105 protein-coding genes, 3 tRNA genes and 3 pseudogenes (1 of these 111 running past the window's edge) are annotated in these 113,510 nt (G+C 74.9%); 38 read left to right on the top strand and 73 right to left on the bottom strand.

Annotated features, from left to right (window positions below; translation table 11 throughout):
- Positions 1–14: 14 nt before the first annotated feature.
- The 4 genes and pseudogenes from pyrH to O7628_RS32700 all read right to left on the bottom strand — a co-directional run.
- Entirely contained in the window at positions 15–782 is a 768-nt protein-coding gene (pyrH, locus tag O7628_RS20820) for a UMP kinase (protein ID WP_074473835.1), read from the bottom strand.
- A gap of 194 nt (positions 783–976) precedes the next feature.
- Positions 977–1,804, bottom strand: a complete 828-nt coding sequence (gene tsf / locus O7628_RS20815) for a translation elongation factor Ts (protein WP_278132928.1) — start codon at positions 1,802–1,804, stop codon at positions 977–979.
- 153 nt (positions 1,805–1,957) lie between these two features.
- The gene (gene rpsB / locus O7628_RS20810; protein ID WP_043962356.1) at positions 1,958–2,821 is read right to left on the bottom strand and encodes a 30S ribosomal protein S2; all 864 of its coding nucleotides are present in this window, start codon (positions 2,819–2,821) and stop codon (positions 1,958–1,960) included.
- Positions 2,822–3,067: 246 nt separating this feature from the next.
- Positions 3,068–3,496 (bottom strand): annotated as a pseudogene (locus tag O7628_RS32700) (hypothetical protein); the annotation flags it as partial.
- Between the two features lie 1,199 nt (positions 3,497–4,695).
- Between O7628_RS32700 and O7628_RS20800 the strand changes: the two are divergent.
- The 5 genes from O7628_RS20800 to O7628_RS20780 all read left to right on the top strand — a co-directional run bounded on the left by O7628_RS20800 (position 4,696) and on the right by O7628_RS20780 (position 10,202).
- The gene (locus tag O7628_RS20800; protein ID WP_278132926.1) at positions 4,696–5,055 is read left to right on the top strand and encodes a YraN family protein; all 360 of its coding nucleotides are present in this window, start codon (positions 4,696–4,698) and stop codon (positions 5,053–5,055) included.
- 13 nt (positions 5,056–5,068) lie between these two features.
- Positions 5,069–6,589, top strand: a complete 1,521-nt coding sequence (locus O7628_RS20795; RefSeq protein WP_278132925.1) for a YifB family Mg chelatase-like AAA ATPase — start codon at positions 5,069–5,071, stop codon at positions 6,587–6,589.
- Positions 6,586–7,770 (top strand): DNA-processing protein DprA, encoded by a 1,185-nt coding sequence (locus O7628_RS20790; protein WP_278132923.1) that lies wholly within the window; start codon positions 6,586–6,588, stop codon positions 7,768–7,770. Before O7628_RS20795 ends, O7628_RS20790 begins: the two co-directional genes overlap by 4 nt.
- Positions 7,771–7,945: 175 nt before the next feature.
- On the top strand, positions 7,946–8,932 hold the full coding sequence (locus O7628_RS20785) for a tyrosine recombinase XerC (RefSeq protein WP_278136367.1): 987 nt from the start codon (positions 7,946–7,948) through the stop codon (positions 8,930–8,932).
- 88 nt (positions 8,933–9,020) lie between these two features.
- On the top strand, positions 9,021–10,202 hold the full coding sequence (locus O7628_RS20780; RefSeq protein WP_278132921.1) for an aminotransferase class V-fold PLP-dependent enzyme: 1,182 nt from the start codon (positions 9,021–9,023) through the stop codon (positions 10,200–10,202).
- A gap of 214 nt (positions 10,203–10,416) precedes the next feature.
- Here O7628_RS20780 and O7628_RS20775 read toward each other — a convergent pair whose 3' ends face one another.
- The 13 genes from O7628_RS20775 to proS all read right to left on the bottom strand — a co-directional run bounded on the left by O7628_RS20775 (position 10,417) and on the right by proS (position 19,892).
- Positions 10,417–11,157 (bottom strand): M23 family metallopeptidase, encoded by a 741-nt coding sequence (locus tag O7628_RS20775; protein ID WP_278132919.1) that lies wholly within the window; start codon positions 11,155–11,157, stop codon positions 10,417–10,419.
- A 330-nt stretch (positions 11,158–11,487) separates the two neighbouring features.
- Positions 11,488–11,811, bottom strand: coding sequence for a DUF2469 domain-containing protein (locus O7628_RS20770; RefSeq protein ID WP_007075222.1), 324 nt, complete (start codon positions 11,809–11,811; stop codon positions 11,488–11,490).
- Positions 11,808–12,620: a ribonuclease HII gene (locus O7628_RS20765; RefSeq protein WP_074473828.1), complete on the bottom strand. Its 813-nt coding sequence runs from the start codon at positions 12,618–12,620 to the stop codon at positions 11,808–11,810. The genes O7628_RS20770 and O7628_RS20765 overlap by 4 nt, the downstream gene beginning before the upstream one ends.
- Complete coding sequence (locus tag O7628_RS20760) at positions 12,614–13,183, bottom strand: NUDIX domain-containing protein (RefSeq protein ID WP_278132916.1); 570 nt, start codon at positions 13,181–13,183, stop codon at positions 12,614–12,616. The genes O7628_RS20765 and O7628_RS20760 overlap by 7 nt, the downstream gene beginning before the upstream one ends.
- Before the next feature lie 71 nt (positions 13,184–13,254).
- Positions 13,255–13,890, bottom strand: coding sequence for a signal peptidase I (gene lepB, locus O7628_RS20755; protein ID WP_043962347.1), 636 nt, complete (start codon positions 13,888–13,890; stop codon positions 13,255–13,257).
- Entirely contained in the window at positions 13,887–14,771 is an 885-nt protein-coding gene (lepB, locus tag O7628_RS20750) for a signal peptidase I (RefSeq protein ID WP_278132914.1), read from the bottom strand. Before lepB (O7628_RS20750) ends, lepB (O7628_RS20755) begins: the two co-directional genes overlap by 4 nt.
- A 193-nt stretch (positions 14,772–14,964) precedes the next feature.
- Positions 14,965–15,321 (bottom strand): 50S ribosomal protein L19, encoded by a 357-nt coding sequence (rplS, locus tag O7628_RS20745; protein WP_043962345.1) that lies wholly within the window; start codon positions 15,319–15,321, stop codon positions 14,965–14,967.
- Positions 15,322–15,461: 140 nt separating this feature from the next.
- Positions 15,462–16,250 carry a tRNA (guanosine(37)-N1)-methyltransferase TrmD gene (gene trmD, locus O7628_RS20740; RefSeq protein ID WP_178063790.1) on the bottom strand — a complete coding sequence of 263 codons (789 nt, stop codon included), beginning with the start codon at positions 16,248–16,250 and terminating at the stop codon, positions 15,462–15,464.
- 19 nt (positions 16,251–16,269) lie between these two features.
- The gene (gene rimM, locus O7628_RS20735; RefSeq protein WP_074473824.1) at positions 16,270–16,827 is read right to left on the bottom strand and encodes a ribosome maturation factor RimM; all 558 of its coding nucleotides are present in this window, start codon (positions 16,825–16,827) and stop codon (positions 16,270–16,272) included.
- The gene (locus O7628_RS20730; RefSeq protein WP_036374728.1) at positions 16,827–17,060 is read right to left on the bottom strand and encodes an RNA-binding protein; all 234 of its coding nucleotides are present in this window, start codon (positions 17,058–17,060) and stop codon (positions 16,827–16,829) included. The genes rimM and O7628_RS20730 overlap by 1 nt, the downstream gene beginning before the upstream one ends.
- Position 17,061: 1 nt before the next feature.
- Positions 17,062–17,523 (bottom strand): 30S ribosomal protein S16, encoded by a 462-nt coding sequence (gene rpsP / locus O7628_RS20725; protein WP_074473823.1) that lies wholly within the window; start codon positions 17,521–17,523, stop codon positions 17,062–17,064.
- A gap of 254 nt (positions 17,524–17,777) precedes the next feature.
- Entirely contained in the window at positions 17,778–18,425 is a 648-nt protein-coding gene (locus O7628_RS20720; protein WP_278132906.1) for a DUF402 domain-containing protein, read from the bottom strand.
- A gap of 60 nt (positions 18,426–18,485) precedes the next feature.
- Positions 18,486–19,892, bottom strand: a complete 1,407-nt coding sequence (gene proS, locus O7628_RS20715; protein WP_278132905.1) for a proline--tRNA ligase — start codon at positions 19,890–19,892, stop codon at positions 18,486–18,488.
- Between the two features lie 162 nt (positions 19,893–20,054).
- Between proS and O7628_RS20710 the strand changes: the two genes are divergently transcribed.
- Positions 20,055–20,645 carry a TetR family transcriptional regulator gene (locus tag O7628_RS20710; protein ID WP_278132903.1) on the top strand — a complete coding sequence of 197 codons (591 nt, stop codon included), beginning with the start codon at positions 20,055–20,057 and terminating at the stop codon, positions 20,643–20,645.
- A 75-nt stretch (positions 20,646–20,720) separates the two neighbouring features.
- Here O7628_RS20710 and O7628_RS20705 read toward each other — a convergent pair whose 3' ends face one another.
- The 8 genes from O7628_RS20705 to ftsY form a co-directional block, all read right to left on the bottom strand.
- Entirely contained in the window at positions 20,721–21,800 is a 1,080-nt protein-coding gene (locus tag O7628_RS20705) for an amidohydrolase family protein (RefSeq protein WP_278132901.1), read from the bottom strand.
- An 18-nt stretch (positions 21,801–21,818) separates the two neighbouring features.
- Entirely contained in the window at positions 21,819–22,400 is a 582-nt protein-coding gene (locus O7628_RS20700; RefSeq protein ID WP_278132899.1) for a Uma2 family endonuclease, read from the bottom strand.
- 69 nt (positions 22,401–22,469) lie between these two features.
- On the bottom strand, positions 22,470–24,026 hold the full coding sequence (gene ffh, locus O7628_RS20695; protein ID WP_278132898.1) for a signal recognition particle protein: 1,557 nt from the start codon (positions 24,024–24,026) through the stop codon (positions 22,470–22,472).
- A gap of 182 nt (positions 24,027–24,208) precedes the next feature.
- A complete protein-coding gene (locus O7628_RS20690) occupies positions 24,209–26,524 on the bottom strand; it encodes a [protein-PII] uridylyltransferase (protein ID WP_278132896.1) in 2,316 nt (771 codons plus the stop codon).
- A 14-nt stretch (positions 26,525–26,538) separates the two neighbouring features.
- Positions 26,539–26,877 carry a P-II family nitrogen regulator gene (locus O7628_RS20685; RefSeq protein WP_176734818.1) on the bottom strand — a complete coding sequence of 113 codons (339 nt, stop codon included), beginning with the start codon at positions 26,875–26,877 and terminating at the stop codon, positions 26,539–26,541.
- A gap of 25 nt (positions 26,878–26,902) precedes the next feature.
- Positions 26,903–28,309 carry an ammonium transporter gene (locus O7628_RS20680; RefSeq protein ID WP_074473815.1) on the bottom strand — a complete coding sequence of 469 codons (1,407 nt, stop codon included), beginning with the start codon at positions 28,307–28,309 and terminating at the stop codon, positions 26,903–26,905.
- Positions 28,310–28,492: 183 nt separating this feature from the next.
- Complete coding sequence (locus O7628_RS20675; RefSeq protein ID WP_178063784.1) at positions 28,493–29,356, bottom strand: aminoglycoside phosphotransferase family protein; 864 nt, start codon at positions 29,354–29,356, stop codon at positions 28,493–28,495.
- A 7-nt stretch (positions 29,357–29,363) separates the two neighbouring features.
- Positions 29,364–30,551: a signal recognition particle-docking protein FtsY gene (gene ftsY, locus O7628_RS20670; RefSeq protein ID WP_278132892.1), complete on the bottom strand. Its 1,188-nt coding sequence runs from the start codon at positions 30,549–30,551 to the stop codon at positions 29,364–29,366.
- Positions 30,552–30,700: 149 nt separating this feature from the next.
- Here ftsY and O7628_RS20665 point away from each other — a divergent pair, with 149 nt between their 5' ends.
- From O7628_RS20665 to O7628_RS20655, 3 genes are all read left to right on the top strand, one after another.
- The gene (locus O7628_RS20665) at positions 30,701–32,419 is read left to right on the top strand and encodes an alkaline phosphatase D family protein (RefSeq protein ID WP_278132891.1); all 1,719 of its coding nucleotides are present in this window, start codon (positions 30,701–30,703) and stop codon (positions 32,417–32,419) included.
- A gap of 26 nt (positions 32,420–32,445) precedes the next feature.
- Positions 32,446–32,886, top strand: coding sequence for a MarR family transcriptional regulator (locus O7628_RS20660; protein ID WP_278132888.1), 441 nt, complete (start codon positions 32,446–32,448; stop codon positions 32,884–32,886).
- Between the two features lie 165 nt (positions 32,887–33,051).
- A complete protein-coding gene (locus O7628_RS20655) occupies positions 33,052–33,573 on the top strand; it encodes a DinB family protein (RefSeq protein WP_278132886.1) in 522 nt (173 codons plus the stop codon).
- A gap of 43 nt (positions 33,574–33,616) precedes the next feature.
- Here O7628_RS20655 and O7628_RS20650 read toward each other — a convergent pair whose 3' ends face one another.
- The 3 genes and pseudogenes from O7628_RS20650 to O7628_RS20640 form a co-directional block, all read right to left on the bottom strand.
- The gene (locus O7628_RS20650; protein WP_278132885.1) at positions 33,617–34,237 is read right to left on the bottom strand and encodes an HAD-IA family hydrolase; all 621 of its coding nucleotides are present in this window, start codon (positions 34,235–34,237) and stop codon (positions 33,617–33,619) included.
- A 101-nt stretch (positions 34,238–34,338) separates the two neighbouring features.
- Positions 34,339–37,908: pseudogene (smc, locus tag O7628_RS20645) on the bottom strand (chromosome segregation protein SMC); the annotation flags it as partial.
- Positions 37,909–38,220: 312 nt separating this feature from the next.
- On the bottom strand, positions 38,221–38,415 hold the full coding sequence (locus tag O7628_RS20640) for a hypothetical protein (RefSeq protein ID WP_036374707.1): 195 nt from the start codon (positions 38,413–38,415) through the stop codon (positions 38,221–38,223).
- Between the two features lie 356 nt (positions 38,416–38,771).
- On the opposite strand from O7628_RS20640, the gene O7628_RS20635 reads away from it, so the two are divergent.
- Both O7628_RS20635 and O7628_RS20630 read left to right on the top strand, forming a co-directional pair.
- On the top strand, positions 38,772–40,022 hold the full coding sequence (locus O7628_RS20635) for a CAP domain-containing protein (RefSeq protein WP_278136366.1): 1,251 nt from the start codon (positions 38,772–38,774) through the stop codon (positions 40,020–40,022).
- A 205-nt stretch (positions 40,023–40,227) separates the two neighbouring features.
- Positions 40,228–41,106 (top strand): endo alpha-1,4 polygalactosaminidase, encoded by an 879-nt coding sequence (locus O7628_RS20630; protein ID WP_278132883.1) that lies wholly within the window; start codon positions 40,228–40,230, stop codon positions 41,104–41,106.
- Positions 41,107–41,144: 38 nt separating this feature from the next.
- Here O7628_RS20630 and mutM read toward each other — a convergent pair whose 3' ends face one another.
- The 8 genes and pseudogenes from mutM to rsmD form a co-directional block, all read right to left on the bottom strand.
- A complete protein-coding gene (gene mutM / locus O7628_RS20625) occupies positions 41,145–42,002 on the bottom strand; it encodes a bifunctional DNA-formamidopyrimidine glycosylase/DNA-(apurinic or apyrimidinic site) lyase (protein ID WP_278132881.1) in 858 nt (285 codons plus the stop codon).
- Between the two features lie 241 nt (positions 42,003–42,243).
- Positions 42,244–42,963, bottom strand: a pseudogene (gene rnc / locus O7628_RS20620) (ribonuclease III); the annotation flags it as partial.
- Positions 42,964–43,060: 97 nt separating this feature from the next.
- On the bottom strand, positions 43,061–44,089 hold the full coding sequence (locus O7628_RS20615) for a phosphate acyltransferase PlsX (protein WP_074474040.1): 1,029 nt from the start codon (positions 44,087–44,089) through the stop codon (positions 43,061–43,063).
- Between the two features lie 114 nt (positions 44,090–44,203).
- The gene (rpmF, locus tag O7628_RS20610; RefSeq protein ID WP_043962315.1) at positions 44,204–44,377 is read right to left on the bottom strand and encodes a 50S ribosomal protein L32; all 174 of its coding nucleotides are present in this window, start codon (positions 44,375–44,377) and stop codon (positions 44,204–44,206) included.
- 5 nt (positions 44,378–44,382) lie between these two features.
- Entirely contained in the window at positions 44,383–44,946 is a 564-nt protein-coding gene (locus O7628_RS20605; RefSeq protein ID WP_043962314.1) for a YceD family protein, read from the bottom strand.
- 109 nt (positions 44,947–45,055) lie between these two features.
- A complete protein-coding gene (locus O7628_RS20600) occupies positions 45,056–45,553 on the bottom strand; it encodes a hypothetical protein (protein ID WP_074473803.1) in 498 nt (165 codons plus the stop codon).
- 302 nt (positions 45,554–45,855) lie between these two features.
- Positions 45,856–46,344 (bottom strand): pantetheine-phosphate adenylyltransferase, encoded by a 489-nt coding sequence (coaD, locus tag O7628_RS20595; protein WP_074473802.1) that lies wholly within the window; start codon positions 46,342–46,344, stop codon positions 45,856–45,858.
- The gene (gene rsmD / locus O7628_RS20590) at positions 46,341–46,904 is read right to left on the bottom strand and encodes a 16S rRNA (guanine(966)-N(2))-methyltransferase RsmD (RefSeq protein WP_278132878.1); all 564 of its coding nucleotides are present in this window, start codon (positions 46,902–46,904) and stop codon (positions 46,341–46,343) included. Before rsmD ends, coaD begins: the two co-directional genes overlap by 4 nt.
- Positions 46,905–47,215: 311 nt before the next feature.
- Here rsmD and O7628_RS20585 point away from each other — a divergent pair, with 311 nt between their 5' ends.
- Positions 47,216–48,487, top strand: coding sequence for a cell wall anchor protein (locus O7628_RS20585; RefSeq protein WP_278132876.1), 1,272 nt, complete (start codon positions 47,216–47,218; stop codon positions 48,485–48,487).
- Between the two features lie 533 nt (positions 48,488–49,020).
- On the opposite strand, the gene recG is transcribed toward O7628_RS20585, so the two are convergent.
- Positions 49,021–51,267, bottom strand: a complete 2,247-nt coding sequence (recG, locus tag O7628_RS20580; protein WP_278132874.1) for an ATP-dependent DNA helicase RecG — start codon at positions 51,265–51,267, stop codon at positions 49,021–49,023.
- Positions 51,264–52,901: a DAK2 domain-containing protein gene (locus O7628_RS20575; protein ID WP_278136365.1), complete on the bottom strand. Its 1,638-nt coding sequence runs from the start codon at positions 52,899–52,901 to the stop codon at positions 51,264–51,266. The genes recG and O7628_RS20575 overlap by 4 nt, the downstream gene beginning before the upstream one ends.
- Before the next feature lie 278 nt (positions 52,902–53,179).
- On the opposite strand from O7628_RS20575, the gene rpmB reads away from it, so the two are divergent.
- On the top strand, positions 53,180–53,371 hold the full coding sequence (gene rpmB, locus O7628_RS20570) for a 50S ribosomal protein L28 (protein WP_007075181.1): 192 nt from the start codon (positions 53,180–53,182) through the stop codon (positions 53,369–53,371).
- 92 nt (positions 53,372–53,463) lie between these two features.
- Complete coding sequence (locus O7628_RS20565; RefSeq protein WP_278132871.1) at positions 53,464–54,753, top strand: ATP-grasp domain-containing protein; 1,290 nt, start codon at positions 53,464–53,466, stop codon at positions 54,751–54,753.
- 49 nt (positions 54,754–54,802) lie between these two features.
- On the opposite strand, the gene O7628_RS20560 is transcribed toward O7628_RS20565, so the two are convergent.
- Both O7628_RS20560 and O7628_RS20555 read right to left on the bottom strand, forming a co-directional pair.
- On the bottom strand, positions 54,803–55,270 hold the full coding sequence (locus O7628_RS20560) for a GNAT family N-acetyltransferase (protein ID WP_278132870.1): 468 nt from the start codon (positions 55,268–55,270) through the stop codon (positions 54,803–54,805).
- Between the two features lie 30 nt (positions 55,271–55,300).
- Positions 55,301–56,239, bottom strand: coding sequence for a thiamine-phosphate kinase (locus O7628_RS20555; protein ID WP_074473795.1), 939 nt, complete (start codon positions 56,237–56,239; stop codon positions 55,301–55,303).
- Between the two features lie 215 nt (positions 56,240–56,454).
- On the opposite strand from O7628_RS20555, the gene O7628_RS20550 reads away from it, so the two are divergent.
- On the top strand, positions 56,455–56,688 hold the full coding sequence (locus O7628_RS20550) for an Lrp/AsnC ligand binding domain-containing protein (RefSeq protein ID WP_043962303.1): 234 nt from the start codon (positions 56,455–56,457) through the stop codon (positions 56,686–56,688).
- Positions 56,689–56,787: 99 nt separating this feature from the next.
- On the top strand, positions 56,788–57,324 hold the full coding sequence (locus O7628_RS20545; protein ID WP_278136364.1) for a DUF3515 family protein: 537 nt from the start codon (positions 56,788–56,790) through the stop codon (positions 57,322–57,324).
- Between the two features lie 86 nt (positions 57,325–57,410).
- Here the strand turns inward: O7628_RS20545 and O7628_RS20540 are convergent, their stop codons facing one another.
- The 3 genes from O7628_RS20540 to O7628_RS20530 form a co-directional block, all read right to left on the bottom strand.
- Positions 57,411–58,508, bottom strand: coding sequence for a D-alanine--D-alanine ligase family protein (locus O7628_RS20540; RefSeq protein WP_278132869.1), 1,098 nt, complete (start codon positions 58,506–58,508; stop codon positions 57,411–57,413).
- 248 nt (positions 58,509–58,756) lie between these two features.
- The gene (locus O7628_RS20535; RefSeq protein ID WP_074473793.1) at positions 58,757–58,972 is read right to left on the bottom strand and encodes a hypothetical protein; all 216 of its coding nucleotides are present in this window, start codon (positions 58,970–58,972) and stop codon (positions 58,757–58,759) included.
- Positions 58,969–59,172, bottom strand: coding sequence for a hypothetical protein (locus O7628_RS20530; RefSeq protein WP_074473792.1), 204 nt, complete (start codon positions 59,170–59,172; stop codon positions 58,969–58,971). Before O7628_RS20530 ends, O7628_RS20535 begins: the two co-directional genes overlap by 4 nt.
- Positions 59,173–59,399: 227 nt before the next feature.
- Between O7628_RS20530 and O7628_RS20525 the strand changes: the two genes are divergently transcribed.
- Positions 59,400–60,245, top strand: coding sequence for a helix-turn-helix transcriptional regulator (locus tag O7628_RS20525; RefSeq protein WP_278132868.1), 846 nt, complete (start codon positions 59,400–59,402; stop codon positions 60,243–60,245).
- Between the two features lie 3 nt (positions 60,246–60,248).
- Positions 60,249–60,449, top strand: a complete 201-nt coding sequence (locus O7628_RS20520) for a DUF397 domain-containing protein (RefSeq protein ID WP_278132866.1) — start codon at positions 60,249–60,251, stop codon at positions 60,447–60,449.
- Between the two features lie 339 nt (positions 60,450–60,788).
- Here O7628_RS20520 and O7628_RS20515 read toward each other — a convergent pair whose 3' ends face one another.
- Genes O7628_RS20515 through O7628_RS20505 form a run of 3 tightly spaced genes read right to left on the bottom strand, consistent with a single transcriptional unit; the run spans position 60,789 to position 63,695 of the window.
- Positions 60,789–61,934, bottom strand: a complete 1,146-nt coding sequence (locus tag O7628_RS20515; RefSeq protein WP_278132864.1) for a cystathionine gamma-lyase — start codon at positions 61,932–61,934, stop codon at positions 60,789–60,791.
- Between the two features lie 10 nt (positions 61,935–61,944).
- The gene (locus O7628_RS20510) at positions 61,945–62,952 is read right to left on the bottom strand and encodes an NAD(P)H-dependent glycerol-3-phosphate dehydrogenase (protein ID WP_074474037.1); all 1,008 of its coding nucleotides are present in this window, start codon (positions 62,950–62,952) and stop codon (positions 61,945–61,947) included.
- Entirely contained in the window at positions 62,949–63,695 is a 747-nt protein-coding gene (locus O7628_RS20505; protein WP_278132861.1) for a lysophospholipid acyltransferase family protein, read from the bottom strand. Before O7628_RS20505 ends, O7628_RS20510 begins: the two co-directional genes overlap by 4 nt.
- 123 nt (positions 63,696–63,818) lie before the next feature.
- On the opposite strand from O7628_RS20505, the gene cofC reads away from it, so the two are divergent.
- The 4 genes from cofC to O7628_RS20485 all read left to right on the top strand — a co-directional run bounded on the left by cofC (position 63,819) and on the right by O7628_RS20485 (position 68,138).
- The gene (gene cofC / locus O7628_RS20500; protein WP_278132860.1) at positions 63,819–64,454 is read left to right on the top strand and encodes a 2-phospho-L-lactate guanylyltransferase; all 636 of its coding nucleotides are present in this window, start codon (positions 63,819–63,821) and stop codon (positions 64,452–64,454) included.
- 31 nt (positions 64,455–64,485) lie between these two features.
- Positions 64,486–64,683, top strand: a complete 198-nt coding sequence (locus O7628_RS20495) for a cold-shock protein (RefSeq protein WP_074473787.1) — start codon at positions 64,486–64,488, stop codon at positions 64,681–64,683.
- Positions 64,684–65,123: 440 nt separating this feature from the next.
- Positions 65,124–67,244 carry an RNA degradosome polyphosphate kinase gene (locus tag O7628_RS20490; RefSeq protein ID WP_278136363.1) on the top strand — a complete coding sequence of 707 codons (2,121 nt, stop codon included), beginning with the start codon at positions 65,124–65,126 and terminating at the stop codon, positions 67,242–67,244.
- 15 nt (positions 67,245–67,259) lie between these two features.
- The gene (locus tag O7628_RS20485) at positions 67,260–68,138 is read left to right on the top strand and encodes an NUDIX hydrolase (RefSeq protein ID WP_278132858.1); all 879 of its coding nucleotides are present in this window, start codon (positions 67,260–67,262) and stop codon (positions 68,136–68,138) included.
- A 147-nt stretch (positions 68,139–68,285) separates the two neighbouring features.
- Here the strand turns inward: O7628_RS20485 and O7628_RS20480 are convergent, their stop codons facing one another.
- The 4 genes from O7628_RS20480 to leuC all read right to left on the bottom strand — a co-directional run bounded on the left by O7628_RS20480 (position 68,286) and on the right by leuC (position 73,397).
- Positions 68,286–70,307 carry an endonuclease/exonuclease/phosphatase family protein gene (locus O7628_RS20480; protein ID WP_278132857.1) on the bottom strand — a complete coding sequence of 674 codons (2,022 nt, stop codon included), beginning with the start codon at positions 70,305–70,307 and terminating at the stop codon, positions 68,286–68,288.
- Positions 70,308–70,458: 151 nt separating this feature from the next.
- Positions 70,459–71,178, bottom strand: coding sequence for an HU family DNA-binding protein (locus O7628_RS20475; RefSeq protein WP_347405195.1), 720 nt, complete (start codon positions 71,176–71,178; stop codon positions 70,459–70,461).
- Positions 71,179–71,350: 172 nt separating this feature from the next.
- Positions 71,351–71,938: a 3-isopropylmalate dehydratase small subunit gene (gene leuD / locus O7628_RS20470; protein WP_074473783.1), complete on the bottom strand. Its 588-nt coding sequence runs from the start codon at positions 71,936–71,938 to the stop codon at positions 71,351–71,353.
- A 16-nt stretch (positions 71,939–71,954) separates the two neighbouring features.
- Positions 71,955–73,397: a 3-isopropylmalate dehydratase large subunit gene (leuC, locus tag O7628_RS20465; protein ID WP_278132855.1), complete on the bottom strand. Its 1,443-nt coding sequence runs from the start codon at positions 73,395–73,397 to the stop codon at positions 71,955–71,957.
- 49 nt (positions 73,398–73,446) lie between these two features.
- On the opposite strand from leuC, the gene O7628_RS20460 reads away from it, so the two are divergent.
- Positions 73,447–74,133: an IclR family transcriptional regulator gene (locus tag O7628_RS20460; RefSeq protein WP_013284529.1), complete on the top strand. Its 687-nt coding sequence runs from the start codon at positions 73,447–73,449 to the stop codon at positions 74,131–74,133.
- A 104-nt stretch (positions 74,134–74,237) separates the two neighbouring features.
- Here the strand turns inward: O7628_RS20460 and O7628_RS20455 are convergent.
- The 4 genes from O7628_RS20455 to O7628_RS20440 all read right to left on the bottom strand — a co-directional run bounded on the left by O7628_RS20455 (position 74,238) and on the right by O7628_RS20440 (position 75,715).
- Positions 74,238–74,310, bottom strand: a tRNA-Glu gene (locus tag O7628_RS20455).
- 196 nt (positions 74,311–74,506) lie between these two features.
- Positions 74,507–74,579 (bottom strand) — tRNA-Glu (locus O7628_RS20450).
- 135 nt (positions 74,580–74,714) lie between these two features.
- A tRNA-Gln gene (locus O7628_RS20445) sits at positions 74,715–74,786 on the bottom strand.
- A gap of 125 nt (positions 74,787–74,911) precedes the next feature.
- Positions 74,912–75,715, bottom strand: a complete 804-nt coding sequence (locus tag O7628_RS20440) for a fumarylacetoacetate hydrolase family protein (RefSeq protein ID WP_278132854.1) — start codon at positions 75,713–75,715, stop codon at positions 74,912–74,914.
- A 167-nt stretch (positions 75,716–75,882) separates the two neighbouring features.
- Between O7628_RS20440 and O7628_RS20435 the strand changes: the two genes are divergently transcribed.
- The 3 genes from O7628_RS20435 to O7628_RS20425 all read left to right on the top strand — a co-directional run bounded on the left by O7628_RS20435 (position 75,883) and on the right by O7628_RS20425 (position 79,065).
- Positions 75,883–77,352, top strand: coding sequence for a hypothetical protein (locus tag O7628_RS20435; protein ID WP_278132853.1), 1,470 nt, complete (start codon positions 75,883–75,885; stop codon positions 77,350–77,352).
- 37 nt (positions 77,353–77,389) lie between these two features.
- Positions 77,390–78,262, top strand: coding sequence for a 3-methyladenine DNA glycosylase (locus tag O7628_RS20430; protein ID WP_278132852.1), 873 nt, complete (start codon positions 77,390–77,392; stop codon positions 78,260–78,262).
- An 86-nt stretch (positions 78,263–78,348) separates the two neighbouring features.
- Entirely contained in the window at positions 78,349–79,065 is a 717-nt protein-coding gene (locus O7628_RS20425) for a hypothetical protein (protein ID WP_178063765.1), read from the top strand.
- A gap of 194 nt (positions 79,066–79,259) precedes the next feature.
- On the opposite strand, the gene O7628_RS20420 is transcribed toward O7628_RS20425, so the two are convergent.
- From O7628_RS20420 to O7628_RS20390, 7 genes are all read right to left on the bottom strand, one after another.
- Positions 79,260–80,417: a cellulose binding domain-containing protein gene (locus O7628_RS20420; RefSeq protein WP_278132851.1), complete on the bottom strand. Its 1,158-nt coding sequence runs from the start codon at positions 80,415–80,417 to the stop codon at positions 79,260–79,262.
- A gap of 181 nt (positions 80,418–80,598) precedes the next feature.
- Complete coding sequence (gene arfB / locus O7628_RS20415; RefSeq protein ID WP_043962281.1) at positions 80,599–81,024, bottom strand: alternative ribosome rescue aminoacyl-tRNA hydrolase ArfB; 426 nt, start codon at positions 81,022–81,024, stop codon at positions 80,599–80,601.
- Between the two features lie 68 nt (positions 81,025–81,092).
- Entirely contained in the window at positions 81,093–81,956 is an 864-nt protein-coding gene (locus tag O7628_RS20410; RefSeq protein ID WP_278132850.1) for a trypsin-like peptidase domain-containing protein, read from the bottom strand.
- A 70-nt stretch (positions 81,957–82,026) separates the two neighbouring features.
- Positions 82,027–82,986 carry a VWA domain-containing protein gene (locus O7628_RS20405; RefSeq protein WP_278132849.1) on the bottom strand — a complete coding sequence of 320 codons (960 nt, stop codon included), beginning with the start codon at positions 82,984–82,986 and terminating at the stop codon, positions 82,027–82,029.
- Positions 82,983–83,999 carry a DUF58 domain-containing protein gene (locus tag O7628_RS20400; protein WP_278136362.1) on the bottom strand — a complete coding sequence of 339 codons (1,017 nt, stop codon included), beginning with the start codon at positions 83,997–83,999 and terminating at the stop codon, positions 82,983–82,985. The genes O7628_RS20405 and O7628_RS20400 overlap by 4 nt, the downstream gene beginning before the upstream one ends.
- Positions 84,000–84,082: 83 nt before the next feature.
- Entirely contained in the window at positions 84,083–85,132 is a 1,050-nt protein-coding gene (locus O7628_RS20395) for a MoxR family ATPase (RefSeq protein ID WP_278132847.1), read from the bottom strand.
- A 170-nt stretch (positions 85,133–85,302) separates the two neighbouring features.
- Positions 85,303–85,833, bottom strand: a complete 531-nt coding sequence (locus tag O7628_RS20390; RefSeq protein ID WP_074473773.1) for a hypothetical protein — start codon at positions 85,831–85,833, stop codon at positions 85,303–85,305.
- Between the two features lie 346 nt (positions 85,834–86,179).
- On the opposite strand from O7628_RS20390, the gene O7628_RS20385 reads away from it, so the two are divergent.
- On the top strand, positions 86,180–87,178 hold the full coding sequence (locus O7628_RS20385) for an endonuclease/exonuclease/phosphatase family protein (RefSeq protein WP_278136361.1): 999 nt from the start codon (positions 86,180–86,182) through the stop codon (positions 87,176–87,178).
- A 117-nt stretch (positions 87,179–87,295) separates the two neighbouring features.
- Here O7628_RS20385 and cimA read toward each other — a convergent pair whose 3' ends face one another.
- Positions 87,296–88,879 carry a citramalate synthase gene (cimA, locus tag O7628_RS20380; protein WP_178063760.1) on the bottom strand — a complete coding sequence of 528 codons (1,584 nt, stop codon included), beginning with the start codon at positions 88,877–88,879 and terminating at the stop codon, positions 87,296–87,298.
- 372 nt (positions 88,880–89,251) lie between these two features.
- On the opposite strand from cimA, the gene O7628_RS20375 reads away from it, so the two are divergent.
- The 4 genes from O7628_RS20375 to O7628_RS20360 all read left to right on the top strand — a co-directional run bounded on the left by O7628_RS20375 (position 89,252) and on the right by O7628_RS20360 (position 91,949).
- Complete coding sequence (locus tag O7628_RS20375; protein WP_043962272.1) at positions 89,252–89,812, top strand: peroxiredoxin; 561 nt, start codon at positions 89,252–89,254, stop codon at positions 89,810–89,812.
- 2 nt (positions 89,813–89,814) lie between these two features.
- Positions 89,815–90,345 (top strand): carboxymuconolactone decarboxylase family protein, encoded by a 531-nt coding sequence (locus O7628_RS20370; protein ID WP_178063759.1) that lies wholly within the window; start codon positions 89,815–89,817, stop codon positions 90,343–90,345.
- Between the two features lie 206 nt (positions 90,346–90,551).
- Entirely contained in the window at positions 90,552–91,010 is a 459-nt protein-coding gene (locus tag O7628_RS20365; protein ID WP_091274469.1) for a hypothetical protein, read from the top strand.
- Positions 91,011–91,208: 198 nt separating this feature from the next.
- Complete coding sequence (locus tag O7628_RS20360; protein ID WP_278132842.1) at positions 91,209–91,949, top strand: tyrosine-protein phosphatase; 741 nt, start codon at positions 91,209–91,211, stop codon at positions 91,947–91,949.
- 167 nt (positions 91,950–92,116) lie between these two features.
- Here O7628_RS20360 and O7628_RS20355 read toward each other — a convergent pair whose 3' ends face one another.
- Positions 92,117–93,211, bottom strand: a complete 1,095-nt coding sequence (locus O7628_RS20355) for a branched-chain amino acid aminotransferase (RefSeq protein WP_278132839.1) — start codon at positions 93,209–93,211, stop codon at positions 92,117–92,119.
- A gap of 176 nt (positions 93,212–93,387) precedes the next feature.
- Positions 93,388–94,419 carry a 3-isopropylmalate dehydrogenase gene (locus tag O7628_RS20350; protein WP_074473767.1) on the bottom strand — a complete coding sequence of 344 codons (1,032 nt, stop codon included), beginning with the start codon at positions 94,417–94,419 and terminating at the stop codon, positions 93,388–93,390.
- 225 nt (positions 94,420–94,644) lie between these two features.
- On the opposite strand from O7628_RS20350, the gene O7628_RS20345 reads away from it, so the two are divergent.
- Positions 94,645–95,520 (top strand): FAD:protein FMN transferase, encoded by an 876-nt coding sequence (locus tag O7628_RS20345; protein ID WP_278132836.1) that lies wholly within the window; start codon positions 94,645–94,647, stop codon positions 95,518–95,520.
- Positions 95,521–95,929: 409 nt separating this feature from the next.
- Positions 95,930–96,286, top strand: a complete 357-nt coding sequence (locus O7628_RS20340) for a hypothetical protein (protein WP_278132834.1) — start codon at positions 95,930–95,932, stop codon at positions 96,284–96,286.
- A 140-nt stretch (positions 96,287–96,426) separates the two neighbouring features.
- Here the strand turns inward: O7628_RS20340 and serA are convergent, their stop codons facing one another.
- The 5 genes from serA to O7628_RS20315 all read right to left on the bottom strand — a co-directional run bounded on the left by serA (position 96,427) and on the right by O7628_RS20315 (position 104,415).
- Positions 96,427–98,025 carry a phosphoglycerate dehydrogenase gene (gene serA / locus O7628_RS20335; RefSeq protein WP_074473764.1) on the bottom strand — a complete coding sequence of 533 codons (1,599 nt, stop codon included), beginning with the start codon at positions 98,023–98,025 and terminating at the stop codon, positions 96,427–96,429.
- A gap of 266 nt (positions 98,026–98,291) precedes the next feature.
- Complete coding sequence (gene ilvC, locus O7628_RS20330; RefSeq protein WP_074473763.1) at positions 98,292–99,305, bottom strand: ketol-acid reductoisomerase; 1,014 nt, start codon at positions 99,303–99,305, stop codon at positions 98,292–98,294.
- Positions 99,306–99,373: 68 nt separating this feature from the next.
- Positions 99,374–99,889: an acetolactate synthase small subunit gene (ilvN, locus tag O7628_RS20325; RefSeq protein WP_043962263.1), complete on the bottom strand. Its 516-nt coding sequence runs from the start codon at positions 99,887–99,889 to the stop codon at positions 99,374–99,376.
- 2 nt (positions 99,890–99,891) lie between these two features.
- Positions 99,892–101,769: an acetolactate synthase large subunit gene (locus O7628_RS20320; protein ID WP_278132830.1), complete on the bottom strand. Its 1,878-nt coding sequence runs from the start codon at positions 101,767–101,769 to the stop codon at positions 99,892–99,894.
- A 195-nt stretch (positions 101,770–101,964) separates the two neighbouring features.
- On the bottom strand, positions 101,965–104,415 hold the full coding sequence (locus O7628_RS20315) for an EAL domain-containing protein (protein WP_278132828.1): 2,451 nt from the start codon (positions 104,413–104,415) through the stop codon (positions 101,965–101,967).
- A gap of 110 nt (positions 104,416–104,525) precedes the next feature.
- Between O7628_RS20315 and ilvD the strand changes: the two genes are divergently transcribed.
- Positions 104,526–106,373 (top strand): dihydroxy-acid dehydratase, encoded by a 1,848-nt coding sequence (ilvD, locus tag O7628_RS20310; protein ID WP_278132826.1) that lies wholly within the window; start codon positions 104,526–104,528, stop codon positions 106,371–106,373.
- Between the two features lie 122 nt (positions 106,374–106,495).
- On the opposite strand, the gene O7628_RS20305 is transcribed toward ilvD, so the two are convergent.
- Both O7628_RS20305 and O7628_RS20300 read right to left on the bottom strand, forming a co-directional pair.
- Positions 106,496–108,352: a hypothetical protein gene (locus tag O7628_RS20305; protein ID WP_278132823.1), complete on the bottom strand. Its 1,857-nt coding sequence runs from the start codon at positions 108,350–108,352 to the stop codon at positions 106,496–106,498.
- A complete protein-coding gene (locus tag O7628_RS20300) occupies positions 108,349–108,600 on the bottom strand; it encodes a hypothetical protein (RefSeq protein WP_074473757.1) in 252 nt (83 codons plus the stop codon). The genes O7628_RS20305 and O7628_RS20300 overlap by 4 nt, the downstream gene beginning before the upstream one ends.
- Positions 108,601–108,862: 262 nt before the next feature.
- Between O7628_RS20300 and O7628_RS20295 the strand changes: the two genes are divergently transcribed.
- The 3 genes from O7628_RS20295 to O7628_RS20285 all read left to right on the top strand — a co-directional run bounded on the left by O7628_RS20295 (position 108,863) and on the right by O7628_RS20285 (position 111,668).
- Positions 108,863–109,747, top strand: coding sequence for a helix-turn-helix transcriptional regulator (locus tag O7628_RS20295; RefSeq protein ID WP_278132822.1), 885 nt, complete (start codon positions 108,863–108,865; stop codon positions 109,745–109,747).
- Entirely contained in the window at positions 109,740–109,934 is a 195-nt protein-coding gene (locus tag O7628_RS20290) for a DUF397 domain-containing protein (protein ID WP_278132820.1), read from the top strand. Before O7628_RS20295 ends, O7628_RS20290 begins: the two co-directional genes overlap by 8 nt.
- A 336-nt stretch (positions 109,935–110,270) precedes the next feature.
- The gene (locus O7628_RS20285) at positions 110,271–111,668 is read left to right on the top strand and encodes a stress response protein (RefSeq protein WP_278132818.1); all 1,398 of its coding nucleotides are present in this window, start codon (positions 110,271–110,273) and stop codon (positions 111,666–111,668) included.
- Positions 111,669–111,693: 25 nt separating this feature from the next.
- Here O7628_RS20285 and O7628_RS20280 read toward each other — a convergent pair whose 3' ends face one another.
- Positions 111,694–112,620 carry an XRE family transcriptional regulator gene (locus O7628_RS20280; RefSeq protein ID WP_278132816.1) on the bottom strand — a complete coding sequence of 309 codons (927 nt, stop codon included), beginning with the start codon at positions 112,618–112,620 and terminating at the stop codon, positions 111,694–111,696.
- A gap of 135 nt (positions 112,621–112,755) precedes the next feature.
- On the opposite strand from O7628_RS20280, the gene O7628_RS20275 reads away from it, so the two are divergent.
- Positions 112,756–113,226, top strand: coding sequence for a DUF2690 domain-containing protein (locus O7628_RS20275; RefSeq protein ID WP_278132815.1), 471 nt, complete (start codon positions 112,756–112,758; stop codon positions 113,224–113,226).
- Between the two features lie 120 nt (positions 113,227–113,346).
- Here the strand turns inward: O7628_RS20275 and O7628_RS20270 are convergent, their stop codons facing one another.
- Positions 113,347–113,510: the 3' portion of a SulP family inorganic anion transporter gene (locus tag O7628_RS20270; protein WP_278136360.1), read on the bottom strand. Its footprint extends 1,465 nt past the window's final position; 164 of the gene's 1,629 nt are visible here — the last part of the coding sequence; its start codon lies off the right edge, out of view; its stop codon occupies positions 113,347–113,349.

Genomic DNA, 113,510 nt, shown 5'->3' with positions numbered 1-113,510 from the left:
CGGCCCCCGGCCGCTCAGGCGGTGATCAGGGTGCCGATCTTGTCGCCACCCACCGCGCGGATGATCGTGTCGTCGCCCTGCGCGCCGAAGACCAGCATCGGCAGGCCGTTCTCCATGCAGAGGCTGAACGCGGCCGCGTCGGCGACCCGCAGGTTGCGGCGGAGCACCTCGGAGAAGGTGATCGAGTCGAGCTTGCTGGCGGTCGGGTCGATCCGGGGGTCGGCGGTGTAGACGCCGTCCACGCCGTTCTTGCTCATCAGCACCACGTCGGCCCGGATCTCCAGCGCCCGCTGGGCGGCCACGGTGTCGGTGGAGAAGTAGGGCATGCCCGCGCCGGCGCCGAAGATGACGACCCGGCCCTTCTCCAGGTGCCGGATCGCGCGCAGCGGGATGTAGGGCTCGGCGACCTGGGCCATCGTGATGGCGCTCTGCACCCGGGTCTCGATGCCCTCCTTCTCCAGGAAGTCCTGGAGGGCCAGGCAGTTCATCACGGTGCCCAGCATGCCCATGTAGTCGGCGCGGGCGCGGTCCATGCCCCGCTTCTGCAGCTCCGCGCCGCGGAAGAAGTTGCCGCCGCCGACCACCACGGAGACCTGCACGCCGCGGCGTACCACGGTGGCGATCTGCCGCGCGATGGCCTGGACGACGTCGGGGTCGACGCCGATCGCGCCGCCGCCGAAGACCTCGCCGGAGAGCTTCAGCACCACCCGGCGGGCCCGTCCCGGCGGTGGGGCGGTCGGATCCTCCGCCGCCAGGCTCCGGTCACTCACAACCTGCGTCATCCGCCCCGCCCTTCCCCGGCCGCACCCCACGTGCGCCGGTTACCGCGTACCTGCCGTCGCTGACCCTACGCCGCCGCTCCGGCCGCGCGGGCCAGGCATGTGACGAGGAGGCCGCGGTGCCTGTCACGTACACCAGCGGCCTCCTCGTCGACGTTCCCTGCCCACGGGCGCGCATCAGGCGCCCGACCGGCGGCTCAGGCCTGGCCGACCTCGAACCGCAGGAAGCGGGTCACCTCGATGCCGGCCTCGGCCAGCACCTGCTTCACGGTCTTCTTGTTGTCGGCGACCGACGCCTGCTCGATCAGGACGTAGTCCTTGAAGAACGCGTTGACCCGGCCCTCGACGATCTTCGGCAGCGCCGCCGCGGGCTTGTTCTCCTCGCGGGCGGTCTGCTCGGCGATGCGCCGCTCGGACTCGACGACGTCGGCCGGCACCTCGTCCCGGGTGAGGTACTTCGGCCGCATCGCGGCGATCTGCATGGCGACGCCCCGGGCGTCGGCGTCCCCGGCCTCGTCGGTCTTGCCGGCGTACTCCACCAGCACGCCGACCGCCGGCGGCAGGTCCTGGCTCTTGCGGTGCAGGTAGACCGCGACGGTGCCGTCCAGCTTGGCGAAGCGGTTGAGCACCAGCTTCTCGCCGATCTTGGCGGACTGCTCCTGGATCAGGTCGGCGACCGGCTTGCCGTCGATGCTGCTGGCGAGCAGCTCCTCGGCGGAGGCCGCGCCGCTGGCCTCGCCGTGCTCGACGAGCTGCTGGGCCAGCGCGATGAAGGCGTCGTTCTTGGCGACGAAGTCGGTCTCGCAGTTGAGCTCCAGCAGCGCCTTGCCCGAGTGGGCGACCAGGCCGTTGGCGGCCGTGCGGCCGGCCCGCTTGCCGACGTCCTTCGCGCCCTTGACGCGCAGGATCTCGATGGCCTTGTCGAAGTCGCCCTCGGCCTCGGTCAGCGCCTTCTTGGAGTCCATCATGCCGGCGCCGGTGAGGTCGCGGAGCTTCTTGACGTCCGCGGCGGTGAAGTTGGACATGACTCTCTCTTCGGTGTTGGGACTCGGTGGGTTGGTCTGGGGGCCGGGTGGGTCGGGCCGGGGCCGGTCACCCGGGTCCGGGCCGGGCGCGCCCGGCGTGCCCGCCGCGCCCCGCCGCCCGGGAAAACGGACGGCGGGCGCGCGGCGGCGCGGTCACTCCGCTGCGGCGGCCGCCGGCTGCTCGGCCGGCTGCTCGGCGGCGGGCTGCGCCGGCTGCTCGTCGGCCTTCTTCGGCTCCTCCAGCAGCTCGCGCTCCCACTCGGCCAGCGGCTCGTCGGCGCCGACCTGACCCGGCTCCGGCTTCTCGTCGCCGCCCCGGCGACGGCCCGAGCGGGCGATCAGGCCGTCGGCGACGGCGGCGGCCACGACCCGGGTCAGCAGCTCGGCCGAGCGGATCGCGTCGTCGTTGCCCGGGATCGGGAAGTCGACCTCGTCGGGGTCGCAGTTGGTGTCGAGCACCGCGATCACCGGGATGCCCAGCTTGCGGGCCTCGTCGACGGCGATGTGCTCCTTCTTGGTGTCGACGATCCAGACCGCGGCCGGGAGCTTCTGCATGTCCCGCAGACCGCCGAGGGTCTTGGTGAGCTTGATCTTCTCGCGGGAGAGCTGCAGGGTCTCCTTCTTGGTGTAACCGGCGGCGGTGCCGCTCAGGTCACCCAGCGCCTCCAGCTCCTTCATCCGCTGGAGCCGCTTGTACACCGTCTGGAAGTTGGTCAGCATGCCGCCGAGCCAGCGGTGGTTGACGTACGGCTGGCCGACCCGGGTCGCCTGCTCGGCGATGGCCTCCTGGGCCTGCTTCTTGGTGCCCACGAAGAGGATGCTGCCGCCCTCGGCCACCGTGTTGCGCACGAAGTCGTACGCCTTCTCGATGTAGTCGAGGGTCTGGCGCAGGTCGATGATGTAGATACCGTTGCGCTCGGTGAAGATGAAGCGCTTCATCTTCGGGTTCCAGCGCCGGGTCTGGTGCCCGAAGTGGACACCGCTCTCCAGCAGCTGACGCATGGTCACGACGGCCATGGTGGGGTACTCCTTGTGATCCCTGGTTGCTCCGCCCGGCCGGCGGCCGGGCGTCCTGGCGCCCGGTCGCCGGCCGTGGTGGGCCCGATCATGATCGGGACCAGGGAGGCCGCCGCCCCACGAGACGTGGAGAGGGCGCGCGAGGTCGACCGCGCGAGGCGGTCGCCAAGCGCCCAGTGTACGCCCCTGCCCGGCGCGCGGCTCAGCGGGCGGCCGAGCGCGGCGGGTCAGGGCGGGCGGCGCGGCTCAGCCGGCGGCGAGCGCGGCGGCGAGGAACAGCACCAGCCCCACCGTCAGGTACGCCGTCGGCGGGCGGAGCCAGCCCCGGCCGCCCTCGGCGAGCGCGAGGCCGCCCGTGCGCAGCCCGTAGAGCCCGATGCCGAAGATCGGCAGCCCGCCGGCCAGGAAGATGCCCACCACGACGTCGGCCGCCGACAGCGGGTCGCCGAGCACGCCGTGGCTCAGCACCCGCAGGGCCGGGACCTCGAAGGCCGCCACCAGCACCGCGATCAGCACGGCGAGCGCCGGGCGACGGGTGCGGTAGACGCCGTCGGAGGGCGCCGGGCCGGGACGGCGCAGCCCGTCCGGGGCGTACGCCGGGTCGAGGCCGGGCGGCGGCAGGTCGGGGCGGGGCGCCACCGGGGGCATGGGCCCGGTCGGCAGGTCCAGCGGATGCCGCTCGGCGGCGCGCGCCGGCTCCACGGCGGTGGCGCTGCCCGCGCCCCGGTCCACCGGGCCCCACTCCCCCACGCCCCGGTCCGCCGGCTCGTCCGGGCGGCCGGGCTCGGCGCGGCGGCCCGGCTCGCCGGGGCGGCCGAGGTCAGCGGGACGGCCGAGGTCAGCGGAGCGGCCCGACTCGCTGGGGCGGCCGGGCTCGATGATCGGGTATCCGCCGAGCGGCGCGGCGCGCGGCGGCTCCGCGCCGCGTCCCACCGGGTCGACGCCGAGCGGGTCCGCGTCGAGCGGGGCATCCCGCGGGCCCGCCTCGCGCGCCGGACCGGACAGCAGGGCGCTGTCCCGGGCCGGGCCGGGCAACGGCCGGTCGTCGTACGCCGGGGCGGACAGCGGCCGGTCCTCGTAGGCCGGGCCGGGCAACGGGCGGTCGTCGTGCGCCAGACCGGCGAGCGACCGGTCGTCGTGCGCCGGGGCGGACAGCGAGCGGTCCTCCTGCCCCGGCGCCGCCAGCGGCGTGGGGCGCTGCCCGATGGTCAGCGGGAACTCGACGGCCCGCTGGGCGGGCGGCAGCGGGAACGCGACGGAGTGCTGACCGGCCGGCAGCGCCACGTCGGCGGACGGGGCCGGCTCGGCGGCCCGCGCCGCCCGGCGCGCCTCCCGTTCGGCGGCGAGCTCGTCCATCGACACCCCGAACGAGCCTGTGTCGGCCCGGCGGGACCGCGCCGGACGGTAACTGTCCGTATCGGGGTCGGTGGACCCGAACGCGTCGTCCGCGCCGTGCCGCCCGGTCTCGCCGTACCGGCTCACGGGTGGGTCGGTCAGCTCGTCGTAGCGCCGCTCTCCGGTGTCGCCGCGCTGGTCAGCGGCTCGGAGATCGTCGGCTCGATAGCGTTCTTCGCCCGCCGGGCGCCAGTCCGACTCGCCGTACCCGCGCTCGCCGGGGTACCAACGAGACTCCTGATCTTCGGGAAAGCTCCGTCGTGCGTTCACGATCGGCACCGTATGTGACAGGCGCACCCCCGCGCCATCCGGACGGACGGCGCGCCGGCGGCGACACCCCCCGGGAGCACCCGGAAACGGGCACCGTCCGGGCGTCGGCACGTAGCACACCAAGGGCATGATCGTCCGTTCGTCCACAACCGCCTCCGTCGTCCACAGGCGTACGGCGGAGGCGAGCGCGGTTCGGCATTGTGCGGGCCATGACGAAGCGGAACCAGGCCGTCGGCGCGTACGGGGAAAGCTGCGCCGTCCGGCACCTGATCGGAGCCGGGCTGCGCCCGGTCGCCCGCAACTGGCGCTGCCCCGCCGGTGAGATCGACATCATCGCCTGGGACGGCCCCGTGCTCGCCTTCTGCGAGGTGAAGACCCGGCGCACCACCGACTACGGGACGCCGGCCGAGGCGGTCGTGCCGGCGAAGGCGCGGCGGCTGCGGGGGCTGGCGGTCCGCTGGCTCGCCGAGACCGGCACCAGGGCCGGCGAGGTGCGCTTCGACGTCCTCTCCGTCGAGCTGCCCGACGCCGGCGCGGCCCGGGTCGAGCACCTCAAGGGCGCGTTCTGATGGGCGGCCGGGCGTGAGCTACGCGAAGGTGCTCTGCGTCGGCCTGGTCGGGGTGACCGGGCACGTGGTGGAGGTGGAGGCCGACCTCGCCCCGGGGCTGCCGGCCGTGGCGATCTCCGGCCTGCCGGACACCGCCCTGCACGAGGCCCGCGACCGGGTCCGCGCCGCGATCGTCAACTCCGGCCAGCGCTGGCCCAACCGGCGGATCACCCTCAACCTGCTGCCGGCCACGCTGCCGAAGTTCGGTTCGGCCTTCGACCTGGCGATCGCGGTGGCGCTGCTCGGCGGCTCCGGGGAGCTGCCGCTGCTGCCGCTGGAACGGGTGGTGGTCCTCGGGGAGCTGGGGCTCGACGGCACCGTCCGGCCGGTGCGCGGGGTGCTGCCCATGGTGGCCGCCGCCGCGCGGGCCGGGCTGCACCGGGTGGTCGTCCCGGTGGGCAACGCCGCCGAGGCGGCGGTCATCCCGGGCGTCCGGGTCCGCGCCGTGGACACGCTGCACCGGCTGGTCGGCTTCGTCCGGGACGGCACGCCGCTGATCGAGCCGCCCGGCCCCGCCCCGGCGGAGGGGCCGGGCGGTCCGGACCTGGCGGAGGTCGCCGGGCAGGCGCTGGGCCGGCGGGCCCTGGAGGTGGCCGCCGCCGGCGGGCACCACCTGGCGCTGTTCGGGCCGCCCGGCGCGGGCAAGACCATGCTCGCCGAGCGCCTGCCGTCGATCCTGCCCGAGCTCGACGACGACGCGGCGCTGGAGGTCACCGCGCTGCACTCGATCGCCGGGCTGCTGCCGGCCCACGGCCACCTGCTGCGCCGTCCGCCGTTCCAGGCCCCGCACCACACCGCCACGGTGGCCGCGCTGGTCGGCGGCGGGTCCGGGCTGGCCCGCCCCGGCGCCGTGTCGCTCGCCCACCGTGGGGTGCTGTTCCTCGACGAGGCGCCGGAGTTCGGCAAGGGGGCACTGGAGTCGCTGCGGCAGCCGCTGGAGCACGGCCGGGTGCAGCTCGCCCGCAGCCGGGGCGGCACCGAATACCCGGCCCGCACGCAGCTCGTCCTCGCCGCCAACCCCTGCCCGTGCGCGCGGCCGGCCGGCGACACGTACTGCGAGTGCTCCCCGCTGGCCCGCCGGCGCTACCTCGGCCGGCTCTCCGGCCCGCTGCTGGACCGCATCGACGTGCAGGTGACCCTCCCGCCGCTGCGGGCGGCGGAGCTCATGGAGGCGGGGGGCACGGGCGAGTCGTCGGCGACGGTCGCGGCCCGGGTGGCCGCCGCCCGCCGGGCCGCGGCGGACCGCTGGGCGGACAGCGGCTGGCGGGTCAACGCCGAGGTGCCCGGCCCCCGGCTGCGCCGGCCGCCGTGGCGGCTGCCCGAACGGGACACCCGGGAGCTGCGCGGGCGGCTCGACTCCGGGTCGCTGTCGGCGCGCGGCTTCGACCGGGTCGTCCGGTTGGCGTGGACGGTCGCCGACCTCGACGGGCGGGACCGCCCGCACGCCGACGACGTCCGGGAGGCGCTGCAACTGAGAATGGGGGACGGAGCGTGAGCAGCGACGACGACCGGCTGGCCCGGGTGGCGTTGACCTGGTTGACCGAGCCCGGCACCCGGTCGGTGCACCGGCTGGTCGAGCAACTCGGCGCGGTCGGCGCGCTGGAGCTGCTCCTGGGCGGCGGGGCACCGGAGGATCGGCTGCGCGCCGCCGTGGCCGCCCGCAGCCGGGACGGGGACGCCCGGGCCGTGGCGGCCGACGCCCTGGCCCGCGCGGTCCGGCTGGGCGCCCGGCTCGTCATCCCCGCCGACGGGGAGTGGCCCGCCACCGTCGAGCATTTGCGCCGGCTGGCCCTGCCCGGCACCACCCGCCGGGTGGACGTCGAGACCGCGCCTCCGCTCTGCTTCTGGGTTCGTGGCGCGTGGCCGCTCGGCGACGCGCTGGACCGGGCGGTCTCGGTGGTCGGCGCGCGGGCCGCCACCCCGTACGGGGTGCACGTCGCCACCGAGCTGGGCTACGGGCTGGCCGACCGGGACTGGACAGTGGTCTCCGGCGGTGCGTTCGGCATCGACGCGGCGGCGCACCGGGGCGCGCTCAACGCGGGCGGGCTGACGGTGGCGGTGCTCGCCTGCGGGATCGACCGGCCGTACCCGATGGGCAACGCCGCGCTGTTCGACCGCATCGGCGAGGCCGGGTTGCTGGTCAGCGAGTGGCCGCCCGGGGCGGAGCCGTTGCGCCCCCGGTTCCTCGTCCGCAACCGGGTGATAGCGGCGGCGACCCGGGGGACGGTGCTGGTGGAGGCGTCGGCCCGCAGCGGAGCGACGCAGACCCTCAACCGGGCCCTCGCCGCCGGCCGGCACGCCATGGTGGTGCCGGGGCCGGTCACCTCCGCCATGTCGGTCGGCGCCCACGAGCTGCTGCGCGAGCACCCGTCGGCCCGGCTGGTCACCGGCGTGGCGCACGTGCTGGAGGAGGTCGGCCGGATCGGTGCCGATCTCGCCCCGCCCGCGCGCGCCCCACAGCGGCCCCGGGACCTGCTCGACGACGAGGCGACGCAGGTGCTGGAGTCGATGCCCCGGCGCGGGGCGACCGGCGTCGACCGGTTGGCCGCGCGCGCCGGGGTGGACGTCCGGACCGCCCTGCGCAAGCTCTCCCTGCTGGAGGAGCTGGGCCTGGTGCGCCGCCGCGCCGACGGATACGCGCTGGCCACCGGTGCCGCGCCGGCGTCGGGGACGTGACGGGTGCCGGTCCTGCACCCCGTCGGCGCCCGGCCGGGCTCGCCGCGCGCCCGTAAGCTGGGCCGGTGCGAGGCTACGGACGGGCGCGGCGGCGGGCGGCGGGCACGCGGGGCTGTCCCCGGTGAGCCGCGCCGGTCCCGGCAGCAGGGCGACGCACGCGGCCCTGCCCACGCCGATGCGGGAGGCGGTCGACGACTTCGCCGACTACCTGGCCCGCGTGCGCAACCGGTCGGCGCACACCGTCCGCGCGTACGTCGGCGACCTGGTCTCCCTGCTGGACCACGCCGCCCGGATGGGCTGCGCCGAGGTGGCCGACCTCGACCTGGGCGTGGTGCGCAGCTGGCTGGCGAAGCAGCGCACGACCGGGGCCGCCCGCACCACGATGGCGCGGCGGGCCGCCGCCACGCGCGCCTTCAGCGCGTGGGCGCAGCGCGCCGGGCTGACCCCCACAGACGTGGCCGCGTCGCTGGCCAGCCCCCGCGCCCACCGGGAGCTGCCGACGGTGCTCCGCGCCGATCAGGCGGCCGCCCTGATGCGGGCGCCGGCCGGCCCCGGGGCCCCGGGGCCGGCCGGCGCGCCCGCGGCGGGACCCGGTTCCGCCCGGGTCCCCCCGGCCGGGCCCACCGGCGGCGGGGAGCGGGAGGCGGCGGTGGCGCACGGGGTGCTGCTGCGGGACCGGGTCCTGCTCGAACTGCTCTACGCCACCGGCGTGCGGATCAGCGAGGCATGCGGCCTGGACACCACCGACGTGGACCACGGCCGCCGCGTGGTGCGGGTGCTCGGCAAGGGCCTCCGGGAACGGTCCGTGCCGTACGGGGTGCCGGCGCAACGCGCCCTCGACGAGTGGCTGCGGGCCGGGCGGCCCGCCCTGGCGGGTCCCGGTTCGGGCGACGCCCTGCTGCTCGGGGCGCGGGGCGGGCGGCTGCACCCGACGACGGCGCGGCGGGTCGTCGCCGGGCACGCCGAGGCCGCCGGTCTGCCCCGGACCACCCCGCACGGGCTGCGCCACTCGGCCGCCACCCACCTGCTGGAGGGCGGCGCGGACCTGCGGGCGGTGCAGGAGCTGCTGGGGCACTCGTCGCTGGGCAGCACCCAGATCTACACCCACGTGTCGGTCGAGCGGCTGCGGGCCGCGTACCGGCAGGCCCACCCGCGCGCCTGAGCCGGCCTCCCGCCCCGGCGGCGGGGGCCCGGTGCGGCCCGGTCCTCGTCGGGGGGCACCGCCCACCGTGCCCGGCTACGATCATCGGATGAGCGCGCCGCAGCCGCCCGACCCCCTTCCCGGTGCCCGGCTGCTCTTCTCGCTGGACCCGGCGGTGAGCCACCTCAACCACGGCTCGTTCGGCGCGGTGCCGGTCAACGTGCAGCGCGTCCAGCAGCGGCTGCGCGACGAGATGGAGGCGAACCCGCTGCGCTTCTTCGGGCTCAGCCTGGTGGACCGGATCACCCACACCCGCCGGCACCTGGCCGCCTTCCTCGGCGCCGACCCGGACGGCACCGCCCTGGTCGGCAACGCCACCACCGGCGTCGCCGTGGTGCTCCAGTCGCTGGGCCTGCGCCCCGGCGACGAGGTGGTCACCACCGACCACGGCTACGGCGCGGTCGGCTTCTCCGTCGACCGCGAGTGCCGGCGCACCGGGGCGACCCGGCGCATCCTGCCGGTGCCGTTGACCGCGACAGACGAGCAGGTCGTCGAGATCGTCCGCGCCGGGCTGCGCCCCGGCCGCACGAAGCTGCTCGTCGTCGACCAGCTCACCTCCGCCACCGCCCGCCTGTTCCCGGTCGCCGCGGTCGTCGCGGCGGCGCACGCCCACGGGGTGCCGGTGCTCGTCGACGCCGCCCACGCGCCGGGCATGCTGGCCACCCCCGTGGCGGGCATCGGCGCGGACTTCTGGGTGGGCAACCTGCACAAGTGGGGGTACGCCCCGCGCGGCACCGCCGCGCTGGTGGTGGCGTCGCCGTGGCGGGACCGGATGGAGCCGCTGGTGGTCTCGTGGGAGCAGGATGCCGGCTTCCCCGGCAACGTCGAGTGGCAGGCGACCCTGGACTACACGTCGTGGCTCGCCGCGCCGGCCGGCGTCTGGACCCTGCGCAGCCTCGGCGTCGAGCGGGTACGCGCGCACAACGCCGCGCTTGCCGCGTACGGGCAGCGGGTGCTGGGGGACGCGCTGGGGGTGCCGCCGGCCGACCTGCCGGAGCCCGGCGGGCCGACGGTCGCCATGCGGATCGTCCCGCTGCCGGACGGGCTGGCCACCACGATCGACGCCGCCCGCGCGCTGCGCGAACGGATCGCCGAGGAGTTGTCGGCCGAGGTGGCGGTGATGGCCTGGGCCGGTCGCGGCTGGCTGCGGGTGTGCGGCCAGGTCTACAACACCCCGGACGAGTACGAACGCCTCGCCGCACGGCTGCCGGCGCTGCTCGCCCGGCGCTGACGACCGACCCGTGCTGCCCTCTTCCCGCCATGCCGCCAGACCCCGACGGCCGCGCCGGGCCGGCGACGCGGGGGGCGCACCGTGGGACCGGGCTGCCGCCATGCCGGCGGCATGGGGGCACCGTGGGACCCGGCTGCCGCCAGGTCGCTGGCGTGACGCCCGCTGAGGCGAGCGCGACCGGGGCAGCCGAGCGTCCCGGGCCAGGGGGCGACGGTCAGAGCGGCAGCAGCCGGACGGGGCCGAGGCCGAGCAGCGCCGTCGGGTCGAGGTACTCCTCGCCCCGGCGCAGGCCCCAGTGCAGGCAGGCCCGGTCCGGGCAGCCCGCGTGCCCGGGTTCCAGCCGGCCCAGCGACGCCCCCGCGGCCACCCGGTCGCCGACCCGGACGCCGGGCGTCACCGGCTCGTAGGTGGTCCGCAGCCCGGCGCTGTGCCCGACGGTGATCACCGGTCGGCCGGCGACCTGCCCGGCGTGGAGCACCACCCCGGGCCCGGCGGCGCGGACCACGGCACCCGGCTCGGCGATCAGGTCGACGCCCCGGTGCCCGGGCAGCCACGGCTGCGGCGGCGGCTCGAAGCGGCGGGCGGGTCGCGGCACCCCGTCGAGCGGCCACCCGAAGGCAGGCAGTCCGGAACCGGGTCCGGCGACGACCGGGCCCACGGCGACCGCACCAGCGACGACCGCACCGGCGACGACCGGGCCCACGGCGACCGGACCGGCGACGACGGGGTCGACGGCGACCGGGACCGAAAGGGCCGCACCGGCGACGACCGGGATCGAGGTGACCGGGCCGGGGGCGGCAGCGGCGGCGAGGGCGAGACCGCAGAGGACGACCCCGGCCGCCGCCGGCCGTGGTCGGTGCGGGGCCGGCGCGCCCCCGGTCCGGACCGCGCCGGGGCCGCCCGTGCCGTTGCTCCTGTCCGGGCCGGGACCGCCCGGCGCGTGCCTCGTCCGCATGTCCGGCAGCGTGCCGGAAGGCCGGGGTGGCCGCCACCGATGACGGCTCGCCTGTGGACAGCCGGCGTCGTTGTGGACAACCCCCGCCCGGCCCGATGATCTGCTATGGCCGGTGGGCGCGGACCGCGTCGGGCGGTGCCGGTGGACGCGGCCACCGCAGGCGGGGCGGCGGGGTGGGCTCCGCCGCCCGGCGGGCGGCGGCGGGGCGCGGTGGCGGTGGGGACGGCTGGCGCAGCCGGCAGTGCGCGGGTCGGGTGGGGCCCGACGGCTGGCGCAGCCGGCAGGACGCGGGTCGGGTGGAGCCCGACGCCCGACGGGGCGGTGCGGCCGTCAGCCGCCGAAGCCGGAGTCGGCCGGCAGGGAGATGTCGGGCTTCTCCAGCTCCTCGACGTTGACGTCCTTGAACGTCATCACCCGGACATTCTTGACGAACCGGGCCGGACGGTACATGTCCCACACCCAGGCGTCGTGCATCTCGACCTCGAAGTAGACCTCGCCGTCGGAGTTGCGCACGTGCAGGTCCACCTGGTTGGCCAGGTAGAAGCGGCGCTCCGTCTCCACCACGTACGAGAACTGACGGACGATGTCGCGGTACTCCCGGTAGAGCTGGAGCTCCATCTCGGTCTCGTACTTCTCGAGATCTTCCGCGCTCATCGCACTCCGCCTTCCATGACCACATCCTCCCCCACCGGCGCGGGAGGTCGGGGCTGCTCGCCCAACGCCACGCCGACGGTACCCCCTGACACGTCGAAACGCTCCATCGGCTCGACCGGCCGCGCACCCACCGGACGGCGGGATCTGGGTGGCCGCCCGTCCAGGCCGGAAACGGTGGCCACATTGACGTACGAGAACCTGTGTTCCCGGCACGGGCCGCGCTCCCGCAGGGCCGCCGTGTGCTCCGCGGTGACGTAGCCCTTGTGCTCGGCGAAGCCGTAGCCGGGGTACGACGCGTCCAGCTCGACCATGATCCGGTCCCGGGTCACCTTGGCGAGCACGCTGGCCGCCGCGACGCAGGCCGCCACCCGGTCGCCCTTCCACACCGCGAGCCCCGGCACGTCCAGGCCGTCGACGCCGAAGCCGTCGGTCAGCACGTAGTCCGGCCGGGTCGCCAGCGAGGCGAGGGCCCGGCGCATCGCGGCGAGGTTGCACACGTGCAGGCCCCGGGCGTCGACCTCGTCGGCCGGGATCACCACCACCGCGTACGCGAGGGCGCGGGCGACCACCTGGTCGTAGACGCGCTCCCGGCTGGCCGGGGTGAGCAGCTTGGAGTCGGCCAGCCCGTCGATCTCGCCCCGCCGCCCCTCCGGCAGCACCGCCGCCGCGGCGACGAGCGGCCCCGCGCAGGCCCCGCGCCCGGCCTCGTCGGCGCCGGCCACGTGCCGGAAGCCCCGGCGTTGCAGGGCGCGCTCCAGCGCGTACAGCCCGGCCTCCCGGCGCACGACGGTGCGCGGCGGGGTCAGCACGGCGCGCCCCCGGCGGTGGACCCGACGTCGGCGGACCCGGCGGACCCGGCGGGTGCGGCGGGTGCGGCGGACCCGGCGGGCGGGGGCGGCGGGTCGGCCGGCTCGGGGCGCGCGGCGAGCGCCCGGCGCAGCAACGCCGGCAGGTCGGCCGGGTAGTAGCGCTCGGTCGTGGCCGCCAACTCGTCGAGCGGCCACCAGCGGTGCCCGGTGATGCTGGCCCGCTCGACGGCGTCGAGGCCCGCCGTGTCGACCTCCCACCCTGCCACGCGGGCCAGGAAGAACTGCTGCTCCTGCTCGTAGTAGGCGGCACCGAACGGGAACCGGATCCGCTCCTGCTCCACCGGCTCGCCCAGCTCGGCCGGGGTCAGCCGCAGGCCCGTCTCCTCGGCCAGCTCCCGGGCGGCGGCCGCCGCCGGGGACTCCCCCGGCTCCAGCCCGCCGCCGGGGGTCAGCCAGTATCGGTGGTCGGGCCGCGCCGGGTCGTGCCCGGCGAGGAGCAGCACCCGGCCGGCGGCGTCGACGAGCAGCACGCGCGCCGCGCGTCGGGGGGTGTAGACCGTCACCGCCCCAGCCTGCCAGACGCCGCGCCGGACGCCCATGCCCACCCGGGGGCCGCTGGGGTCGCGCGGGTCAATCAGGGGTTGGGTACGTCGTCGAACGACTTCGGCACGGTGAGCCACGTGGCCCGGTCGACCGGCCAGAAGACGGTGAACGCCCGCCCGACCACCTGGTCCTCGGGAATGGTGGCGCTGTCGATGTTCTGACCCGACTGCTGCCAGTGCTCCAGCGAGTCGCCGGACGCCGACCGGTGGTCGCCCATCACCCACAGCCGCCCCTGCGGCACGGTGATGTCGAACTCCTGGTCGGCGGCCTTGTCCTGCTGGCCGTTGGCCGAGTAGATGTACGGCTCGTCGATCGGCTTGCCGTTGATCATGATCCGCTCCTGCGGGTCGCAGCAGACCACGTGGTCGCCGCCGACGCCGATCACCCGCTTGATGAAGTCCTCGCCGTCGGGGTTGCCGCTCCACTCGGTCGGTGCCTTGAACACCACGACCTCGCCCCGGTGCGGTGACCGGAAGTCGTAGACCAGCTTGTTGACCAGCACCCGATCGTTGATCTGGAGGGTGTTCTCCATGGACGGCGACGGGATGTAGAAGGTCTGGAGCACGAAGGCCCGCACCAGCACCGCTACCAGGATCGCCACGCCCAGGAGGATGGGCAGCTCCTTCCAGAAGGAGCCGCTCTTCTTGTCGGTCTGCTCGTCAATCACGGGTGGAGCCTACGTCGCCGCAGGCGGACCGGCCGCCCGGAACGCGCGAGAACGGACAGCGCAGCCGAGACCGGTAGGAGCAGCAGCACACCGCCCGTGCCGCTGGGCCGCACCGGGGCCAGGGGCTGCCCGGCCGCCGGGGTGGGCCCGGTGACCGTCGCGAAGGTCTCCGGCACCGGCAGCGACGCCCACCGCGACGACGGCCAGACCACCGCGAACGCCCGGCCGACGACGTTCTCGATCGGCACCGGGCCCTGGCAGCGGGCGTCCTGGGAGACGAGCCGGTGGTCGCCCATGACGAAGATCTGGCCGGGCGGGACGACCACCTCGTCGAAGCGCCGCGACCGGCACTCGGCGGGGTTGGGCGGCAGGTCCAGCGGCGAGTCGCGGATCACGTACGGCTCGTCGAGCGGGATGCCGTTGACGGTGACCCGGCCCTGGGCGTCGCAGCAGCGGACCCGGTCCCCGGGCACGCCGATCACCCGCTTGATGAAGTCCTTCTCGCCGGGGCGGCTCACGCCGACCAGGTCGCCGACGGTGCGGCCGAACTTGCCGACGATCCCGGGCTCGGGCTCCTGGACCTCCTGGGCGACCCACTTGTCGGTGCCCCGGAAGACCACCACCTCGCCGCGCTGCGGGTCGCGGACGTCGTAGACGACCTTGTTGACCAGCACCCGGTCGTTGACGAGCAGGGTGTCCTCCATGGAGCCGGAGGGGATGAAGAACGCCTGGAGCAGGAAGGTGCGGATCAGCACCGCCAGGCAGAAGGCGACGACCAACAGCAGCGGCAGCTCCTGCCACAGCGGCATCTGCCGGCGGGACCGTCGTTCCCGCCGACGCCACGGATCGACCGCGTCGCCCTCGTCAAGCGTGCGCACCATGCCACTCCCCGGTTCGCAGAAACGCCACTACCGCCCGGGAGCCTCGACGAGGCCCCACGGGCGGTAGTGGGACGATCCGCGACCACGGCTGACGCCGCGACGCATCGATGCCCGCCTGCGCCCGTGCGACCAGCGTAACCGGGCCGGGCCCGTACGACATCCGCGCAGCTCAGGCGGCGTGGCGAGCGGGAAGTCAGCTAGGCTGCTTCTCGCGGCGCTCCTTGATCTTGGCCTTCTTGCCCCGCAGCTCGCGCAGGTAGTAGAGCTTGGCGCGGCGCACGGCGCCACGGGTCACGATCTCGATCCGGTCGATCGCCGGGCTGTTCACCGGGTAGGTCCGCTCGACACCCACGCCGAAACTCATCTTGCGGACCGAGAAGGTCTCGCGCAGGCCGTCACCCTGGCGGCGGATGACGACGCCCTGGAAGATCTGGACCCGGGACCGGCTGCCCTCGACGACCCGCGCGTGCACCTTGACGGTGTCACCGGCGCGGAACTGGGGGATGTCGACCCGCTTCGACTGGGCGTCAAGGGCGTCCAGGATGTTCATCGCTGTGTCCTCGTGAGGCTCACGGCGCACCGTCAGTCGGTGCGCGGATGGGTGATTCTGATCCCCGGGTGGCGACCGCGGGCGGCCCCGGTCGAGGATCCTCGCAGCCGCCCGCGGCGCGGGCGGCTACGGCAACCTCCCTACTTTGCCACATCCCCCGCCGGCAGCGGAAATCCGGCCCGGTCCAGGGCCGCCCGGTCCCGTTTGTCCAGGCTCGCCGGGTCGAGCGCGGCGAGCAGGTCGGGCCGGCGGGCGGCGGTGCGGGTCAGCGCCTCGTCGCGCCGCCAGCGGGCGATCCGGCCGTGGTCGCCGGAGCGCAGCACCTCCGGCACCTCGTGCCCGCGCCAGCTCGCCGGCTTGGTGTACATCGGCGCCTCCAGCAGCCCGTGGGCGTGCGACTCGTCGTCGAGCGAGCCGGCGTTGCCGAGCACCCCGGGCAGCAGCCGGGTCACGGCCTCCAGGATCACCAGCACGGCCACCTCGCCGCCGAAGAGCACGTAGTCGCCGAGGGAGACCTCCGTCACCCGCATCCGGGTCGCGGCGTGGTCGAGCACCCGCTGGTCGATGCCCTCGTACCGGCCGCAGGCGAAGAGCAGGTGCGACTCGGCGGCCAGCTCGTGCGCCATGGCCTGCGTGAACGGCTCGCCGGCCGGCGACGGCACCAGCAGCCGGGGCAGGGTCACGCCGTCCGGGGCCAGCTCGGCCGGGGCGAGGGCGTCGAGCGCCTCGCCCCACGGCTCGGGCCGCATCACCATCCCGGGCCCGCCCCCGTAGGGCGTGTCGTCGACCGTGCGGTGCACGTCGTGGGTCCAGCTCCGCAGGTCGTGTACGGCCAGCCGCAGCGTCCCGGCGGCCCGGGCCCGGCCGATCAGCGACAGGTCGAGCGGGGCGAGGTACTCGGGGAAGATCGACACGACGTCGACGCGCATGCGCGGGTGCTCCAGGGGCCTAGAGGTCGAGCAGGCCGCCGGGCGGGTCGACGACGACGCGACCGCCGGCGAGGTCGACCTCGGGCACGATCGCCCTGACGAACGGGATGAGCGCGGTGCGCCCCTCGGGGCGGCGCAGCACCAGCAGGTCGGACGCGGGCGCGTGGTCGATCTTGACCACCTCGCCGAGGTGCTCACCGGCCGGGGTGACCGCCGCCAGCCCGACGAGCTGGTGGTCGTGGAACTCCTCCGGGTCCTCCGGCGGGGCGACGTCGGCGCTGTCCACCCCCAGCAGGGTGCCGCGCAGCGCCTCGGCGACGTCGCGCTCCAGCACGCCCTCGAAGGCGACCAGCAGCCGCCCCTGGTGCCAGCGGGCGGACTCGACGGTCAGCGCGGCCGGGACCCGGAACGGCACGCCGGGGCCGGGGGCCGGGTTGGCCGGCGGCGTCGCGCCCGGCTCGGTAGCGAGTACCGAGCCGGGCGCGAAGCGTGCCTCGGGCTCGTCGGTGCGCACCTCGACGGTGACCTCACCACGGATGCCGTGCGGCTTGCCGATCCGGCCGACGATGAGCCGCATCAGTACGAGTCGACGATGTCGACGCGCACGCCGCGCCCACCGATGGAGCCGATCACCTGGCGCAGCGCCTTGGCGGTCCGGCCGGACCGCCCGATCACCGTGCCGAGGTCCTCCGGGTGCACGCGGACTTCCAGCCGCTTGCCCCGACGGTTGTCGACCAGCCGGACCCGGACGTCGTCCGGGTGGTCGACGATGCCCTTGACCAGGTGCTCAAGCGCCGGACGCAGTGCCATGTCAGGCCTGCTCGCCGGCGGCGTCCGCCGCGGGCTGCTCCTCGGCCTTCGGCGCCTGCTCGGCGGCCGGGGCCTCGGCCTTGGCGGCCTTCTTGGCCGGCTTCGTCGGGGCGTCGGCCAGGCCGGCGGCGGCCTTCGCCTCGGCCTCGTACGCCGCCTTGCGGTCGGCGCGCTCGGCGGCGACCTTCAGCGGCGGCGGGGCCGGCAGGCCCTTGAACTTCTGCCAGTCACCGGTCAGCTCCAGCAGGCGCTGCACGGCGTCGCTCGGCTGCGCGCCGACGGACAGCCAGTACTGGACCCGCTCCGACTTGACCTCGATCACCGAAGGGTCCTCCTTCGGCTGGTACACACCGACGAACTCGATCGCGCGACCGTCACGCTTGGAGCGCGAGTCGGCGACGACGATGCGGTACTGCGGGTTGCGGATCTTGCCCATCCGCAGGAGCCGGATCTTTACGGCCACAGTTGTTTCGCTCCTGTTGCGATCTCACCGGCCCGGTCCGGGCGGTGCACGGGTGAGCGCCGACCGGCACAGTGGGGTTGGGCCGGAGACTGCTCGGTGGACTGGCGACGCGCCCGGGGTAGAGGGCGCCGGACGCGCGCCGGATACCAGCGACCCATTCTGCCAGATCGGGCCGGGATTCCTCACATCGGCCGGCCGGGCCGCCGCCCGGCGGCACGGGAACGCGCGTTTCGCGCTGTTTGTGGCGGTTCGCGTCAGCGGGCGGGCGGCCGGTCCCAGCCCGGCGGCAGCGCGCTCGGCACGTCCCAGCCGGGCGGCGGGACGAAGTCGCACCAGGTGCCGTCGAACGGGAACTCACCGGCCTCGGCGCGGGCGATCACCCGCTTCCCCTCGGCCCGGACCGCGGCCTCGTCGGCCACCCAGTAGTCGGCGGGGAAGGCCAGCCGCTCGGCGAACTCCTCCTCGTCCTTCCACTCCCAGGTGCGGTCGGGCCGGATCACCACGTCGAGATCCTGGTCGACCATGTCCACCCCGGCCAGGTCACCGTCGTCCCAGCGCACGCCGGGCTCCTCCAGGTTGACGTACCAGTGGCTGAACCGGCCCGCGGCGTCGGAGAACCACCAGACGGAGTGCGCCTCGCCCACGGGCAGGAACTTCAGCAGCGCCGGCCCGTTCCACCGCCCGCGGGCCAACCGGTACGACGAGGTGATCCACTCGGTGAACGGCACCGCCCGCATGCCGAGCCCGGCCGAGGTCACCTCGTTGGCCACCGGCGAGTCGCGGGCCACGTAGAGCAGCAGGCCACGCTCGTCGTCGCTGACCACCCGCCCCGTCCGGACCCAGCCGATCCGTCCGTGCCGGACGTTGCGGTGCACGATCAGCCGGCCGGGCGCGAACCTCATGGCACCGACCCTATCGGTCTGGCGGCACCGGCCGGCCGCCCCTCTTTCCACGGCGGTGGGTCAGTAGGCGCGGGCCAGGATCGCGACCAGGTCCGGCTCGTCCTCCGAGTCGGGGACGGAGCCGTCGGCGCGCAGCAGGCAGCGCACCGTCACGCCCTGGCCGTTCGCCTCGGCCTCGCCGGCCACGCCGACCGCCGACCACGGCACGCGGGCCCAGCCGGTGGCGGCCGCCTCGATCGCCTCGGCGAGCGTGGCCACCTCCACGGTGCGGGACCGGCGGTGGTCCAGGGCCTGATCGTGCAGGGCGCGCTGGTCGGCCTCCAGGGCGGCCAGCACCGCGCCGACCACGTCGGCGACCGGGGTCGGGGACTTCGAGCCGTCCGTGCGCCGGACCACGACCGCGTTGCCGGCGGCCAGGTCGCGGGGGCCGACCTCCACGCGTACCGGATAGCCGCGCAGCTCGGCGTCGACGGCCCGGCGGCCGAACGCGGTGTCGGTGCGGTCGTCGAGCGCGACCCGGACCCCGGCGTCGCGCAGGCCGTCGCGCAGCTTGGCCGCCGCCTCGCCGACGCCCTCGCCGTCCTTGACGATCATCACGTACGCCTGCACGGGCGCCAGCTTCGGCGGGACCCGCAGGCCGTTGTCGTCGCCGTGGGCCATGATCAGGCCGCCGAGCATCCGGGTCGAGGTGCCCCACGACGTCGTCCACGCGTGCTCCCGGCCGCCCTCGGCCGAGGAGTAGCTGATGTCGAACGCCTTGGCGAAGTTCTGCCCCAGCTCGTGACTGGTGCCGAGCTGGAGGGCCTTGCCGTCGCCCATCATGCCCTCGCACGTGTAGGTGGCGGTGGCCCCGGCGAAGCGCTCCCGGGCGGTCTTGAGGCCCACCACGACCGGGATGCCGAGCACGTTGACCATCAGGTCCTCGTACGCCTCGTGCAGGATCTTGCGGGCGTAGGCGCGGGCGTCCTCACGGGTGGCGTGGGCGGTGTGCCCCTCCTGCCAGAGGAACTCGCTGGTGCGCAGGAACACGCGCGGGCGCAGCTCCCAGCGGACCACGTTCGCCCACTGGTTGAGCAGCAGCGGCAGGTCCCGGTAGGAGTCGATCCACTTGGCCATGAACTCGCCGATCACCGTCTCGCTGGTGGGGCGCACCACCACCGGCTCGGCGAGCTGCTTGCCGCCGCCGTGGGTGACCACCGCCAGCTCCGGCGAGAAGCCCTCGACGTGCTCGGCCTCGCGCTTGAGGTAGCTCTCCGGGATGAACAGCGGGAAGTACGCGTTCTCCGCGCCGGCCGCCTTGATCCGGGCGTCCATCTCGGCCTGCATCCGCTCCCAGATGGCGTAGCCGGCCGGTCGGATGACCATGGTCCCGCGGACCGGGCCGTTGTCGGCCAGCTTCGCCTTGGCGATCAGGTCCTGGTACCAGCGGGGAAAGTCCTCCGCACGGGGAGTGAGCACGCGTGCCATGACCGCACATCCTATGCGCCCCGCCACACGACGCCGTCATCGGGCGCGCTCCCGCCCCGCGCCGTCCCCGCCGGGGCCGGATCGTCACCCGGCGCGGCAAGGGCCCGTTCGGCGGCGCGCGGGCCACGACACCACTCAGGCCGGCCGTAGACTTCGGCCACGATGGGTGAAGTGAGGGACGCCGCCCGGCAGCGGCTGCGCGACGGCATCGTCGACGCCGCCCGGGCGCAGACGATCGCCGAGGGCTGGGACGGCGTGCGGATGGGCGGGGTGGCCGCCGCCGCCGGGGTGAGCCGGCAGACGGTCTACAACGAGTTCGGCACCAAGGCGGGGCTGGCCGAGGCGCTGGCCCGGCGCGAGGTGGACCGGTTCGTCACCGACGTGCGGGCCCGCCTCGACGAGCACGGCGACGACCTGCGCGCGGCGGCGTACGCGGCGATCGCGCACACCCTCGCCGCGGCGGCCGACAACCCGCTGATCAAGGCGATCCTGACCAGCGCCCGGGGCGGGTCCGACGAGCTGCTGCCCTACCTGACGACGCGCGCCGAGCTGGTGCTCACCGAGTCGACCGCCGCGCTGCTGGAGTGGGCCGGCGGCCACCTGCCCGCCGCCGACCCGGCCGCGCTGGCGTTCGCCGCCGACACCGTCGTCCGGCTGGTGGTCAGCCACATCGTGCTGCCCCGCTCCCCCGTCGAGCAGACCGCCGACGCCCTGGCCACGCTGGCCACCCGCCTCTTCGCCCCGCTCCCCTGACCCCCGCCCCCTGGCCCCACGCCTCCCTGGCCCGCGCTCCCCTGACCAGCGCCGCGCGGGGCGGCGCCGCGACGGTCAGCGCAGCACCCGGCCGCGCAGGACGATGCGGCTCGGGGTGCGCACCACGCCCAGGTCGCGGCGGGGGTCGGTGGGATAGACCGTGAGGTCGGCCAGGCCGCCCTCGACGAGGCCGGGGAAGCCGAGCCACTCCCGGGCCCGCCAGGAGGCGGCGGCGAGGACGTCCACCGCCGGCATGCCGGCCTGGGAGTGCAGCAACAGCATCTCCTCGGCGGCCAGCCCGTGATCGATGCCGCCGCCCGCGTCCGTGCCGACGTAGATCGGCACCCCCGCCTCGTACGCCGACCGGACCACCTCGGGGAAGCGGTCGCGCAGGGCGAGCATGTGGTCTGCGTACCCGGGGAACTTCGCGCGGGCCTGCTCGGCGATCCCGCCGAACGTCCGGATGTTGATCATCGTGGGGACCAGGGCGGTGCCCTGCCGGGCCATCAGGTCGATCAGGTCGAGGCTCAGCCCGGTGCCGTGCTCGACGGAGTCCACCCCGGCCCGCACCATGATCTCGACGCCCGCCTCGGAGAACGTGTGCACCGCCGCGCGGGCCCCCGCGGCGTGCGCGGCGGCGACGGCGGCGGTCATCGTGTCGGCGTCCCAGGCCGGCGCGAGGTCGCCGGTGCCCCGGTCGATCCAGTCGCCGACCAGCTTGACCCAGCCGTTGCCGGCGGCGGCCTGTGCGGCGACGGTGGCGGCCACCTGCGGCGCGTCGACCTCGACCCCGATGTCGCGCAGGTAGCGGCGCGGCGGGGCGACGTGCCGGCCCGCGCGGGCCAGTCGCGGCAGCCCCGGGTCGTCGTCGAGCTCGGGGTACGGGTACGGCGAGCCCGCGTCCCGGATGGCGAGGACCCCGGCGTCGACGTCGACGTGGGCCGCCGCGCGGGCCTGGTCGAGGGAGGTGATCGGGGCGCCGCCCCGGGCGATGCCGAGGTGACAGTGGGCGTCGGTCAGCCCGGGGAGCACGAAACCGCCGTCGACGACGGTCTCGGCGCCGGGCACCGGGTCGAAGGTGACCCGGTCGCCGACCAGCCACAGGTCCCGGACCTCGTCGTCGGGCAGGAGCACACCGCGCACATGCAGAGCCATGCGCACAGTCCTACCCGATCACTCCCCCTCCGTGGCGAGCAGCCCGTCCCGACGGACGGTCAGGGCCGGCAGGTCGACGGAGACCTTCCACGTCAGCTCCGTGACGAAGAGGTCCTCGGTGTGGGTGATCTGCTCGTACTCGCGGCCACCGGCGGCGAGCGCGTATTCCGTCAGCGTGACGCGCTCCTGGAGCGGGTCCACCACCCAGTACGACCGGACCCCGGCGTGCGCGTAGACCTTCGCCTTGTCGTACATGTCGCGGAAGGTGGAGGTCGGCGAGACGACCTCGACGGCGAGCAGCGCGTCCTCGACGGGGACGGGCGAGCGGTCGGCGTGCCGGCGGCGGATGACGACGACGTCGGGGCGCGGCTCGTTGCGGCGGTCGACCCGCATCGACAGGTCGAAGCTCACCAGGTGTTCCGGCGGGCAGTTGACTCGAAGCGCGAGCAACAGGCGGACACGGAGGTCCTGGTGCAGGGCAGTCGGCGACGGCACGACCAACCTTCCGTTGATCAGTTCGTACGGAAGGTCCTTCGGCAGGTCACCGAGGTCGTCGACCGTCCACTCGTGCCGTTCGGGCAGGATGGGCGCTGCGGTCATGACATCTCCTCCGAGGGGGCGACGACCACCCTAAGCGCCGAGGCCGTCGCCCACCGTCACCGACACGCGTCAGCGGGGCCGGCCGTCGCCCTTGCCGAACTTGTTGAAGTCGATCTTCGGCAGCTTGAAGCCCGGGGGCAGGCCCTGGCCGCCGGCCAGGTCGCCCGGGTCCAGGCCCGGCGGGAGCTGCGGCATGCCGCCCGGGAACCCGCCCGGCATCCCCGCGCCCGCCCCGGCACGCGGCCGGTTGCCGCCCTTGGTGCCCTTGCGCTTGTTCTTGGGCGACTTGGTCGCCTTGCGCCGGCCGCCGCCGGGCAGGCCCATCATGCCGCCCATCTGCTTCATCATCTTCTGCGCGTCGGCGAAGCGGTTGAGCAACTGGTTGACGTCCATCACGGTGACGCCGGAGCCGTTCGCGATGCGGGCCCGGCGCGAGCCGTTGATGATCTTCGGGTTGGTGCGCTCGGCCGGGGTCATCGACCGGATGATCGCGGTGACCCGGTCGAAGTGCTTGTCGTCCAGCTCGGCGAGCTGGTCCTTCATCTGCCCCATGCCGGGCATCATGGCCAGCACGTTGGCGATCGGGCCCATCCGGCGCACCGCGATGAGCTGGTCGAGGAAGTCCTCCAGGGTGAACTGCTCGCCGCCCATCAGCTTGGCGGTCATCTTCTCCTTCTGATCGGAGTCGAAGGCCGCCTCGGCCTGCTCGATCAGAGTGAGGACGTCGCCCATGCCGAGGATCCGGCTGGCCATCCGGTCGGGGTGGAAGACGTCGAAGTCCTCCAGCTTCTCGCCGGTGGAGGCGAACAGGATCGGCTGGCCGGTCACCTCGCGCACCGACAGCGCGGCGCCGCCCCGGGCGTCGCCGTCGAGCTTCGACAGCACCACGCCGGTGATGCCGACGCCGTCGCGGAACGCCTCGGCGGTGCGTACGGCGTCCTGACCGACCATCGCGTCGATGACGAAGATGACCTCGTCGGGGTCGACCGCGTCGCGGATGTCGGCGGCCTGCCGCATCATCTCGGCGTCGATGCCGAGCCGGCCGGCGGTGTCGACGATGACGATGTCCCGGGCCGCCCGCTTCGCGTGCTCGATCGAGGCGCGGGCCACCTGCACGGGGTCGCCAGTGCCGTTGCCGGGCTCCGGGGCGTACACCTCGACGCCGGCCCGGCCGCCGAGCACCTGGAGCTGCCCGACGGCGTTGGGGCGCTGGAGGTCGGCGGCGACCAGCAGCGGCTGGTGCCCCTGGGTCTTGAGCCAGCGGGCCAGCTTGCCGGCCAGGGTGGTCTTGCCGGAGCCCTGGAGGCCGGCGAGCATGATCACCGTCGGCGGCTGCTTGGCGAACTGGAGCCGCCGCCCCTCGCCGCCGAGGACGTTGATCAGCTCCTCGTTGACGATCTTGACGATCTGCTGGGCCGGGTTGAGCGCCTGGGAGACCTCCGCGCCGCGCGCCCGCTCCTTGACGTTCGCGATGAAGCCCTTGACCACCGGCAGGGCGACGTCGGCCTCCAGCAGCGCCAGGCGGATCTCGCGCGCCGTGGCGTCGATGTCGGCGTCCGTGAGCCGGCCCTTGCCGCGGAGCTTGGTGAAGATCCCGGAGAGGCGGTCACTCAAGGTGTCAAACACGCGAACATCCCGTTTGTCAGTGTTTCGGCGGGCACAACGCGACCGGGCGCAGGTGTCCGGCCATGGCTAGGGTAGCCCGCCGGCCGCACCCGCGCTCCGGCCCGCCCGGCACCGCGCTCGCGGGGATCGGCGGTTAGCAGGGGGCCCTTCCTCTACCGGAAGCGTTAACAAGGGGCCCCTCCTTACACCGAGCCGAGGACGGCGGCCTCCAGGCGGGCCCGCTCGTCGTCCGGCGGCCAGCCACCCACCAGGTAGAACGCGTCCACCACGTCCCCGCCGAGGGTGGAGATCCGGGCCGCGCGCACCTGCGCGCCCGCCTCGTCGAGGGCGCAGGTCACCCGGTAGAGCAGACCGGCCGCGTCGGCGGCGCGCAGCTCCAGCACCACCGCGTCGGTGGCCGCGTCCCGGTGCCACACGACCCGGGGGGCCGCGCCGGAGCCGCGCGCGGCCAGCGCCCGGCCGCGCAGCCGCTGGGTGACCGAGACGTCCCCGGCGACCGCCCGGCGCAGGTCACCGGCGAGCGCGATCGGGTCGGGCGGCAGGCCGTAGCGGGGCTGCACCCGGCACTCCACCAGGGCCCGGCCGTCGACGGTCGAGGCGTCGGCGGAGAGCACCTCCAGCCGGTGCAGGGCCAGGCAGCCGGCCACCGTCGCGAGCAGGCCGCGCCGGTCCGCCGCGGCCACCGCCACCCGGTCCCCCGTCAGGTGTACGACCGGCAGCGGCCCGTCGAGCAGCGCCGGGTCGGGGTCGGGCGGGGCGGGCAGCACGCCGGTGTCCAGCGCGGTGCGGACCCGGGCGACCAGCTCGGCGACGAGGCGGCCCTTCCAGTCCGACCAGGCGGCCGGGCCGGTGGCCGCCGCGTCGGCGCGGACCAGGGCGTGCAGCAGGTCGAGGGTGGCGCCGTCGCCGACAGCCTCGGCGACCCGGGCGATGGTCACCGGGTCGGACAGGTCGCGGCGGGTGGCCACGTCGGGCAGGAGCAGGTGCAGCCGGACCAGCGTGCCGATGAGCGCCACCTCGGGCTCGGGCAGGCCGATCCGGGCCACCACGGCCTCGGCCAGCGGCGCGCCGACGGTGCTGTGGTCACCGGGCAGCCCCTTGCCGATGTCGTGCAGGAACGCGCCGAGCAGCAGCAGGTCCGGCCGGTCCACGTCGCGGGTGTGCCGGCTCGCCTCGTACGCGGCCTGCACCAGGTGCCGGTCGAGGGTGTAGCGGTGCACGGGGTTGTGCTGGGGCAGGCTGCGCAGCCGGGTCCACTCGGGCAGCCAGCCGTCGATCAGCCCGTACCGGTCGCAGGTCTCCCAGGCGGGGACGAGGCCGGGCCCCGCGCCGAGCAGGGTGATGAGCGCGGCGCGGGCCTCCGCCGGCCAGGGCGACGGCAGCGGCGGGCAGTAGGCGGCCAGCCACTCGCAGGTGGCCCGGGCGATGGGCAGCCGCGTGGTGGCCGCCGCGGCGGCCATCCGCAGGGACAGGCTCGGGTCGGGGCGCGCGCCGATGGCGGTGCGGGCCAGCACCAGTTCCCCGTCGTGCTCGACGACGTCCCGGGCGACCGGGCGGCGCGCCGGGCGGGGGTCGGCCCCCCGGCGGCGGGAGCGCAGCCGGTCGGCGGCCCGCCAGGCGTCGTCGAGGGCGTGGCTGACGGTGCGGGCGTCGCCGGCGACGCGGCGCAGCAGCACGTCGCCGTCGTGCGGGGCCACGGCCCCTAAGGCGGCGTCGCCCGCCGGCTGGCGCAGGCCGAGCCGGGCGGCGACGCCGTCGCGTTCCTGGGCGACGAGCCGGTCGACGCGGCGGCCGGCCTGCGCGTGCAGGGCGTCGCGGGTGTCGAGCAGGCGCAGGTGGGCGGCCCGGACGGCAGGGCGCAGCGCGTCGGTGATGCCGGCGGTGGCGATGGCGCGCAGGATGCCCACGTCGCGCAGCCCGCCGGCGGCCTCCTTGAGGTCGCCTTCGAGCAGGAAGGCCAGCTCGCCGTGGGCCTGCCAGCGGGCCTCGGTGATCTCCCGTAGGGCGGGCAGCTGGCGGACGGCGGTGCGCCGCCAGTGGTCGGCGGCGGTGCGGGCCAGGGTGTCGGCGAGTTCCCGGTCGCCGGCGACGTAGCGGGCGTCGAGCAGGCCGAGGGCGACCTTCACGTCGTCCTGGGCCACGGACAGCGCCTCGGCCAGGGTCCGCACCGAGTGGTCGAGCCGCAGGCCGGCGTCCCAGATCGGATACCACAGCTTGGGGGCCAGCTCGTCCATGCCGGGCACCCCGGCGTGCACGAGCACCAGGTCGAGGTCGCCGTACGGGGCGCACTGCCGCCGCCCGAGCCCGCCCACGGCGACCAGCGCGATGCCGGAGCGGTCGGGCAGCAGCGGCGTCAGCCACCGGTCGAAGGCGGCGGCCCGCGCCCGGCGCGCGGCGTCCCCGATCCCCCCGGGAACGCCGACGACCTCGTTGACCAGGAGGTCCGCGTCACCGTCGCCGGCGCTGTCCGACGCGTCTCCCCTGATCAACGAGGTCATCTATGCGGGCCGGCCTAGAGGGCGTCCAGGCCGCGTTCGCCGGTGCGGACGCGGACGACGTCCTCGACGCCGGTCACCCACACCTTGCCGTCGCCGATCTTGCCGGTCCGGGCGGCGCTGACGATCGCGTCGACGATCTTCTCGACGTCGATCTCGTCGGTGAGCACCTCGACCCGGATCTTGGGCAGGAACTCGACCGTGTACTCGGCACCCCGGTAGACCTCGGTGTGCCCCTTTTGCCGGCCGTAGCCCTGGACCTCGCTGACGGTCAGCCCGGCCACGCCGAGGGCGTGCAGGGCCTCCTTCACCGCGTCCAGCTGGTACGGCTTGATGACCGCGGTCACCAGCTTCATGTCCAACCCCTCCATCCCAGGAACGTTAACCGGCGACCTTCTCGCTGACCGGCTCGGACTCGTCCGAGGCCGGCTTGGTGCCGGCGCCCGCCGGCGTCCCGATCCCGGCGAGCGCGAACGCGCTGCCGCCGCCGCTGCCACCGGCCACGGAGAGGTCGTAACCGCTCTCGGCGTGCTCGGCGAGGTCGATGCCCTCGACCTCGGCCTCGGGCTTGAGGCGGAAGCCGATCGTCTTCTCGATCGCGAAGGCGAGCAGCCAGGCGATCCCGAAGGACCAGACGGTCACGATCAGGCCGGCGATGGCCTGGCGGCCGAGCTGGGTGACCCCGCCGCCGTAGAACAGGCCGTCGGAGGCGCCGACCACGTCGGTGATCGCGGAGTTGACCGAGTTGGTGGCGAACAGGCCGAGCCAGAGCGAGCCGATCCAGCCACCGACGAAGTGCACGCCGACCACGTCGAGGGAGTCGTCGTAGCCGAGCTTGTACTTCAGGGCGATGGCGAGGGCGCAGACCGCACCGGCGACGATGCCGAGCAGGACCGCGGCCCACGGGGCGATGAAGCCACAGGCCGGGGTGATGGCGACCAGGCCGGCGACCGCGCCGGAGGACGCACCGACCATGGTCGGCTTCTTGTCCTTGATCCACTCCACCGCGAGCCAGCCGAGCACCGCCGCGGCGGTGGCGAGCTGGGTGTTGATGAAGGCGAGGCCGGCGACCGAGTCGACGGTCAGCTCCGAGCCGGCGTTGAACCCGAACCAGCCGAACCAGAGCAGGCCCGCGCCGAGCGCGACCAGCGGGATGTTGTGCGGCTTCATGCCCTCGCGGGGCCAGCCGAGCCGCTTGCCGAGCACCAGCGCCACGGCCAGGGCCGCCGCACCGGCGTTGATGTGCACGGCGGTGCCGCCGGCGAAGTCCAGCGCGTGGATGTCACCGCCGATGATGCCGCCGCCCCAGACCCAGTGGGCGACCGGGAAGTAGACCAGCGTGGCCCACCCGAAGGCGAACAGCAGCCAGCCGCCGAACTTGGCGCGGTCGGAGATCGCGCCGCTGATCAGCGCGACGGTGATCACCGCGAAGACCATCTGGAACGCCATGAACACGTAGAGCGGGACCCCGATGCCGCTGGGGTTCTCCGCCGTGGCGCCCCACAGGTCGGTCTCGGCCAGGAAGGTCTTGGTGCCGAGGTACGCCCCCGGGTCGCCCCAGAAGCCGTTCACGTCCGTCCCGAAGGCGACGCTGAAACCGTAGAACCACCACAGAACAGAGATGAGCCCAATGGCGGAGAAGCTCATCATCATCATGTTGAGCACGCCCTTGGCCCGGTTGAGCCCGCCGTAGAACAGCGCCAGTCCGGGCGTCATGAGCAGCACGAGCGCGGTCGAAACCAGCAGCCAAACGGTGTTGCCGCCGTCGATCGTCGGTGCTTCAGGCACGCTGGCCTCCTAAAGGTGAAGTTCCCTCCTTCGCGGCTTCCGGGGCAGCGTCGCCCGTACGCCGGTTGCGCGGAAGCTTGGTCGTCTCCTGTTTCCTTCAGCGTCACCACGCGATTTCCAGCCCGTGACGCTGTGTTTCGTACGTGTGAAGAAAACCTCACCGCCGCCGGGCGGGGCGGGACGTCAGCGCAGCGCGTACTCCAATGCGTGCCGTTCGTAGTCCAACAGGCGAAGGTCGCGCATCGGGCGGCGAAGGTGACCCTTGTGCACGATCCGGACGAACGCCGGCTCACCCGCGGCGGCCATCCGGCGGATGCCCTCGACGTGGTCGACGACGCGCTTGCGGATCGTGCGCACCAGCCGGTGCCGGTCGCGCGGGATCAGCCCGTACGCGTCGGCGAACAGCCGCAGCCGGCGCGGCCGGTCCGGGTGCCGCCAGCCGAGGGTGATCGAGTCCCGGTCGGAGAAGATCGGCACCCAGGTCCACGCCGCGTACGCCACGTCGTAGATCCGCGCCCCCGGCGAGGCGAGGTCGAAGTCGATCAGCCCGAGGGTGCCGTCCGGCCGCCAGATCACGTTGTGCGGGGCGGCGTCGTGGTGGCAGATCACCTCGGTGTCCGGCGGCGGCGGGCCGAACGAGCGCCACACCGCCCCGGGCGGCGGGGCGAAACCGTACTGGGCGTCGTGGAACATCCGCAGCATGGTGGCGACCGTCACCAGCGCCTCGTCGGTGACCCAGTGCGGGGCCAGCGGGTATTCCCCGCACTCCCCCTCCAGGTACGACAGGACCTCCCGGTTGCGCTCGTCCATGCCGAGCGCCCGGGGCGCGCCGGTGAACCCGACGTACTCCAGGTGGCGCAGCAGGGCGTGCACGGACGGTGTCCACGGGCCGGCGTTGCGCCGGACGGTGTCGCCGACCCGGACGACGGTGCTGACGTTCCCGCCGTGCAGCGGGATCTCCTGCGAAGTCACGTACGGTCTCCCGAGGCCCGGCGCGGGGTGGCGGTCCTCGCGCCACCCGACGTAGGCGCGATCGTCACTGGTCACTGCGAGGTTACGCGTCGCGGGCGAGCGGCTCGACGCCGAGCAGCGCGTCGACGAACTGCGCCGGATCGAACGGGGCGAGGTCGTCCTTGCCCTCGCCGAGGCCGACCAGCTTGACGGGGATGCCGAGCTTGCGCTGGACGGCGATCACGATGCCGCCCTTGGCGGTGCCGTCGAGCTTGGTCAGCACCACGCCCGTCACGTTGACCACCTCGGTGAAGACCCGCGCCTGCTCCAGGCCGTTCTGGCCGGTGGTGGCGTCGAGCACCAGCAGGGTCTCGTCGATCGGCCCGTGCTTCTCCACGACCCGCTTGACCTTGCCCAGCTCGTCCATCAGGCCGACCTTGTTCTGCAACCGGCCGGCGGTGTCGATCAGCACCGTGTCGACGCCGGTGTCGATGCCGCGCTTCACCGCGTCGAACGCCACGCTGGCCGGGTCGGCGGCCTCCGGGCCGCGGACGGTCTCCGCGCCGACCCGGCCGCCCCACGTCTGGAGCTGGTCGGCGGCGGCGGCGCGGAACGTGTCGGCCGCGCCGAGCAGCACGCTGCGGCCGTCGGCGACCAGCACCCGGGCGATCTTGCCGCAGGTGGTGGTCTTGCCGGCCCCGTTGACGCCGACCACCAGCACCACCGCCGGCACCCCGTCGGACGGCGCGGTGCGCAGCGACCGGTCCAGGGCCGGGTCGAGGGCGTTGACCAGCTCGGCGGCGAGCAGGGCGCGCAGCTCGTCGACGGTGCGGGTGCCGAGCACCCGGGTCCGTTCCCGCAGCCGGTCGACGATCTCCCGGGTCGAGTCGACGCCGACGTCTGCGGTGATCAGGCTGTCCTCGATCTCCTCCCAGGTGTCCTCGTCGAGCCGGTCCCGGCTGAGCAGGCCGAGCAGGCCCTTGCCGAAGGCGTTCTGCGAGCGGGACAGCCGGGACCGCAGCCGGACCAGCCGGCCGGCGGTCGGCTCGGGCACCTCGACGGCGGGCGGCGCCTCCACCACGGGCGGGGGCTCGACCAGGATCCCCGTGGCGAGGTCCGCCTCCGGCGCCTCGACGGGCGGCCCGGCGAGGTCCTGCCCGGCGCGGGTGTCCACCTCCGTCTCCGGCAGCGGCGGTTGCGGACGCCGGCGCAGCCGCGGCACCACCAGCCCGAGGCCGCCGAGGATCAGCACGCCGAGCAGGGCGAGCGCGATGAGGAGGTATTCCGTCATGCCGAAATCCTGTCAGATGCCGGCGACGGCGTCCCAGCCACCGCTACCGGCGGGGGTGCGAGCTGCGGGTACGCTCGCCACGGCCAGGGGTGGCGCGACGGCCGACCGGGTAGAAATGATGAGATCGTCTCGTCTCCTGGAGGTTCCCCATGCCGGCACCCCGCCTGCTCATCGGCCCGCTGCTGCGCCGGGTCGTCGGCACGCGGGCCACCGTCTGGGTGGAGACCAGCGCGCCCGCGACGGTCCGGGTCCGCACGGCCGACGGCGCCGGGGGCACCGCGACCACCTTCTCCGCGTACGACCACCACTACGCGCTCGTCGTCGTCGAGGGGCTCACCCCCAACAGCGCGACGACCTACGAGGTGCTGGTCGACGACGAGGTCGCCTGGCCGGAGCCCCGGTCCGCCTTCCCGCCCAGCGTGATCCGCACCCGGGCCGCCGACGACCGGGACCAGCCGGTGCGCCTGGTCTTCGGCTCCTGCCGGGAGACCACCCAGCACTCGACCGCCCGCAAGCTGCCCCCCGACGCGCTCGACGCGTACGCCCGGCGGCTGATGGCCGACCCGGGCCGGGCCGACGCCCAGCCCGACCTGCTGGTGCTGCTCGGCGACCAGGTCTACGCCGACGAGACCTCGCCGACCGTGCGGCGGCTGCTCAAGCGGCGTCGCCGGCGGCCGGAGGGCGCCCCGGCGACGCAGGTGGTCAGCTTCGACGAGTACACCAAGCTCTACCTGGAGTCGTGGCGCGACCCGGAGATCCGCTGGCTGTTCTCCACCGTGCCCAGCGTGATGATCTTCGACGACCACGAGGTGATCGACGACTGGAACACCTCCGCGGCGTGGCGCGACGACATGCGCGCCCAGCCCTGGTGGGCCGAGCGGATCGGCAGCGGGCTGGCCTCCTACTGGGTCTACCAGCACCTCGGCAACCTCGCCCCCGACGAGATCGCCGCCGACCCCGTCTACCGGAAGGTCACCGCCGCCGCGTCGGACGCCACCGAGGTGCTGCGCGAGTTCGGCGCCCGGGTCGACAAGGAGGCCGACGAGGCGCACGACACCGAACGCTGGCGCGCGGTGCAATACCAATGGAGCTACGCCCTGGACCTGGGGCGCACCCGGCTGGTGATGCTGGACAACCGGTGCAGCCGGGTGCTGGAGCGGGGCAACCGGGCGATGCTGCCGCCCGGCGAGTGGTCCTGGTTCCTCGACCGCGCGCACGGCGTCTACGACCACCTCGTCGTCGGCGCGTCGCTGCCCTGGCTGCTGCCGCCCGGCATCCACCACGTCGAGGCGTGGAACGAGAAGCTCGCCGACTCCCGGCACCGCTGGGTGGCCGGCTCCGCCGAGCGGCTGCGCCGGGCGCTCGACCTGGAGCACTGGGCGGCGTTCCGGCGTTCCTTCGACGCCCTCGGCGCGCTCTTCGCGCGGCTGGGCAGCGGCCCGGCCGGGCACACCGGCGACCGGGTCGGCGCGGGGCCGGCGTACCCACCGCCGGCGTCGATCAGCGTGCTGTCGGGCGACGTGCACCACTCGTACGTGGCCCGGGCCCGGTTCGCCGACCCGGGGGTGCACACCCCCGTGCACCAGCTCACCTGCTCGCCGATCCACAACCAGGTGCCGGCAGCGATGCGTCCGCTGATGCGGCTGGGCTGGGCGCCGGGGCCGGCCGGGGCGGCCCGCGCGCTGGCCCGCAGCGCCGGGGTGCGCCGCCCGAGCGTGCGCTGGCGCAAGCTGGCCGGTCCCTACTTCGGCAACGCCGTGGCGACCCTCGCCCACGCCGGCCGCACGGCCGATGTGACGATCGAGGGCACCACCGGCGACGGGCACCTGCGCACGGTTTTCCGAAGGCGGCTCGCCTCCGGGGGCTGAGCTCGTCACACCCGTACCCTTACGGCGTGGACGATCATTCCCCGGAGACCCTGCGGTTCGTCGAGCACGAGTTGACCGCGCTGCTGCGCCGGGGACGCTCGCTCTCCTTCGAGGTCGCCCAGGAGGTGCACCCCAACCTCGACCAGAACGCGTACGGCCTGCTGCTGTGGCTGCGCCGCTCGGACGCGACCCGGCTGACCGACCTGGCCGCCCGACTCGGGATCAGCAAGGGGACGCTGAGCCGGCAGATCAACGGCCTGGAGGCGCTCGGACTGGTGCGCCGGGAGGCCGATCCGGAGGACCGGCGGGCGTGGCGGCTCACCCTGACCGAGGAGGGGCAGCGCCGGTTCGACGCCGCCCGGGCGACCCGGCTCGCGCTGTTCCGGCGCATAGTGGAGAGCTGGTCGAGACGGGACGTGGCGGACTTCGGCCGCCTGCTGCGCCGCTTCAACGACGCCCTCGACTGAGGTGCAAGGAAGGGCCCCCTGTTAACGCTTTCTGCATAGGAAGGGCCCCTTCCTAACACCCCGCGCTGCGGCGGGCGGCAGGCGGCGGGCGGCCGGCAGCAGGCGGCAGGCGGCCGGTGCGCAATGCGGTGGCCCGGTGTCGGGGGTGCCGGCCAGGATGGGCGGATGACCTGGAGAGCACCGCAGACCACCCGCAGCGACGCACCGTTCGTCGGCGACGAGCGCACCATGCTCGACGGCTGGCTGGACTACCACCGGCAGACCCTGCTGCTCAAGTGCGCCGGGCTGACCGCCGAGCAGTTGCGCACGCCCAGCGTCGAGCCGTCCGGGCTGAGCCTGCTCGGCTTGGTGCGGCACCTGGCCGAGGTGGAGGCGTGGTGGTTCCGGGAGTGCTTCGCCGGGCAGCGCGTCGACTACCCGTACTTCACGCCGGAGAACCCCGACGCCGACCACGACGTCAGCACCGCCGACGCCGAGGCCGACCTCACCACCTACCACCGGGAGGTCGACCTCGCCCGCGCCGCCGCGGCGGGCCGCTCCCTCGACGAGACGTTCACCGAGGCCGGGCCCAAGAAGCGCACGTTCAGCCTGCGCTGGGTCTACCTGCACATGATCGAGGAGTACGCCCGGCACAACGGCCACGCCGACCTGATCCGGGAACGCATCGACGGCGTCACCGGCGAGTGACGGAACCCGGGGCCGGCAGCCCGCCGGCCCCGGCAACGACCGCTCAGTACGCCAGGGCCGCCCGCAGGTAGCGCAGCCCCGACGGCCCGTCCCACCGGTACGCCGAGAGCCCGGCCGCCCGCGCGCCCCGGATCGCCCAGTCCTCGTCGTCGACGAACAGCACCCGGGCCGGCGGGGTCTCCAGCGCCGCGCAGGCCGCCTGGAAGTACTCCTTCGCCGGCTTGTGCACCCCGACGACGGAGGAGTTGACCACCACGTCCAGCTCGTCGGTCAGGCCCAGCGCGGCGAGGTCGGTGTCGAGCAGGTCGGTGCCGTTGGTGCCCAGCCCGACCCGTACGCCGGCCGCCCGCACCTCGCGCACGAACGCCAGCACCTCGGGGTCGACCTCGCCCCGGTAGCGCTGCCACTGCTCGACGGCGGCGCGGGCGCGCTGCGGGCCGCCGGCCGAGTCGGCCAGCGCGTCGGCGACGCTGGCCACCCAGTCGGCGTGGCTGACCTGGCCGGTCAGCACCGGCTGGAGCCGTCCCCAGTGCATCGCGATCTCGGCGAGCACCCCGTCGTCGAGGCCGTACTCCCGTTCCACGCCGGCGGCGACCGCCGGGTCCCAGCGCCGCAGCACCCCGTCGAGATCCACCAGGAGCGCCGTCGCGCGTTCCCGAGCCACTACTGTTTCTCCTCGCCGCGGCCGTGCCGCTGGTCGTCGTCGCCGTCCCGCACGGTGCCGCCGTCGGCGGCGACGCGGGCGGGCGGCCTCTGCTCGCCCTCGGCCCGGTTGAGCCGCTGGCTGATCACCTGGGTGACGCCGCTGCGCATGGTCACCCCGTAGAGGGCGTCGGCGATCTCCATCGTCCGCTTCTGGTGGGTGATGACGATCAGCTGACTCTTCTCCCGCAACTGTGCCAGCAGCGTGATCAACCTGCCCAGGTTGACGTCGTCGAGGGCCGCCTCGACCTCGTCCATGATGTAGAACGGGCTGGGCCGGGCCCGGAAGATCGCCACCAGCATCGCCACGGCGGTCAGCGAGCGCTCGCCGCCGGAGAGCAGGGACAGCCGCTTGATCCTCTTGCCGGGCGGCCGGGCCTCCACCTCCACGCCGGTGGTGAGCAGGTCCTCGGGGTCGGTGAGGATCAGCCGCCCCTCGCCGCCGGGGAAGAGCACCGTGAAGACCTGCTCGAACTCCCGCGCGGTGTCGGCGAACGCGCTGGCGAAGACCTCCAGGATGCGGTCGTCAACGTCCTTCACCACGGTCAGCAGGTCCCGGCGGGTGGCCTTGAGGTCCTCCAGTTGCTCGGAGAGGAACTTGTAGCGCTCCTCCAGCGCGGCGAACTCCTCCAGCGCCAGGGGGTTGACCTTGCCGAGCAGGGCCAGCTCGCGTTCCGCCTTCGCGGCCCGCTTCTCCTGCACCGGCCGCTCGTAGCGGACCGGCTCGGGCACCGGCGACCCGTCCCGCTCGGCCGCGGCCACGTCGGCCTGGGTCGGAGGTACGGGCTGCGTCGGGCCGTACTCGGCGAGCAGCGTCTCCACGTCGAGGCCGAAGTCCTCGGCGGCCTTGGCCTCCAGCTGCTCGATGCGCAGCCGCTGCTCGGCGCGGGCCACCTCGTCGCGGTGCACCTGGCTGGTCAGCCGCTCCAGCTCCGCGCCGAGGCGCTTCGCCGCGCCGCGTACCTCGGACAGTTCGGCCTCGCGGGCGGCCCGTTCGCGCGCCACGGCGTCGCGGTGCTCCTCGGCCCGCGCGATCGACACGGCGAGCCGGGCCAGCGCCTCGCGGGCGCCGCCGGCCACCGCGCGGGCGATGGTCGCGCCCCGGGCACGGGCCGCGCGCCGGGCCGCCGCGCGTTCCCGCGCGGCCCGTTCGGCGGCGGCCTGCCGGCGCAGCGAGTCGGCCCGGCCGGCGATCGAGGAGACGCGCTCCTCGGCGGTACGCACGGCGAGCCGGACCTCCATCTCGTTCTGCCGGGCCTGCGGCACCATCGCGGCGAGCTGGTCGCGTTCGTCCGTGGACGGCTCGGCGTCGATCGGGGTGGCCTCGGCCAGCCGCAGCCGCTCCTCCAGCTCGGCCAGGGCGGCGAGGTCGCGTTGCCGGGCCGCCTCGGCGCGGGCGCGGGACTCGCCGAGCCGGTCGGTCTCCGCCTTCGCCGAGCGGGCGGCGGCGCCCAGCTCGGCGAGGCGGCGGGCGGCGGCGTTGCGGTGGCTCTCGGCCTCCCGTTTCGCGGCGGCGGCGTGCTGCACGGCCTCCTTGGCGGCGGCGACCTCGGCGCGCGCCTCGACGAGTTGCTCACGCAGCTCGGCGGCGCTGCGCTCGGCGGCGAGGCGGTTGCCCCGGGCCTCCTCGACGGCGGCCTGCACCTCGATGAAGCTGGGTGCCTTCGCCGACCCGCCGGCCGCCGCGTACGCCCCGACGACGTCGCCGTCGGGGGTGACCGCGCGCAGCTCCGGGTTGTCGGCGACCAGCTCGGCGGCGGCGGCGAGGTCGTCGACGACGGCCACGTCGCGCAGCGCCCGGTGCACGGCGGGGCGCAGCTCGGCGGAGCACGCGACCAGGTCGGGGGCCCAGCGGGCGTGCGCGGGCAGCTTCGGGCGCAGGGCGTCGGGGCCGCCGGTCATGCCCGGCCCGGCGGGGCTGCCGACGAGCAGGCCGGCGCGGCCGGCGTCGGAGATCTTGAGCAGCCGCATCGCCTCGACGGCCTCGTCGACGCCGGTGACCGCGACCGCGTCGGCGAGCCCGCCCAGCGCGGCGGCGAGCGCGGCGGAGTGGCCGGGGGCGACGGTGAGCAGCCCGGCGAGGCTGCCGAGCAGGCCGGGCACCTCGCCGGCGCGGGCCAGCAGCGCGCCCGCGCCGTCCTTGCGGCGCAGGCCGATGGCGAGCGCCTCCTCGCGGGCCTTCTGGGTGGCGGCCTCCTTCTCGGCGGCCCGTTCCGCGTCGGCGAGGGACCGCGCGGCAGCCTGCGCCCGCTCCTGGGCGGCGACGGCCTCGGCGTGCCGGTCGTCGAGGTCGGCGTTGTCCCGGTCGGCCTCGGTGGACTGCTCGGCGACCGCGTCCAGGTCGGCCTGCGCCTGCTCGGCGCGGGCCAGGGCGTCGGCGTGGGCGGCGGCGAGCCGCTCGATCTCCTCTCCCGCGCTGGTGGTGCGGGCGCGGGCGGAGTTGACCTGGCCGGTGAGCCGGGCCAGCCCCTCGCGCCGGTCGGCGATCGCCTTCGCGGCGGCGACCAGCTCCCGTTCGGCGGCGGCGAGCTGCCGTTCCAGCTCCTGCCGCTGCTCGACGGCCTCGGCGAGGCGGATCTGGTCGTCGGTGAGCGCGCCGCGCAGCTCCTCCTCCTGCTCGCGGACCCGCTCCGCCTCGGCGTCCAGCTGGTCGGGGTCGCGGCCGGGGCGCTCGTCGTCGGGCGTGGCGGTAAGGTGGCGCCGCCGCTCGCGGGCGAGCTGCTCGACGGAGCGGAACCGCTCGGAGAGCGCGGACAGCTTGTACCAGGTGTCCTGGGCGGCGGCGAGCAGCGGCGCGTCGGAGGCGAGGGCCGCCTCCAGCTCGCCGAGCCGGCCCTGCACCTCGGTGTGCTCCGCCTCGACCTCCCGGCGGCGCTCCCGCGCGGCGCTCTCGTCGGCGATCTCCCGGTCCAGGGTGGCGCGCAGGGTGTGCAGGTCGTCGGCGAGCAGCCGCAGCCGGGCGTCGCGCAGGTTGGCCTGGATCGCGGCGGCACGGCGGGCCACCTCGGCCTGCCGGCCCAGCGGCTTGAGCTGGCGACGCAGCTCGGCGGTGAGGTCGGTCAGGCGGTTGAGGTTGGTCTGCATCGCGTCGAGCTTCCGCAGCGCCTTCTCCTTGCGCTTGCGGTGCTTGAGGACGCCGGCCGCCTCCTCGATGAACGCCCGCCGGTCCTCCGGCTTGGCGTGCAGCATCCCGTCGAGACGGCCCTGGCCGACGATGATGTGCATCTCCCGGCCGATGCCGGAGTCCGACAGCAGCTCCTGGATGTCCAGCAGGCGGCAGGAGTCGCCGTTGATCTCGTACTCGCTCTCGCCGGAGCGGAACATCCGGCGGGTGATGGAGACCTCTGTGTACTCGATGGGCAGCGCGCCGTCGGTGTTGTCGATGGTGAGGGTGACCTCGGCCCGGCCCAGCGGGGCCCGCCCGGCGGTGCCGGCGAAGATGACGTCCTCCATCTTGCCGCCGCGCAGCGCCTTGGCGCCCTGCTCGCCGAGCACCCAGGCGATCGCGTCGACGACGTTGGACTTGCCGGAGCCGTTCGGGCCGACCACGCAGGTGATCCCGGGCTCCAGCTTCAGCGTCGTCGCGGAGGCGAAGGACTTGAACCCCTTCACCGTCAGGCTCTTGAGATACACCTTCTCGATCCTCGTCCGGTGGCCGCCGAGCGTCGTGGGCTGCGCGGACCTGGTGAACCCGCAGACTAACCCGGTGTCGCCGGGGCTCGGGCACGCGACCCGCCCCGGGCCGGCGTCGACGACCGGCCGGGACGCCGCGTACCGGGTTTCCCGGTACGGATCGGACGGCCCCGGCCGACGCGGAGCTTGATCAATTATTCAAGATCAGAGAATGGTACGGGGAAATGTCCCGGACATGGCTGCGCGCCGGCACATTAAGTGTCGGCGCGCGATTTCTGCGTGGTGCGATTCAGTTGTCGGACCTGCGGAAGATCAGGTCAGCGCCGGCTCGGCCAGCCGGAGGAGGTCGTCCGCCTCCGCCGCAGCCGCCGCGAGCCGATCGTTCTCGGCGCGCAGACGCGTGATCTCGAACTCCAGGGCCTGAACCCTGGACCGCAGTCGGGTGACCTCGTCGAGCAGACGCCGATCGGGCGCTGCACCTACGTGGCCGTAGAGGGCCTTCGCCATGCTGACTCCTTGATATGCGCTGCCGGAAAGGCCGGACCAACGCGCGCCCACTCGTACGCGGCTGTCATTCCCAGCGATTCTGGGCACGAACGGGCGCGACTGGCGACACCTACATATTGAGCCGACAACCCCTCATTCGTCAAGTTAGCGCAGGCCGTAGATCATCTTCACGTCGGCCGGGCCGCTTGTCGGTGGCTGCCACAAGGCGCGGACACTCTCTGTCCGGACGCGTTAACTGTACGCCCGGGAACAACGGAACTCACCCCGCGTGAAGCGCTTTCGTCTTAACTCTTTCTTAGCCACGTTGCCGCAGCTTGCGGCGCGCCCGTACGGTCACCCCGGCCCGCAACCGACCCATGGAGGCGACAGGCGTGTACGGCTGGACCGACCCGAACGACCCGGAGGTCGCGCGGCGGCGTCAGGAGCCCCCGGCCGACGAGCCGGCCTGGCTGACCGACCGCCCGGCACCCCGGTCGACCTACCTGTTCGGGGACGAACCGGACCAGCCGAGTGACCAACGGCACACCTCCGGGCCCCCTGCGTCGCCGGCCGACCGGCCCCGGGCGGAGGAGCCCACCGCCCGGTGGCACTCCCCGGAACAGCCGAACGGTCAATGGCACTCGCCGGAACGGCCGGGCGGACAGTGGCACGCGCCGGAGGCACCGGGCGATCGGTGGCACGCCCCGGAGCGGGCCACCGACCAGTGGTATCCGGCCGACCGCCCCGCCCCGGCGGCGGAGCACACCCGGGCGCTGCCGGTCGTCCCCGGCCCCACCGGCGGCGCGGCCACGCCGGCCGCCGCGGTGCCGGCCCACCCCGCCGCCGCGCGCCGCCCCGGCACCGCTGCGGGCGGCGGCGAGGGACGGCACCGGCCCGCCCGGCGGCTTTCCCGCCCGCTGCTGATCGGCGGCGCCGCCGCGGCGGCCACCCTGGTGGTGAGCCTCGGCGTCGCCGCCCTCGTGCTGCCCGGCGGGGACACCCCACGGACCGACCCGGCCGCGGCCGACGCCCCGGTCGTCGCGCCCGCCGACCCGACCGTCGCCACCTCGGCCAGCCCGTCGGCGTCGCCCTCGCCGAGCGCCTCGCCGACCAGCGCCAGCCCGTCGCCCTCGCCGAGCCGGACGGCCAAGCCGACCCCGAAGCTGAGCCGGAGCACCGCCGCGTCGCGGAGCAACCAGCGCAGCAGCGCCCCGGCCACGCCCCGGGTCGCCGCCGCGCCCGGCGTGAGCGCGCAGGCGAAGGAGATCGTCGACCTGGTCAACGCGGAGCGGGCCGAGGCCGGGTGCGGCGCGCTGAAGATCGACGACAAGCTCATGGCGGCGGCCCAGGCGCACAGCCAGGACCAGGCCGACCACCGGAAGATGACGCACGACGGCAGCGACGGCAGCGACGTCGGCGAGCGGCTCGACCGGGCCGGCTACGCCTGGCGCGCGTACGGCGAGAACGTCGCGTGGAACCAGCAGACCCCGGCCGCGGTGATGGACGCCTGGATGAACAGCCCGGGGCACCGGGCCAACATCCTGAACTGCTCCTTCACCGAGATCGGCGTCGGCATCGCCAACAGCAACGGGCCCTACTGGACGCAGGACTTCGGCACCCCGCGCTGACCCGGGCCGGGCGGGGCCCCCGGGACGGGGAGAGGCGAGTCGTCCCGGGGGCCCCGCTCGTTGACCGGGTGAGGCGCGCCGGGCGCGGTGCCCGGGGCGGCAGGTCCGTCGCGGGACGGCCCGACGGCCGGTGCGCCGCGGGCGGCCGGTGGACGCACCCGTCTCCGGGCGGCCGGACGCCGCCCCGCGACCTGCGGAGCTGCCGATGCGGATCGGGCCGCCGCCGTCCGGCGTCGGGCGCGCGCCGCGCCGACTGCTGCGCCTGCTCCTCGCGCTGACGCTGGTGACGACGACGTACGGCTGCCGGGCCGTGGTGACGCCGCCGGGCGCGCCGACCCCGTGGCCGCCCGGCCAGGCCCGGCACTGGCGCTGGCAGTGGCAGCTCACCGGCCCCCTCGACACCACGGTCGAGGCGGACGTGTTCCTGCTCGACCCCGTGCGTACCACCAGCGCCGAGACCGCGGCGCTGCGCGGCCGCGACCGCCGGCTGGTCTGCCAGGTCGGCGTCGGCGCGTACGCGCGGACCGACCCGGACGCCGACCGGTACCCGGCGGACGTCGGCGGCGCGGCCGGCCGGTCGCCCGGCACCCGGTGGGTGGACGTGCGGCGGTGGGACGTGCTGGAGCCGATCCTGGCCGACCGGCTCCGGCTGTGCCGGGGCAAGGGCTTCGGGGCGGTCGCCCTCGCCGACGCCGACGGCTACGCCCACCCGACCGGCTTCGACCTGGACTTCGACGACCAGTTGCGGTTCAACCGGCGGGTCGCCGCCCTGGCCCGCTCGCTGGAGCTGTCCCCCGGCCTGCTCGGGGACGTGCCGCAGGTGACCGCGCTCGCGCCGGACTTCGACTTCGCCGTCAACGAGGAGTGCGTCCGGCTGCGCCAGTGCGCCAAGCTGCTGCCGTTCGCCGACGCCGGCAAGCCGGTGTTCCACGTCGAGTACGCGGGCGACCCCGACGAGTTCTGCGTGACCACCCTCGGGTACGGCTTCGCCTCCATCCAGAAGCGGCGCGCGCTGGACGCGTGGCGGGACGCCTGCCCGGACGCCCCGCCGGCCCCCGGGCGCAACGGGACCCGCGGCGACTGAGCGGGGCCCGGCCGGCGGGCGGGCGACCGCGCGGCGGGTCAGCCCCGCAGCGCCGCCCGGGGCCGGGGCTGGCAGCGGGGGCAGCTGTACGAGGAGCGGTTCATGAACGCCTCCCGGCGCAGCGGCGCGCCGCACCGCCGGCACGGCTCGCCCTCCCGCCCGTACGCGTTGAGCGCCCGGTCGAAGTAGCCGCTCTCGCCGTTGACGTTGACGTAGAGGGCGTCGAAGCTGGTGCCGCCCTCGGAGATCGCCTCGCCGAGGACGTCCCGGACGTGGCCGAGCAGCCGCTGTGCGACAGGCGCGGTGAGCTGGTCGGTCGGCCGGGCCCCGTGCAGCTTCGCCCGCCACAGCGCCTCGTCGGCGTAGATGTTGCCGACCCCGGAGACGAGGGTCTGGTCGAGCAGCGCCCGCTTCACCTCCGTGCGCCGCCGGCGCAGGGCGGCGACGAAGGCGCTGTCGGAGAAATCCGGGTCCATCGGGTCCCGGGCGATGTGCGCGATCTCGGGCGGCAGCTCGGCCCCGCCGGCAGAGACCGCCAGCCCGCCGAACGTGCGCTGGTCCACGAAGCGCAGCTCGGGGCCGTCGTCGGCGAACCGGAACCGGACCCGCAGGTGCAGCTCGTCGGCCGCCGTCGCCGGCTGGAGCAGGAGCTGACCGGACATGCCGAGGTGGCCGACGATCGCGTCGCCGCTGTCCAGCGGCAGCCACAGGTACTTGCCGCGCCGCCGCACGTCGAGCACCGTCCGCCCGGCGAGCACGTCGGCGAAGTGCGCCGGCCCGGCCAGGTGCCGGCGCACCGCCCGGGGATGGCGCACCTCGACGCCGACGATCCGGCGGCCGGTGACCCACTGGGCCAGGCCCTGCCGGACGGTCTCGACCTCGGGCAGCTCAGGCACGGTTCGCCTCGCCGGCCGCTGGGGCGTCCGTGTGCTCGCCGGTCGAGGCGTTCGCAGGCTCGCCGTCGGCAGCGACCAGCGCCGACGCGCCCGCGACACCCGGCGGGTCGACCTCGCCGGCCACGCCCACGACGTCCGTCCCGTTGACCGCGCCCGGCTCGACGGGCCCGTCCGCGGCCCCGGCGGCGGCGCGCTCCCGCTCGGCCTGCTCGGCCCGCTCCCGTCGTGCCGCCTCGGCCTGCTCCCGCTCGGCCTGGGCGGTCAGCTCCCGCCAGGCCGACTCGGCGGCCCGCTGCTCGGCCTCCTTCTTGCTGCGCCCCTCCGCCCCGCCGTACCGGTTGCCGGCGACCACCACCCAGGCGGTGAACGTCTTGAGGTGGTCCGGCCCGGTGCCCTCGATGCGGTATTCGGGCACGCCCAGCCCGAGGGCCGCCGTCAGCTCCTGGAGGCTCGTCTTCCAGTCCAGCGCCGCGCCCCGCCCGGCCGACTCGGCCATCAGCGGGTCGAACAGCCGGTGGATCACGATCGCGGCGGTGTCCAGGCCGTACTGGAGGTAGATCGCGCCGAGCAGGGCCTCCAGGGTGTCGGCGAGGATGCTCGCCTTGTCCCGGCCGCCGGTGCTCTCCTCGCCCTTGCCCAGCAGCAGGTACGCGCCGAGCCCGTCCGGGCCCAGGCCCCGCGCCACGTCCGCGAGCGCCCGCATGTTGACCACACTCGCCCGCAGCTTGGCGAGCTGGCCCTCCGGCAGGTCGGGGTGGTTGTGGAACAGCGCGGTCGTGATCACCACCCCGAGGACCGAGTCGCCGAGGAACTCCAGCCGCTCGTTGGTGGGCAGACCGCCGTTCTCGTACGCGTACGAGCGGTGGGTCAGCGCCCGCTCCAGCAGCTCCGGGTCCAGCGAGACCCCGAACGCGGTCTCCAGGTGACCGATCGGCGCACGCCGCCGCCTGTCGATGGTCATGATGCGGTTACCTCTCGGTTCACGACCGGACGGCGCGCGCCGGGCGCGCCCGCCGGTGCCGGCGCGTCGACGCGGCCGGTCGGGACGGTACGGGCGGTCACAGGCTCACCTCGGTGTCGGTGGTGCGCTCGGTGTGGTCACCGGACTGCGCGGAGCTCTCCAGGGCCATCCCGGCGGCCGGGCCGACGCCACCGGGGACGCCGAGCAGGACGGAGACGGTGTCGGTGGCCCGGCGACGCCACAGGTGGGCGGCCAGGGCGATGCCGGAGGCGACGTCCTCGCCCCGGGCCGCGCCGTGGCAGACCACCACCGTGCCGGCCACCCCGAGCAGGGCGGCGGCCCGGGGGGCGCCGCCGCCGGGCGGGGGCCCGCCGGCCATCGCGTACGCGCCCTCGATCGCCTTCAGCAGCACGTTGCCGGTGAACCCGTCGGTGACCACCACGTCGGCGCGCAGGCCGGAGGCGATGTCGTAGCCCTCGACGAGGCCCACGTAGCGCGCGGCGCAGGGCAGCGGCGCGGCGGCGAGCGTCGGGTCGGCGCTGCGGCGCAGCCGGTCCCCCTTGCCCGCCTCGGTGCCCACCGACAGCAGCCCGACGCGCGGCTCGACCACGCCGTGCGCGACGGCCGCGTAGGCCGCGCCGAGCACGGCGTGCCGCGCGAGGGTGGCGGGGCCGGGCTCCAGGGAGCCGCCGACGTCGAGCAGCACCACCGGTCCGGCGACCGCCGGCAGGGTCGCGACCAGGGCCGGCCGGCGCACGTGCGGCCAGCGGCCCAGGCCGAGCGCCGCCGCGGTGACGGTCGCGCCGGTGGAGCCGGCGGAGACCATCGCGTCGGCGAGGCCGTCGCGGACGGCGGTGGCGGCCGTGCGTACGGTGCTGTCGGCGCGGGCGGCGACCGGGTTCTCGGCCATGCCGACGGCGGCACGCACCGGCCGGACCGTGACCCGGGCGCGTTGCGCCGGGTCGAGGGCACCGATCAGCTCGTCGGCGACCTCGGCGGGGCCGACGAGCAGGAGGTGCAGGTCCGGGTCGGCGCGCATGGCAAGCAGAGCGCCGTCAACCACGACGGCGGGAGCGTCGTCCCCGCCGAGGAGGTCAACGGCGATCCGCGCGGTGCCCGGCTCCAGCGGGACACCGGCCGGAACGGGCCGGCCGGCGACGGCGGGAGCCGGGGCACCGGGCGATCGCCAGGATGCGCGCGCCACCCGACCGGGGGTCGGGGGCGTCACTCGGCGTCCAGGTCAGACCTCGAGAACCTGGCGGCCGTTGTACGTGCCACAGACGGAGCACGCGGCGTGCGGCAGCTTCGGGGACTTGCACTGCGGGCAGGCGGTGGTCGCCACCACGGTCGCCTTCCAGTTCGCCCGGCGGGACCGGGTGTTGCTGCGCGACATCTTGCGCTTCGGGACGGCCACGGTTCCTACTCCTCTGTACGGTTCAGTTGCGACAGGCCCGCCCAACGCGGGTCGATCTGCTCGTGACTGTGGTCGGCCGGCAGATCGTCCCAGTGCACCCCGCACTCGGGGCACAACCCTGGGCAGTCCTCCCGGCAGAGCGGGTTGGTCGGCAGCATGAGCACCACCGCGTCCCGCAGCGCCGGCTCCAGGTCGATCAGATCGTCCTGCATCCGGCCCACCTCGTCCTCGTCGGTCGTGGCGTCCGTGGTGCTGTTCTCGTACGCGTACAGCTCCTGGACGGGCACGGCCACCGAGTCGTCGATCTCACGCAGGCAACGCCCGCACTCGCCCTTGACGCGACCGCTGACGGTCCCGGAGACGAGCACCCCCTCGGACACCGACTCCAGCCTCAGGTCGAGGTCGAGGTCCGCGCCCTCCGGCACGCCGATCAACTCCACGCCGAGGTCCTTCGGTGCCGGTACGACCCGCCGGAGCGTACGCAACGCGCCAGGGCGACGCGGCAGGTCCCTCGTGTCGAGGACCAGCGGCGCCTTGGGGTTGAGTGATGAAGGCGAGTGTTTGGGCATAGTCAGACTCCGGCCAGTGAGAGGCCGACAAAAAAGGTTACCTGGGCGGCCCCCGCACCGTCGAACCGGGGGCGACGCCCGCCCCGCCTGTCGGCTGCTGAGGTGCCGCTCAGAAGGGTAGCGGGCGGTCGGCCTCGTCCCCACCGAAGGTGCCGATCTCGCGCAGCGCGTGCATCTTGTCCCGGCCACGCTCGATGGAGGCCAGCGCCCGGGTGAGGAACTGCTCGAAGTTGGCCAGCGCGGTGTCGACGTAGTCGTCGACCTCCTCGCGCAGCCGCTGCGCCTCGGCCCGGGCCTCGGCGATGATCCGGGCGCCCTCGTGCTCGGCGGAGACCGTGATCTCGTTCACCGACACCAGGCGGGCGTGTTCCGCCTCACCCTCGCTGATGATCCGGTCGGCCTCCCGCTTGCCGGCATCCATGATCTTGTCCCGCTCCTCCAGCAGGGCCGCCGCCCGGCGCAGGTCGGCGGGGAGGCCGGCGCGCAGTTCGTCGAGCGCGGCGATCATCTCACCCCGGTCGACCATGCAGTTGTTCCGCGACATCGGGACGGAGCGGGCCTGCTCCACCATGGCGATCAGTTCGTCGATGCGGTCGAGCGGGTCCACCGGTACCTCACTCCTGTCGTTCGTCGGCCGACCTACATGATGCGGGCTACGGCCGGGTTCCCGCTCGAACCATCATGTCGCGCCCCGGCCACCGCCCGCCGATCCACCCCGCCCGGCGCGTCGTGTCGCGGCCGGTCAGAGCGTCGTGCACGGCCGGGCCGGCCGGCCGGACCCGCCGGTCGGGGGCGTCGGCCCGCCGCCGGGTCGCCTGGCCGCGCGGCCGGGCGACCCGGCCCGGGCGAAGGACCACCGCCGGTCAGGCCGGCCCGCCGCGCGGCCGGGCGAAGGACCACCGCCGCAGGTCAGGAACGCGGCGGCGGGCCGAGCCGGACCTGGAGGGCCTCGCGGACCAGGTCGGGCACGTGGGCGGAGACGTCGCCGCCCCACTTGGCCACGTCCTTGACCAGACTGGAGGAGAGGAAGGAGTAGAGCGGGTTCGTCGGCATGAACAGCGTCTCGACGCCGGCCAGGCCGATGTTCATCTGGGCCATCTGGAGCTCGTAGTCGAAGTCGCTGACCGCCCGCAGACCCTTGATCAGGACGCTGGCCCGCTGGGCGCGGCAGAAGTCGACAAGCAGACCGCGGAAGGACGCGACCCGCACGTTCTCGTAGGAGGAGGTGACCTCGCGGAGCATCTCGATCCGCTCCTCGACGGTGAACAGGCCACTCTTCGACTGGTTGATCAGCACGCCGACGATCACCTCGTCGAAGAGCCGGGCGGCCCGCCCGATGATGTCGAGGTGTCCATTGGTGACCGGGTCGAACGAGCCGGGACACACCGCACGTCTCATGATCGGCGACCGTACCAAAGGGTGGTCTCGCCGTAACGGCGGCTGCGCTCGGCAGTGACGCCCTCCACCCAGCCGACCGGCCCGGTCCGGCTGGAGCGCTCGACCACCACGAGGGCGTCCGCCGCCAGCCAGCCGCCGTCGACCAGAGCGGCCAGCATCGCGGTGACGTCGGCATCGGGCACGGCGTACGGGGGGTCGGCGAAGACCACGTCGTACGGCCCGCCGTCCGGGCCGGCGGCCAGCACCGTGGCGACCCTGCCGGTGACGAGCCGGGCGGCCGGGGCGGCCCGCAGCGTGGCGATGTTCTCCCGCACCACGCGGGCGGCGCGCGGGTCGGACTCGACCAGCAGCACGTGCGCCGCCCCCCGGGACAGCGCCTCCAGGCCGACGGCGCCCGACCCGGCGTACAGGTCGGCGAAGCGCGCCCCGGCCAGGTCGACCTCGGCCTGCACGGCGCTGAACAGCGCCTCCCGGACGCGGTCGGAGGTGGGCCGGGTGCCGGCGCCGGGCGGCGCGGCGATGCGCCGGCCGCCGAGCGCCCCGGCGACGATCCGGGTCACCGACTGCTCCTGCTCATGCCCCGACGCTACGCGACGCCGGCACCGGGGCGGGCGGCACCGTGCGTGCCGCCGGCGTCCCCACGCGAACACGTTACGTATATCAATGATCTCAAGTTCATAACATCACCCTTAGGGCTATCTGAGCGCTGTAACGGTCGGCGCGTTCTCGCTAGGGTCTGCCGGGTGCCGGCTGCGCTCCGCCGGCCCACCGGCGCCGGGAGGCGTCGTCGCGGGCGCGCCTGACCCGGCCGCGACCGCTGACCGCCGTTGCCCGCGCCGCACCCTGACGTTTCTTCACCCCGGGAGTACGCGTGATCCGTCCCAAGCTGTCGCCACGGCGACCGCTCGTCGTGGCCGCCGCCGCCCTGGCCGGCCTCGCCACGGCGTTCGCGGTCTCGTCGCCGGCCCTGGCGACCAGCCCCTCGCCGACCGCCACGGCGTCGCCCACCCCGACCGCCGCGGCGACCTCGCCCGCCAACGAGGGACCGGCCTGCGTCAGCGCGGCCGACGCCCGCTACACGCACACCTTCAAGGGCAAGCGCGGCGAGGCCAGCATCACGCTGGTCAACGGCCCGCTCTGCGAGGGCGAGGAGCAGGCCCTCGCGCTGGTCTCGTACGTCGCCCCGTCGGCGAAGATCGCCTTCCCCCAGTACGTGCTCGACAAGTCGGTCAAGAAGTTCACCGGCGTCGGCGCGGGCGAGCTGGGCGTGGCGACCCTCGACTTCAAGGTCGAGGTCCCCCAGTGCTACACCCAGGTCGACTTCGTCTTCGGTGACGAGATCATCGACCCGCTCACCGAGACCGGCCCGCGGTACAACAACCGCAAGGTCGGCAGCCCCAAGGGCATCGGTTCCCAGTCGAAGGGCCCGCAGGCCTGGTACAACGGCGGCTCCGAGACGTGCAGCCCGGTCCCCGAGGTCATCGCGCAGTCCGACTGCGAGGGCAACGTCGAGCTGACCCTGGTCAACCGCAGCGGCAACGCGGCGGCGGCGTTCACCATCACCGGCAGCGGCGGCTACACCGAGACCGTCTCCGTGCCGATGCGCAAGATCGAGACCCGCAAGCTGAACCCCGGCCAGGCGCAGGAGCTCAAGGTCACCGCCCCCGGCATGGAGGACTTCACCGGCGGCTGGGCCAAGCCCGAGGACTGCCAGGAGCCCGAGGTCGGCGAGCCCGACGGCGGCTACGAGTCGACCTGCGACGAGATGATCTTCCGGATCGCGAACCCGGAGAACGGCGCGACCCTCACCTCGACCTTCACCCCGAGCACCGGCGAGCCGAAGACCGTCACGGTCGAGCCCGGCCGCGACGTCACCGTCACCTTCCCGGCCAGCCCCGGCCTGACCGTGACCGTCACCGGTGACCTCGCCTCCGGCGAGGCGATCAAGTGGGAGCAGCCGAAGGACTGCGAGGACGGCGAGGGCGGCGAGGAGGGCGGCTCCGGCGGTGGCGACCAGGAGGGTGGCCTCCCGGTGACCGGCGCGGCGGCCGGCGGCATCGCCGCCGGCGCGGCGGCCCTGCTCGCGGTCGGCGCGGTGCTCTTCGTGCTGGCCCGGCGTCGCCGGATCCGCTTCACCGCCTGAGCTGAACTGATCTGACGCACCGGCGAGGGCGCGTCGACCACCCCGGTCGACGCGCCCTCGCCGTGTGTCTGCTCTCTGGTGCCTCGCGTCTGGGGTGGCGGGGGTGGGTGCCTCGCGGGGGTGGGTGCCTCGCGGCGGGGGGCGGGGTGCGTCGCGGCGGATGTCTCGCCCCGCACGCCCAGCGCCCAACGGGTAGATCGCGCTCGATCGCGGATCGAGTGGCATCGCGCCCCGCTCGGACGCCACTCGATCCGTGTTTCAGCACGATCTTGGCGCGGGCGTACACGCAGGCACGGTCCGCCCCGGCGGGCCCGCAACGGACCCGGCGCGGCCTGAGCCCGCCACCGGGGACCGAGCTGTCATGTCGGCGACATGGCGGTATCAGCAGGGCCCGGATACCGCCATGTCGCCGACATGGAGTCGATCATCGGCCTGGCACCCGCCAGTCGGGTAACCGGCCCAGACAGGCAGCCGTCCCAGGCAGGAACCTGCGGCGGGCAGGGAGCCACGGCCAGCAGGGAAGCCCCGGCCGGTCAGCCCTTTTCCAGGTATTCCGCGCGTTCGGCGTCGACCAGGGCGGCCACCGAGGCGGCCAGCGCCGGATGACGGGCCAGCTCCGGATCCTCCTCCACCAGCGCGATCGCCTCGGCGCGGGCGTCGCGGATCAGGTCGGTGTCGCGCAGCAGCGACAGCAGCCGCAGGTGCGAGCGCCGGCCGGACTGGGTCGCCCCGAGCACGTCGCCCTCGCGGCGCTGCTCCAGGTCGAGCTCGGCGAGCTTGAAGCCGTCCGTGGTGGACGCCACCGCGTCGAGGCGTTCCCGGGCCGACGAGCCCTCGGCCGCCTCGGTGACCAGCAGGCAGAGCCCCGCCGCCGAGCCCCGGCCCACCCGGCCGCGCAACTGGTGCAGCTGGGAGACACCGAACCGGTCGGCGTCCAGCACGATCATCACGGTGGCGTTGGGCACGTTGACGCCGACCTCGATGACGGTCGTGGCGACCAGCACGTCCAGCTCGCCGTCGGCGAAGGCGCGCATCACGGCGTCCTTCTCGTCGGCGGGCAGCCGCCCGTGCAGGACCCCGATCCGCAGCCCGTGCAGCGGCCCCTCGGCGAGCAGCGGGGCGACCTCGGTGACCGCGAGCGGTGGCCGGCGGCCGTTGTCGTCCTCCCGGGGCGGCTCCTCCTCCGCCCCGGACCCCGAGCCACCCGACCCCGAGCCACCCGACCCCGACGCCGAGTCCCCGATCCGGGGGCACACCACGTACGCCTGGTGGCCGGCGGCGACCTCCTCGCGCAGCCGACGCCAGGCCCGGTCGAGGAACGCCGGCTTCTCGGCGGCCGGCACCACGTGCGAGGCGATCGGCGAGCGCCCCTGCGGGAGCTGGGTGAGCGCGGAGACCTCCAGGTCGCCGTAGACGGTCATCGCCACCGTGCGCGGGATCGGCGTCGCGGTCATCACCAGCACGTGCGGCGGCTGCTCCGCCTTGGCGCGCAGCGCGTCGCGCTGCTCCACACCGAACCGGTGCTGCTCGTCGACCACGACGAGGCCCAGGTCGGCGAAGTCGACGCCCTCGTAGAGCAGGGCGTGGGTGCCGAGCACGATGCCGGCCCGGCCGGCGGCGACCTCGGCGAGGGCCCGACGGCGGGCCGCCGCGCCCAGCGAGCCGGTGACCAGCTCCACCGAGGTGGCCCCGTCGGCGGCGCCCAGCTCCCCGGCCCGGGCCAGCGGGCCGAGCAGGTCGAGGATGCCCCGGTGGTGCTGGGCGGCGAGCACCTCGGTCGGGGCGAGCAGGGCGGCCTGGCCCCCGGCGTCGACCACCTGGAGCATCGCCCGCAGCGCCACCACCGTCTTGCCGGAGCCGACCTCGCCCTGCAACAGCCGGTGCATCGGGTGGGCGGTGGACAGGTCGGCGGCGATCTCCGCGCCGACGGCCCGCTGCCCGCCGGTCAGCTCGTACGGCAGCCGGGCGTCGAACGCGTCGAGCAGCCCGCCGGGCCGCGGCGGCCGGGACCGGGCCGGCCAGGCCGCGGCCCGGTGCTTGCGCTGCACCAGGGTGAGCTGCACGGCGAACGCCTCGTCCCACTTGAGCCGGCGGCGGGCCCGGTAGAGGGCCTCCTTGCTCGACGGCCGGTGGATCTCGCGCAGGGCGGTGCCGAGGTCGATCAGGTTGCGGGTGGCCCGGACGGTGGCGGGCTGCGGGTCCTCCGGCGGGGTGAAGGTGTCCAGCACCACCCGCACGCAGCGGGCGATCACCCAGGTCGGCACGGCCGCGGCGGCCGGGTAGACCGGGATCAGCGCCCCGGCGAACTCCTCGACCTCCTCGTTGGCGGCGGCCTCGCCGTCGCCGCCTTCGCCGAGCAGCACGTATTCCGGGCCGTTGAGCTGGCGCTTGCCCCGGAACTCGGTGACCTTGCCGGCGAACAGCCCCCACCGGCCGGGGCGCAGCTCCCGCTCCCGCCACGCCTGGTTGCCGAAGAAGGTGCAGGTGAGCACCCCGCCGGAGTCGTCGCCGACGGTGACCTCCAGCAGCTTGCCCCGGCGCTGGCGCATCGGCCGCACGTCGGTGCGCCGCACCTGGGCCAGCACGGTGACCTGCTCGCCGACGTCGAGCGACCGGATGTCGGTGTGCTCGCCGCGCTCGTCGTAGCGGCGGGGGAAGTGGTGGACCAGATCGCCGGCGGTGTGCAGGTCGAGGTGGGCGGCCAGGGCCTTGGCCGTCTTCTCCCCGACCAGCTTCTTCAGCGGCGTGTCGACCGTGGCCTGCTCGGACGTCGTCGTCATTCGACCCCCACCAGGAGCGGATAGTGCGGCTGGCCGCCCGCATATGCCTGGACCTCCACGAACGGCCAGCGTCGGGCGACGTGCTCGGCGACGGCGTCGGCCAGCCCTTCGGGGGCGTCCGCCCCGGAGAGCAGGGTGACCAGCTCACCGCCACCGCCGAGCATGCGGTCGACCACGGCCGTGCAGGTGTCGGCGAGGTCGGCCCCGATCAGGTGTACCTCGCCCTCGACGAGGGCCAGCACGTCGCCGGGGCGGCACGGGCCGGCGACGGTGAGCGCCTCGCGGCTGGCCCAGCAGACCTCGGCGTAGCGGCAGGCCCCCGCCGCCTCGGCCATCGCGATGACGTCGTCGGCGAAGCGGCGCTGCGGGTCGCGCACGGCGAGCGCGGCCAGCGCCTGCACCGGCGACCGGGTCGGCACCACGCTGACCCGTACCCCCAGGGCGTGCGCCTCCCGCGCGGCGGCGTGGGCGACGGCCTGGGTGTTCGGGTCGTTGGGCAGCACCACCACCCGGGCCGCCGCCGTGGCGCGGATCGCGTCGAGCAGCGCGCCGGTGGACGGGTTGCCCGGCACCACGGTCGCCCCCTCCCCCGCGAACAGCTCGGCGATGCCCGCCCCCGAGGCGACCACCACGGCCGCCCGGCCGTCGCCCGTCGGGGCCGCCGCGCCGGCGTCGACCGGGGCGGCGGGCGGCTGGTCGGCGAAGCGGGTCACCGAGATCCGGTGCGGACGGCCGGCCGCCACCCCCGCCTCGATCGCCGCGCCGACGTCGTTGACGTGCACGTGCACGTTCCAGGTGGCCGACGCCGCGCCGCCGGCCCCGTCGCCGACCACGACCAGCGAGTCGCCGAGCCCGGCCAGGGTCCGCCGCATCCGGGCCACCGCGTCGGCGTCGGCGTCGAGCAGGAACTGCACCTCGTACGCGTAGTCCGGCGAGCCGGTCTCGCGGGCGGCCGTGGCCGGCGGGCGGACCGGGCGGGGCGCGGGGGCCGGCCGGCGCGGACTCTCGCCCGTGACCACCTCGACCAGCGCGTCGAGCAGCAGGCAGAGCCCCCGGCCGCCGGCGTCGACCACGCCGGCGCGGGCGAGCGCCGGCAACTGCTCGGGGGTGCGGGCCAGCGCCTCGGCCGCCGCGCCGGCCGCCGCCCGGGCGACGGCGGGCAGGTCGTCGCTGTCGGCCGCGCCGGCCGCGTGGGCCGCCGCGGCGACCACGCTGAGCACGGTGCCCTCGACGGGCTCGGCCACGGCGGAGTAGGCGGCGGCGGTGGCGTCGCCGAGCGCGGCGGCGAGCTGCCGGCCCCGCACCGCCGGGGCGGCGGCCAGGGCGTCGGCGAGGCCGCGCAGGATCTGCGACAGGATGACCCCGGAGTTGCCCCGGGCGCCCAGCAGCGCGCCGCGCGCCATCAGCCGCAGCGCGTGCCCGTGTGCGGTGGGACCGCCGTCGGGCAGGGTGGCCAGGTCCATCGCGAGCGCCTGCTGGGCCGAGGTGAGGGTGAGCACCAGGTTGGTGCCGGTGTCGCCGTCGGGGACCGGGTAGACGTTGAGGTCGTCGATCTCGCCCTGGTGCCGGCGCAGCGCGGCCAGCCCGCCCGCGCACCAGCGGCGCACCGCGGCGGCGTCGAGGGTGTCCAGCACGTCGGGAAGCCTACTGGCGCGCACCGACACCCGCCCGGGACGACGCCACCATGTCGGCGACCGGCGGCGGCACCGCTGCGGCACGGCGACGCCCCCGAAGGCGATCCAGTGGCGGCACAACGGCGACATGACGGCGGCGACCAGCGCCGGGGACGCCCCTGCCGCGGCGTCACCAGGGGCCCGGTTGGGCAGCGGCGGGGGCATCGGGTAACCTGGCCAGGTTGCCCGGGCTGCGCCTGGCGGCGACCTCATGAACGTATCAATCCCAGGAGTATCCCGTGGCTAGCGTGTGCGACGTCTGTGGCAAGGGGCCGGGCTTCGGCCACAACGTGTCCCACTCGCACCGGCGGACCAACCGCCGCTGGAACCCGAACATCCAGTCGGTGCGCACCCCGGCCGGTGGCGGCACCACCAAGAAGCTGAAGGTCTGCACCTCCTGCATCAAGGCCGGCAAGGTCACCCGCGCCTGACGCGGTAGCGCCGACCCACCCATCGTCGACAAGCCGGCGGGCCCGAGGGCCCGCCGGCTTGTGGTGTGCGCGTTCCAGCAGGGAGGCATCCGTTGGACCTGGGCCTGGGCCCCGCCGAGATGATCGTCGTCGGGGCCTCGCTGGGCACCCTGCGCTGGCTCGACGAGGAGCTGCCGGCGGGCAGCGTGGTCGTCGTCGAGGAGCCCGACGTGATCGACCGGCGTGGCGTCGACGAGCTGGTCGGGCGGCTGTCCGTCCTGGCCCGGGTCGTGCCGGCCGAATACCAGACGGGCTTCGACGCGGACGCGCTGCTCGCCCGCGAGCCCGAGCTGGCCGGGGCCCGCCTCGTCATGCCGGGGCTGGAGTACGCCGTCGGCGCCGCCGCGCGCCTCGCCGCCCGCCTCGGCCTGCCCGGCGCCGGGGCGGAGGCCGCCGACATCTTCTCCGACAAGCACCGGATGCGGCTGCTCGCCGCCGGGGCCGGGCTGCCGAACCCGGCGTACGCGCTGGTGGGCGGGCCGGCGGAGGCGATGGAGTTCGCGCGCCGGCACGGCGGTCGCTGCGTGCTCAAGCCGACCCGGCGCTCGGGCAGCCTCGGCGTGCGGCTGGTCGCCGACCCGGCCGAGATCCCGGCCGCCTGGGCGGCCACCGCGTCCCCGGAGGCCCCACCGGAGGCCACCGACCGGGGGCTGCCCACGCAGGTCCTCGCCGAGCAGGTGCTCGACGGCCGGGAGCACAGCGTCGAGCTGCTCGTCGCCGACGGCGAGGTGATCTTCGGCAACGTCACCGACAAGCGGGTGCTGCCCGGTCCCCTGCCGGTCGAGACGGGGCACACCGTCCCGTCGGCGCTGCCCGGGGCGGCCCGCCGCGACCTGCTCGACGCGGCGGGGCGGCTGTGCGCCGCCGCCGGCTTCCGCACCGGGGTGCTGCACAGCGAGTGGATCGTCGTCGGCCCGCGCCCCGGCACCGAGCCGGCCGAGGCGGGCGGCGTTCCGCACCTGGTGGAGTGCGCCGCCCGGCTGCCCGGCGACATGATCACCGCGCTGATCTCGATCGGCTACGAGTTCGGCTTCATCGACGCGTACCTGCGGGTGCTGCGCGGCGAGCGGCCGGCGCTGCCGGCCAGGCCGACCGGGGCGGCGGCGGTGGAGTTCCTGCTCGCGCAGCCGGGCACCGTCACCGGCATCGAGGGGCTGCGGCCGGCCCGCCGGGTGGCCGGGGTGCTGGAGGTGCAGCTCGACACCGCCGTCGGCGCGACCGTCGCGCCGGTCACGTCGTCGGGCCGGCGCAGCGGGCACGTGCTGGCCTGGGGCGTCGACCCGGCCGAGGCCGAGCGGGCCGCCCGCGCCGCCGCCGCCGAGATCCGCGTCACCGTCGCCTGACGGCCCGCCGCCCGCAGCGGCCGACCCGGCGGCGGGCCGGGCGGGTCGGTCAGAGGGTGCGGCCGAACGAGAGGCAGCCCGGGTGGTCCCGGTAGAAGCCGAAGTTCGGGATGCGCTCGTAGCCGACCGTGCTGTACATGGCGATCGCCTCGGGCTGCTTGTCGCCGCACTCCAGGACGAGCTGCTTGCGCCCGTGCTCGCGGGCGGACCGCTCGACGGCGGCGAGCACCGCCCGGGCCACGCCCCGCCCCCGCGCCTGCGGGCTGGTGTACATGCGCTTCAGCTCGGCGGTCTCCCCGGCGTCGCCGTGGCTGCGCCAGCCGCCGCACCCGACGGGTTCCCCCGCGAGGTAGGCCACCAGGAACGCGCCGTGCGGCGGCACGAACTCGGCGGCGTCGACCGGGGTGTCGTCGCCGCTGCCCCCGTACCGCCGGCCCAGGTCCGCCAGGGCGGCCCGGATGAGCGCCTGGGCCTCCGGGGAGTCGAAGCGGGCCGGGCGGATCTCGATCTCGCTCACGGGGGAAAGGGTACGTCGCCGGCCGGGCCCCTACCGGAAGTGGTCCCAGCCGGTCGGGCCGTCGTACGCCTCGCCGTCGACGGTGACGCCGGCGCCCTCCGTCACCCGGCCGACGGCCCGCCACGGGTCGGGCAGCGCCACCGCCGGAGGGAACGTGGCCGCCAGCGCGTGGTCGTCGCCGCCGGCGAGGATCCACGAGTACGGGTCGACCCCGAGCGCCTGGGCGGCGTCGCGCATCTGCCGGGGCACCTCGAAGGCGTCCCGCCGCACGTCGATGCCGACCCCGCTGGCGCGGGCGACGTGCCCGAGGTCGGCGAGCAGCCCGTCCGACACGTCGATCATGGCGGTGGCCCCGAGCCGGGCGGCGTGTGCCCCGGCCGCGTACGGCACCTCGGGCCGCCGGTACGCCTCGACCAGGATCTTCGGCGTGCGGAAGCCCCGGGACAGCACGGTGTAGCCGGCGGCGGCGTACCCGCTGCGGCCGGCGAGCGCCACGACGTGCCCCGGGCGGGCGCCCGAGCGGACGACGGGGGCCCGGCCGCCCAGGTCGCCCAGCGCGGTGACGGCGATCGTCAGCGTGGGGCTCGCCGACATGTCGCCGCCGACCACGCTCGCGCCCACGGTGGCGGCCTCGGCCCCGAGCCCGTCGGCCAGCTCCTCGGCCCAGGCCGGGTCGAGATCCGCCGGCATGCACAGGGCCACCAGCAGGGCGGTCGGGGTGGCGCCCATCGCCGCGATGTCCGCCAGGTTGGCCGCCGCCGCCCGGTGCCCGACGTCGCGGGCGGCGGACCAGTCCCGGCGGAAGTGCCGCCCCTCGACGAGCACGTCGGTGGAGGCGACCACCCGGGCGTCCGGCGCGGCCAGCACCGCCCCGTCGTCGCCGGGCCCGAGCAGGCACGACGCCCCCTGGGGCAGCCGGGCGGTGACCCGGTCGATCAACCCGAACTCGCCGATTCCGGTCACGCTCATGCCCGCTCCCCGCCGCACCCGTGCCCACCGTGGACCCGGGACGGTCCCCTGCCCCGCCCGCCGGGGACCCGGGATCGTCCCGCCGCCCGCCCGCCGTCGCGCCCGTCGCGCTCGCTCACCGCTTCTCCTTGGCCACCGATAGGGATCAGACCTGGTCCGTAAGGTAGTTTCACCCTTCGGGCCGCCCAGCGGCGGCGACGGACGGAGGTCGAGTCGTGGTACAGGCGTACATCCTCATCCAGACAGAGGTGGGTCGGGCGCGTGACGTGGCCGGCCTGATCGGCGACCTTCCCGGCGTGGTGCGGGTCGACGCCGTCACCGGGCCGTACGACGTGGTCGTGCTCACCGAGGCCAACACGGTCGACGAGCTCGGCAAACTCATCGTCAGCAACGTGCAGATGGTGCCCGGCATCACCCGCACCCTCACGTGTTCGGTGGTGCGCCTGTAAGTGGACGAGATCACTTCCTCCACCGAGTCCCCGGCCGGGCCGGAGGCAACCGACGCCGCCGGCGCGCCGCGCCGGGACCGCACCAACCGCAGCGCCGCGCTGCTGGCCACGCTGGTCGCGGTGCCGGTCACCGTGGCCGTGGCCGGGTTCACCTTCGCCAAGCTGACCCCGGACGCGCCGGCCGCCGGGCCGGGCCCGACGGCGAGCAGCGCCGGGCCACGGTCCACCGTGCCGGTCGAGATGGCCGCCCCCCGGCTGGCCGAGCGGCCCGAGACGGTGTGCCGGGCCCTGACGTCGCAGCTCCCGCCGACCGTGCGCGACCTGGCCCAGCGGCCGGTCACCGCCGGCCCCGAGCAGAACGCCGCGTACGGCGACCCGGCGCTCACCATCGCCTGCGGTGGCGCGGAGCCGGAGCCGGGCGACACCGACGACGTCTGGGTCGTCAACAAGGTCTGCTGGCACGCGGCCGAGGGCCCGGACGCGACGGTGCTCACCACGCTGGACCGGGAGACGGCGGTGCGGGTGACCGTGCCCCGCACCTACGGTTCGGCTCTGCAGTGGGTCAGCCCCATCTCCGACGTGGTGGTCGCCTCGGTGCCCTCCGGCGGCGACGCCCCCGGCGGCTGCGTCGGCTGACCGTGCGGCTGGCCCGGCCCGGCCACCGCCGGCCGACCCGCCGTCACCGGCTGCGCCGGCCGGCCGCCGCCGGCTGGTGCGCGCGTTCAGTGCAGGCCGACGCCGCGCCGCTGGGCGGTGCGGATCAGTCGGTTGACCAGCTTCGGATACTCCAGCCCGGAGGCGGCCCACATCAGCGGGAACATCGACGTCGGGGTGAAGCCGGGCATCGTGTTGATCTCGTTGAGGTAGACGTCCAGGTCCGGGGTGACGAAGAAGTCGACCCGGGCCAGCCCGGCGCAGTCCAGGGCGGCGAACGCGCGGACGGCGTAGTCCTGGACCTGCCGGGTGACGTGGTCGGGCAGGGTGGCCGGCAGGTCGTACTCGGGCTCGGAGAGATACTTCGCCTCGAAGTCGTACCAGTCGTGGTCGCCCCCGGCCCGCACCTCGGCCAGGACGGACGCCTCCGCGCCGGCGCCGGCCTCGCCCTCCAGCACGCCGCACTCGACCTCCCGGCCGACGATCGCGCCCTCGACCAGCACCTTCGGGTCGATCTCCCGGGCCGTGGCGACGGCGGCCTCCAGGTCGGCCCAGTCGTCGACCTTCGTGATGCCGAACGACGAGCCGGCCCGGGACGGCTTGACGAAGACGGGCAGCCCGAGCCGCCGCTTGTCCTCCTCGGACAGGGTGACCCCGCTGCGCAGCACCGCGTACGGGCCGACGGGGATGCCCTCGACGGCGCAGAGCTTTTTGGTGAACTCCTTGTCCATCGCGGCGGCGGAGGCGAAGACGTTCGCCCCGACGTAGGGGATGCCGGCCATCTCCAGCATGCCCTGGATGGTGCCGTCCTCGCCGTACGCGCCGTGCAGCACCGGGAAGACCACGTCGACGTCGGCGAGCGCCCGGGGCCCCGCGGCGGGGTCGAGCACCAGCAGCCCGTTGCCGGTGGGGTCGGCCCGCAGCACGAGGTCGGCGCCGGCCTCGGCGGTGATCTCCGGCAGCTGCCGGGCGCTGATCGCCAACTGGGCCGGATCGCCGCTGGTCAGCACCCACTTGCCGGCGCGGGTGATGCCCACGGGGACCACCTCGAACTCGTCCGGGTCGAGCGCGCCGAGCACGCTGCCGGCGCTGACGCAGGAGATGCCGTGCTCGGGGCTGCGGCCGCCGAAGACGAGGGCCACACGGGTCTTGCCTGGGGTGGTCACTCGGTCACCCTTTCGTCGCGACTGCGAGGCTCGTGGTGCTCGCCGGCGGCGCCCACCCGGATGACCTTACTGTGCGTGGCCGGACAACGGAGTTGATACCCGGGGAGAAGCGGCAGCACTGCGCAACCGGTCAACACTGCATATACTCTGCGTAATCGGATCACGCCGGACAGCAGCCCCGCCAGCGGCCGGGGCGGCGACCGACGGCGCGCCGGTCAGAGGCCGTGGCGGCGACCGACAACCCGTGGTCAGAGGCCGTAGCGGCGGCCGACGGCGATCACCTTCACCCGCTGCCGCCCGGCCCGCACCATGCCCAGCGCCATGAACGCGCCGGCGATCCGGTCCGCCGCCTCCCGGCTGCTCGCCCCGACGACCTGCCGCCGCCGCTCGGGGGCCTGCCGCTCGTCCCGGCGCACGCCGTCCACCGGACGGACGTCGGTGAGCACCACCAGGAACCGGGTCACCGCCGGCCTCCCGCAGCTCCCCACGCCGGCCGGCCGGGCGAACCCTCCGGCTCCGCGGTGGTCGCCGCCAGCCCGCCGGAGCGGTCCCGGCAGACGTACGCCAGGTGGGCGTGGATCCACGCGTCGTCGTTGTCGCGCAGCACGGGGTGTGCGCACCAGCGGCACCGCGACACCCGGGGCCAGCAGGCGGTCACCGTCATGCGAGTCCCTTCCGGTGCGTCCCGGGTGGCGGCACGCGGCGATCGGGTACGGGGGAGAAAACCCGATCGCCACGCGCCCCATCCCCTCCGGTCACTCACCACCGCCGTCGCCACGACAACCGGCGGTGAGGAACTGGTCACAGGTTGCACGCTGATCGGCGTGAATGCAACTCTCATCGCCGTTCTCTCATGTGCATCTTCCCGGGCAGGTGTGCCACCATCGACGCATGGCACCGAAGACGGCCCGGGCCCGACGGCTCGGCATCGCGCTGCGTACGCACCGGGAGGCGGCCGGCCTCACCCTCGAAGCGGCCGCCGACGAGATCAACAGCACCCGCAGCACCCTGTCCCGGTACGAGAACGCCCAGACGCTGATCAGCCCGGCCACGGTGCGCGCCCTGCTCACCCTGTACGGGGTGGGTGCCGACGAGATCGCCGCCGCCGTCCAGCTCGCCAAGGACGCCCGCAAGCCCGGGTGGTGGGTGTCCTACTCGTACCTGCTGGACCGGCGCACCATCGACTTCATCGCGCTCGAGGCGGAGGCCTCCGGCATCGCCAACTTCGAGCCGTCGGTGGTGCCCGGCCTGCTCCAGACCGCGGACTACATCCGGGGGGTGATGCGGGGCGGCCCGCACACCCTCAGCGACGAGCAGGTCGAGCAGCGGGTCCACCTGCGACTCGACCGGCAGCAGCGGATCACCGGCGACGACCCGGCGATCCTCGACGCGATCATCGACGAGGGCGCCCTGCTGCGCCCCGTGGGCGGCCAGGCCGTGATGGAGGCGCAGCTGCACCACCTGCTGAAGATGGCCGAGCTGCCCAACATCACGGTCCAGGTGATCCCCCTGTCCGCCGGCTACCACCGGGGCACCAGGGGGTCGCTGCACATCCTGGAGTTCCCCGACCCGGAGGACCCGATCATCGCGTCGGTGGAAACCGTCGCCGGTCAGATGGTCCTCGACCGGCCCGGCGACCTGCGTACCTGCACCAAGATCATGGAGCACCTGCGGACGGTCGCACTCAGCCCCGCGGCCACCCGGGACCAGCTCCTCCGACTCCTGAAGGGACGGTAGAACATGACCCCGACGACGAGCGCGGCCCTGGCGGCGGCGCGATGGCGCAAGAGCAGCCGCAGCGGCGACGAGGGAGCCTGCGTGGAGATGGCGGTCGTACCCGGCGCGGTGGCCGTCCGCGACTCGAAGGACCAGACAGGCCCGGCGCTGCTCTTCCCGCCGACCGCCTGGGCCGCCTTCGCCGCCGCGCCGCCCCGCCCGTGACCACCACCGGCCGCGCGACCGTCAGTGACCGCGTGGTCGCCAGCGGCCGCGTGGCCGCCACCGGTCGCGTGACCGTCAGTGGCCGCGTGACCGGCGCAGACCGCCGCTGACCGCCGCGCGGTCCGGCCGGGAGGTCCCGTCCCGGCCGGACCGCGCGGCCCCACCGGCCGGCACGTCCGGCCCCTCGTCGTGGTCCACCCGCCGCCCGGTCCGCACCGCCGGCCGGCGGGTGGACCACCTCGTTCCCGGCCCGCCGGCGCCCCGCCCCGGCGGGCCGGGCTGTTCGGCGTGAGAAGGGAACCCTCCTCTACCGGAGGCGTTAACAGGGGGCCCTTCCTTTCAGGCGAGCAGGGCGGCGGTGACGTCGGCGACCAGGTCGGCGGTGTCCTCCACGCCGCAGGAGAGCCGGACGAACCCGGGCGGGGTGTCGTCGCCCCACTGCGCCCGCCGGTCGGCGGTGGTGTGCAGCCCGCCGAAGGAGGTCGCGGCGGCCACCAGCCGGGACGCCGTGAGGAACCGGGCCACCCGCTCGGCGTCGCCGAGGTCGAACGACACCACCCCGGGCATCCGGCGCAGCTGGGCCGAGGCCAGCGCGTACGCCGGGTCGCCCGGCAGCCCCGGCCAGCGCACGCCGGTGACGTCGGGACGGCCGGCGAGCAGCCGGGCCAGCGCCGCCGCGTTGGCGCTCTGCCGGGCCAGCCGCAGGTCCAGGGTGGCCAGCGAGCGGTGCGCCAGCCACGCGTCGAACGCCCCCGGCACCGCCCCGGTCATGGTGCGCCAGGCGGTGACCGGGTCGAGCAGCCCGGCGGAGCGGGTCGCCACATAGCCGAGCAGCAGGTCGGAGTGGCCGGTGAGGGCCTTCGTGCCGGAGGCGACGACCACGTCGGCGCCGAGGTCCAGCGGGCGCTGGCCGAGCGGGGTGGCCGTCGTGTTGTCCACCGCCACGAGGGCCCCGGCGGCGTGCGCGGCGGCGGCCAGGGCCGGCACGTCGGCGACGTCCAGGCCGGGGTTCGCCGGCGACTCCAGCAGCACCAGCCGCACCCCCGCGAACGACGGGTACGGCCCGGCGGTCGGCGCGAACAGCACGCGCACGCCGATCCCGGCGAGGGTGTCGGTGGCGAACGCCCGCACCGGGAAGTAGCCGTCGGCGGGGAGCACCACCGTGTCGCCGGGGCGCAGCACGGCCAGCAGCAGGCCGGTGATCGCCGCCTGCCCGCTGGCGAAGACGCGCACGTCGCCGCCCTCCAGCTCGCCGATGGCCGCCTCCAGCAGCCGGCGGGTCGGGTTGTCGGGCCGGCCGTACCCGTTCGGTGCCGCCGCCGGGCCCTGCCGGGGGTCGAGGTGGTAGGGCGCGGCGAAGACCGGGCCGGGCAGGAACGGCTGCCCCGGGGCGGGCTCGGGCAGCCCGGCCCGCACGCACCGGGTGCCGTCGCCGTCGGTGGGTTCGCCGTCGGTGGGTTCGCCGTCGGTGCCGGGGGTCGTCACGCGGGCCGCCTCACTCGTACGACTCGGGCTTGGCGGTGCGGCTCATCAGCGCGTCGACGGCGAGCCGGGGGTCCATCCCCTCGTGGCAGATCCGCTCGATCTGCTCGGTGATGGGCATCTCCACCCCGTGCGCGCGGGCCAGGTCCCGGATCGCCAGGCAGCTCTTCACGCCCTCGGCGGTCTGCCGGGTGGCCGCCTGCGCCTGCTCCAGGTTCTCGCCCCGGCCGAGGTGCTCGCCGAAGGTGCGGTTGCGGGCCAGCGGCGACGAGCAGGACGCCACGAGGTCGCCCATCCCGGCCAGGCCGGCGAAGGTGATCGGGTCCGCGCCCAGGGCCACCCCGAGGCGGGCGGTCTCGGCGAGCCCCCGGGTCATCAGCATCGCCCGGGTGTTGTCGCCGAAGCCCATCGCGGTGGCGATGCCGTACGCGAGGGCGATCACGTTCTTCACCGCGCCGCCCAGCTCGCAGCCGATCACGTCGTCGTTGGTGTACGGCCGGAAGTAGGGCGTGCGGATCGACGCCTGGACGAGCTGGGCGCGGCGGTCGTCGGTGCCGGCGACCACGGTGGCGGCGGGCTGCTCGGCGGCGATCTCGGGGGCGAGGTTGGGGCCGGAGACGACGACCACCCGGTCCGGGGTGACCCGGGCGGTCTCCACGATCACCTCGCTCATCCGCTTGGTCGTGCCCAGCTCGATGCCCTTCATCAGGGACACCAGGGTCGCGTCCGGGTGCAGGTCGCCGACCCACTCGGCGAGGTTGCCGCGCAGCGTCTGCGACGGCACCGCGAGCACCACGATCTCCGCGCCCCGGATCGCCTCGGCGGCGCTGCCGGTGCCGGTGACCCGGTCGGGCAGCCGCAGGTCGGGGAGGTATTCCGGGTTGTGCCGGCGCAGCCGGATCGCCTCGGCCACCGGCTGCCGCCGGGCCCAGATCGTCACGTCCCGGCCGGCGTCGGCGAGGATCTTGGCGAAGGCGGTCCCCCACGACCCGGCCCCCAGCACCGCCACGTGGCCGGTCACGCCGCGTCCTCCCGGCCCCGCGTCGGGCGGGCGGCGCCGGTGGCCCGCGCCGGTCGTTCCCACAGCGGCGGCGGCGTCCCGCCCCGGATCTCGGCGAGCTGGTCGCGCAGGCGCAGCATGATGGTGTCGGTCATCTCTTCCAGGGTGGCCTTGGTGGGCGTGGAGCCGGCCCACCGGCTCAGGTCGACGGGCGGCCCGGCGACGACGGTCACCGGGATGCGGGGCCGCAGGCCCAGCCGGTTGTTCCGGGGGTCGAAGAGCCGCTCCGGCCCCCACATGGCGACCGGGATCACCGGCGCGCCGGTGGCCAGCGCGAGCCGGGCGGCCCCCGTCTTGCCCTTCATCGGCCACAGGTCGGGTTCCCGGGTGGTGGTGCCCTCCGGGTAGATCACCACGGCGCCGTCCTCGTGCAGGGCGGCGACGAGGGCGTCCAGGGACTTGACGGCGTCGACCGTGCCGCGCTCGACGGGGATCTGGAGGCAGCGGTGCAGGATCCAGCCCACCACGGGCACCCGGAAGACGCTGGCCTTGCCCAGGTACCTCGGCCAGCGCCCGGCGTCGTAGATGAAGTGCGCGGAGACCAGCGGGTCGGCGTGCGAGAGGTGGTTGGGGACGATGATGACGCCGCCGTCGTGGCGCAGGTGCTCCATGCCGCGCCAGGTGCGCCGGGTCCAGACCGTCATGACGGGCTTGACCAGCACCACGGCGAATCGTTGCCAGAACCCCAGCCTGCGCCGCGTCACCCTGCCTCCTCGTAGCCCCGACCCCACGCCGCACCCGCCCGTGCCGCCCGCAGCGAAATCATGCCTGCTCGCCCCCGGTACGGCCAGTGAGGGTACCGCCGGGCCGACTGGCAGGATTGTGCCGTGCGGCAGCGGACCTGGACTGTGGTGGTGCCGGTGAAGCGCCTCGGCGTGGCGAAGAGCCGGCTGCGGGGGGCGCTGCCGGCCGTACCCCACGAGGAGCTGGCGCTGGCCCTGGCGGCCGACACGGTCGCCGCCGTGCGGGCGTGCCCGGCGGTCGCCGGGGTGGTGGTCGTCACCCGCGACGCCCGCGTGGCGGCGGCCGTCCGCGCGGCGGGCGTGCGGGTCGTGCCGGACGCGCCGGACGCCGGCCTGAACGCGGCCTTCCGGCTCGGCGCGGCGGTCGCGGCCGGCGGCGGGTGGGTGGCCGGGCTCACGGCGGACCTGCCGGCGCTGCGCCCGGCCGAGCTGACCGCCGCGCTACGCGCGATCGCCGCCGGCCCGCCGGGGGTACGCCGGTTCGTGGCCGACGCCCCGGGGAGCGGCACGGTGCTGCTCGCCACGCCGGCCGGCGTGCCGCTGGACCCCCGGTTCGGGGTCGGCTCGGCCGCGGCGCACGAGGCGGGCGGGGCGCTGCCGCTGGCCGGCGACTGGCCCACCCTGCGCCGGGACGTCGACACCGCGGCCGACCTGGCCGCCGCCGCCCGGCTCGGGCTCGGGCCGCGCACCGCCGCCCTCACCGCCGCCCGCGCGGGCTGAGCCACCGCCGGCCCCGGTGTACGGTGCTGGCATGCAGGGCACCGTGGCCACCTACGACGCGGCGACGCGCAGCGGCGTGCTGTTGCTCGACGACGGCACCGAGCTGGCGTTCCCGGCACGCGCCTTCGACGCCTCCGGCCTGCGGCTGCTGCGGCTGGGCCAGCGGGTGCGGGTCGAGACCGACGCCGCCGGGGCGATCGTCCGGGTGACGTTGCCGACGATGCCGTGAGCTCCCCGCCCAAGTTCATTTTGCGTTAACCCGTTCCGGGACATTATGACTGGGTGAGCACCCCTCGCGAGCACCCCACCGGCCCGGCCGCCGACCACCGCCCCGCCGCCGACCGACCCGAGCCCGGCCCCGACCGACCCGAGCCCGCCGTCGCCGACCGACCCGAGCCCGGCGATCCGGCGCGTCGGCGCGACGGGTCCCGCCGGCGCGGCACCGACGGCCGGTTCCGTCCGCGCGACGCTCCCGAGGCCGCCGGCTCGGCCGGGGCCTCCGCGACCGCCGCGCCGGGCCGTCCCGGTCGGCCGGCATCCGCCGGGGCCGCCGGGCCGAACGGGAGCGAACCCCCGACGGCCGGGGCCGCCCCGGGGCCCGCCGACCCGACGACGGCCCCGCCCGACCCGACGACGGCCCCGCCCGGCCGGGCGGCGGCGTCGACCGGGCTGGAGGAGGTGCTCGACGCCGGCCCCCTCCCCGACGACGAGCCCGCGTCGCCGAAGCCGCTGCCCGAGGACCGGTTCCTCAACCGGGAGCTGTCCTGGCTCGACTTCAACGCCCGGGTGCTCGCCCTGGCCGAGGACCCACGCACGCCGCTGCTGGAGCGGGCCAAGTTCCTGGCGATCTTCGCCAGCAACCTCGACGAGTTCTACATGGTCCGGGTGGCCGGCCTGAAGCGCCGCCAGTCCGCCGGGCTGCCGGTGCGCGGCGGGGACCGGCTGCCGCTGCGTACCCAGCTGGAGCGGATCGGCGAGCGGACCGCCGAGCTGGTCGGCCGGCACGCCTCCTGCTTCGTCGACGACGTGCTGCCGAAGCTCGCCGCCGAGGACATCCGCATCCTGCGCTGGACGGACCTGGACGCCCCCGAGCGGGAGCGGCTGCGCACCTACTTCCGGGAACACATCTTTCCCGTGCTCACGCCGCTCGCGGTCGACCCGGCCCACCCGTTCCCGTACATCTCCGGGCGGTCGCTGAACCTGGCCGTGGCGGTCCGCGACCCCGACGGCGGCTCGGAGCTGTTCGCCCGGGTCAAGGTGCCGAACAACGTGCCGCGCTTCGTCCGGGTCGACCGGGAGTCCCCCGGGGTGCGGGTGCTCCCGGTCGAGGAGCTGATCTCGGTGCACCTGGGGCAGCTCTTCTCCGGCATGCAGGTCGTCGAGTGCCACCTGTTCCGGGTCACCCGCAACGCCGAGGTGGAGGTCGACGAGGACCGCGACGAGGACCTCCTGCAGGCCCTGGAGCGGGAGCTGGCCCGCCGCCGGTTCGGCCCGCCCGTGCGGCTGGAGGTCGCCGCCTCGATCTCCGACCACATGCTGGAGCTGCTCGTCCGCGAGCTGGACATGGACAGCCACGACGTGCTGCGCGTACGCGGGCTGCTCGACCTGTCGGCGCTGTGGCAGCTCTACGGCGACGCCGACCGCCCCGACCTGAAGGACCCGCCGTTCGTGCCGGCCACCCATCCCCGGCTCACCGAGGGCGAGGTGCCACGCAGCGTCTTCGCCACCCTGCGCGACGGCGACGTGCTGGTGCACCACCCGTACCACTCGTTCGCGACCAGCGTGCAGCGCTTCATCGAACAGGCCGCCGCCGACCCCGACGTGCTGGCCATCAAGCAGACCCTCTACCGCACCAGCGGGGACTCCCCCATCGTCGACGCGCTGGTCGACGCGGCGGCCGCCGGCAAGCAGGTGGTGGTGCTGGTGGAGCTGAAGGCCCGCTTCGACGAGGTGGCCAACATCGGCTGGGCGCGCACCCTGGAACGCGCGGGCTGCCACGTCGTCTACGGCCTGGTGGGCCTCAAGACGCACTGCAAGACCGCCCTGGTCGTCCGCCAGGAGGGCAACCAGATCCGCCGCTACTGCCACATCGGCACCGGCAACTACCATCCGAAGACCGCCCGGCTCTACGAGGACTTCGGCATGCTCACCGCCGACCCCGAGATCGGCGCGGACCTGACGGACCTGTTCAACGTGCTGACCGGCTACAGCCGGCAGACCGCGTACCGCCGGCTGCTGGTGGCGCCGCAGGGCATCCGGCGGGGGCTGATCGAGCGAATCGAGCGGGAGGTCAGCCACGTCCGGCTCGGCATGCCGGGCCTGGTCCAGTTCAAGGTCAACTCGCTGGTCGACGAGGAGGTCACCGACGCGCTCTACCGGGCGTCCCGGGCCGGGGTGCACGTGGACCTGCTGATCCGGGGCATGTGCACGCTGCGCCCGGGGGTGCCGGGGCTGTCGGAGAACATCCGGGTCCGCTCGATCCTCGGCCGGTTCCTGGAACACTCCCGGATCTTCCGGTTCGGCAACAACGGCTCGGCCGAGTTCTGGATGGGCTCGGCCGACCTGATGCACCGCAACCTGGACCGCCGCGTGGAGGCGCTGGTGCAGGTGAGCGACCCGGTGGCCCGCGCCGAGCTGGACCACGTGCTCACCGCCGCGTTCAGCCCCGACGTGGAGGCGTTCGAGCTGCACGGCGACGGCTCCTGGACCCGGAGCACCGGCACGGGGCAGGCCCCGCCGACCCACCTACAGGACCTGCTGCTGCGCCGCGTCGGCGGCACGGCCGGATGAGCCTAGGCTGAGCGGATGCCGGAGGGGGAACGCGTGATCCGGGCGGCGGGCGGGGTGGCCTGGCGTCAGGCCGACGGCGGCGTGCTGGTCTGCCTCGTGCACCGCCCCCGCTACGGCGACTGGTCGCTGCCGAAGGGCAAGCTGGAGCCGGGCGAGCACCCGCTGCTGGCCGCCGTGCGGGAGGTCGCCGAGGAGGCCGACGTGCGGGCGGTGCCGCAGGTGCGGCTGCCCACCGTGCGCTACCGCAGCGAGGGCCGGCCGAAGGTCGTCCACTACTGGTCGATGCGGGCCGTCGACACGGGGGGCTTCCAGCCCGACACCGAGGTCGACGACATCCGCTGGCTGCCCGTCGGGGAGGCCGCCCGGCTGGTCAGCTACCCGCACGACGCCGAGGTGCTGACCGCGTTCGCCGCCCTCCCGCCGGTCACCGCGACGGTGGCCCTGGTCCGGCACGCCCAGGCCGGCCGGCGCGGCACCTGGTCCGGTCCGGACTCCGCCCGGCCGCTCGACGAGACCGGTCGGGCCCAGGCGCACGCCCTCGCGCCCCTGGTGGCGCTGGTCCGCCCGACCCGGCTGCTGTCCGCCTCCGCCCGCCGGTGCGTGCAGACCCTCGACCCGGCGGCCGCCCTGCTCGACCTGCCGGTCGAGGTGACCGGCGACCTGGACGAGCCGCGGCCCGGCCAGGACCCGCACGAGCGGGCGCTGGCCGCCGCCGCCTGCCTGGCGGAGCTGGCCGCCGCCGGGGGCGCGGCCGGGGCGTGCAGCCAGGGCCGGGTGATGCCCGGCGCGCTGGAGCGCCTCGCCGGCCGCGCCGGCGACTTCACCACCGAAAAGGGCGGCGGTTGGCTGCTCGCCTTCGCCGCCGACCGTCTCCTCGCCGCCGACCGCTGGTAAGGAAGGGCCCCTTCTTAACGCATCCGGTAGAGAGGGGTTCCCCGCTCACCGCCACGCCCGCAGCCCGACGCCGCGGGCGGGTGCGGCAGGGCCCCGGGCGGGCGCGGCAGGCGGCGCGCGGGTGTCGCAGCCGGGCTGGGGCGGGCGTCACGGCAGGGCCAGGGTCACCGCGACGGGGAGGTGGTCGCTGGCGGTGCTGCGGGGCGCCACCGGGCCGGCGGGCCGCACGCCCGCCGAGACCAGCACGTGGTCGATCTGCTCGCGCGGCTCGTCGGCCGGGCTCGTGGGCAGGGGCCGGGCCGCGGCCAGCGCGTCGACCAGCCCGACGCGGGTGAACTCCGCGTACCCCGGTGCGCCCGGCTCCGTGTTCAGGTCACCGGCGACCACGAGGGGCAGCCCGGCGGCGTACCGCAGGGCGAAGCCCGCCACCGCGCGGGCCTGCGCCACCGGCTCCTGCCCCGGCGGCGGTTGCAGGTGGGTGGCGACCACGGCGAGGCGTACGCCGCCGCCGACGTCGACGGTCACGCCGAGCGCCTGGGCGCCGGTGGGCGCGCCGGCCGGGGCCAGCCGCTCGCTGCGGGCCGCCGCCACGGGAAACCGGCTGAGGACCGCGTCGCCCCAGAGCGGATCGGCGGCGGGCGCGAAGACGTACGGCATGCGCAGCCGCGCCGCGAGTAGGGCGAGGGTGTCGTGGCCGCCGTTGAGCAGCCAGCCCCGGTCCATTTCGCCGAGCACCACCACGTCGGGGCGTTCGCGGGCGACCACCCGGGCCAGCCCGTCGGGGTCGAACCGTCCGTCCAGTCCGTACCCCATCCGGATGTTGTAGGCCACCACCCGGACCGCCGCCGGGGGCGTGCCGGGCCGCGACGGGACGGGGACGCCGGCCGGCAGTCCCGTCGCGGCGAGCACGACGAGGCCGCCGGCCACGGCGATGCCCGGCACCCACCGCCTAGGCGGCGCGGACGTCGCCCCCCGGGGCCCGCCGAGGGCCACGGCGGCGACGAGGGCGGCCACCGCGACCGGCACGGCGGCGTTGGGGTAGCCGAGGTCGTAGGCGGCGTAGTAGCCGACGGCGGCGACGGCGAAGAGCAGCATGCCCAGCACCGCCGCGAGGCCGGGCCGGGCGGCCCGCCTCGGGTCCCTGCCGGGTGACGGCGCGGCGGGCGGCACCGTGGCGGGTGGCGCGACAGCGGAGGGCGGCGCGGCGGGTGCCCCGGCGGAGAGCCGCGCGGTGGCGGGTGGAGCGGCGGCAGCGGGCAGCCCGGCGGCGACGGAGGGTGGCGCGACGACGGTCGGTGCGCTGCCGGCGAGGGCGAGGCAGGCACCCGTGCCGGCGGCGGTCAGCACCACCACCGGCCCCAGCAGCCCGGGGTCGCCGGTGGCGAACAGCACCGCGCCCACCACCAGCGCCAGCGGGCCGGCCAGCCGCCAGCGCCCCCGGGGCGGCCGGCCCAGCGCGGCGAGCAGGAAGATGCCGACCGCCCAGGCCGGCAGGGTGGCGATGTCGCCGGGTTCCGGCGGCCAGGAGAGCCCGCCGCCGGGGCCACGCCAGTAGGAGGCGGCGGTCGCGGCCACCGCCGGGGAGAGCGCCACGAGGCCGGTCAGCAGCAACGCCGGGCCGGCGAGCAGCCACGCGCGGGCCCCGCCCGGTTCCGCCGGCCGCGCGGGGCCCGCCGTGGCGGCCAGGAACACCGCCACGAGGGCCACGCTGCCGGCCCACCCGACCGGGCCACCCCGCCAGACCAGGTCGTACGTGCCGAGCACCGCGTGCCCGACCGCGCCGAGGGCGATGCCCAGCGCCAGCCCCGGCACCGGCCGGCCGATGGTCGCGGCGGCGCCGGCCAGCCAGAGCAGTCCGGCGAGCAGGCCGGCGGTGGCCAGCCAGAGCTGCGTACGACCGCCCGGCGCGGCGGTGAGGGCGAGCCGCGCGCCGCCCAGCGCGACCGCGGCGGCGAGCGTGACGGGCCGCGCCCCGAGCCGGCGGACCAGCGGCGGGAACGCGAGGGCGAGCACGAACCAGCCCAGCGCGAACGCGCCGAGCAGCTCGGCGGGGGTGGTGGCGGCCTGCCCGAAGATGGTGATGACCGACGGGAGGAAGACCCGCAGCACGTCGGTGAGCGCGACGACGCCGAGGGCGAGCGCGGCGGTGCTGAGGTGGCGGTAGCGCACGGGCTGCCTTTCGCCGACCGGTGAGGGGTTCGGCGATTCTCCGCGCGTGGCACGCCGTCGGTCAACGGTCGGGAAGCGACGCTGCCCCACCCGGGCACGCCGCGGGGCGCCCACCGTTCGGGTGGACGCCCCGCGGGACGGTGCCGGCCGGTCAGCGCTTGGTGGCCGCCTTCTTGGCCGGGGACTTCTTCGCCGGCGCCTTCTTGGCCGCCGTGCTCTTGGCCGTGGTGCTCTTGGTCGCCGCCGTGGTGGTCTTCTTCGCCGCGGTCGACTTGGTCGCCGCCGCCGACTTCTTCGCCGGGGCGGCCTTCTTCGTGGCGGTCTTGGCCGCCGTCGTCTTGGTCGCCTTCGCCGGGGCGGCCTTCTTCGTCGCGGCGGCCTTCGCGGTGGTGGCCTTCGCCCCCGCCGCCTTGGCCCCCGCCGCCTTGGCCGTGGTGGCCTTCGCCCCGGTGGCCTTGGCCCCGGCCGCCTTCGCGGTGGTGGCCTTGGCCGTGGTGGCCTTGGTCCCGGCCGCCTTGGCCGTGGTGGCCTTGGCGGTCGTCGCCTTGGTGGCGGCCGTGGCGGTCTTCTTCGCCGCCGCCGTGGCCTTCGGCACCTTCCCGCTGGCCACCATCTCCTTGAAACCGGCGCCGGCCCGGAAGGTCGGGACGGATGTCTTCTTGACCTTCACCGCCTCGCCGGTACGCGGGTTGCGCGCTGTTCGCGCACCCCGGACGCGCTTCTCGAACGCTCCGAATCCGGTGATCGCCACCTTCTCGCCCTTGGTGACCGCCGCCTGGACCTCAGCGAGGACCGCGTCGAGCGCGGCCGTCGCCGTCTTCCGGTCCCCCAGGCGAACGGCGAGCGCCTCGATGAGCTCGGCCTTGTTCACTACTTCCTCCCGATTGTGCAACTGACTCGACGCGAGCCATTCTGCGCGCACGGTATGCCCTGTGCTGCCTGGACACAAACATTCGGTGGAAAAAAGCCCTTGTGTCGTAACGGATTCGCCCCCACCGGCGGGGCCGGTGGGGGCGGAAACCGATGCGGGATCGGGCGTACGGCTATGCCACGGAGGGCAGGAACGGGCTCCGGCCGCGCTCGTAGGAGGTGATGTCGGCCTCGTGCCGAAGTGTGAGTCCAATGTCATCCAACCCCTCCATCAGCCGCCAACGGCTGAAGTCGTCGAGGGGGAAGGACCAGGTGGCGTCCCCGGCCCGGACCTCACGGGACGTCAGGTCGACGGTGACCGGGGTCGTCGGGTCGGACTCGACGAGGGCCCACAGCTCCTCGACGGCCCGCAATTCCAACTCGACCGGCAGCAGCCCCTCCTTGAGGGCATTGCCACGGAAGATGTCACCGAATCGGGGCGAGACCACCGCCTTGAACCCCCAGTCGCGCAGCGCCCACACGGCGTGCTCCCGGGACGACCCCGTGCCGAACTCCGGGCCCGCCACAAGAATCGACGCACCCGAATACGCGGCATCGTTCAACACGAATGAGGGATCCTCCCGCCACGCGTTGAAGAGGCCGTCGGCGAATCCCGTCCGGGTCACCCGCTTGAGGTACACGGCGGGGATGATCTGATCCGTGTCCACGTTGGAGCGGCGCAGCGGCACGGCGGTGCCGGTGTGCACGGTGAACTTGTCCATCTGTGCGGCTGCCCTTCTACAGGTCGGCGGGGGCGGCGAGCCGGCCGACGACGGCGGTGGCGGCGGCGACCGGCGGCGACACCAGGTGCGTGCGCCCGCCCCGGCCCTGGCGGCCCTCGAAGTTGCGGTTGGAGGTCGAGGCGGAACGCTCACCCGGGGCGAGCGTGTCCGGGTTCATGCCCAGGCACATCGAGCAGCCGGCGAACCGCCACTCGGCCCCGGCGTCGGTGAAGACCTTGTCCAGCCCCTCGGCCTCGGCGGCCTCCCGGACGGCGGCCGAGCCGGGCACCACGAGCATCCGTACGCCGTCGGCGACCGTGTGTCCGCGCAGCACGTCGGCGGCGGCGCGGAGGTCCTCCAGGCGGCCGTTGGTGCAGGAGCCGACGAAGACCACGTCGACGGAGAGGTCGCGCAGCGGGGTGCCGGGGGTGAGGTCCATGTACTCCAGCGCGCGGCGGGCGGCGGCCCGCTCGGACTCGCCGGCGAACTCCTCCGGGTCGGGGACGGCAGCGCCCAGCGGCGCGCCCTGGCCCGGGTTCGTGCCCCAGGTGACGAACGGCGTGATCCGGCTCGCGTCGAGGGTCACCTCGGCGTCGAACGTCGCGCCGTCGTCGGTGGGCAGGCTCCGCCAGTACTCCACCGCCGCGTCCCAGTCGGCCCCCTGGGGCGCGTTCGGCCGCCCCTTGAGGTACGCGAACGTGGTCTCGTCCGGCGCGATCATGCCGGCCTTGGCGCCCCACTCGATCGACATGTTGGCGACGGTCATCCGCCCCTCCATGGAGAGCGCGCGGATCGCCTCGCCCCGGTACTCCACGATGTGACCCCGCCCACCGCCGGTGCCGACCTGGGCGATGAGGGCGAGCACCAGGTCCTTGGCGGTGACGCCGGGACCCAGCTGGCCGGTGACGTTCACGGCCATCGTCTTCGGGCGGGCCTGCGGCAGCGTCTGGGTCGCCAGCACGTGCTCGACCTCGCTGGTGCCGATGCCGAACGCGAGCGCGCCGAAGGCGCCGTGGGTGGCGGTGTGGGAATCGCCACAGACGATCGTCATGCCGGGCTGGGTGACGCCCAGCTGCGGGCCGATGACGTGCACGATGCCCTGGTTGGCGTCGCCGAGCGGGTGCAGCCGGACGCCGAACTCGGCGCAGTTGCGGCGCAGCGTCTCGATCTGGGTGCGGGAGGTGGGGTCCGCGATCGTGAGCAGGTCGCCGCGCCGCTGCGAGAACGCCGGGTCGGCGTACCCCGTGGGGGTGTTGTGGTCCTCGGTCGCGAGCGTGAGGTCGGTGCGGCGCACGGGGCGGCCGGCGAGCCGCAGGCCGTCGAAGGCCTGCGGGCTGGTGACCTCGTGCAGCAGGTGCAGGTCGATGTAGAGCAGGTCCGGTTCACCGTCGGCGGACCGGACGACGTGCGCGTCCCAGACCTTCTCGGCCAGGGTCCTCGGTCGAGTGTCTCCCACCATCTGGACATCCTAAATTCTGGGAGGTAAATTTCGGCTTGTGGGACACAGTATGAGCGGTGTCGGCGTTCTCGACAAGGCGGTGGTCATCCTGGCCGCCTGTGTCGACGGCGCCAGCCTGGCCGAACTCGTTGAACGCACCAAGCTGCCCCGGGCCACCGCGCACCGGCTGGCACAGGCGCTGGAGATCCACCGGATGCTCGTCCGGGACACCCAGGGCCGCTGGCGCCCCGGGCCCCGGCTCGGTGAGCTCGCCAACGCCGCGCCGGACGTGCTGCTGACGGCGGCGGAGCCGCTGCTGGCCGCGCTGCGCGACGCCACCGGGGAGAGCGCCCAGCTCTACCTGCGCCGCGCGGACGAGCGGATCTGCGTGGCCGCCGCCGAGCGGGCCAGCGGGCTGCGGGACACCGTCCCGGTGGGCTCGGTGCTGCCGATGACCGCCGGTTCGGCGGCGCAGATCCTGCTGGCCTGGGAGCCGCCGGAGGCGGTGATGCCGCTGCTGCCCCGGTCGAAGTTCACCGGGCGCACCCTCGCCGAGGTCCGCCGGCGCGGCTGGGCGCAGAGCGTCGCCGAGCGGGAGGCGGGGGTGGCGAGCGTCTCGGCCCCGATCCGGGACCGCACGGGCCGGGTGATCGCCGCGATCAGCATCTCCGGCCCCATCGAGCGCCTCGGCCGCCGCCCCGGCGAACGTCACGCCATGGCCGTCGTCCGAGCCGGCCAACGCCTGAGCGGCCTCTGAGCCCGACCCCCACCCCTGTTCCGCCCCTCCCGTGCCGGTGGGCGGGACGGGGGTGGAACGGGGAAAGGCCCGGCTCACCGGGGTGAGACGGGCCTTTCTGGGTGTAGCCCCGACGGGATTCGAACCCGCGCTACCGCCTTGAGAGGGCGGCGTCCTGGGCCGCTAGACGACGGGGCCAGAACTTTCCTGCTTCACCGCCCTGCCGGACGGTGCCGCTGTAGTCTAGCGACGGGTCCCCGGGCCGCGCGCGCAGGGGTGGACGGAACGCGAAGGCGGCGCCGACGGGAAGACCATGCCGAGAGGACCCCCCGCGGGCGGGCCCATGACGCAAATCAGCCCGCCTCACCGCAGTGAGACGGGCTGGATACACCTGTAGCCCCGACGGGATTCGAACCCGCGCTACCGCCTTGAGAGGGCGGCGTCCTGGGCCGCTAGACGACGGGGCCAGAACCTGCCTTGCTCCACCGCCCTGCCGGGCGGTGCTACTGAACACTACCGGTCGATCGCCCCTGCCTGCTCGCGCGGGCCGGAACGCTCTCCGATGTGATCCAGCGACCGGTCACTCTCGCGAACGCCGGTTGCTGGGGTACCAGGACTCGAACCTAGACTAACTGAACCAGAATCAGTCGGGCTGCCAATTACCCCATACCCCATTGGCACCTCGCGGTGCCGTTCGGTGCCTTGCGGCACCGGAGAGAAACTTTACCCTCCCGCCCCCCACAGGCCAAATCGGGGGCCCGAAACCGCATCTGGCCTGCGGCTTCGGGCTTCCGACGGCTCAGGTCACCGGGACGACCGGGTTGCTCAGCTCCCCGATCCCCTCGATACGCACGGTGACCGTATCCCCCTCCGTGAGCGGGCTAACCCCGGCCGGCGTGCCGGTGAGGACCACGTCGCCGGGGAGCAGCGTCATCACGTGCGAGACGTACGACACCAGCGCCGGCACGTCGAAGACCATGTCCCGGGTGCGGCCGAGCTGGCGTACCTCCATCTCCTCCGGGTTGCGGCCGACCTCGCAGCGGACCTCCAGGTCGGTCACGTCGAGCCCCGTGGTGATCCACGGGCCGATGGGGCAGAACGAGTCGAAGCCCTTGGCCCGGGTCCACTGCCCGTCGGAACGCTGGAGGTCCCGCGCGGTGACGTCGTTGGCGCAGGTGTAGCCGAAGATGGCCCGCTCGGCGGCGGCCCGGTCGGCCCGGCGGGCGCCCGGCGCGCCGATCACCACGGCCAGCTCGGCCTCGTGCTCGACCTGCTTGGAGAAGATCGGCAGCCGGATGGCGTCCCGGGGCCCGATCACGGAGGTGGACGGCTTGAGGAACAGCAGCGGCTCCTTGGGCACGTCGTTGCCCAGCTCGGCGGCGTGCTCGGCGTAGTTGCGGCCGACGCAGACCACCTTGCTGGGCAGGATCGGGGAGAGCAGCCGGACGTCGGAGAGCGCCCACCGGGCGCCGCTGAACTGGATCTGGCCGAACGGGTGACCCTCGATCTCGGCGACGGTCAGGCCCTCGGGGCCCGCCCCCGGTTCGCCCTCGACGACCCCGAACGACATTCCCTTGGCATGAGCGAAACGAGCGATACGCACCGGGCCAATCTAGCCCGCCCGGCCGGGGCGGCACCGGCGCGTCGGCCACGGGCCGGCGCGCGGCGGGCCAGCGTACGCCGGATGCCGCCGCCGCGGGCCGGGTTCGCCGCTTCGTACCCGCACGGCGGGGAGCCGCACCTAGCGTCGGCTACCGGAGGTTCGTTCGTATGCCTGCATCGAGACGACACCACAGGGCCCTCGCAGTGTTCGTGCACTGCCTCGGCATTCTCGCCGCCGTTCCGGCGCTGCCCACGGTGGCCCCGGAGCCCGCCGCGCCGGAGGCCACCGCACCCCGGGCCGCCGCGCCACCGGCCACCGCACCCCGGGCCACCGCCGCGCCACCGGGGGTGCTCCGGGCGGCGGCGGCCACGCTGACGCCGACGCCGACGCCGACGGGCACCGCGGCGACGCCTGCGGCCCCCGCGCCGCCGCCGCTGGTCTCCCCGTCCGTGGTCGTGCCGACGCGGGGCGCGGCGTCGGCCGTGACGGTGCTGGTCACGCCGGCCGGCACGCCGGCCCCGGGCTACCAGGTCCAGGTGCGCAACGCCAGCAGCATGGCCGTGGCCACCACGGTGCGCCAGGAGCTGCCGCCCGGCACGTCGGCCACCTGGGTCACGCCCGGTGGGCGGACCAGCCGCTCGGCCACCACCACGGAGGTGACCTGGCAGCTACGGCTCCCGGCGCGCAGCACCACCACCCTGCACACGGCGCTCACCACCGCCGCGCCGGGCCGCGCCCTGTCCGCGCCCGCCTGCGCCTTCGCGGCCGGCGGCGACCGGCCGTACGACTGCGCGACCGCGACCTGGGACCGCTCCCCGGTCCCGGCGGCCCAGGCCACCGACGCGCCGGCCTGGCGACGGCCCGCGGCGCTGCTCGCCGCGCTGGCCGGGGTGCTCCTGCTCACGGCCGCCGGGCTCTGGTGGTGGCAGCGACGCCGCCGGGCCCGGGCCACGGCCGGGCGCACCGGATCCGGCGGCGCGGGGAACCGGCCCGCCGGGGCGGGGACCGTCTACGCCGGCACCGGCGCAGGGTCCCCCGGCACGGCCCCGACGGCGGCACCCGGCCAGGGCGGGCCGTCCCGTCCGGTCGCGCCGGTCGCCGTGGGCCGCCGCCGCAGGCCCCCGGTGTGGCTGGTGGTGGGGGCGGCCGTCGCGGTCCTGGCCGGCGTGGCGCTCGCCGCGACGGTGACGGCCACGCAGCGGGTGGCCGCGATCGACACGACCAAGCAGCCGAGCAGCGGCGCGTGGGTGGGCACCAGCACCACCGGCGTGGTCGGCGTGCCGCTGCGGGAGCAGGCGCTGGAGTTCACCGTCTACCGGGTCGCCTGCCCGTCGACGCCGTCGATCGCCGGGCGGCAGTGCCAGGCCACGGTCGGGGTGCGCAACCTCACCCCCGAGCAGCAGACCTGGCACGGCGAGATGCAGCGGGCGTACCTGCCGGGTGGCACCTGGGTCAGCGTCGACGAGGCCGCCACCCGGCTGGCCAACCAGGGGCGGGACGTCTTCGGCCAGCCCCTCGCCGCGGGCAGCCGGCTGGTGCTGCCGCTGGTGTTCACCGTCGACGACGCCGACCGGCCCGAGCAGCTGGAGCTGCGCAGCGGGGTGTTCTCCGCCGGGGTCCGGGTCGACGTTCCCTGAGGCCGGGTCGGTCGGGCGGCGGTCGTACGCTGGTCGGGTGACCGCCGCCCTCGCCCCCGCCGCGCCGCTCGACCTGGCCGACTGGCAGGCGCGGCGCCGGGCTCACGAGGAGCGGGTCGACGGGTGGCTGGCCCCGCACCTGGCCCGCCGCCGCGCCGGGCGCAAGCACCCGGTGGAGGACTTCCTCTTCACCTACTACTCGCACCGCCCCGCCCAGCTGCGCCGCTGGCACCCGGGCGCGGGGGCGGTGCTGCGGGGCGCGGACCCGGCCGAGTTCGGCCGGGACTACCGCGCCACCGCCGCCGGGCTCACCCTCGACACCGATGCGGTACGCGCCCGGCGGGCCGAGTCGGTCGACTGGATCCGTGCCCTGCTCACGGCGACGGCGGGCCGCCCGGCGCACCTGGGCTGCTTCGGGATGCACGAGTGGGCGATGGTCTACCGGCAGACCCAGGAGGAGGTACGCCACAACGCGTGGCCGCTGCGGCTCAGCCCGGAGCGCACCGCCGAGGTCGTGCAGGAGCGGGGCGTGCGGTGCAGCCACTTCGACGCGTACCGGTTCTTCACCGCGCCGGCCCGGCCGCTGAACGTGCTCACCCCGACCCGGGAGCGCCAGCACGAGTTGGAGCAGCCGGGCTGTCTGCACGCCAACATGGATCTCTACAAGTGGGCCTACAAGCTGTCGCCGCTGGTGCCCAGCGAGCTGGTCGCCGACGCGTTCGCGCTGGCCCGCGAGATCCGCACGCTGGACATGCGGGCCAGCCCCTACGATCTGGCCGCGCTCGGCTACCCGCCGGTGCGGGTGGAGACGCCGGAGGGCCGGGCCGAGTACGCCGCCGCCCAGCGGGGCTTCGCCGAGCGCGCCGCCGGCCTGCGGGCCCGCCTGCTCGCCGCGCTGGGCATCGCCTGACCCTCCCCTTTTCGCACCTTTCATCACCTTTCGCGCTTTCCGTTCGTTGGCTTCCTGTACCCGCGGGACGAGGAAACGGGAGCACCATGACCAGACGATCACTCGCCGGGCGGGCGCGGGGCCTGATCCGACGCACCGCGCCCGGCATCCCCCGCTCCCGCCGCGAGGCGCAGACGTCGCTGGAGGCGCTGGCCACCCTGCGCGGGCAGGGCTGGCACCGGTCGGTGGGGGCGGCGCCCGTCGACGGCGAGGGCCGGCCGCTGCCCTGGCTCAGCTACTCCGCCGTGCGGTGGCTGGACGACGTGCTGCACCCCGGGGTGCGGGTGTTCGAGTACGGCTCGGGATCGTCGACGTCCTGGTTCGCCCGGCCCGGCCGGGTCGGCGAGATCGTCTCCGTCGAGCACGACGCCGCCTGGTTCGCCCAGCTCCCCCAGCCGGCCAACGGGGAGATCCGGCACGTGCCCTGCGCCGACGGCTGGTGGGACGGCTCGGCGGACTCCCCCTACGTGACGGCGGTCGCCGACGGGGCCCCCTGGGACGTGGTGGTGATCGACGGCGCCTCGCGCACCGTCTGCGCCCGGGTCGCGCCGAAGCACCTCGCCCCGTCCGGCCTGGTGGTCCTCGACGACACGGACCTGGCGACGACCGACCCGGCGGCAGCGGAGCTGGCCGCGCACGGCCTCGGCCGGCTCGACCTCTGGGGCTTCAAGCCCGGCATCCAGCGGATGACCTGCACCTCGGTCTTCGGCTGGGACTTCAACCACTGGCTGCTGCCGGGGCGGGCCCACGGGCACGCCCGCTGACGGCGACGCCGCGCGCCGGCCTCCACCGACCGACCCGCCGCCTCACCAGACACAACCCGCCCCCTTTGCTCTGCACCCACGGACGCAGCGGCCACCGAGGGTCGCTGTTGCGTATCAGGGTGCAGAGCAAAGGGACGGAAACGGGGGGTGGCGAGGGCAGGTCGGTCGGCCCGAGCGCGCGGCGCGGCCGGGGATCAGGACGTGGCGCAGCTCGTCTGCGGCACCGGGTTGCTGGCGCCGGCGCTGCCGAGGAACCCGAAGGCCGCCTCGGCACCGGGCGCGAGGGCCCCGTTCCAGCTGACGTTCCGCGCGGTCACCGCGGTTCCGCTCTGCGTCACGTCGGCGTTCCACGCCTGGTCGATCCGCTGGCCGTCGGCGAAGCCGAACCGGACCGTCCAGCCCTTCAGCGCCGCGGTGCCCGTGTTGCGCACGGTTACCTCGCCCTGGAAGCCGCCCTGCCACTGCCCGACGATCCGGTAGCTGGCCGTGCACCCGCCACCGGGGTTCGAGGTCGGGGTGACCGGCGGCGACAGCGTCGGCGTGACGGTCGGGGTGGGCGTCGGCGTGACCGACGGGGTCGCGCTGGGGGTGGCCGTCGGGGTGGCCGTGGGCGTGGCCGTCGGGGTGCCGCCGGTCAGCGCGGCGACCACCGCCGGATACCAGCGGTCCGACATCTTCTGGTCGCCGGCGGCGTTCGGGTGCACCCCGTCGTAGGTGTCGGCGGCGGTGCTGAAGCCCGTCCACTGGTCGACGACCACGATCGGCGACTGCGCGGTGGTCTTGCCCGCCGCCCAGCCGTCGATCGCGCTGTTGAGCGCCACCACCCGCTGCCCGCACTCGGCGCAGCTCGCGGGGGCCATCGGGATGATCTTCGCGACGATCACCCGCATCGCCGGGTTGCTGGCCCGCATCTGGTCGACCAGCTTGGAGTACGCGGCCAGGATGGTCGCCGGGGGGATGTTGCTCCACACGTCGTTGGTGCCGAAGTGCATGAGCACGACGTCGGGGTCGGTGGCGGAGAGCCAGCCGGGCAGCAGGTTCTGGTTGGCGACGTTCGTCACCAGGTATCCGCCGTGGCCCTCGTTGTCGCCGTCGTACGGCTGGCCGCAGCCCTGCGGGCCGAGGGTGCCGACGAAGTCGACGTCGGTGTGGCCGGTCGACTGGAGACGGTTCCAGAGCAGGGAACGCCAGCAGCCGGGCGAGCCGGTGATCGAGTCGCCCAGCGGCATGACGCGCACCGGGTCGGCGGCGGCCGGCAGGGCGGGCGGCGCGGCGACGAGCCCGAGCAGCAACGTCAGCGGCACGGCCGCGAGGGCGGCGAGGAGGGCGGAGAGGAAGGGCTTTCGGGGCATGGTGGAGGGACTCCTGTCACATGACGTCGTGCGCGGTCGGTGACGGCCCTGTTGCTCCCGAAGCCATTCCAGCAGACCCCGACGCGGCGGGCAACGCGCGGAGGTGGCAGGCGCGGAGGTGGCAGTCGCGGCGGTGCAGGGCGCGCCGGTGCAGGGCGCGGCGGTGCAGGGCGCGGCGCGGTCAGTCGCCGTCGACGCGGCGGTCGCGCTTGCGCTGCGCCTGGCGCTTCTTGTCGGCGAGGCGGCGTTCCTTCGCTCCCCGCGACGGGCGGGTGGGGCGGCGCGGCGGGGGCGGCGGGGCGACCGCCTCGCGCAGCAGGGCCGCCATCCGCTCCCGGGCGGCCTCCCGGTTGGCGAGCTGGGCCCGGTGCTCGCTGGCGGCGATGGTGAGCACCCCGTCGACGAGCCGGCCGGCCAGGCGGTCCAGGGCCCGGGCGCGCAGCGGCTCGGGCAGGCTCGGCGAGCCTGCGACGTCGAAGCTCAGCTCCACCCGCGAGTCGGTGGTGTTGACGCCCTGCCCGCCCGGGCCCGACGAGCGGGAGAAACGTTCCCGCAGCTCGGCGGCCGGCACCACCAGCCGGTCGGTCACCCGCAGTCCGTCGTCCACGTCAGCAGGCTAGCGCCCCGCCCGGGCGTGGTGGGTGGCCGTGGGGCCCGGCGGCGGCCCGGCCGGGGTCAGCCACCCTTCCCGATGATCGCGTCGGCGCTCTGCTGCACCTGCTCGATCGGGATGGCGAAGCCGATGCCGATCGAGCCGCTGCCGTCGATGGTGGCGATGGCGGTGTTCACGCCGACCACCTCGCCCCGGGCGTTGACCAGCGGGCCGCCGGAGTTGCCCGGGTTGATGGACGCGTCGGTCTGCACGGCGCGGTGCCGGGTCGCGCCGAGGCGCACCTGACGGTCGAGGGCGCTGACGATGCCCGCGGTGACGGTGCCGGCGAGCCCGAGCGGGGAGCCGACCGCGAGCACCGGCTCGCCGACCCGGGTGGCCCCCGGCTTGGCCAGCGGCAGCGGGGCCAGACCGGCGTCCGGCGGCACCCGCAGTACGGCCAGGTCGCTGCCCGGTTCCCGGCCGACGACCTCGGCGGCGAACCGCCGGCCGTCCGGCAGCTCCACCGTCACCGCCCCGCCGCCGCCCTTGGCGAGGATGTGGTCGTTGGTGATCAGGTGCTGCTGGTCGTCGATGGCGAAGCCGGACCCGGTCGCCGAGCTTCCGGCGGCCCCGCCGACCAGCACCGACACCACCCCCGGCACGGTGCGCTCGGCGGCGGTCACCAGCTCCGCCGGCACGGGCGCGGCCGACGCCGCCTCCGGGCCCGGCACGTCGCCCGGGTCGGCGACCCACGCGCCCGCCGCCGCGCCGGACAGGGTGGACAGCGCCACCACCCCGGCGGCGGCCAGCAGCCGGCCCTGCCAGGTCCGACGCCGGTCGGCCCCGCCCCCACCGGGTACGTCCCGCCGGCCACGCCCGTCGGGGTCGAGCTCGGGCGAGACGAACCACGGCCCGCGCGGCTCGCCCAGTCCGGTCTGTACTGCCATCCGCTGCTCCTCACGTCGACATCTGTCGGGGAGTCCGACCGGACCGGGCCGGCCGGTGGGGCCGCCGTGTTCAGGGCAGCCGGGAGAACCACCGCATCGATCCCGCCGCGGCCCCCATGGCCAGCACCAGTCCCAGCCCGATGAACCGGGCGGAGACGTCCTGCCGCTGGGTGCGGTAGCCGACGGAGGTGCCGATGTCGTCGTACACCGCCCGCAGCTCCTCGCGGGTGGTCGCCTCGTGGAAGCCGCCGCCGGTGGAGTCGGCGACCGCCTTGAGGGTCTGCCCGTCCACCGGCACCTGGATGGGCCGCCCGCCCCGGTCGACGAACCCGGACGGGGTGCCGAACGAGATGGTGTGCACCGGCACCTTCGCGTCGACGGCCTCGGCGGCGGCCTCCATCGGGTCCATGCCGGAGGTGTTCGCGCCGTCGGAGAGCAGGATGATCCGGGCCGGCGGCAGGTCCTGCGCGGCCTGGCTGTCCAGCGCCTTCACCGCGCCGAGGGAGGTGTTGATGGCCTCCCCGATGGCGGTGCCCTGCACGCCGGTGCTGCCCTCGGCGAGGCGTTCGATGCCGTCGTGCAGGGCCTCCCGGTCCGTGCCGGGCGGCACCAGCACGGCGGCGCTGCCGGCGAACGCGACCAGCCCGACGTTGAACTCCTCGGGCAGGCCGTCGACGAAGCGCCGGGCCGCGTCCTTGGCGGCGCTGAGCCGGTCCGGGTCCACGTCGGAGGCGAGCATCGAGGTGGACACGTCGACCGCCACCATGACGGTGGCCCGTTCCCGGGGCACCCGCACCTCGGCGCTGGGCCGGGCGAAGCCCACCACCAGCAGCGCCAGCATGGCCAGGAACAGGCCCGCCGGCACGTGCCGCCGCCAGGCCGGGCGGTGCGGGGCCACCCGGTCGAGCAGCCGCAGGTTGGTGAAGCGGACCGCGTACCGGCTGTGGCGGCGCTGGGCGAGCAGGTAGCCGACGGCGAGCGCGGCGACCCCGAGCAGCAGCCAGAGCCGCAGGGGCGACTCCCAGCTCACGCGGCACCCCCCGACAGCGCTCCGGAGCGGGCCGTCCGGCCGGTGCCGCTGGCCGCCGGGGCCAGGGCGAGCCGGCGCTGGGCGTGCACGTGCCGGACGATGTCGGCGCACCAGTCGCGGTCGGTGCGCAGCGGCAGGTGGGCCGCCCCGCACCGGCGCAGCACCTGGCGGACCTGGTCGCGCTGGGCGCGGGCCGCCTCGGCGTACCGCTCGCGCAGCCGGCGGTCGCCGGTGCAGACCTCCCGCCGGCGGCCGGTCTCCGGGTCGACCAGGGTGATCAGGCCGACGTCCGGCAGTTCCAGCTCGCGCGGGTCGGTCACCTCCACGGCGAGCACCTGGTGCCGGACGGCGAGCCGGCGCAGCGCCACCTCCCAGGGCGGCGGGTCCGTCGGGTCGTCCGGGAGCCCGTCGAGGAGGTCGGAGACCACCACGACCAGGCCGCGCCGGGTGGCGGCCCGACCCACGGCGGCCAGCCCGTCGGCGAGGCCGGGCGCGGCGGGCGGGCCGGCGGCCGGGTCGGTCCCGGCGGCGCGCGGCGCGGCCAGCAGGGCCCGCAGCAGACCGAGCAGGTGGGTACGCCCGCCCCGGGCGGGGAACCGGCGCAGCCCGTGCGCGCCGAGCAGCTGCGCGCCGAGCCGGTTGCCGGAGCCCGCCGTGAGGAAGCCGACCGCCGCCACGGCGGCCACCGCCAGCTCGCGCTTGTCCAGCTCGGCGGTGCCGAACTCCATGCTGGGGCTGGCGTCGACCAGCAGCCAGGTGGTCAGCTCCCGGTCGGCGTCGACCTCGCGGACGTGCGGGACGGTGGTCCGGGCGGTGACCGCCCAGTCCATCCGGCGCACCTCGTCCTCGCCGGGCCGGTACTCGCGGCTGCCGGCGATCTCGCTGCCGGGGCCGGGCAGCAGGCCCCGGTGCTCGCCGTGCAGCAGCCCGTCGAGGCGGCGGGTGACGGTCAGCTCCAGCCGGCGCAGCCGCCGGTCCGGCGCGAGGTCGGCGAGGGTCGGGTCCGGCGGCACCGACCCGGCTCCCCCGGCGGCGGGTGCTCCTCCGGCGGCCCGCGTCGCCCGGGCGGTGCCGGCGGGCGGGCCGGCGAAGCCCCTCACGCCGCCGCCAGGTCGGCGGCGTGTCCGGCGTGCTGGGCGGCGACCCGGGGCGGGGGCACGGCCTGGATCAGCCGGTGCACCACCGCCTCGGCGGAGACCCCGTCGGCGACCGCGTCGAAGGAGAGCACCAGCCGGTGGGCCAGGACGTCCACCGCCAGTTCCCGGACGTCCTCGGGCAGCACGTGGTCGCGGCCCCGCAGCAGGGCCTGGGCGCGGGCGGCGGCGACCAGGCCCAGGGTGGCCCGGGGGCTCGCCCCGTACGCCAGCAGCGGCGCGATCTCGGGCAGCCCGAACCGGCCCGGGTCCCGGGTGGCCAGGATCAGCCGCACGACGTACTCGGCGACGGCGTGGTGCACGAAGACGTCGCCGGCCCGCCGCTGGAGCGCGCGCAGCCGGTCGGGGTCGAGGACCCGGCGCGGGGTGGGCCGGTCGGTGCTCATCCGGTAGAGGATGGCCAGCTCGTCGGCGTCCCCGGGGTAGTCGACGACGATCTTCATGAGGAACCGGTCCCGCTGCGCCTCGGGGAGCTGGTAGACCCCCTCCGACTCGATCGGGTTCTGGGTGGCCAGCACCAGGAACGGCACGGGGACCGGCCAGGCGCGCCCGCCGATGGAGACCTGCCGTTCGGCCATCGCCTCCAGCAGGGCGGACTGCACCTTCGCCGGGGCCCGGTTGATCTCGTCGGCGAGCACGAGGTTGGCCATGATCGGGCCGAGCTCGACGTCGAAGCTCTCCTTCGACGCCCGGTAGATGCGGGTGCCGACGATGTCGGAGGGGACCAGGTCCGGGGTGAACTGGATCCGGGAGAACGTCCCGCCGACCACTGTCGCAAGGGTCTGCGCGGCGAGGGTCTTCGCCACGCCGGGTACCCCCTCCAGGAGGCAGTGGCCGCCGGCGACGAGGGCGGTGAGCAGTCGCTCGACGAGCCGATCCTGCCCGACGATCACGCGTTTGACCTCGAAGAGGGTCTGTTCCAGCTCGACGCCGCTCGGATCGGGATCGACCGCGGTGGGCAGGCTGGCCAGGGTGTCCGAGATGTCCGTCACGGTGCTTGCTTCCCGGGCCGGCACCCGGGCAAACGTCGGAATTCGAGCACCTTACCGGTCCGAACCGGGACGAGCACCCTCAACGGCGACCGAAGGCCGCAGGGCGCGCGGGCGGCACGAGGGTGCCGGCCCCGTCACCGGGGCCGGCACCCTCGCCGGGCGGTACGGGGTCAGGGAGTGAACACGGCCAGGTGGAACGGCCGGTCCGCGGGCGCGCCGGTGGAGTCGTACGTCTGCACGAAGACCCCGTTCGGCGTGGCCAGCCGCGGCGCGACCGAGATCTCGCCGGCCGGCGGGATGCAGCACGAGTCCGTGGTGCCGATGGTGGCCACGAAGGCGGCGCTGGTCAGGCTGCGGTTGAAGATGACCTGGTACTGGCCGGGGCCGTACTTGGTCGCGGAGACGGCGTCCCGCGAGCGGAGCAGGGTGCCGGCGCTGCTGACGACGGCGAAGGACGTCGAGCCGTTGACGTAGGAGGGGCTCACCCCCTTCTTCATCGCCGCCTTGGCCGCCGCCGCCTCGGCCACCGTCGGCTGCGGCTGTCCGGACGGCGCGACGGCGCTTCCGCCCGGCTGCCCGGTCTGGGCCGCGGGCCGGGCCGCCGTGGTGGTCTGGGCGGCGGCGATCCCGCCGCCGGCCAGCGTCAGCACCAGCGCGCCGAACGTGACCGCGACCGCCCTACGGGAAATGATTCTTGCCATGACAGGTCCCCCTTGTTGACCGTGTCGACACGACCGACCCGCGAAACAACGAGCCGGCTTATCCGAGCCTGCCAGCACCGAAAAATGTCGCTGAAGCGACCACCGCCAAGCCGGCTGAAGAAGCATCCACACCCGCCTTGAGCAGCTATTACTCCCTGGAAATCGGGGCTGGAACCAGGTGGAAAGTAGCACCGGTAAAAGCGCGGGGTCAATGGCGGAAGGCGGCGTTTCAGACTGTTCCAGCCCGGCCCACAAATTGCGAAACATGAACGCTCGACAATTCACGATGCCCGCCGATCCGGCACGGGCGGCGTCGCCGGTCGCGCCCTGCCGCTACGGTGTCGACGTGCTCACCCACGCCGACGCCCCCGCCCGACCGGCCGCTCGCGCCGCCCGGATCCGGGCCTGGCTGTGCTGGCTCGCCGTCGCCCCCGGGCTGGTGTGGGCGGCGGTGCGCCTGCCCGGCCTCGAACGGGGGCCGGCGGTGCAGGCGGTCGCCTTCACCCCGTACGTCGCCGCCTGGACGCCCGTGCCGCTGCTGCTCGCGCTCGCCCTGCGGCGTCGCTGGCCGGCGGCGGTCGCGGCCCTGGTCGCGGCGGCGCTGATCGCCGTGGTCGCGCCCCGGGCCGTGCCGTCGGCGCAGCCGCCGGCCGGCGGGCCGACGCTGCGGGTGCTCACCGCCAACCTGCTGGCCGGCGCCGCCGACGCCGGCACCGTCGTCGGGCTGGTGCGCGACCTGCGGGTCGACGTGCTGGCCGTGCAGGAGTTCACCCCGGGCGCGGCGGCCGAGCTGGACCGGCTCGGCCTGGCCGCCCTGCTGCCCCACCGGCAGCTCAACCCGCAGGTCGGCACCGTCGGCTCGGGGCTCTACGCCCGCTTCCCGATCGCCGGGGGCGGCATCCGGCAGCACCGCGGCGGCTGGGGCTTCACCCAGGCGTACGGGACGATCACCCCGCCCGGCGGGCCGCCGGTGCGGGTCGAGTCGGTCCACCCGTCGGCCCCGTACGCGCTGGACCAGGTCGGCTTCTGGCGCGCCGACCTCGCGGCGCAGCCGCCGGCCACCCCCGACGCGGGGCTGTCGATCCTCGCCGGGGACTTCAACGCCACCCTCGACCACGCCCCGCTGCGCGACCTGCTCGCCACCGGGTACGTCGACGCGGCCGACGCCACCGGCGCCGGGCTCGTCGGCACCTGGGGGCCGTACGACGGCGACCCGATCCCGCCGGTGACGATCGACCATGTGCTGGCGGACCGGCGGATCGCCATCCGGTCCGTGTCGGTGCACGCGGTGCCGGGCAGCGACCACCGCGCGGTCCTCGCCGAGCTGCGCCTGCCCGCCGCCTGAGCCGCGCCGCCCCGCCCCGCCCCGCGCCGCCCCGCCCCGCCCCGCGCCGCCCCGCGCCGCCTGCGGTGGTGAGAAGGGGACCCTTCTCTACCGCAGGCGTTAACAGGGGGCCCTTCCTTACACGCGGGCGCGGTCCAGGCCGTAGGTGAGGGCGTCGACGAGGGCATGCCAGGACGCCTCGACGACGTTGGGGTGCACGCCGACCGTGGTCCAGTCGCGGCCCGCCCCGTCGGCGGTCTCCACCAGCACCCGGGTCACCGCGCCGGTGCCGTGGCTGCCCTCCAGGATGCGCACCTTGTAGTCGGCCAGCTCGAAGTCGCGCAGCTCCGGGTAGTGCCGGGACAGGCCGACCCGCAGCGCCTCGTCGAGGGCGTTGACCGGGCCGTTGCCCTCGGCCGTGGCGATCAGCCGCTCGCCGCGTACCCGGATCTTGACGGTGGCCTCGGAGACCACCGAGCCGTCCTCCCGGTGCTCGACCAGCACCCGGTAGGACTCCAGGGCGAACGGCCGGGCCGGGGCGGCGTCGGGCAGCTCGGAGCGGACCAGCAGCTCGAACGAGGCGTCGGCGGCCTCGAAGGACCAGCCGCCGGCCTCCAGCTCCTTGACCCGCCTGGTCACCCGGGACAGGGTCTCCGGATGGCCGGCCAGGTCCAGGCCCAGCTCGCGGCTCTTCAGCTCGACGCTGGCCCGGCCGGCCATCTCGGTGACCAGGATCCGCATGTCGTTGCCCACCACGGTCGGGTCGACGTGGTTGTAGAGCAGCGGATCCACCTTGATCGCGCTCGCGTGCAGCCCCGCCTTGTGGGCGAAGGCGGCGGCCCCGGCGTACGCCTGGTGGGTGTCGGGGGCGATGTTGGCGATCTCGGCGATGGCGTGGGAGACCCGCACCATCTGCTCCAGGCAGCCCTCCGGTAGGACCGGCAGCCCGAGCTTGAGCTGGAGGTTGGCGGCGACGGCGAAGATGTCGGCGTTGCCGGGGCGCTCGCCGTAGCCGTTGGCGGTGCCCTGCACGTGCCGGACGCCGGCCTCGACGGCGGCGATGGTGTTGGCCACCGCGCAGGCGGTGTCGTTCTGGGCGTGCATGCCCAGGCGGGCGGGGTCGACCCCGGTGCGGGCGGTCAGGTCGGCGATCGCCGCGCTCACGTGGGACGGCAGCATGCCGCCGTTGGTGTCGCAGAGCACCATCACCTCGGCCCCGGCGGCCAGGGCGGTCTGCACGACCTCCGCGCCGTACGCGGGGTCGTTGCGGTAGCCGTCGAAGAAGTGCTCCCCGTCGACGAAGACCCGACGCCCTTCGGCGACAAGGTGGCGCACCGTGTCCCGGATCATCGCCAGGTTCTCCTGCGCGGTGGTGCGCAGCGCCCGCTCGACGTGCCGCAGGTCGGCCTTGGCGACCAGCGCGACGGCCGGGGTCTGCGCGTCCAGCAGCGCCCGCACCTGCGGGTCGTCGGCTACGGCGACGCCGGCCTTGCGGGTGGCCCCGAACGCCACGAGCAGGGCGTTCTTCAGGTCGAGCTCGGTGCGGGCCCGGCGGAAGAACTCGGTGTCCTTGGGCACCGCGCCCGGCCAGCCGCCCTCGATGAAGCCCACCCCGAACTCGTCGAGCAGCCGGGCCACGGCGAGCTTGTCGACGACCGAGTAGGTGAGCCCCTCGCGCTGGGCGCCGTCGCGCAGCGTCGTGTCGTACAGCTGGAACGTCATGGGGAGTCCTTTCGGGCACGGACGGGACGGGGTGCGGTGGCGGAGGGGGACCAACAAAAAGACCCCCCGCGGATGCGGGAGGTCTGCGCGCTCGGCGAGTCGGTTGCCGGGCGCGCTAGCTGCCAATAATGGCGACGGTGCTGGTCACGGTCGCCACTCTGCCACCCGCACCCGGGTTTCGGGAGGAACAATCCACATACCGGGACAGTCACGGAGGGTTGCATACCGCAGGGCGGGCCCCACCCGGGGCGGAACGCGCCGTCGGTGATCGACTTCACAAGTCATCCGGCCGCTATCGAGCCGAAACACCGCTGCGGCAGTATCTGGAACCGATCAAGTTACCGGCCCCGTGCCGCTGTCAAGGAGGACCCCGTGCTCACTGTCGGTGACCGCTTTCCTGAGTACGAGCTGACCGCCTGCGTCTCGCTGGACGCCGACCGGGCGTTCGAGTCGATCAACCACAAGTCGTACGAGGGCAAGTGGCGGGTGGTCTTCTTCTGGCCGAAGGACTTCACGTTCATCTGCCCGACGGAGATCGCCGAGTTCGGCCGGCTCAACGGCGAGTTCGCCGACCGGGACGCCCAGGTGCTCGGCGTGTCGGTGGACAACGAGTTCGTCCACTACGCCTGGCGCAAGGACCACCCCGACCTGCGTGAGCTGCCGTTCCCGATGCTCAGCGACATCAAGCGCGAGCTGACCGACGCCTGCGGCGTGCTCGGCGCCGACGGCGTGGCCCAGCGGGCCACCTTCATCGTCGACCCGGACAACGAGATCCAGTTCGCCATGGTGACCGCCGGCTCCGTCGGCCGCAACGTCTCCGAGGTGCTGCGCGTGCTCGACGCCCTGCAGACCGACGAGCTGTGCCCCTGCAACTGGAACAAGGGCGGCGACACCCTCGACGCCACCAAGCTGCTCGCCGGGGCCGGGGCCTGACGATGGGCCTCGACGCGATCAAGGCGGCCCTGCCCGAGTACGCCAAGGACATCAAGCTCAACCTGGGCTCCACCGTCGGCGCCTCCACGCTCAAGCCGGAGCAGGCGTGGGGCACGGCGTTGGCCTGCGCCGTCGCCGCCCGCAACCCGGTCGTGCTGCGGGAGATCGCCGCCGAGGCGGCCGGCCACCTCACCGCCGAGGCGGTCGAGGCCGCCAAGGGCGCCGCGACGATCATGGCGATGAACAACGTCTACTACCGGGCCAAGCACCTCATCGGCGACGAGAACTACGCGTCGATGCCGGCCCGGCTGCGGATGCAGATCATCGCGCGGCCGGGCGTGGAGAAGGGCGACTTCGAGCTGTGGTGCCTCGCCGTCTCGGCGATCACCGGCTGCGGGGTCTGCCTGGAGTCGCACGAGAAGACCCTGCGCGCCGCCGGGTTCACCCGGGAGCAGGTGCACGAGGGGCTGCGCATCGCCGCCGTCGTGCACGCCGCCGCCGTGGCCCTCGACGCGCAGGCCGCGCTCGCCTGAGCCGTACGCCCGGGACACCCGCCGGCGCCGCATCCCGCGGCCCGGCGGGTGTCCGCGTGTAGGCGGCCCGGCGAGGGGCCGGCGTGTAGGCGGCCCGGCGGGTGTCCGCGTGTAGGCGGCCCGGGGCCCGGGTAGGTGGTCGTTCGGACACGACTCGCCGAGACGACCCCTCCGAGACGACCACGACGGTCGGGGCAGGAGCACTCATGGACAGGCTCGACCCGCACGCCGCCACCGGCACGCCCGACCCGATGCGGCACGGCGACCAGGGCGCGATCGCCGGCGGCGCCCCCGCCGGGGCGTTCGACCCGTGGAGCTACCGCGACCGGCCCTCGGTCGCCGACGCCGACCTCGTCGGCTACCACGTCGAGGCCACCGACGGCGGCATCGGCAAGATCGACAGCGCGAGCCACGAGGTCGGCGGCAGCTACCTGGTGGTCGACACCGGCCCCTGGATCTTCGGCAGGAAGGTCATGCTGCCCGCCGGCACGGTCAACCACGTCGACCACGACGCCCGCACCGTGTACGTCGACCGGGAGCGCGACCAGATCAAGGCCGCCCCCGAGTACGACGAGGACAGCCACGGCGACCCGGCGTTCCGCGACCGGCTCGGCGGCTACTACGACGAGAGCTACGGCAACCTGCCCCCGGGCACGGCCCGCTGAGCCGCCGCCCGCCATGGGTGGTGGTAGCCAGACGGCGCTCGCCATGGTGGCGGTGCCGGTGCGGCGCTCGCCATGGTGCCGGTGCGGCGCTCGCCACGCCGGCCACCGCCCGCCGCGCCCGGCGGCGCTCATTGCGACGGCCACCGCCCGCCGTGACGGCCGGTGGGGTTCCGGCCCACCGGCCGTTACCGTGTCAGCGTGGACGCGACCGAGGACAAGCGCAGGATCCCCTTCACCGCCCTGTTCAACTTCCGCGACGTCGGCGGCTACCCGGCCGGCGACGGGCGTGCGGTCCGCTGGGGGCGGCTCTACCGCTCCGACTCCCCGCACCGCATCGACGGCCCCGACCGGGAGGCGTTCGCCGCCCTCGGCGTGCGCACCGTGATCGACCTGCGCCGACCGAACGAGGTGGCCCGGGACGGCCGGGTGCCGGAGCTGCCCGGGCTCGCCTACCGGCACATCCACCCCGAGCACGCCGACTGGGCAGAGGCCCAGTACGAGCCCGGTTCGAGCCTCGCCCGCTTCCTCGCCGACCGGTACGCCGACCTCGCCGGCACCGGCGCGGCCGGGCTCGCCGAGGCGGTCGGGCTGATCGCCGACAGCGCCGCCGAGCCGGTGGTCGTGCACTGCGTGGCCGGCAAGGACCGCACCGGCATCGTCTGCGCGCTGACCCTGTCGGCGCTGGGCGTGAGCGACGCCGACATCGCCGCCGACTACGCGCTGAGCACCGAGGCGTCGCAGCGGTTCAGCGCGTGGGTGGCCGCCACCATGCCGGACGCCCGGGAGCTGCCGGCGCCCTATCTGGCCTCGCCCGCCGAGGCGATGACGCTGTTCCTGGCCGAGCTGCGGGAGGGGCACGGCTCGGCGGAGGGCTACCTGCGGCACGCCGGCGTCACCGACGCCCAGCTCGCCGCGCTCCGCGACCACCTGCTGGAGTGAGCGCGCCCCGCCAGCTCACCCGCCCGCCCGGCCTGCCCCGCCCCCTGCCTGCCCCGCCCCCGCCCGGCCGTCCCGTCGTGCCGCCCAGCGGTGTGCGTGCTGCCCAGCGGTGTTAAGAAGGGGCCCCTCCTCTACGCCAGGCGTTAAGAAGGGGCCCTTCCTTGCACCTACAGGCGGGTGACCCAGCCGTGCGGGTCGGCGGCCCGGCCGCGCTGGATGTCGACCAGCCGCTGCTGCAACGCCGTGGTCACCGGGCCCTGCCCGCCGTCGGCGACGGCGAACTCGCCGTCGGGGTACTTGACCCGGCCGATCGGCGTGATCACGGCCGCCGTGCCGCAGGCGAACGCCTCGCGCAGCCGGCCGCTGGCCGCGTCGGCCTGCCAGTCGGCGAAGCTGAGCGGCCGCTCCTCGACCCGGTGGCCGGCCTCGGCGGCCAGGGTGAGCAGCGCGTCCCGGGTGATGCCGGGCAGGATGGTGCCGGTCAGCGGCGGGGTGACGAGGGTGTCGTCGTCGTAGACGAAGAAGACGTTCATCCCGCCCAGCTCGTCGACGTAGCGGCGCTCCACCGCGTCGAGGAAGACGACCTGGTCGCAGCCGGCCTCGATCGCCTCGGCCTGGGCGGCGAGCGAGGCGGCGTAGTTGCCGCCGCACTTGGCCGCGCCGGTGCCGCCGGGGGCGGCGCGGGTGTAGTCCGGCGAGACCCAGACCGTGACCGGCTTGACCCCGCCCGAGAAGTACGACCCGGCCGGGGAGGCGATCACCACGTAGAGGTATTCGTTGGACGGCCGGACGCCGAGGAAGACCTCGCTGGCGATCATGAACGGGCGCAGGTAGAGGCTGCTCCCGTCGCCCTCGGGGATCCAGTCCCGGTCGATGTCGACGAGCCGGCGCAGCGAGTCGACGAACAGCTCCGGCGGCAGCTCCGGCATCGCCATCCGGCGGGCCGAGTCGACGAACCGGGCGGCGTTGGCCTCCGGCCGGAACATGGTGATCGACCCGTCGGCGAGCCGGTAGGCCTTCAGCCCCTCGAAGATCTCCTGCGCGTAGTGGAGCACGGCGGAGGCCGGGTCCATCGGGATGGGCCCGCGCGCCTCGACCCGGGCGTCGTACCAGCCCTTGCCCTCGGCGTAGCGGATCGTGACCATGTGGTCGGTGAAGACGCGGCCGAACCCCGGGGCCGCGAGCAGGGCCGCCCGTTCGACGGCGGATACCGGCGTGGGATTCGGACGGATCTCGAAGTCGAGCATGTCACCACCGCTCATCGCGCGTGCCTCCCTGGGGAACGACGGCGCGCGGGACCGCACGCCGGGGAAAAGTGCTGCCAGAAACCTACCCCGAACGCTCGTTCAGCGGGTAGCGCCAACCGACGGGCGGTGGCCTCCGACAGGGTGCCGGCGGTGCCGGCCGGTCACCGGGTGCTCGCGACGGCCCCGGCGGCTCAGGCCACCGCGTAGCCGGCGAGCCGGTCGCCTACCTCGGCGGTGCGCAGCGGTACGCCGGCCGTGCGGTTGGCCAGCTCCGTGCCGACGGCGGCGGTGACCCGGGCGGCGGCCTCGGCGTGCCCGAGCTGGTCGAGCAGCAGGGCGGCGGAGAGCACGGCGGCGACCGGGTCGGCGACGCCCTGGCCGGCGATGTCCGGCGCGGAGCCGTGCACCGGCTCGAACATCGACGGGTACGCCCCGGACGGGTTGATGCAGCCGCTGGCGGCCAGCCCGATCCCGCCGGTGACGGCGGCGGCGATGTCGGTGAGGATGTCGCCGAAGAGGTTGTCGGTGACCACCACGTCGTAGCGCTGGGGCTGGGTGACGAGGAACATCGCGGCGGCGTCGACGTGCTGGTACTCCGTGGTGACGTCGGGGTGCTCGGCGGCCACGGCCTCGAAGGCGCGGGCCCACAGCGACCCGGCGTGGGTCAGCACGTTGGTCTTGTGCACCAGGGTCACCTTGCGCCGCTCGCGGCGCGCCGCCCGGGCGAACGCGTCGCGGATGACCCGCTCCACGCCGTGCCGGGTGTTCAGGCTCTCCTCGGTGGCCACCTCGGCCGGGGTGTCCCGGTGCAGGGAGCCGCCCGCGCCGGCGTAGAGCCCCTCGGTGCCCTCGCGGACCACGACTAGGTCGACCTCGCCCGGCTTGACGCTGGCCAGCGGGCCGGCCACGCCCGGCCACAGCCGCGAGGGGCGCAGGTTGACGTACTGGTCGAAGGCGAAGCGGAGCTTGAGCAGCAGGCCCCGCTCCAGCACGCCCGGCGGGACCGTCGGGTCGCCGACCGCGCCGAGCAGGATGGCGTCGTGCCCGGCCAGCTCGGTCAGCACCGACTCCGGCAGCACCTCGCCGGTGCGGTGGTAGCGGGCCGCGCCGAGGTCGTAGGCGGTGGTCTCCACCCCGGGGAGCACCGCGTCGACGACCTTGAGGGCCTGCGCGACCACCTCGGGTCCGATCCCGTCACCGGCCACCACCGCGATGCGTGCCACGTCCTCAGCTCCCTCGCCTCGTCGTCTCCGCCCAACGGTACGACCCCGTCCCGCCTCCCGGTACGAGCCTTCCACAATTCGGGAAAGCGGAATGCACAGCAGGCTCCCAGGTGAGATTCATGATGCGGTCAACTTCCCTGCCTAGGGTGGGTGGCGAACGGGTCCCCGGGGCCCGGACGGGTGGTCGCCGCGGTGCCGCGGCACCGTCAGCGAAGGAGCGGCAGGATGCGCATCGACGAGCAGCCCCGGCACCGCTGGGTCGACGAACAGCCGCGCACCCGCTGGGTCGACCAGTCGGCCTTCGCCAGCCGCCGCCCCGACCTGCGGCTGGGCGCCCGCAGCCACCGCCTCGACCCCGCCGGTGGCGCCGCCGTCGACCGGATCGCCGTGCAGCACACCGTCCGGACCGGCGCCGCCGAATACTCACTGCTGCTCAACGCCCCGAGCTGGCTGGGCCGGCGCGGGGTCGGCGAGGCGCTGGCCGACGCCGTCGCCGAGCTGCGCGCCGTCGACCTCACCTACAGCCCGACCCGCCCCGACAGCCTGGTCTCCCGGCTGCGCCGGGGAGAGATCAGCCCCGAGTCGTACGCGCCGCTGACCGACCTGGTCGACCGGTGCGCCGCGATGCGGGCGGCCACCGACGGCTGGTTCGACGCGTGGGCGGTGCCCGGCGGCTTCGACCCGGGCGGCCTGCTCGGCGGCTGGGCGGTGGAGCGGGCCGCGGCCCGGCTGCGCGCCGCCGGCATCCACGACTACGCCGTGGTCGCCGGCGCCGACCTCGTCGTCCGCGGCCATGCCCCGCACGGCGGCCCGTGGCGGGTGGCGGTGCACCACCCGACCGACCCCCGGCGCGCCCCGCTGGCGCTGGAGATGACGGCCGGGGCGGTGGGGACCTCCGGGGTGACCGGCCGGCGGGGCCACGTGGTCGACCCGCACACCGGGGAGCCGGCCGACCAGCTCGACGCGGCCACCGTGATCGGCCCGGACCTGGCCGTGGCCGACGCCTACGCCACCGCGCTCTACGCCGCCGGCCCGGCGGGGCTGGCCTGGTTCCGCAACGGATCGGACTACCGGGCGCTGTTCGCCCACCGCCGGCGCTGAGCCGGCCTCGACGCCGGGCCCGCCGCCGGGTGAACCGGCACGATCCACCGGTCGCGGGCCGCCCCACGCCACCCGTGCCGGCCGGCTTTCGCATCCCGGCCGCCGGGTGGTCGGCGATCGGCCCCCACGGTCTCGGCAACGACCGTGGGGGCCGATCAGCGACGAGTGCGCGTGGCTCGCGCAATCGAGGGGTGCGGGACCGGCCGGGCCCGAGGTCAGACCACGCCACCCGAAGACGGGCCGACGACCGAACTCAGCCAGTGACCGCACGAGTACGCTAGCGAATCGACGCAACTCGACGCAAGAGTCTCCACAGCGGACCGTCCCGGAGGGACGTTCGGAACTTTCCCCGTTCACCTGCGGTGGGGTCGCGGTGACTTCCCGGGCCCAAGATGGCACGCTGTCCGCCGTGAGTTTCGATCTGAGCGTGTGGGCCCTCCCGGACGGGGCCACGCCCGCGGACGTGCGGGCAGCGGTGCAACGGTGCCGGCAGGGGCAGCACGGCGAACGTTACCCGGACCCGCGGGTCGTCGCCTTCTACCGGGCGATCACGGCCAGCTATCCCGACCGGCCGGCCCGCCCGGGTTCACCGTGGGAGGTCGTGCCGCTGCACGCGGCGAACGACCACATCGAGATGAACCTCAACCCCGCCTGCGAGGACCAGGTGCTGCTCGACATCGAGCGGCTGGCCGGCGAGTACGACCTGATGCTCTTCGACTACCAGGACGGCTCGGTCTATCCGCCGCCCGCCCGCACCCGGCGCTGACCCGTCCGCTCCCGTCCGCCCACCCGAACGACACGATCCGATCCGACGCCGTCCGACACGACGCGGGGCCCGGCCGATCCGGCCGGGCCCCGCGGTCGTCCCAGGTGGACCGTGCGCGACGGTCCAGGGTGGACGGATGCCTACTCGTCGCGCAGGTCGGCGGCGCTCGCCGCGGTCGCGCCGATCGAGTCGGCCGCCGAGGTGAGCAGGTCGGCGCCGAGGGCCTGGTCGACCGTGAGGGTCATCAGGGTCTCGCCGCCGGCCTCCCGGCGGGCCACCTGCATCGCGGCGATGTTGATGCCGGCCTCGCCGAGCAGGGTGCCGACGGTGCCGACCACGCCCGGGCGGTCCACGTAGCGCAGGAAGAGCAGGATGCCCTCCGCGCCGATCTCCACGTCGAAGCCGTCCACCTCGGTCAGCTTCAGCACGTCGCGGGCGCCCGCCGCGGCGACCGTGCCGGAGACGCTGACCGTGCGGCCGTCGGGCAGCGCGCCGCGGACCGTCACCAGGGTCGGGTGGTCGGTCGTCTCGGCCTGGCTGGCCAGGTTGACCTCGACGCCCCGCTCGGCGGCCAGGTGCGGCGCGTTGACGTAGGTGACCTGCTCCTCGACCACCGAGCTGAACAGGCCCTTGGTGGCGGCGAGCTTGAGCACCGACACGTCGTGGGCGACGGCCGCGCCGCGCACCTCGACGGTGACGCTGGCGGCCACCCCGCCGGCCACGGCGGTGAACGCCCGGCCCAGCTTCTCGGCCAGCGGCAGCAGCGGGCGGATGTCCTCGGCGACGACGCCGCCGGCCTGGACGTTGACCGCGTCCGGCACGAACTCGCCCTGGAGGGCCAGCTTCACGCTCTTGGCCACGGCGAGGCCGGCCTTGTCCTGCGCCTCGGCGGTGGACGCGCCCAGGTGCGGGGTGGCCACCACGTTGTCGAAGGCGAACAGCGGCGAGGAGGTGCACGGCTCCTTGGCGTACACGTCGACGCCCGCGCCGCCGACGCGGCCCTCGGCGATCGCGTCGGCGAGGGCCTGCTCGTCGACCAGCCCGCCCCGGGCGGCGTTGACGATCCGCACGCCCGGCTTGACGATCGACAGCTCCTTCTCGCCGATCAGGCCCACGGTCTCCGGGGTCTTCGGCAGGTGGATCGAGATGAAGTCGCTCTCCCGCAGCAGCTCCTCCAGCCCGACCAGGCGCACGCCGAGCTGGGCGGCGCGGGCCGGCTGGATGTAGGGGTCGTACGCGATCAGCCGGGTGCCGAACGCGGCCATCCGGGACGCGAAGAGCACCCCGATGCGGCCGAGGCCGACGACGCCCACGGTCTTGCCCTGCACCTCGACGCCGGTGTACTTGGACCGCTTCCACTCGCCGGCCTTGAGCGCGGCGCTGGCGCTGGCGGTGTTGCGGGCCACGGCTAGCAGCAGCGCGACGGCCTGCTCGGCGGCGGAGACGATGTTGGAGGTGGGGGCGTTGACGACCATGACGCCCCGCGCGGTGGCGGCCGGCACCTCGACGTTGTCCAGGCCCACACCGGCCCGGGCGACCACCTTCAGCCGCGGGGCGGCGGCGATCGCCTCGGCGTCGATCTGCGTGGCGCTGCGCACGATCACCGCGTCGGCCTCGGAGAGCGCGGAGAGCAGGGCCGGGCGGTCGGTGCCGTCGACGTGACGGACGTCGAAGTCGTGGGCGAGCACCTCGATGGCGGCGGGGGCGAGTTCTTCGGCGATCAGTACGACAGGATTCATCGGTCCTCGTAGAGGTCGTTTGGCGGTCGGCCGGGGCGACGGGGCGCCGCGCTGCGCCCTGCGCTGGTTCGTGCCATGGCCGTCAGGTGCCGGCTACGCACCTACCCGCGATCGTAGGGCGCGGGCCGCCCGGCGTGCCCCGGACGCTGGGGTGAGTGCCCTCACAAACCCGACATGTCAAGGGTGTTAAGGCTGGGTGAAATGACACGGCGACCCGCCCGACGCCGGGGAGAGCGTCGGGCGGGTCGCCGCGGTGCGGGCAGTGCTCAGGCGGTCTCGGTGATCGGCCGGTCGACCCAGCTCATCATCGACCGCAGCTTCTGGCCGGTCGCCTCGATCGGGTGCGCCGCGCCCTCGGCCCGCCACTTGGCGAAGTTGGGGCGGCCGTTGTCGTCCTCGGCGATCCACTCGCGGGCGAACTCGCCCGACTGCACCTCGGAGAGGATCTTGCGCATCTCCTCCTTGACCCGGGCGTCGACGACGCGCGGGCCCCGGGACAGGTCGCCGTACTCGGCGGTGTCGGAGACGCTGTAGCGCATCCGGGCAATGCCGCCCTCGTACATCAGGTCGACGATCAGCTTCAGCTCGTGCAGGCACTCGAAGTAGGCGATCTCCGGGGCGTAGCCCGCCTCGGTGAGCACCTCGAAGCCGGTCTGCACCAGCGCCGCCGCGCCGCCGCAGAGGACCGCCTGCTCGCCGAACAGGTCGGTCTCCGTCTCCTCCTTGAAGGTGGTCCTGATCGCGCCCGCCCGGGTGCCGCCGATGCCCTTGGCGTACGCCAGGGCCAGGGCGAACGCGGTGCCGCTGGCGTCCTGCTCGACGGCGACGAGGCAGGGCACGCCCTTGCCGTCGACGTACTGGCGGCGGACCAGGTGACCCGGGCCCTTCGGGGCGACCATCGCCACGTCCACGTCGGCCGGGGGCTTGATCAGGTCGTACCGGATGTTGAAGCCGTGGCCGAAGAAGAGCGCCTTGCCCGGGGCCAGGTTCGGGGCGATCGCCTCGGTGTAGAGGCCGCGCTGCGCGGTGTCCGGGGCCAGGATCATGATCACGTCGGCCTCGGCCGCGGCCTCCGCCGGGGTGAGCACCCGCAGGCCCTGCTCCTCGGCCTTGGGCCGGCTCTTCGAGCCCGCCGGCAGGCCGATCACCACGTCGACGCCGGAGTCGCGCAGCGACAGCGCGTGGGCGTGGCCCTGGCTGCCGTACCCGATCACCGCGACCTTCTTGGCCTGGATCAGGCCGAGGTCGGCATCGTCGTCGTAGTACACCTCAACGCTCATTGACTTCCCTTTCGTACGGCGGCCCGGGTGTGGCCCGTCGTGGCTTGTGCGGTCGGTGGTGCGGGGGATCAGGCGGCCCGCAGGGCCGGGCCCGCGGTGATCGAGCGCGAGCCGCGCCCGATCGCCACCGTCCCGGACTGGACCATCTCCTTGATCCCGTACGGTTCGAGGTCGCGCAGCAGCGCGTCCAGCTTGTCGGGGGTGCCGGTGGCCTCGATCGTCAGCGTGTCGGGCGCGACGTCGACGACCCGGGCGCGGAACAGGTTGACCGTCTCCAGCACCTGGCTTCGTGCCGCGCGGTCGGCGCGGACCTTGACCAGCAGCAGCTCCCGGGCGACCGAGACCTGCGGGTCCAGCTCGACGATCTTGAGCACGTTGACCAGCTTGTTGAGCTGCTTGGTGACCTGCTCCAGCGGGGACGACTCGGCGTTGACCACGATGGTGATCCGCGAGACGTCCGGGTTCTCGGTCTCGCCGACGGCGAGGCTGTCGATGTTGAAGCCGCGCCGGGAGAACAGCCCGGAGACCCGGGCCAGGACGCCCGGCTTGTTCTCCACCAGCACGGAAAGCGTGTGCATCGTCATTGTTAGATGTCGTCCTCGTCGAAGGCCGGGCGGACGCCGCGGGCGAACATGATCTCGTCGTTGCTGGTGCCGGCGGCGACCATCGGCCACACCATCGCGTCCTTGCCGACGACGAAGTCGATCACGACGGGGGCGTCGTTGATCGCCATCGCCGCCTCGATGGTCTTGTCGACGTCGGCGGCGTTCTCGCAGCGCAGGCCGACGCAGCCGAGGGCCTCGCCGAGCTTGACGAAGTCGGGGATGCGGTGCTTGTGGGTGCCCAGCTCGGTGTTGGAGTAGCGCTCGTTGTAGAACAGCGTCTGCCACTGCCGGACCATGCCGAGGTTGCCGTTGTTGATCACGGCGATCTTGACCGGGATGCCCTCCAGCGCGCAGGTCGCCAGCTCCTGGTTGGTCATCTGGAAGCAGCCGTCGCCGTCGATCGCCCAGACCACCGTGTCCGGCCGGCCCACCTTGGCGCCCATCGCGGCCGGGACCGCGTAGCCCATCGTGCCGAGGCCGCCGGAGTTGAGCCAGGTGCCCGGCTTCTCGTACGAGATGAACTGCGACGCCCACATCTGGTGCTGGCCGACACCGGCCACGTAGACGGCGTCCGGGCCGGCGATCTTGCCCAGCCGCTCGATCACGTACTGCGGGGAGAGGGTGCCGTCGGCCGGCTCCTCGTAGCCCAGCGGGTAGCGCTCGCGCAGGTCGTCGAGCTGGGTCCACCAGTCGCCCAGGTCGGCCGGTCGCCCGGCGGCCCGCTCGGTGGTGACCGCCGCGATCAGCTCCTCGATCACGTGCTTCGCGTCGCCGACGATCGGCACGTCCGCGTGCCGGTTCTTGCCGATCTCGGCCGGGTCGATGTCGGCGTGCACGACCGTCGCGTCCGGGGCGAAGGAGTCCAGCTTGCCGGTCACCCGGTCGTCGAACCGGGCCCCCAGCGCCACGATCAGGTCGGCCTTCTGGAGGCCGTAGACGGCCGCCACGGTGCCGTGCATGCCGGGCATGCCCAGGTGCTGCCGGTGCGAGTCGGGGAACGCCCCGAGCGCCATCAGCGTGGTCACCACCGGGATGCCGGTCAGCTCCGCCAGCCGGCGCAGCCCCTCGGTGGCCCCGGCCTTGAGCACGCCGCCGCCGACGTAGAGCACCGGCCGGCGGGCGCTCGTCATCAGCCGGGCCGCCTCGCGGATCTGCTTGCCGTGCGGGTGCAGCGTCGGCCGGTAGCCGGGCAAATCCAGCGTCGGCGGCCAGGAGAACGTGGTCTGCGCCTGGAGGACGTCCTTCGGGATGTCGACCAGCACCGGGCCGGGGCGGCCCGTCGAGGCCAGGTGGAACGCCTCGGCGAGCACCCGCGGGATCTCCTCGGCCGTCTGGACCAGGAAGTTGTGCTTGGTGATCGGCAGGGTGATGCCCTGGATGTCCGCCTCCTGGAAGGCGTCCGTGCCGATCGACGGCCGCGCGACCTGGCCGGTGATCGCCACCATCGGCACCGAGTCCATGTACGCGTCGGCGATCGGGGTGACCAGGTTCGTCGCGCCCGGGCCGGAGGTGGCCATGCAGACGCCGACCCGGCCGGTGGCCTGGGCGTAGCCGGTGGCGGCGTGGCCGGCGCCCTGCTCGTGCCGGACCAGGATGTGCCGCACCGTGGAGTCGTAGAGCGGGTCGTACGCCGGCAGGATCGCCCCACCCGGGATACCGAAGACGACGTCGACGCCGAGCGCCTCCAGGGACCGCACGAGGGAACCGGCCCCGGAGAGCTGGACCGGCTCGGTCTGCCGTACGGCCGGGGTGGCCGGGGCGGCGGCGCGGCCGTTCGGCGCGGCGTCGGTCGCGGGCTCGGCGCCGGCGCGGGCCCGGCGGGCGGAGTGGGCGAGTGTCTCTGGCGTGGGTCTCGTCATTGCGGTTCAGGCCTTCGGCTGGAGTGGCTGGTGCTCTGCGGGCGTGCGACGCGGGCGGGTGCCCGCCCCGATGCGATGGGGGTCCGATGGCAATAAAAACGGCCCTCGTGCAGACATGCACGGGGCCAGCGCACTCTCGACGACGGAGAGTGCGCTCAGGTAAGTACTCGCGGAGACCGGTTCGACGACATGCGGTCAAGCCTGCCGCATCTCACGCGATGAGTCAACTGATCCCACATTTTGGTTAACGGATGTCGGCGCGTCCTGCCCCGACGCGCCGCCCGCACCCCCCGCGAGCTGCGCGGACCCGTCCCAGTCGGCCCGCGGGGCGGGCCCCTCCCAGTCCGCGCGTTGGGCGGGCAGACGCGCCGGCCGCACCGGGGCCGGCGGCCCGGTCGGGGCCGCCGGGGCCGGCACCGGGGAACGGCGCGCCCCGGACGACGTCGCCGCCTCCAGCATCGCCTCCAGGTGCTCGGCCGGCACCCCCCAGCCGAAGAGCGCGCCCTGGCCGAACCGGCAGCCGGCGGCGACCACGGCGGCCAGCTCGGTGGGGTTGGTCACCCCCTCGGCGATCACCTCCAGCCCGAGCTGGTGCCCCAGGCGCATCACGATGTCCACCATCGGGGCGAAGGGCGGGCCGTCCGCGCCGGCCGGGCGGACCGGCTCGTGCTCGGCCACCAGCCCGTGATCGATCTTGAGGATGTCGATCGGCAGCCGGCGGAGCTGGCCGAGTGACGAATATCCCGCCCCGAAGTCGTCGAGGGCGATCCGGACGCCGGTGCGCCGCAGCGCGGTCAGCCGCCGGATCAGCTCGTCGAGGTCGGTGGCCACGGCGTGCTCGGTGACCTCCAGCACCAGCCGCTGCGGCGGCACGTGGTGGGCGCGCAGCGCGTCGGCGACCTGCACCACGTATTCCGGGGCGTGCAGTTCCCGGGGCGAGACGTTCACCGACACCCAGACGTCGTGCCCGTCGGCCAGCCAGCGGGAGAGCTGGTAGCACGCCTGGTGCAGCACCCACGCGCCGAGCTTGGCGATCATCCCGCACTCCTCGGCCAGCGGGATGAACTCGTCCGGGCGCACGTGGCCCAGCTCCGGGTGGTGCCAGCGCAGCAGCGCCTCCGCCCCCACCGGGCGCACCGAGGGCAGCGACGCCACCGGCTGGAACACCAGCCGCAGCTCGTCGCGCTCGATCGCGCCGCGCAGCTCGTGCTCCACGGTCGTGCGGCGGCGCAAGAGCTTGTCGTACGCGCCGTCGTAGTGCTCGATCCGGTTCTTGCCGCGCTGCTTGGCGTAGCGCAGGGCCAGGTCGGCGTGGCGCAGCAGCAGCTCCGTGTCCGGCTCGTCGGGCAGCCCGGCCACCCCGATGCTCACCGACAGGAACACCGGCCCGCCCGGCTGGTCGTAAGGGTCGCCGAGCACCCCGAGCAGCCGCTCGGCGACCCGCCCCGCCTCGGCCGGGCGGCCCGGCACGAGCACCGCGAACTCGTCGCCGCCGAGCCGGGCGGCCAGGTCGTCGGGGCGCAGGTTGCCGCGCAGCCGCCGGCCCACCTCCGCCAGCACCTCGTCGCCCACGTCGTGCCCGCGCATGTCGTTGACGTTCTTGAAGCCGTCCAGGTCCAGCCCGAGCAGCACGCACGGGTCGCCGGAGCCGGTCGCCTGGTGCAGGGCGCGCAGCAGCCCCCGCCGGTTGGCCAGGCCGGTCAGCGGGTCGGTGTGCGCCAGCTCGCGGAAGTGCGCCTCCCGCTCGGCCAGCCGGCCCGCGTAGCGGCGCACGTCGTGCAGGGCCAGGTATTGCCGGGCCACCAGCGCGAAGCCCTCCAGGCTGCCGGCGACGATGCCCAGCGCGTCGAACCGGCCGCCCTGGAGCAGGTGGTACATCGCGGAGGCGGCCATCGCGCCCATCGGCACGAAGGCGTACGCGCCGTCGGAGCCGATCAGGTCGACGTCGAGCTGCCCCGGCGGGTCGGCCCGGCGCACGACCAGCGCGGCGGTCAGCAGCCCCGCCGCGAGCAGCACGGCCCCCGCCAGCACCATGCCCGGCACGGCCTGGCAGAGCCCGCCGGCGATGCCGAGCCCGCCGGAGGTCACCGCCGTGATCCCGGTGCCGAGCAGGGCCAGCAGGCGGCGGGGCCGGGCGGCCCGCAGGAGCACGATCAGGGTGAGCCCGGCGGTGAGCGCGACGCTGACGGTGGCCAGCAGGATCGGCGCGCAGGCCATCGGCGTGGCCGCGCCGAGCAGCCGGGTCGGCTCGGAGAAGAGCACCCAGCCCACGAACCAGAGGGCGGTGGCCATCGTCACGCTGTCGAGGACCAGGCGGGCCGTCGCCGCGCGGGTCGCCCCCGCGCCGGGCAGCCGCAGCAGGCCCGCGCCGAAGGCGAGCGCGCTCGCCGCGACCCCGGCGGAGACCAGGGTGGCCCAGCCGGTGCGCTGCCCCTGGCGGTGGGCCAGGTGCTCGCCGGTCAGCGCCACTGCCAGCCCGACCGCGAGGCCGGCCACCGCGAAGCCCCCCGCCACGGCGACCAGCCCGGCGGCCCGCCCGCACCGGCGGCCGGAGCGCCGGGCGGAGACGACCAACAGGGCGGTCGCGCCGACGGCGACCAGCCCGCTCAGCACCACGACGGCGATCAGGCCCGGGGGGAAGTGCACGCTCCCAACTGTGCCGGATGCCCCGTGTCCATGGGGGGCCGGGTGTGCAACTGTTGGGACACGGGGCCGCGCCCCGGCGGTTGCCCCTCCGACGGTGCAAGACTGGACCCATGCCTGAGCTGCGGTCGAGGACCTCCACCCACGGTCGGACGATGGCCGGCGCCCGGGCCCTCTGGCGGGCCACCGGGATGACCGACGACGACTTCGGCAAGCCGATCGTCGCCATCGCCAACAGTTTCACCCAGTTCGTCCCCGGCCACGTACACCTCAAGGACCTCGGCGGCCTCGTCGCCGACGCGGTCGCGGAGGCCGGCGGGGTCGGCCGCGAGTTCAACACCATCGCCGTGGACGACGGCATCGCCATGGGCCACGGCGGCATGCTCTACTCGCTGCCCAGCCGCGAGCTGATCGCCGACGCGGTGGAATACATGGTCAACGCGCACTGCGCCGACGCCCTGGTCTGCATCTCCAACTGCGACAAGATCACCCCCGGCATGCTGCTGGCCGCGCTGCGGCTCGACATCCCCACCGTCTTCGTCTCCGGCGGCCCGATGGAGGCCGGCAAGACGGTGGCGATCGAGGGGATCGTCCACTCCAAGATCGATCTGATCGACGCGATGATCGCCTCGTCCAACGAGGCGGTCACCGACGACCAGCTCGGCGAGATCGAGCGGTCCGCCTGCCCGACCTGCGGCTCCTGCTCCGGCATGTTCACCGCCAACTCGATGAACTGCCTCACCGAGGCCATCGGCCTGGCCCTGCCCGGCAACGGCTCGACGCTGGCCACCCACGCCGCCCGCCGGTCGCTGTTCGTCGAGGCCGGGCGCACCGTCGTGGAGATCGCCAAGCGGTGGTACGACGGCGACGACGCCTCCGTGCTGCCCCGGCAGATCGCCAACCGGGCCGCGTTCGAGAACGCCATCGCCCTCGACGTGGCCATGGGCGGGTCCACCAACACGATCCTGCACCTGCTCGCCGCCGCGCGGGAGGCCGAGCTCGACTTCTCCGTCGCCGACATCGACGCCGTCTCCCGCCGGGTGCCCTGCCTGGCCAAGGTCGCGCCGAACTCCCCGAACTACCACATGGAGGACGTGCACCGCGCCGGCGGCATCCCCGCCATCCTCGGCGAGCTGGACCGCGCCGGGCTGCTGCACCGCGACGTGCACGCCGTGCACTCCCCCACCCTCGCCCAGTGGCTCGCCGACTGGGACGTCCGCGGCGGCTCCGCCACCCCCGAGGCGATCGAGCTGTTCCACGCCGCCCCGGGCGGGGTGCGCACCACCGAGCCGTTCTCCACCACCAACCGCTGGTCGACGCTGGACACCGACGCGGCCGGCGGCTGCGTGCGCGACCGCGAGCACGCGTACAGCGCCGACGGCGGGCTGGCCATCCTGCACGGCAACCTCGCCCCGGACGGGTGCGTGGTGAAGACCGCCGGCGTGCCCGAGGAGTGCCTGACCTTCCGCGGCCCGGCCAAGGTCTACGAGTCGCAGGACGACGCCGTCACGGCGATCCTGGCCAAGGAGATCGTCGCCGGCGACGTGGTGGTGATCCGCTACGAGGGCCCCAAGGGCGGCCCCGGCATGCAGGAGATGCTCTACCCGACCTCGTTCCTCAAGGGGCGGGGGCTGGGCCGCTCCTGCGCGCTGCTCACCGACGGCCGGTTCTCCGGCGGCACCTCGGGACTGTCCATCGGGCACGTCTCCCCCGAGGCGGCCTCCGGCGGCCTGATCGCCCTGGTCGAGCCCGGCGACGAGATCGTCATCGACATCCCGGGCCGGTCCATCGAGCTGAACGTGCCCGCGGACGTGCTGGAGGCGCGGCGCATCGCGCAGGAGAAGCGCCCCAAGCCGTACACGCCGGCCGACCGGCAGCGCCCGGTGTCGGCGGCGCTGCGCGCGTACGCGTCGATGGCCACGTCGGCCAGCGACGGCGCCTACCGCCGAGTGCCCGAGTGAAAGGAGGGGCCCCTTGTTAACGCCTGGCGTATAGAAGGGGCCCCTTCTCACCACCCCGCTGCCGGATCCGCGCCGGTCGGCCGGCCAGGCCCGCACGCGTCGCACATCCTGTTCCCCGGCAGTCACGTCAGCCGACGATCGGGCAGGTCGACGCCCTCGGCGAGCAGCCGCACGCCTTCATCGTGGCGGTGGACGGTGCGACCGGCACGGGTGAACCGGACGCTGAGCGGGCGTCCGGCGTGCCGGGCGGCCAGCCGCCGCAGCCCCGGCACCGGGTCGGGCGGCAGCGGGCAGGGCGTCGACCGGGGCACCGGGACCGGCGTCCCGGGGTCGGCCGGCGCGGTCTCCGGCAGGGTGACGTCGAGGCATTCCAGGCAGTGCGCCACGGCCGCCGCGAGGCTGGGCAGGTCGGGCAGGTCGTCGGGGCGCACCGGGGCGGCCGGCGCGCGCAGGTCGACCGACCAGAGCACCCCGTGCGCCCGCATCGGCGCGGCCGGGTGCCGCCGCAGGTCGAGCACGTTCACGAGCAGCGCCAGGTCCAGACCGCACGCCAGCCGGAGCAGCTCGGCCAGCGGTGGCGCGTCGGGGCGTACGGCGGTGACCAGCAGGCGCGCGGCGGGCAGCGCCGGGCCGACGGCGGCCACCTGCTCACCCACCGGGTCCGCGCCGGCCCAGGGCAGGGCGACGTAGCCGTCGCGCACGTCCGGCGGGAGCGCGTGGCCGCCGTCGGCCTCGGCGAGGTCCTCCGGGCGTACGCCGAACACGGTCGCCCAGGCACCCAGCCGGTAGCGGTCGGGGAGCCGGACCACCGACCGGCCGCCCGGCCTGACGCTGACCGCCGACACGGGTTCCGGCACGCCGGCACGCCACGCGAGGTGCACCACCCGGCACCGCAGGTCGGTCAGGGTGACCAGCGCGGCCTGGTGCACCCGGCCGGTGCCGGCGCAGGTGGCGCAGGACAGCGCCCAGGCCACCCGGCGGCGGGCGGGGCGGCAGGCCGGGCAGGGCCGCGACGGCACCGGCTCGCCGAGCCAGGGCGGGTCCGGCGGCTCGGCGGCCCGGCGCAGCGGCGTCCGGTTTCGGGGTAGGCCGTCGGGCCGGTGCGGCCGGCTGCGGCGCAGGCCGGTGGGCTGCCCGGCCAGGTCGGGTGCGGGCCCGCCGGGGCGCAGGCCGGTGTGCCACCAGCGCCCGGCCCGCCACACGGCCTGCGCGCCGGGCAGACGCCCGCCGCCCGCCCGGCCCGCGCAGTCGGCGCGCACCCGCCGGGCGACCCGCGCCACGTTCGCCGCCACCGGGATCAGCGGCCGGAGCGGGTCGGGGCGGAGCTGCCGTGCGGGGGCGTCCCGGCCGCGCTCGCCGAGCCCGGTCAGCGCGTCGCCCACGTCGGTGTCGGCCAGCGCCGCCGCCAGGTCGGCGAAGCCCGGCTCCGGCGGCAGGTCGGGCACCGGGGAGCCGGGCACCTCGTAGCGAACGGCCCAGCGCAGGGCGTCGCCGTGCCGGCGGGCCTCCACGACCAGGTCGAGCAGGAGCAGGTCGGCCAGCGCGCACAGCCGGCCCAGCCGCCGCGCCGGGTCGACCGGGGGCGGGGCGGTCGACCGGCCCACCCACACCCGCCACGCCGGCCGGGCCGCCGCCGCGAGGCCCCGCGCCGCCAGCTCCCGCCGCTCGGCCGCCGGCAGGTCGGGCCGCCAGGCCGTCGGCATCGGTACGACCACCGGCTCCACGGTGGCGGCGACGCCGGCCTCGGCGGCCAGCTCGCGTACCCGGGGAGTCAGGTCGGCCGCCCAGCCGCCCGCCGCCACCGGACGGGGGTCGAGGTTGCTCGGCAGCACCTCGTGGGACGCGACCGCGCCGGTGTCGAGGTTGGCCACGGTCAGCACGAGCTGCGCGCGCCGCAGGCCCCGCCGCGCGCAACGGTGGCAGCCGGCCGGGGAGGTGCCGTCGCAGGCCGGGCAGGCCACGGTGGGCGCGCCGGTCACCGGGGCGGCCGGGCCGTGCAGGGCCCGTCGTGGTCGACGCGGCGCGCGCAGCGCGGCCCGCCGGGCAGCGGCAGGTCGCAGAAGACCCGATGGCGTACGCCCTGCTCGTCCTCGGCCGAGACGGTCGTCTCACCGGCGTCCACCTGCGACAGGAACGTCACCGAGCGGGCCAGCGCCGCCGCGAACCGGTGGGCCGCGCTCAGGTCGGCGGCGGTGAACGGCAGGTGCGCCACCCAGCGCCCGCTCACCGGGGCGTCGCCGAGTGGGTGCCGCCCGGGCGGATCTGATGGGGAATCGCGCGCACGGCGCACCTCCTGAACGACCATTCGATGCGGCAAATGATGGGCTGTGGAAATTCCACGACCATCGCCTTTGACAACGCCATCTTGTAGGGTCGGAGGCGCTATCACAACGAATGTCCCCGCACACTGTTCCGCTAATCGTCCGCAACATTCGGTGTTCCAGAATGGGGCGTCGGGATGTTGCAAAACGCAACGGGTAAGGAGGCCGATGGCCGAGGACATGGGATCGACGGTGCCCCGCCGCCGGCTCGGCAGAGCACTACGTGACCTGCGCACCGAGGCGGGCATCACCCTGGACGCCGCCGCCGAGGCGCTGGAGTGCAGCCGGCAGAAGGTGTGGCGCATCGAGAGCGGGCTCGGCGCGGCGCGCAGCATCGACGTGCGCGCCATGTGCGAGCTCTACCGGGCGAAGAACGAGCTGACGCGGGCGCTGGTCGCGCTGGCCGGCGAGACGAAGGCGAAGGGGTGGTGGCACGCGTACGGCGACGCCATTCCCGACTGGTTCGAGCTGTACGTCGGCCTCGAATCCGCCGCGTCGAGGCTACGCTTCTACAAGAACAGTCTCGTGCCGGGCATTCTGCAAAGCCGGGACTATGCGCTGGGCATCTACCGGATCGACCAGCCGGAGATGAGCGAGGACGACCGGGAGCGCGCCGTCGAGCTTCGCCTGCAACGGCAGTCGCTGCTGACCCGCCGCCTGCCGAAGGCCCCACAGGTGGAGGTCGTGCTCTGCGAGTCGGTCCTGCTCCGCCCAGTCGACAGCTCGGCCACGATGGCGGACCAGCTCCGGCGGCTGCTTCAGCTCAGCGAGCTGCCCAGCGTCTCGATCCGCGTCCTGCCCCTGATCTCCGGCCCGCATCACGGCGCGGTCGGTGGCGAGTTCGTCCTGCTCGACTTCCCACTCGGAAACCGGAGCACCCCGGATCCATCGGTGGTCTACAGCGAGTCATGGACCGGGGCGCTCTACCTCGACCGGCCGGGCGAATTCGCCGCCTATGAGAAGGCCTGGGCGAGCCTGCTCGCGCTCGCCCTCGACAAGGAACAATCGAGGCAACTGATCGACAAGATTGTTGGGGAGGTCCACCATGGCTGATCTGAGCGGCGCACGCTGGCGCAAGAGCACCCGCAGTGGCGGCAACGGCGGCGAGTGCGTCGAGGTCGCCGACAACCTGCCCGGCATCGTCGCCGTACGCGACAGCAAGGATCCTGCCGGCCCGGCCCTCACCTTCACCCCCGCCGCCTGGACCACCTTCACCAACCAGGTCGGGCACATGGGTTGACGGCAGCCGGGTGCGGCAGGCGTCGACGCTGCCGCACCCGATAACCGCCGTCTGTAGGGTCGGCCCGCCGCAGGGCAGCGCCCTTCAGGCCACCCCGAGCCGTCGAGCCATCATCGTGCTTCGCTGGCCGACCGCAGTCGGCTAGCGGACAGAAGTGTCGTCATGGACCAAAGCGATGATGTCGACATCTCCGTCCGACAGCAGCAGCCGGCTGGGCGGATCGACTGACTCCCGACCAGGCAGCTTCTTCCGTTCGTTCGCGCCAACAGTCGCGCCGGTTTCTACCCTGTCCGCCGAGTAACTTCTCGTACCACCGCCTTCACGAGGAGTCGTCGCATGTCTGAGGAGACCTGGCTCGCTGCCCGCCTGATCCCCACGTCGGGCATCAACGGCGCAGAGGAACAGGAACGGCGGGCGACCTCCGCCCTGCTGGCGGTGATGAGCGCGGTGCGGGAGTTCGGGCGCGTCCTGACCCAGTCCCTCGGAGCGCCGGCCGGGACGGTGCAGACCTTCATCGAGGTGCCCTTCAAGCTCGGCACCCAGCAACTCTTCCCGGACGGCCTGATCCGGGTCACCCGAGGGCAACGGCAGTGGACCGCGCTGGTCGAGGTGAAGACCGGCAGCAACACGCTGCGGACCGACCAGTTGGAGGCTTACCTCGACATCGCTCGGGAGCAGGGCTTCGACGCCCTCATCACGATCTCCAACGAGATCGCCCCCGTCCCGGGCCAGCATCCGACGACCGTCGATCGCCGGAAGCTGCGCAAGGTCGCCCTGTACCACCTGCCCTGGACGGAGATCCTGACCCAGGCGGTGATCCAGAAGGAGTATCGCGGCGTCGCCGACCCGGATCAGGCCTGGGTCCTCGGCGAGTTGATCAGGTACCTGGAGCACCCCCGCTCGGGCGCGCTGGAGTTCAGCGACATGGGGCCGGCGTGGGTGCAGGTGCGTGACGGGGTGTCCGCCGGGACCCTACGGGCCAACGACGGCGGCGCGGCGGAGGTGGCCGGTCGCTTCGACGCGCTGATCCGCTATGCCTGCCTTCGTCTCGGCCGACAGTTGGGCACCGAGGTCACCCCCGCGCTGAGCCGGAAGGATCTCGCCGATCCGGCCGGCCGCACCCAGTCGCTGGTGAACCAGCTCGTCAGCACCGGAACCCTGACCGGCAGCATCAGGATTCCCGGTGCGGTCGGTGCACTTCAGGTCATGGCCGACCTGCGGGCCGGGCAGATCGTCTGCCATGTCGACGTTGACGCCCCCCGTTCGGGCCGGCCGACGACGAGGGTGAACTGGCTGGTCCGCCAGTTGAGGGACGCACCGGATACTGTGCGGGTCGAGGCGTTCGCCATGCATGCCCGGGGCGGCGGCGCCACGGATCTCCTGCGTCGGATCCGCGAGGAGCCCATCACGCTGATCGCCGACCCGTCCCGTGAGCTGCGCGCCTTCCGGGTCGCCCAGAGCACCACGGCGGGCACCAAGCGCGGCACTGGACGGGGTGCGTTCATCGATTCCGTGCTGCACGCGATCGACGACTTCTACGAGCAGATCATCCAGAACCTCAAGCCGTGGATGCCCGCGCCCCCACGGCTCCGTATGCCCGACGATGTCACCCCCGTGCAGCCGGTGTCCGCCAGCCTCGTCTCCACCGCCATCTCCTCCCAGGACAGCCCGGAGTTCGACACCCCGCCCGCAGGGGCCGAGCGCCGTGCGACCGTCGGCCAGCCGGAGGCATGATCGGGACCTGGACTGGTGACGTCGATCAGGGGATCGGGCGGACCTGGGTGGCGCCCCGGTAGCAGCCCGTGCGCCCCGGCGGCGACGTCCAGCCGTCGCCGGTGATCCGCACCTCGGCCCAGACACAGCTCCGGGTGCTGGTCAGCAGGTTGCCGTAGGACGAGATGCCGGCGTAGTCGATGGTGAAGTCCCGGCTGCGCGCCGGCGCGTCGCCGTCGGTGACGGTCAGCACCACCCGCGCCGGCCGGGGCACGGCCGGGGTGCCCGCCGGGGCCGGCATGAACCGGGGCCAGCTCGCCCCGCAGGCGGGCGAGTAGCGCAGCTCCACCATGCCGACGACCCGCTCGTCGACCAGCACGGCGGCGCTGTCCACGGTCGCCACGGCGGGGTCGGCGGCGCAGCCGGCGTCCTTCGGGTCCGCCCCGTCGCGCACCTCGACGGCCGGGGCGGGCCCGGTGGACGTCGGCGACCCGGCCCCCGCCGGCGGGGTGGGGGCGGGCGGCGGGCGGTCCGCGGAGCGCCAGCCGAGCGACGCGAGCCCGACGACGAGTGCCAGCAGCAGCCCCGCGCCGGCGGCGGGGAGCAGCAGCCGGCGGCGGGACCGGTCAACCGGTGCCGGGGGCGGCAGCGCCTCGGCGGGCGGCCCGGCCGCCCCGGCCACGATGCCCGTTCCGGGCCCGGCCGCGGGCGCGGCTGCGGCGACCTGCCGCCAGCGGCGGGCCCAGGCCGCCTCGTCGCCGCCGAGCGCGCGGACGTACGCGAGGGTGGTGTCGAGGGTGGGCAGCCTCCGCCCGCCGGCCGCCTCGGACAACGAGCTGGACGAGCGGTGGGCCCGGCGGGCCAGCGCCTGGTAGGTGGGCCGTCCGGCCTGCTCGCGCAGCCTGCGCAGCTCGGCGGCGAAGGCCTGCACGGGGTCGGCGTCGGGGTCGAGGGGGCGCTCCGCCCGGGCCATCCTGGCTCCTCGGATTGATTGACCAGCGCCGGCATTGATTGTCCAGCGCCACACAGCGTAGAGACGACCGCCCGCGGAAGGTAGAGATGGAGGTCGATTCGTTGCCGAAGATCGGCTATCCACTGTGGAGGAAAGATGACTACCGCATCCCGTACGCCGAGGGCCGCCCGCCGGGCGCTGGCCGTCGTGGCCGCCGGTGCCCTGGCCGCCGCCAGCCTGCTCGTGGCGAGCCCGGCGAGCGCCGCCTGCCCCTCCTCCGGCTGCGACGGCAGCGACCCGATCAGCACCGGCTGCTCGGCCGACGCCCGCAACGCGACCAGCCAGCCCGCGTACATCATGAAGGGCGCGACGACGCTGGCCGTGGTGGAGCTGCGCTACAGCGCATCGTGCGGCACCAACTGGGGCCGGATCAACAACCGGGTGACCCCGAACAGCGTCAAGGTCAGCGCCTACCGGGAGAGCCCGTACAAGTCGACGCCGTGGTACGGCGGCACCGGCGCGCAGTACTACGGCGACCAGCTCTACGGCGACAACTCGGTGATCTGCGCGGTCGGCGAGGTCGTCTACGGCGGGGTGACGTACACCAGCACGCCGCTCTGCGCGTGACCGGCGCGGGCGTCGACCCAGGCGTCGGCGCGGGCTGAGCGACACGGCGACCGTCAGCGGCCGCCAAAGCCGTCAGGAGCCGCCGAAGCCGTCAGGAGCCGCCGAAGCCGTCAAAGGTCGTCAGGCGGTGGGCGCGCCGCGCAGCAGGCCCCGGGCGTGGGCGATCGCGGCCGGGGTGTCCGGGAAGACCAGCCCGTCGCGGCGCAGCTCGTCGGCCACCCCGAGGGTGGCGAGCACCTGGTCGTGGCCGGGGGTGATGCCGGAGAGCAGCACGGTGATCCCCC

The organism is Micromonospora sp. WMMD956, assembly GCF_029626125.1.
Classification (GTDB): domain Bacteria; phylum Actinomycetota; class Actinomycetes; order Mycobacteriales; family Micromonosporaceae; genus Micromonospora; species Micromonospora carbonacea.
This window is presented reverse-complemented; position numbering and strand designations above follow the sequence as displayed.

What these genes read in the sequence shown, in the direction of transcription:
- O7628_RS20290 (WP_278132820.1), top strand. Translation starts at nt 109,740, where the DNA reads ATGGCTGATCTGAGCGGCGCACGCTGGCGCAAGAGCACCCGCAGTGGC.
- O7628_RS20605 (WP_043962314.1), bottom strand. Translation starts at nt 44,946, where the DNA reads ATGCCCAAACACTCGCCTTCATCACTCAACCCCAAGGCGCCGCTGGTC.
- O7628_RS20785 (WP_278136367.1), top strand. Translation starts at nt 7,946, where the DNA reads ATGCGGGAGGCGGTCGACGACTTCGCCGACTACCTGGCCCGCGTGCGC.
- O7628_RS20780 (WP_278132921.1), top strand. Translation starts at nt 9,021, where the DNA reads ATGAGCGCGCCGCAGCCGCCCGACCCCCTTCCCGGTGCCCGGCTGCTC.
- coaD (WP_074473802.1), bottom strand. Translation starts at nt 46,344, where the DNA reads ATGAGACGTGCGGTGTGTCCCGGCTCGTTCGACCCGGTCACCAATGGA.
- O7628_RS20770 (WP_007075222.1), bottom strand. Translation starts at nt 11,811, where the DNA reads ATGAGCGCGGAAGATCTCGAGAAGTACGAGACCGAGATGGAGCTCCAG.
- leuD (WP_074473783.1), bottom strand. Translation starts at nt 71,938, where the DNA reads ATGGACAAGTTCACCGTGCACACCGGCACCGCCGTGCCGCTGCGCCGC.
- O7628_RS20485 (WP_278132858.1), top strand. Translation starts at nt 67,260, where the DNA reads ATGCCGGAGGGGGAACGCGTGATCCGGGCGGCGGGCGGGGTGGCCTGG.
- O7628_RS20555 (WP_074473795.1), bottom strand. Translation starts at nt 56,239, where the DNA reads ATGAGCGTGACCGGAATCGGCGAGTTCGGGTTGATCGACCGGGTCACC.
- O7628_RS20410 (WP_278132850.1), bottom strand. Translation starts at nt 81,956, where the DNA reads ATGGCAGTACAGACCGGACTGGGCGAGCCGCGCGGGCCGTGGTTCGTC.
- O7628_RS20355 (WP_278132839.1), bottom strand. Translation starts at nt 93,211, where the DNA reads ATGAGCGGTGGTGACATGCTCGACTTCGAGATCCGTCCGAATCCCACG.
- O7628_RS20390 (WP_074473773.1), bottom strand. Translation starts at nt 85,833, where the DNA reads ATGGCAAGAATCATTTCCCGTAGGGCGGTCGCGGTCACGTTCGGCGCG.
- O7628_RS20275 (WP_278132815.1), top strand. Translation starts at nt 112,756, where the DNA reads ATGACTACCGCATCCCGTACGCCGAGGGCCGCCCGCCGGGCGCTGGCC.
- trmD (WP_178063790.1), bottom strand. Translation starts at nt 16,250, where the DNA reads ATGCGCGTCGACGTCGTGTCGATCTTCCCCGAGTACCTCGCCCCGCTC.
- rplS (WP_043962345.1), bottom strand. Translation starts at nt 15,321, where the DNA reads ATGAACATCCTGGACGCCCTTGACGCCCAGTCGAAGCGGGTCGACATC.
- ilvD (WP_278132826.1), top strand. Translation starts at nt 104,526, where the DNA reads ATGCCTGAGCTGCGGTCGAGGACCTCCACCCACGGTCGGACGATGGCC.
- O7628_RS20280 (WP_278132816.1), bottom strand. Translation starts at nt 112,620, where the DNA reads ATGGCCCGGGCGGAGCGCCCCCTCGACCCCGACGCCGACCCCGTGCAG.
- recG (WP_278132874.1), bottom strand. Translation starts at nt 51,267, where the DNA reads ATGACGACGACGTCCGAGCAGGCCACGGTCGACACGCCGCTGAAGAAG.
- O7628_RS20425 (WP_178063765.1), top strand. Translation starts at nt 78,349, where the DNA reads ATGACCAGACGATCACTCGCCGGGCGGGCGCGGGGCCTGATCCGACGC.
- O7628_RS20420 (WP_278132851.1), bottom strand. Translation starts at nt 80,417, where the DNA reads ATGCCCCGAAAGCCCTTCCTCTCCGCCCTCCTCGCCGCCCTCGCGGCC.
- cimA (WP_178063760.1), bottom strand. Translation starts at nt 88,879, where the DNA reads ATGACGTTCCAGCTGTACGACACGACGCTGCGCGACGGCGCCCAGCGC.
- O7628_RS20730 (WP_036374728.1), bottom strand. Translation starts at nt 17,060, where the DNA reads ATGGCACTGCGTCCGGCGCTTGAGCACCTGGTCAAGGGCATCGTCGAC.
- O7628_RS20630 (WP_278132883.1), top strand. Translation starts at nt 40,228, where the DNA reads ATGCGGATCGGGCCGCCGCCGTCCGGCGTCGGGCGCGCGCCGCGCCGA.
- O7628_RS20495 (WP_074473787.1), top strand. Translation starts at nt 64,486, where the DNA reads ATGCAGGGCACCGTGGCCACCTACGACGCGGCGACGCGCAGCGGCGTG.
- ilvN (WP_043962263.1), bottom strand. Translation starts at nt 99,889, where the DNA reads ATGACGATGCACACGCTTTCCGTGCTGGTGGAGAACAAGCCGGGCGTC.
- O7628_RS20460 (WP_013284529.1), top strand. Translation starts at nt 73,447, where the DNA reads ATGAGCGGTGTCGGCGTTCTCGACAAGGCGGTGGTCATCCTGGCCGCC.
- pyrH (WP_074473835.1), bottom strand. Translation starts at nt 782, where the DNA reads ATGACGCAGGTTGTGAGTGACCGGAGCCTGGCGGCGGAGGATCCGACC.
- ilvC (WP_074473763.1), bottom strand. Translation starts at nt 99,305, where the DNA reads ATGAGCGTTGAGGTGTACTACGACGACGATGCCGACCTCGGCCTGATC.
- tsf (WP_278132928.1), bottom strand. Translation starts at nt 1,804, where the DNA reads ATGTCCAACTTCACCGCCGCGGACGTCAAGAAGCTCCGCGACCTCACC.
- leuC (WP_278132855.1), bottom strand. Translation starts at nt 73,397, where the DNA reads ATGGTGGGAGACACTCGACCGAGGACCCTGGCCGAGAAGGTCTGGGAC.
- proS (WP_278132905.1), bottom strand. Translation starts at nt 19,892, where the DNA reads ATGGCACGCGTGCTCACTCCCCGTGCGGAGGACTTTCCCCGCTGGTAC.
- O7628_RS20700 (WP_278132899.1), bottom strand. Translation starts at nt 22,400, where the DNA reads ATGACCGCAGCGCCCATCCTGCCCGAACGGCACGAGTGGACGGTCGAC.
- serA (WP_074473764.1), bottom strand. Translation starts at nt 98,025, where the DNA reads ATGAATCCTGTCGTACTGATCGCCGAAGAACTCGCCCCCGCCGCCATC.
- O7628_RS20640 (WP_036374707.1), bottom strand. Translation starts at nt 38,415, where the DNA reads ATGGCGAAGGCCCTCTACGGCCACGTAGGTGCAGCGCCCGATCGGCGT.
- O7628_RS20655 (WP_278132886.1), top strand. Translation starts at nt 33,052, where the DNA reads ATGACCTGGAGAGCACCGCAGACCACCCGCAGCGACGCACCGTTCGTC.
- O7628_RS20775 (WP_278132919.1), bottom strand. Translation starts at nt 11,157, where the DNA reads ATGCGGACGAGGCACGCGCCGGGCGGTCCCGGCCCGGACAGGAGCAAC.
- O7628_RS20295 (WP_278132822.1), top strand. Translation starts at nt 108,863, where the DNA reads ATGGCCGAGGACATGGGATCGACGGTGCCCCGCCGCCGGCTCGGCAGA.
- O7628_RS20685 (WP_176734818.1), bottom strand. Translation starts at nt 26,877, where the DNA reads ATGAAGCTGGTGACCGCGGTCATCAAGCCGTACCAGCTGGACGCGGTG.
- ftsY (WP_278132892.1), bottom strand. Translation starts at nt 30,551, where the DNA reads ATGACGGAATACCTCCTCATCGCGCTCGCCCTGCTCGGCGTGCTGATC.
- O7628_RS20800 (WP_278132926.1), top strand. Translation starts at nt 4,696, where the DNA reads ATGACGAAGCGGAACCAGGCCGTCGGCGCGTACGGGGAAAGCTGCGCC.
- rpsB (WP_043962356.1), bottom strand. Translation starts at nt 2,821, where the DNA reads ATGGCCGTCGTGACCATGCGTCAGCTGCTGGAGAGCGGTGTCCACTTC.
- O7628_RS20705 (WP_278132901.1), bottom strand. Translation starts at nt 21,800, where the DNA reads ATGGCTCTGCATGTGCGCGGTGTGCTCCTGCCCGACGACGAGGTCCGG.
- O7628_RS20520 (WP_278132866.1), top strand. Translation starts at nt 60,249, where the DNA reads ATGACCCCGACGACGAGCGCGGCCCTGGCGGCGGCGCGATGGCGCAAG.
- lepB (WP_278132914.1), bottom strand. Translation starts at nt 14,771, where the DNA reads ATGGTGCGCACGCTTGACGAGGGCGACGCGGTCGATCCGTGGCGTCGG.
- O7628_RS20365 (WP_091274469.1), top strand. Translation starts at nt 90,552, where the DNA reads ATGGACAGGCTCGACCCGCACGCCGCCACCGGCACGCCCGACCCGATG.
- O7628_RS20345 (WP_278132836.1), top strand. Translation starts at nt 94,645, where the DNA reads ATGCGCATCGACGAGCAGCCCCGGCACCGCTGGGTCGACGAACAGCCG.
- O7628_RS20370 (WP_178063759.1), top strand. Translation starts at nt 89,815, where the DNA reads ATGGGCCTCGACGCGATCAAGGCGGCCCTGCCCGAGTACGCCAAGGAC.
- O7628_RS20320 (WP_278132830.1), bottom strand. Translation starts at nt 101,769, where the DNA reads ATGACGAGACCCACGCCAGAGACACTCGCCCACTCCGCCCGCCGGGCC.
- O7628_RS20285 (WP_278132818.1), top strand. Translation starts at nt 110,271, where the DNA reads ATGTCTGAGGAGACCTGGCTCGCTGCCCGCCTGATCCCCACGTCGGGC.
- rimM (WP_074473824.1), bottom strand. Translation starts at nt 16,827, where the DNA reads ATGCGGCTCATCGTCGGCCGGATCGGCAAGCCGCACGGCATCCGTGGT.
- O7628_RS20665 (WP_278132891.1), top strand. Translation starts at nt 30,701, where the DNA reads ATGCCGGCACCCCGCCTGCTCATCGGCCCGCTGCTGCGCCGGGTCGTC.
- O7628_RS20720 (WP_278132906.1), bottom strand. Translation starts at nt 18,425, where the DNA reads ATGAGGTTCGCGCCCGGCCGGCTGATCGTGCACCGCAACGTCCGGCAC.
- O7628_RS20530 (WP_074473792.1), bottom strand. Translation starts at nt 59,172, where the DNA reads ATGACGGTGACCGCCTGCTGGCCCCGGGTGTCGCGGTGCCGCTGGTGC.
- O7628_RS20635 (WP_278136366.1), top strand. Translation starts at nt 38,772, where the DNA reads ATGGAGGCGACAGGCGTGTACGGCTGGACCGACCCGAACGACCCGGAG.
- O7628_RS20690 (WP_278132896.1), bottom strand. Translation starts at nt 26,524, where the DNA reads ATGACCTCGTTGATCAGGGGAGACGCGTCGGACAGCGCCGGCGACGGT.
- O7628_RS20525 (WP_278132868.1), top strand. Translation starts at nt 59,400, where the DNA reads ATGGCACCGAAGACGGCCCGGGCCCGACGGCTCGGCATCGCGCTGCGT.
- O7628_RS20710 (WP_278132903.1), top strand. Translation starts at nt 20,055, where the DNA reads ATGGGTGAAGTGAGGGACGCCGCCCGGCAGCGGCTGCGCGACGGCATC.
- O7628_RS20435 (WP_278132853.1), top strand. Translation starts at nt 75,883, where the DNA reads ATGCCTGCATCGAGACGACACCACAGGGCCCTCGCAGTGTTCGTGCAC.